The following is an 82,016-nucleotide window of genomic DNA, read 5'->3' as shown; positions in this document are numbered from 1 at the left end:
AAAGGGAAAATGTGAGCAAGTACGAATTTAACATTCAGATGCCATAGACCTAGAAGGAAGCATTTAAGTTGTGATCATTCTGGGACACACCCAGTAGCTAAGATCCTAGCATCCACTAACTGACACGGAGAAGCAACGACACATGAAGACACAAGACCATAACTTAGCGCCCAAAAATATTGATTTAGGATGTTTGCTGCGTAGTTGGGGAGTAAAAAGTATAGTATGGATGCTATTCAGTGGAGTAGCAGTGGTGTCCCTTGGGGGTTGCTCGCTGCGACCTACCAAGAACTTTGAAAATCAAACAAACGGCACTCAAGTTCAAAAAACAACTGACCCCAGTTCGGCAATTGTCCCCCCAGCCATAATTTCTGCCTCTGGAGATCCTAACTTTGTCGTCGGCGTAGTGCAACAGGTAGGAGGTGCGGTAGTTCGCATTGATGCCTCTAGAACTGTAACTTCTCAAGTACGGCCAGAATTTGCCGACCCCTATTTTCAGCGGTTCTTTGGCGATAGATTGCCATCACAGCCAAGACAAAGGGTAGTCAGGGGTAGTGGTTCGGGATTTATTATTAACGCCTCTGGTCAAATTTTGACTAACTCCCACGTTGTAGATGGTGCTGACAGAGTTACTGTCACCCTCAAAGATGGCCGGACTTTTAACGGCCAAGTGCTGGGTGAAGATCCGGTAACTGATGTGGCGGTGATCAAAATTGACGCCAACAACCTGCCAACTCTGTCTTTGGGTAACTCCGAAGTTTTGCAACCAGGAGAAGCGGTAATTGCGATCGGTAATCCTTTAGGTTTGAATAATACTGTTACCTCTGGGATTATCAGTGCTACAGGCCGCTCTAGTAGTGACATTGGTGCTAGTGACAAGCGTGTTGACTATTTGCAAACAGATGCGGCAATTAACCCTGGTAACTCTGGCGGGCCATTGTTGAATGCTCGTGGTGAGGTGATAGGGATGAACACAGCAATTATTCAAGGTGCTCAAGGCTTGGGTTTTGCTATTCCTATTAATACGGTGCAAAGAATTTCCCAGGAATTAATTACTAAAGGAAAAGTAGAGCATCCATATTTGGGCGTTCAAATGGTGACGCTAACGCCAGAAATTAAGGAAAAAATCAATAAAAGATTTGGCGGTCGCGTAAATATAAAAGCAGAGCAAGGCGTTTTGCTAGTTAATATTGTTTCTAACTCCCCAGCATCTGTTGGCGGAATGCGACCTGGGGATGTGATTAAAAGCATTAATAACCAGCCTGTAACTAAAGTTGAAGACGTGCAAAAGCTAGTAGAAGATAGCAAAATTGGTACTCCTATACAAATCCAAGTGGAACGCGATGGGCAAATTACTCAATTAACAGTTAAACCAGCACCTTTACCAGTACAACGTGACCAACGCGAGCAACCTGAAGGCTAGCCAATGAGGCGAGAGGAAATTACCAATTACCAATTACCAATTACCCATTACCCATTACCAATTACCAATTACCATGACCGAAAGGAGTTATTGCAATGGCTGAATCAAACCCAATTATTCAATTAGGAAATCCGACATTGCGCCAAAAAGCAGCTTGGGTTGAGAACATTCAAGATGAGCGGATTCAAGAAATAATTGATAACTTAATCGCTACTGTTTCTCAAGCTAACGGTGTGGGAATTGCTGCACCGCAAGTAGCAGAATCCTATCGTTTATTTATTTTGGCTTCCCATCCTAATGCTAGATATCCCTACGCCCCTTTGATGGAACCTACGGCGATAATTAATCCCAAAATTATTGCTTATTCAGATGAAGTTGTCAAAGGTTGGGAAGGTTGTTTGAGTGTTCCAGGAATTAGGGGTTTAGTGCCTAGATATCAAACAATTGAAGTGGAATACACTGACCGCAATGGCGAGTTAAAAACCCAAACATTAACTGATTTTGTGGCGCGGATATTTCAACATGAATTTGATCATCTTGATGGCATTGTATTTGTAGATCGCCTGGAGAGTACTCTCGATATGCTCACCGAGCAGGAATTCCAAATGCGAGTAGTGAATAAAACCTAACCTAAAATATCTCTTAAGGGTGAGACTTGACACCAAAGCTAGAAGTTATATTTAACCTAATGTTAACCTCTGGCTTGGTGTAGCTATTGAGTGCATGAGCAGAATTGTCAGTAGTCGCGATGGGTTAAGTCCACAGCCGAAAATATCTCCTGATTTAATCTCAACTCAGGGTGAAAGCGATGAAGTAATTGTTAATGACAATAATAGCGAAGCAGTTGCACAGTTAAATGGATTGCAAATTATTCATGCCATCCCTGGACGAGTACGAATCCGCGCTATTAAAGACAGTTTTAACTCTTTAGAAACTTTATCTCAATATTTAAGACAGCAAGATGGGGTGAGGGCAGTGGCAATCAATCAGCAAACGGGCAGTTTGGTTGTGACTTTCGATGAAGATCAGCTGTCATTACCGCAGGTGTTAAGATTGCTCCAACAATTTGGCATTCATCAACGCCAAATTTCGCCACATGAAGATGCTTTTGCCGAGTGGAAATCTCTGGAGTTTTGGAAAGAACAGTCGATTTCTTTGATTCCCTTAATGACAGGCTTGGCGGTGACAGGGGGATTAGGAATTAAGGGTTTGGTAGCGATTCCCGTTTATATTATTGCCGCAGATGCTACTCGTTGGGTGATTGATTATTTGGAGCCGCAAGTTACACCATCAGCAGTTGCTGCTACTAAATTCCCTGAGGAGCAAGATAGCGAGGTAGCTGCACCACCTGCAAAAATAGCTTACAGTGTGGTGCATGCGATCGCGGGTAGGATTAGATTTCATGTGCCTCTCATCGCTGAAGATCGCGCCTATGGGCAGCGATTAGAGAAGTTACTGAAAACAGATGCCCAAGTTGTGAGTGTGCGTGTGAATTATGATGCGGCATCAATTGCGATCAGCTACGCTGCACCGGATGCGATCGCCTATCAGCCAAGTGATATTAGCATATCTCATTGGGTAAACCTGATGGAGTTGGCTTTGCAGACACACCCACCCACCGATCCCGTTGAGACAACAGAACTGCAACTACCAACTGAAGCTATGGAAGTATCGAGTTTATGGGCTAATATGCAGCCTACATCTATGTCTTATTCTTTAGCTTTTTTGGCGAATTTGCCTTTATGAGAAAACCACAGATAAACCACGAGATTTACATAGGAGTGAAAAAGAATTTAGAGACGTTGCATGCAACGTCTCTACAAGGGTTCTGCATAATGCATAGTTAATTTTCACTGCTATGTCTAAAAAACTCTACCATCAGCAAGATGAGATCAACCAATTGAGTAGATTACGTTAGAGAGCTTTATAACAAGTTTCTTGTTTACTGGAGGTCATTTTAATTATGGCAAAAATTACTGATTTCGTAGAAGATGCAGGCGCTCCAGGAATCATCGCTGGTATTGGGGCTGTACTGCTGGCTCCTGTCCTGCTTCCGATTGTGGCAGGCATTGGTAAACCGATAGCCAAGTCAGTGATTAAAGGTGGACTTGTGGCTTACGAAAGAAGCAAAGGTGCGATCGCCGAATTAGGCGAAACCTGGGATGACATTATCGCTGAGGCCAAGTCGGAAATAGCCGAAGCCAAGCAAACACCAGCTTTTGAACCTGCTGAAGGCACAGCAGATCATGGTGCATAAATCGGCGATTTTTCCCAAGTAGGGTGGACAGCACCCACCCTACAAATCTTTGTTATTACCGCAGATAGATTTTTTCCATCTGCGTTTATCTGCGTTTATCTGCGTTTATTAATCGCAGTAGCTACCGCTAAGATGCCCGCGCGCAGCGATGCCCAAAGGGCTGTAGGACGCCAAGAGAAGAGAGAATTTCAGGAATGATTGAGGACTGAAAAAACAAAACCAAGATACTTAAACTTATGGATCAAGCAACTTTAAAGACACCATTCAAACCGATATCTACAAAAATTGTCAGTAATACTCCAGGAAGGCTACGGTTGAGAATTGCTTTAAGCGATCGCCAATCCCGGAAAATGCAAATTATTACCAGTGTCCTCAAAGCACAACCTAACGTTAGTCAAGTAAGCACTAATATTCAGCATGGGAGTATTCTGATCAGCCACAGTGCTAAAGAAGGCAGTCTAGAAAATGTCTTAGCCACACTCCACGATATAGGCATGATTTTTGCTGATATTACTGAGGGTAGCACCGAGGCGGCGGCAGATTTATCCAGTGCAGTTGTGGACTTGAATAAACGAGTCGAATTAGCAACAGATGGTGCAGTTGATTTGCGCTTCCTTTTCCCTTTGGGACTGAGTACTTTAGCTGTGAGACAGTTACTGATTCAAGGTCTACAATTAGAAGCTATTCCCTGGTATGTGTTGGCCTGGTATGCCTTTGATAGCTTTATTAAACTGCACGGCACGAGTTACACCGAAACAAGCGACGAATCTGGCTAAATTAATTTTGCGTTCTGGGAGCGGGAGCTAGTCGACGACGGTCGGGACAATAGGGGCCACTCGGTCTACCATCGTTAGGACAGCAAAATCCCACAGGGGAATTGGGGTGGCATTGTGTACCTTTTACCACGTCGGCAGCAGCTTGATTGATGGCGCTACTCAAAACAATCCCAATTAAAGAAGAAGCTACGAGAATTTTTGTGGCTAAAGATTGGTTTTGAGCGAGGTTCTTGTTAAACATTGTGTTCACCTTGATTTTCCTGTGTTATTGAGCAATTGTCCTGACATTTACTCAATAGGTTTACCTCTGGAAGTTTATGCAGCAGTGGGGGAGAAATGAGCAAGTCAGTTAACCCAATATTCACGACGGCATCTTTTTGGTTTGTTGGTATCCTAAGTTTTAGCTCCTTCTCAGCCATGCACCATGAAAAAGCTGATCAACAAGCCAGAAGACTTTGTGCGGGAAAGTCTAGCCGGGATGGCGATCTGCTGAAAGCAGCAGCGCTTCGCTATCGCACATTCTGATTTAATTAAGGTAGATTTTGACCCTACCTTTGTTTACCGCACCGATGCACCCAAACAGGGAAAAGTAGCAATTATTTCTGGTGGTGGCAGTGGTCACGAACCGATGCACGCTGGTTTTGTGGGTAGAGGAATGCTTGACGCGGCTTGTCCTGGGGAAGTTTTCACCTCACCTACCCCTGACCAAATGTTAGCAGCTGCCCAAAAAGTAGATGGTGGGGCGGGTATCCTTTATATCGTCAAAAACTACAGCGGCGATGTGATGAACTTTGAAATGGCGACGGAGTTAGCCCGTGGTGAGGGTATCCGCGTCTTAAATATCTTAATTGATGATGATGTGGCGGTGAAAGATAGCCTGTACACACAGGGACGCCGGGGTGTGGGAACGACGATTTTAGCAGAAAAAATTTGCGGTGCAGCGGCGGAACAGGGTGATGATTTGCAGCAGGTAGCAGATTTGTGCCGGCGGGTAAATCTGCATGGACGGAGTTTAGGAATTGCTTTGAGTTCTTGTACAGTCCCCGCTAAAGGTTCACCAACTTTTGAATTAGGCGATCGCGAAATTGAATTAGGAATCGGGATTCACGGTGAACCAGGTAGAGAACGCACAGCGATAAAATCTGTAGATGAAATCACCGAGATTTTGACGCGAACAATCATCGATGATCCAGCCTATAGCCGCATCCTGCGGGATGTTAATAAGCACGACAATTTCACTATGACATCCCCTAAACCCCTCACTTGCTTGCTGTTCCACCTGAGAATGAATTCCTAAAGTAGACTAAATAAAGATTTCAGTCCAGTTTGGTAGACATTGACGCAGACCTATTTATTTAAATCCCAGTAAATAAAAAAATATGAATAACTCAATATTTATCATCTTTTTCGCCTTTGGAATCATTTGGATTTTAATGGCAATAGCAACCGTGATTTTTCTTTTGAAAAGCGATGGTCAAGAAATCCGTTTTGGCAAAATGGGACTCATTGTTGTGATTCCTATCATAGTCCCAATTATCATTACCCTAGCTTATGCTGCATTTAGGGGTACATTCTGAACATTTCATCCAGAATTAATCATGAGTACTGCATTGTCCAAAAAAGTAATTTCTCCCCCCAATAAAATCAAACTTCCCCTCCCTCCCTGCTTACCGTGTACACACAAGATATCCGATTACCCAAAAACCATCCAAAACCTCAAAGATTCCTAACAATCATCCCTCTCCTTACCAAGGAGAGGGACAGGTTGTGCGTAGCAAAACCAGGGTGAGGTTCCGAAATCCGTGGCAAAATTACCATCCTTGCAATTAAATCTCCATAGCTGCCAATTGCATTTGCTAAGGCTATAATTCTTATTCGTAGCTAATTAAAATTCTCATGAATGCTGTAATCTACTGCTTGTTTTTCTTGCTACCGATTTTGAGTAGCATTTTGATCTCCCAAACCTTTAACCCTTTATCCTCTTATCAGCCGCTGCAAGTCATAGACGGCGCAGGATTATATAAAAAACAATTAACAAACGGTAACGAAGCTTATTTACAAATTATTGATTTGCGAAAAATGCAAATAGACCAACTTACCGGCGAAGTAGATAACATGGGTCTAAATCAAGGGAAATACTATCAAGGGGAAGGTGGACATTACAGCCCATTTTTTAAGCAAAAGTTATTTTCAGAAGTCAGGGACGAATATCAAAAACTTTACGGTGAACAGGTTTTTTCCATCATCAATTGTTCCTTTTTTGAGCAATACCAATCTAGTACACAATTATCCTTCCCAATTAAACTTAACGGCGTAGTCATTACTGGCGGAAATAGCCCCTACGGACCAATTAAGCAACCACAAGATAAATATTATAGTACAGTTCGCCTCAAGGCTTTGGTTTGGGATGATAAACAAGCATATATTACAGATTATGACCCAGTGAACGGTGCGCCTCTCAACCAAAAAAGTGTGAGAAATGCCATTGTTAGTTACCGCTATAGTGACCATCCAGCAAAAGTTTTAGCCCAAAATCAAGCAAATAAATATCAAGTTATGGGAACTCTAAATAAAGATGGTATTCCCGGTGATGAGTTACTGTTGATGATAACGGTGAATAAATCCACATTGGATGAAGCAGCGGAATTATTACGTAAATTAGGCGTCAAAGGGGAGATTATTACCGTTGATGGCGGACGTTCAACTTATCTGTTCAATCCCCAAATGGGAAATATGATTTCCCCCAAATTATCTAACACTCAAGAGAATCCTATTTATCGGCTTTTACCTCATTATCTGGGATTTCGTCAGCGCAGCAAAAAGCAAAATGTTCCACGTATTTTTGTCAGCCAGCCAGTTAGTAAAGTGCTGCTAGAAAAAAATCAGCCGTATTTAATATTGTGGCGCGATAATCTCGATGGCGATGTGTCAATTAACTTGTACGATGGAAACAAAATTATCCAAGATATATCCTCCAGTACTGCTAGCGATGGTGTTTTTGAGTGGAAACCACAAATACCATTAAAAGAAAACTATTCTGTGCGGATTTCTAGTCGAAATAACCGCAATCTTTTCGGAAAGTTGCAATTAAATAAGTAGACATAGTTAAATTTAAAATGAAAATTTTGTTCGTAGTGAGCAATTTATTGCTCTCCGCGAGGATGGAAAGGACTAAAGTCCTTACTACAAACGCTATCCAATTAATTGAGCAACTCGGAATGCGGAAGTGATAGCGCCTTCATGCAAACCATCTCCTAGGTAAGCTCCCGCATGGTAAGTATTGTTTTCACCGTTGGTATTGATAACTTCGTTTCTGTACCTGAAAGACTCGACAGTGTAAAGAGGAGTGTGGTGTTCTTGAATGTGGATAATTTTGTCTTTAGCAATTAAATCATCTAAGTTAAAAGCCAAACTGTATTGAGGGGATAATGATATTCCGCAAAGTCGGTTGAGATAAGCATTATATCCCCAGCCGTTAGCAGTTTGGAAAAAATCAAATTCCGAATATTCTTTAATACCATGTCTAGCATACATTGAAGTATCAGTATGCATCACCGTTTTGGCTTGGTTTTTTTTCCATGCTGAAAACCGTTTAATTTCATCTTTTGTCGGGTCTGATAATAACTGCATCACCTGGTCAGGTGGCGTGGCAAAAACCACTTTGTCAAACAGATACTTTACACCATCCGCTAGCGTGATTTTAACAGAATCAGATTGTCTATAAATTTCTGCAACATCTACATTGAGCAAGATTTCACCCTGAAAGCGTTCCTGGATTTTTTCAATATAGGAATACACCCCTCCTTTAATCCTCACCCAGTTGACAAATATATAATCTCTTAGGGCGGGAATCACCAGTTCTGTAGGCACATTGTCTATCAACTCAAAGGGGATTGAGTAGCAGTACATTGTCAGCAATTTCAGCCAGTTATTTCGGATGGATTGGCGTTTTAAGTATTGAGATATCGGTTGATTATACAGATTTTGAGTTGGGGGAATATGGGTTTTTATCCACAGCGCAGCAGAACTGAGATAGAGAGTATTCAGCTTAAGATATTCAATTACACGCTGAAGGCCTGTGAAGTTATTTTCAATCATTAAACCTGAAAAAATGTGGCGGCCATCTTGCAAAAAAACTGCTGAACCAACATCGACGGGTTCTAATTCAACTTCCAAATCTTTCATCAATTTTAGGAAGTTGTAAAAATTCAGGGGAAATTCGAGCACACCACCTTCTAAAAACTGGTCACAGTCCGATTTATTGGGTTTAACGTTTTTATTTAATGTCCGAATATGCCCACCCAAAATCGGTTGTTTTTCAAAAATTGTCACGTGATGACCATTTTTCTTGAGCAGGTATGCTGTCACCATACCGCTTGCTCCACCACCAATAATTGCTATTTTCATATATCACCACCAAACTAATGGGATGTTATTAAAATTGAGTTTTTGTACCAATTTTGGATTAACAGTTCGGGTGGGTTTAGAAAAAATATCTAATAGAAAGGGCGGGGAAACCCCGCCCCTACAGATATCTTGGTTATCCAAATTTGGTATTACATTATGTTTAGCCTTTTGACAAAATCAAATCACCTGATAATCTTTGATAGAGAATTGCCCCAGTCCAAAATGTCGGGGCAAAACCTGGGTAGCCAGACGAAGCATTACAAAAATAGAAATTATTTAAAGATGTTTTGTGATTTAGTCTGCCAATTCCCATATTGCGCGGGGTGAGATTGGAACCATAAGAATTTCCATTTGGACACCAGCAAAACCGCTCGTTTGTTGTGGGGCTACCAGTCATTTTCAAAACAAGGTGCTTTCTAATATTCGGGATATAGTTTTTTTCTACTACATCTAGAATAAAATCTAAAATTTCCTCTTTTTTGCGTCTATAAGCCTTTTTATCTGTTTCTTTAAGCTTTTTAAAATAATCATAATTAGCAACAGTTAAGAATTCGATAATTTGGCATTCTTCTGGACAGTCGCGCTGATATTCTGTAATTAATGTGGGTGTAGTTATGGCAAAACTAGGATTAGAAAAATCATGCTTTTCATACATTTGATAAAATGCTGCATTTAAATCCCGATGACCTGTATGAAAAGTATTCCATTTACCAAAACCATAGTCTCGGAGGTCAATATCTTTGACAACGCAGTAAGCCATATAGTTGGAGGGGGAATAGTCATAATTAAGCTTTTTGCGTACTGTCTTGGAGAAGTTTTCTACTCCGATCATCTGGGCAGCTTTTTGAGGATCTATATTGCAGATTATGGTTTCGGCGGTGAATTCACGGGTTTGATGGGTGATTCTATCAGTTGCCTGAACCCCGGTTATAGTTTTATTTGTGATTCTAAAATTAGTAACTTCTTGATTAAGCAGAACTTCGCCGTCATTTTCTTCTATTACTTTGACTAATGAATTGATTACATGCTCAAAATGCTGTGTGGGGTAAAAAGCGCCTTGTTGATATCCAGTGAACAAGATTATCCAGGCGTAAAAGGAAACTTGATCTGGGGGTAATAAAAAATCAGGCCATTGCAGTGCTAACAGCGTTTGCGCTTCTTGAGGTAGGTTGAATTTGTCGAAGACATCCTGAAGTGTACTTTTGAGATACATGACGGCGCTGGACACTTCGCCGAAATGTTTGAATAATTCAACCGGATTTACTGGGGGTGATAATTTTTTTACTCCCTCGCTGGTTTTTTGCACTTCGAGGATAAATTTACGAATGCTTTCGCTATTTTGGGGAAAGAGAGCAGATAGCCGCCGAATTAATTCCTGGGATGATGATGGTATGTCCAGTGAGTATCCCGGCATTCTCATGTGGTCGAAACCATCAGGATCATACCGTTCAAAGGTGACTTCTTTGTCTAAGTTCAGTTGTTTGAGGACGCGATTGACAGTGTGTCCTTCACCACAATCCCAAACGTAATGTAGTTGGGCATTAAACTTATATTTATTAGCAATTGCAAATGTGTGACCAAAGCCGCCTGGATGCTCATGGGCCTCCAAGATTTGCACTTTCTTGCCGGATTTCGCCATCAGGGACCCAAATACCAATGCTGACAAGCCACTGCCTACAATCAGGTAATCCGTTTTCATAAGACCTCGCGGGATGGGTGGAAATCCAGCAAAATGTGGCTGACGCGCTGTTGACACATTTGTCCACGGCTTCACGGTCAGGGAAGCGTGGGTCGGCTCGGCACTTTTTCCCGAAAATCAAAAGTGTGTAAGTTAAATGTGCATCAGCTGAATCTAATTTTTCATGAATCCTTAGAGGGATTTAAAAAATAGAACAAGGGAGCAATATGAAAAAGCGTTATCATATCCGGTTATTCAGGCTGGTCAGTGGACGCTCTAAGAGGATGTTTGAAAAGTCGCTGGTGATAAACACACACTCGTAGATCCCCCTAAATCCCCCTTTCCAAGGGGGACTATGAAAAGGTTTTCCCCCCTGGGAAAGGGGGGCTAGGGGGGATCTCGATCAATTTTGATACTTTTCAAATATCGGCGTTGTGGCAGCAATCGTGCAGAAACTAACGCTGCTCAATTTCGCTCAGTCAACAATTCGTCACTCACTCGCATTCATCTCATCGCCTAAAAAAGCGAGTAGGCGAGAGGCAACTGCACGGATGAGCTAAAACTCGCTCCTCACACTTTGCGAGGCTGGCAGATCCTACTGTTTGCTAGAGAGTATCTGGTGACGGCTTGTTGCTAAAACGTCAATATAATTTGAGTCCTTTTCCGTGTAATACATGGTAAATTATCGTTATCCAGAGTTAAAATTTACGATGTAATACACGGGATGGTTGATGTTGAAACGCGATATTCAAGGGAAGTTCGCGCTCAAGAGCGATGATTACCGTCAAGTGCGCTCTTTGAGACTGACTGATAAAACTTGGAAGGCTATTGGTATTGCCGCTGAAAGCTTAGGCTTAACCAGGGCTGACTATTTAGAACACATTGTTAAGTATCACAATTTACCGAGTATTACACTGGTAAACTCAGATTTTTTAGCTTCCACTCAACCAGAAAACGAACCTCAACCAGGTATTATACGGAATCATGAGTTTCCTCAAACATCTGATTCTGCGATCGCCTCCGGCAGGGTGCAGCCCATCGCAAAACAGTCTGTTGAGTTGCCAATGGTTGCATCCCTGGAAATTTTACGTGACCGTGTTTTGTCTGAACTGAAGTTGGGTAAGCAAGCATCTAGGTATAAAACTGTTCAGAAAGCTCTCAATAGTTTCATTGCTGAACTAATCGGTTCAGTTTAGCTTTTTTAGGAATTCCCCAACGATATCGGGATCTCGGCTCAATGCCTTTATATTGAATAAAACAACCTAGATGTGCTTACCCTGTGTCTTTTCCTGAGTTCAAATATCCGCCCATTAATCATCAAAGCTTACGAAAGTAGCAAGCAGATCCTGAATCAAATAGTGAACTAATGCTTCTACTGTTGGATATTTATAAAACAAGGTTGATGACAACGAGATGCCTAGCGAGTTTTGCAAGCGATTTCTTAGCTCTATTGATGTCATAGAATCCATTCCTAAGTCGAAAAATCCTTGTGATAAGGAGAATGCCCTCTCTTGTTTGTCTCCCAAAACTTGAGACAATAGAGATTGAATATGGGCAATTAACAGTGCTTTGCGTTGCTCTTTTTCAGTTGCCTTTAATTGTTCGACTAAGTTGAGTAAAGTTTCTTCTCTCTCTTTCTTTTCAGCTTGCTGGGGCAATGGTTCGTAACTAGCACCCTTCACTTGAAAGTCTTCAGTAGTGGCGACAAGCTCCCCATCTATTCCGGATTCCCGTAGGGGTTGTGTTTGTGGCACGTCAATCCAGTAGCGCTCTCGCTGCCAAGGATAAGTGGGCACTTCAACTTGGCGGTGGGCATAGTCACGATGGAAGCCATCCCAATCAATTGTCGCGCCCCGTACATATAATTGACCCAAAGCCTGAAGCAGCCCTTGCCAATCGCTTTGCTCTCGCTTTAACGTCGGTAGCCATGTTCCATACTCAGATGGTAAACAATGACGTCCCATCCCCAGCAAAATTGGCTCCGGTCCCAGCTCGACAAATATCTCTACCCCTTGTCTATGTAATGTCTCCAAACCTTCAGCAAATCTCACTGGCTTGAGCACATGATCGACCCAATATTCAGGCTCAGTTGGTAAAATCCGCTCCTCAGAGCCGGTGACATTGGAGATAAAGTTGAGTTTGGGTTGGTGGAAAGTTACTTCTTGCACCACCTGGCGAAAATCAGCCAGCATTGGCTTCATTAAAGCCGAATGAAAGGCATGGGAAACCTTTAAGCGCTTATGTTTAATTCCCTTCTGTTCTAACTCCTGCACTACCCGACGTACCGCTTCCCGTTCGCCAGAAATGACTACGCTCTCAGGTCCGTTGATCGCCGCGATGCTGACCAAGTCAGTACCAAGAAGTGCCTCTGCCACTTGTTCTGGCGAAGCTAACAGAGATACCATTTCTCCGTTACGCGGCAGTTTTTGCATCAAACGTCCTCTGGCAGCAATCAGTTTTAAGCCGTCTTCTAAGGAGAAAATTCCCGCTACACAAGCTGCTACATATTCCCCTACACTATGACCGATGACTGTGGTTGGCTCTATGCCCCAAGATTTCCACATCTGGGTTAGTGCGTACTCTAAGGCAAACAGCGCCGGTTGGGTATAAGCGGTCTGCTCCAGCAGGGAAATGTCATCACTTTGGTAGAGGACTTCGAGTAGGGATCTATCCTGATTACCGCTCTTCTTTAAAATTTCCTGACAGCGCTCTAGGGACTGACGAAAAGTTGGTTGTGTTGTGTATAATTCCCGTCCCATCCCTAGATACTGAGAACCTTGACCTGTGAACAGAAAAGCGATTTGAGGTTGACTTTCGCTCTTGCTACCCCTCAACAGATGGGTGGTTTCTGCTCCAGCTTGATGGGCTAATAACTTCTCCCGTGCCTGAGACACTGATTCGGCAACCACAGCCATTCGTTCATGGAAATGGCTACGCCGAGTATTAGTGGTAAAACAGACATCAGCCCAATCTAAGTTGGGATGAGTGGTTAAGTGTTCTAAGTAGTTGCGAACCATCTGTTCGAGTGCGGGTTTGGTTTTGGCACTGAGGGTGAGCAGATTTAGGGGCTGCTGGACAGTTTCTCCCTCTCTTTTTGCTGCAACTGCTGGTGCTTCCGAAAGGACAACATGAACATTGATACCCGTAAACCCAAAGGAACTAACCCCAGCGAATCTAGTTTTATCTGTTGCTGGCCAGGGTATCTGTTCGGTTGCCACTTTTATTGGCATCTCATCCCAAGCAATATAAGGGCTAGGCTCTTTAAAGTGTAAGTGTTGCGGAATCAGTTCATTTTGTAAGGAGAGAACGATTTTGATCAGACCTGCTACGCCAGCTGCTCCTTCCAAGTGTCCGATATTAGTTTTTGCAGAACCTAAGATCAGAGGTTCTTCTCGTTTGCGAAAAACATTTATCAAAGCATTTGCTTCAATTGGGTCTCCCAGAGAAGTACCTGTACCATGAGCCTCAATATAACTGATTTGGTTCGGCTTGATACCTGCATTGGCTATTGCTCTGCGAATCACAGCTTGCTGAGAAGAACCGCTAGGTACAGTTAGACCGCTTGTTCGTCCATCCTGCCCATGAGCCGTACCTCTAATTAGGGCCAGAATATTGTCGCCATCAGCTTGTGCATCTGAAAGACGTTTGAGAACGACTATGCCACAACCTTCGCCACGAGCGTAACCATCTGCTCCTGCCGCAAAAGTTTTGCAACGACCATCTGGAGACAACATTCGGGATTTGCAAAGGTTGAGCCAATATTCTGGTGAGACATATCGCTGTACGCCTCCAGCCAGTGCCAGGTTAGAGTCTCCCCTTCGCAAGCTGCTAACTGCCAAGTGAATGGCAGCCAATGAAGAAGCACAGCCAGTATCAACGGCTAGACAAGGACCTGTAAAATCGAAGAAGTAAGAAAGGCGGCCTGCCACTGGGCTATAGGCATTCCCCGATCCTATGTAGACATCTGTTTCCGTAGGGTCTTGTTTGACAAGTTGCCAAACGTAGTCATTTGCACATATCCCAATAAAAACACCTGTCTGGCTGCCTGCCAATTTTTCAGGCACAAGTCCAGCGCTTTCTAAGGCTTCCCAAGCTACTTCCATCACCAGCCGATGCTGAGGATCTAAACTCGCCGCTTCTCGAGGCGAAATCCCGAAAAAACTGGCATCAAAATCTGCGGGAGATTGGTTGAGAAACCCTGCACGCCGGATATACACCTTTCCCGGCAGACCAGGTTCTGGATCGTAGTATGGATCGAGATATGAATGATGACCCTTTGGGGCTTCTCGAATGGCATCTACACCATTTGAAAGTAAGTCCCAAAATGCTTCAGGATTATCGGCTTGTGCCAAGCGACAACTCATACCAATAATGGCGATTGGCTCATTTTCTTTCTTCTTTAATCGCTCAATTTCGGCTTGTAAATCAGCCATTTTTTGCGATGCTACCTTCATCAATTGAATATAGCGTTGTTCATTATTATCACTCATTTTATTAACCCATTATATGCCTAATTGTTCTGCCTTCATCAATTGAAAATAATGTTGTTGATAGTTGTTGAGAGCCGATTTGTAAAGCAAATCTTAACCACTCTGAATTTTCTGCTTCGATTGATTCTGAGCTGGCGATATTTTCCTCAGAGAAATTTCTCAAAAGCTTTTCACCTGTAATGGTTTCAGACGACTTTACAAATCCGTTCTCATTAATTTGCTCTCGCTAGTTGACCCATTGTATGCCTAACTGTTCTGCAAATTGTTTGGCAATTTCTTCGGCATCATCATTTTCCTCTAGCGGCTGGAATGCAAATACTTTGCTATCTATTTGGAATGACTGATCGGATACACCTACATCCTCGTCTTCATCAACCTCTTCTAGGAACTCTGCCATCAGATAATCAACTAACTTTTTAACAGTTGGATAGTCAAAACTCAGCGTAGCGGGCAAACGGCAGCCTAAGCTATTTTGCAAATTGTTTCTCAACTCTACAGATGTCAGAGAACTCATTCCTAAGTCGAAAAACCCTTCTGAAACAGAGAATGCACGATCTTTCTGGTAGCCCAAGACTTTAGATACTTGAGATTGGACATGAGCCACTAAAAGTGCCTGGCGTTGATCTTTTTCAGCCGCTTTTACTGTTTCCAGGAAATTAACTGAAGTTTTCTCTTGCTCTTTCTTTTGCTCGGTAGATTTCCGGAAGTCAGTTAAGAAAGCACTTTCAACTGGATACTTCGACCAGGTTATTGGCATTGCACCAACTTGGGATGCCTTGCTATTCAACAAGTTAGCAAATAAATGCATTCCTTGACTGGGCGAAATCATGCCAAAACCTATTGCATCCCAACGACTTTGAAGATTTGCATCCAATCGAGTCGCCATCCCAGAGGTAGCCCAAGGTCCCCAGTTGATGCTGACAGCGGGCAATCCCAATGCGTGCCGATGATGGCAGAGTGCATCCATAAAGGCATTGGCCGCAGCATAATTTCCTTGACCTAGCGCGCCCAGAACTGAGGTCATAGAGGAAAAGCAGACAAAGAAATCCAATGGCATTTCTTTGGTAAGTTGGTGCAAGTTCCAAGCACCTTGAACCTTGGGAGCCATCACTTTTGAGAAGCGTTTCTGGGTTTGATCCCTGAGCATCCCATCATCTAAAACACCTGCGACATGAACTACCCCTCGTAAAGGGATATCAGTTTCGGCAATTAGCGTCGCTACGCTATCGGGTTGGGAAATATCAGTTTTGACAATTTTCACCAACGCCCCTTTGTCTTCTAACTGCCTGACTCCTGCTTGTGCTTCTGGCGATACTGCCCCTTGTCGTCCCACTAGCATCAGGTGACGCGCCCCCTGTTCTACAAGGTAGTTTGCTACTTGAAGACCCAGTGATCCTAAACCACCAGTTATTAAATAACTACCTGATGAATCAATTTTTGCTGATTGACTGATAGTTTTAGCATCAGCACGTTTCAATCGAGCGACATAACGCTCTCCATTGCGAAAAGCTACTTGCTCTTCTTGTTCTGGGAAGAGAATTTCTTCAACCAGCATTTCAACTTCATTAACTTGGTGCTGACTAAGATCTATACAGACAGTTTCTAGTTCGGGATGTTCTAAAACAATCACGCGGGCTAAACCCCACAATGACGATTGTTCTAGTTTTAAGGGGGTTGTTGTAATTGCTTGGGTATTACAAGTAACCAAGGATAAACGAGGCATCTTTTTCCCCCAATGATGGGGGGGAATTTCACTTAATGCTTGAACCAAATACAACATACCAGCAGATAGATCCAGTGCTGTTGTTGGAACATCTGACATCTCCAGCTTTCTCTCAAGACCCCATAAGTAAACTATCCCACGGCAGACTGACTGCTCTTTCTTGACTATTGCGGAAAGTAGCTTCTGGAAGTCTTGTGGTTCATCAGGGTTGATTTGATAGCGATCGTCATTTAATAATGAAAAAGATGATCCTTGTGAAACGAAAATACACTGTTCGCCTTGTTTGTTGAGAAGGTCGGCTAAGGAACTGCTTACTTCTCCCCCATCGCTAAAGATAAGCCAACTACCTGTTTTAGACCTTTGATGATCCGTTATGGCAAATGACAAGCTTTTTGCGGAGGCACTCGGCTTTACTTCCCAAGCAATTCTGTATAACCAATCATCTGTTTGATTGGTTAGCAGAGCAGTTTGATTGGCACGGCGCACCTGTAAGTTAATCAGGTCAGCCACTGCTATTCCGTTCTCATCAACCAAATGTATATCGAAAGAGGACAGTAAACCGGGGCTTCGATGACTTGACTGATGAATATGACACCAAATGCTTGTGCTGGGGTGACTGAAGAAATTTAGACGTTCTAACCCGACTAAAAAATAAGTTTTTGTATCGCTATCAGGACTATCCTCAAGAGCAGCTGCCAAAAGCTGCAAGCAACCATCTAACAGGAGCGGATGTAAGCTGTCCTTGATATTACTCTCTACCGTCTCAGGTAATTTAATTTTACCAAGCACTTCTACAGAGTCACCCTGAGAAGACCACAACTTCTCAATCACTTGGAAGTTTGGCCCATACTCGACTCCCAGATCGCGGAATTTTTGGTAATAGCTCTCAATTTCAATCTCTTGGTTAACTTTTTGCTTCAGGGCAGCTAAATCTAGCGAGGCTGTTGCCGCCGGAGCTACTCCAGTCAAAAGATAACCTTGGACATGGCGAGTCCAAGTTTCATTATCATCAAAATTATCTGAGTTTTTTCGGCTGAAAATTCCAAAATCATACCCTGATTCATGGGGTGTTAAAACTAATTGAACCGAGGTTGTTTCTTGGGCATCCAAAACTAGCGGCTGCTCAATCAGAAATTCTTCAACCACTAGTGGTTGGTGATTATTCAGCATTCCTGGTGCAAATATCTCCGCCCCTGCTGCTAAGACTATCTCAACATAAGCTGCGGTGGGAAAAATGACTTTCTCATAGAGACGATGATCGGCTAAATATGCAGGGAAATCAGAGCTAAGTTGACTTTCAAACACGATTTGTTGATTTTTCAGAGCTGGACTCCGAAGTCTTTGACCCAGCAGAGGATGGTGGACGCTCTGCGTTCCGGATTCCCGTAGGGGTTGTCTTTGTGGCACTTCAATCCAGTAGCGCTCTCGCTGCCAAGGATAGGTGGGCACTTCAACTTGGCGGTGGGCATAGTCACGATGGAAGCCATCCCAATCAATTGTCGCGCCCCGTACATATAATTGACCCAAAGCCTGAAGCAGCCCTTGCCAATCGCTTTGCTCTCGCTTTAACGTCGGTAGCCATGTTCCATACTCAGATGGTAAACAATGACGTCCCATCCCCAGCAAAATTGGCTCCGGTCCCAGCTCGACAAATATCTCTACCCCTTGTCTATGTAATGTCTCCAAACCTTCAGCAAATCTCACTGGCTTGAGCACATGATCGACCCAATATTCAGGCTCAGTTGGTAAAATCCGCTCCTCAGAGCCGGTGACATTGGAGATAAAGTTGAGTTTGGGTTGGTGGAAAGTTACTTCTTGCACCACCTGGCGAAAATCAGCCAGCATTGGCTTCATTAAAGCCGAATGAAAGGCATGGGAAACCTTTAAGCGCTTATGTTTAATTCCCTTCTGTTCTAACTCCTGCACTACCCGACGTACCGCTTCCCGTTCGCCAGAAATGACTACGCTCTCAGGTCCGTTGATCGCCGCGATGCTGACCAAGTCAGTACCAAGAAGTGCCTCTGCCACTTGTTCTGGCGAAGCTAACAGAGATACCATTTCTCCGTTACGCGGCAGTTTTTGCATCAAACGTCCTCTGGCAGCAATCAGTTTTAAGCCGTCTTCTAAGGAGAAAATTCCCGCTACACAAGCTGCTACATATTCCCCTACACTATGACCGATGACTGTGGTTGGCTCTATGCCCCAAGATTTCCACATCTGGGTTAGTGCGTACTCTAAGGCAAACAGCGCCGGTTGGGTATAAGCGGTCTGCTCCAGCAGGGAAATGTCATCACTTTGGTAGAGGACTTCGAGTAGGGATCTATCCTGATTACCGCTCTTCTTTAAAATTTCCTGACAGCGCTCTAGGGACTGACGAAAAGTTGGTTGTGTTGTGTATAATTCCCGTCCCATCCCTAGATACTGAGAACCTTGACCTGTGAACAGAAAAGCGATTTGAGGTTGACTTTCGCTCTTGCTACCCCTCAACAGATGGGTGGTTTCTGCTCCAGCTTGATGGGCTAATAACTTCTCCCGTGCCTGAGACACTGATTCGGCAACCACAGCCATTCGTTCATGGAAATGGCTACGCCGAGTATTAGTGGTAAAACAGACATCAGCCCAATCTAAGTTGGGATGAGTGGTTAAGTGTTCTAAGTAGTTGCGAACCATCTGTTCGAGTGCGGGTTTGGTTTTGGCACTGAGGGTGAGCAGATTTAGGGGCTGCTGGACAGTTTCTCCCTCTCTTTTTGCTGCAACTGCTGGTGCTTCCGAAAGGATGATATGAGCATTGGTGCCGCTAAACCCAAAGGAACTGAGTCCAGCAAACCGTTGTTGATTGACTGTTGACCACGGCGTTAATTCGCTGGGCACTTTGATCGGTAGTTGCTGCCAAGGAATGTAAGGGTTAGGTTGCTGAAAGTGCAGATGAGGCGGAATCTCTTTATGTTGCAGGGAGAGAACAACTTTGATCAGACCTGCTATGCCAGCCGCTGCTTCTGGGTGTCCGATATTGGTTTTAACGGAGCCTACGATCAAGGGTTCTTCCCTCTCACCAAAGACGCTACCCAAGGCATTTGCTTCAATTGGATCTCCCAAGGAAGTGCCTGTGCCATGTGCTTCAATATAGCTAACTTGGTTCGGCTTGACACCTGCATTTTTCAGTGCTTGACGAATTACCGCTTCCTGAGAAGGCCCGCTAGGTACTGTCAGACCACCACTTGCCCCATCCTGATTGATGGCGGAACCTCGAATTAATGCTAGAATATTGTCGCCATCGCGTATAGCTTGACTAAGGCGCTTCAAAACAACAACGCCACAACCTTCACTACGGACATACCCATTTGCCTTAGCATCAAAGGTTTTACAACGACCATCTGGAGAAAGCATCCGCGCTTTTGAGAAATTGATGCTCAGGCTTGGTGCCAGCAGCAAGTTCACACCTCCGACTAAAGCTAGGTCGGATTCTCTGTTACGCAAGCTGTTTAGAGCCAAATGTACCGCCACGAGGGAGGAAGAACAAGCTGTATCCACTACCATGCTTGCTCCTCTCAACCCCAAACTATAAGACAAGCGTCCTGCTGCTGGACTCAAAAGGGTGCCTGTGCCTAGGTGAGCATCAATTTGCGATCGCGCTTCCGACAGACGCATAGCATAGTCAAAGGTGCTAATTGCAATAAATACACCAGTTGGAGTGCCAAATAGCTTTTCTGATGACTGACCACTATTTTCTAAGGCCTCAAAACCTACTTCTAGCAGTAGCCGCTGCTGTGGGTCAAGCGACATTGCTTCCCGAGGCGAGATCCCAAAGAAGTGAGCGTCAAACTTATCAACTTCAGACAAAAAGCCGCCATAACGGCTATACATCTTTCCCGGTGCTTCTGGATTGGGATCGTAACAGGCCTCAATCTCCCATCGGTTGGAAGGTACTTCCCGAATCGCATCCACGCCATTCGAGAGCAGATGCCAAAAAGACTCTGTGTCTTTTGCACCTGGAAAACGACAACTCATGCCAATGATCGCAATCGGTTCTTCTTTTGCTTGCTGAACGGCCTCTAGTTTGGCACGTGCTTCCTCTAGGGCTTTGAGCAACTGCAATGTTGTTGGTTTGGCGGGAATTTGTACCATGTTAAATATTTCCTAGTAGTTTATTTAGTTCTTCGTACTTGCTGGCAAGTAAGATGTCCACTTCCTCTTCTGGAAGTTCTTCAAATACTTGGCTGGGTGTCGTTTGGTCTTCATCTGTTTGCTGGACACTCATATCCTCTAGAACTAGAACCTGTTGCAGCAGGTAATTCACCAATGCTTCTAAGGTTGGATAGTCAAAGAGCAGAGTTGAGCGCAAGGAATGCTCGACACTTTTTTCAAGATAGTTTCTCAATTCAACTGCCATTAGGGAGTCAAGTCCTAAGTCGAACAAAGACTGCCGCGGCTCAATCCTCGTACTGGCATTCAATCCGATTACATTTCTAATGGTGGAACGAACATGCTCCATCAAGATTGTTCGGCGGTCATTAGCCAGAGTAGCTTTTAGTTGGGAAAGTAAGGCTGGTCCCTCTTCAGATGGTGTAACAATTGTCTGGAAATTTTCAAAGAATGGCCTATTTTCTGGTAGTCGTTCCAAGAATTTTGACCAGTTCATAGGCAACACCCCCACTTGAGCGCTGTCTTCGTTTTTTACCAAGTGGTCTAATGCTTGCAAGCCTTGTTCAGTTGGAATGATACCCCAACCCTGGGCTTTCAAGCGACTAGCAAAAGTTGCTGCCATTCCTACCTCGCCCCAAGGTCCCCAATTTATGCTCAAACTTGGTAAACCTTGCGATCGCCGATAATCAGCTAAACCATCAAGGAAGGCATTAGCTGCTGCATAGTTGCTTTGACCTGCATTCCCCAACAAAGAGGCAGCGGAGGAAAAACAGACAAAAAAGTCCAAGGGTACACCTTGAGTCAGGACATGCAAATTCCAAGCTCCTTGTACTTTGGGTGCCATGACTTTTTTGAAGCGCGTAGGTGTTTGCTCCTTCAACAAACCATCATCTAAAACACCTGCGGTATGAACAATCCCATGTAAATTAGGACATTCAGTCAGTATTTTTTTGACATCCTCCCGATTAGAAATATCTGCATTAATTACCGAGATTTTAGCACCGGCCTGCTCTAATTTTTTGATGGCTTCATTTGCTGCTTGTTTGACACTGCTTCGTCCCGTCAGGACTAGATGTTTAGCACCTTGTTCGACCAGCCACTCAGCCACCTTTAATCCTAATGCGCCCAATCCTCCCGCAATTAGGTAACTGCTGTCTGGGCGAACCGAGCAATTTTCTGGATTCTGAAAACTTAGCACCACTTTACCAATGTGCTTGGCTTGCTGCATATAGCGGAAAGCATTTACAAATTCGGTAATTGGGAAAACTTTGGAAGGTAATGGTTTGAGCTTACCTTCCCTGAACATAGTCATCAGCTCTAGAAACATTGCAGAAATTTCCGCACCATCCATCTCTCCTAAATCAAAGGGGAAATAAGCAACATCGGAGCGCGATGCTTGCAATTTTTGCTCATCCCAAATGCCAAATTTACCGATTTCTACAAAGCGCCCTCCTTGAGCAAGCACATCAAAGCTCTGATCAATAAACTTGCCAGTTAGGCTGTTGAGGATGACATTCACGCCTTTTCCATTTGTGGCAGTCATTACCTGTTCGGCAAAATCAAGGTTGCGCGAGTTGTATATATGTTTAACACCAAGCGACTTTAAAAAATCCCACTTGGGCGGGCTAGCCGTCGCAAAAACTTCTGCTCCCTTCAGCTTCGCCAATTGAAGAGCCGCTTGACCTACACCTCCAGCGGCGTTATGAATCAATACTCGATCTGTTGAGCCAATTTGAGCGCATTTGACCAGTCCGTAATAGGCTGTCAAAAAAGTCACAGGAATCGTTGCCGCCTCTTCAAAACTGATTTCAGATGGTTTAAGAACTACCAATTTTGCTTTAGCCTTGACCGTACTTGCCAAACTACCTGATGCATAGGCAATTACGGCATCGCCCGCCTTGAAGCCAGAGACTTGTTTGCCAACACGCTCGATCGTGCCCGCACACTCAAAGCCGAACAATATATCGCTTGCCGAAGCAATACCTAAAGACTCCTCGACTTCGCGCATCATGCCTAACGCGCGCAGCACATCTCTAAAATTAAGTCCGCTCGCCCGAACTTTGATCTCTACTTCATCAGGTGCCAAAGTTGGGGCAGCTAAAGGAACCAAGGTCAAGTTGTCGAGCGTGCCGTAGCTGGTCAGCTTCAGCGCTACAGGAGTGATGGTTGGTGTCTGTATAGGGTGGTTCGGCTCTAATCTAGCTATATAGCGTGCCCCGTTTCGATAAGCAATTTGGTTTTCTCGATCAGGTGCGAGTAGTTCTTGGAGTAAAGACTTAACCGTTTCATGTGAGTGGCGATCGGATGGTAAATCTAAACAGGTAGTTGAAAATTCGGGGTGTTCTAGACAGATCGTTTTACCCAGTCCCCATATAGGGGTTTGCCAGAAAGCAACTGCATCATCCTTGAGAGCGGACTGCGCCCCTTGTGTGACCAACCACAATCGAGGAGAAATCTTGGCTGAACTCAGAGATTGAACTAGATGCAATACTTGCTCACAGCTTGAATCGCAGGACTCATTTTCATCAAGGCTCCAAAGGTACACTACGCCTTGATACGATCTATTAGCTAACAAGTTCTGCCAGTCGGCTGGGTCTGCCCAGTTAATAGAATATTGCTCTGGCTTGGATCTCCCATCAGTTTTTTTAGCGTAGACGAGGTGCGATCGCTGTCCGCTTCCATTCAACAAGTCAGCTAAGGTTTCGCCTACACCAGTGCGGTCTGCCAAAATTAGCCAATCGCCTTTGTTTGTTGCGCTTGCAGTCTCTGCTGTTTTTTTGACTTCTTTCCAGACCACTTTGTAAAGCCAATCTTTCCAGGGGTCTTTCTGCTGTAATGCTTGCGACCGAGCCTTTTTCAGTTGCAGGCCTATCGCTTCGGCATAAACTTGGCCATCTTTCCCAATTATCTGCAAGTCTGCCTTAAGGGTTTCTTGACCGGGCTGAGAATGAAGTTTAACGTAACTGAAAACCTCGCTGGTAGGATGCTGCCAAAATGTAAAATGCGGGTAGGCGACAGGTAAATAAGTTTCTGAAAAATCAGCAGGCAGAGCTGCTAAAAGGACTTGGAAACATCCATCCAAGAGAGCTGGATGCCAATGATAGGGCTGGTTGAGAATATTTTTAGGTAGCTGAATTTGTCCGAGGGCTTCTCCCTCAGAACGCCACAAGCGGCGCACGCTTTGGAAGCTGCCTTCATAGACCATTTCTTGGGTGGCGACTTGCTGATAGAAAGCTTTTATGTCCTGATGTTCTTGCAGACCAGCTTGTAAAGCGGTTAAATTTGCGTTTATTTCTGGAGTTGGTAGATTTTTCTCTATACCGAGCTTTCCTGCTGCGTAGCGCGTCCAAGTCGGTTCTTCGTTAGTGAAAACCAAATTGAAAATTTGCCATGAATAGCCTTCTTGATCGGGGGTCAAGACCAGTTGCACTGTCTGAGGTTCTTCTAGCTTGAGAGCTTTTTCAATTACTACATCCTCAAAGGTTATCGAGCGGTTGCCAAAAAGTTGATTTCCCGCTGCTAAAACCATCTCGAAGTAAGCGCTAGCAGGCATAATTGCTTGACCGAAAGCGCGGTGTTCTGCTAAGTAAGGCAAATCTGCGGTAGAAAGATAAGCCTCAAACTGAACTTCTCCTTGTTTAAGTACAGATGAATAGATCCTCTCTTGTAGCAAGGGATGTCCAGAAATTTCACTGCTCTTTCTGGCAACGCGTTCCTGTCTTACCTCAACCCAACAGCGTTCTTTTTGAAAGGGATAAGTTGGTAACACCACTTTGCGCCGGCGTTCGTCTTGGCAAAACTCTTGCCAATTGATATTGACATCGCGAACATACAATTGAGCTAAACTTTCGACTATAGTGGATGATTCTGCTCCCGGACGGATACTAGGTAGCCAGGCGAGGCGTTCTTTCTCATCAACCAGGCAACTAACTCCCATACCCAAGAGGATTGGTTTGGGGCCGATTTCTACAAAGCATTCTATCCCCATCGTTTGTAGGGTATTCATGCCATCGGCAAATCTCACGGGCTGACGAATATGGCGAACCCAATAATCAGCGGTTGCCGCATCGTCCGTTACTTGGTCGCCTGTGATATTGGATATAAGGGGTATTTTAGGTGCAGAGTATATAACCTCCGCAGCGACTTGAGCAAACGGCTTTAACACTGGCTCCATCAGCGGCGAATGGAAGGCATGAGAAACTGTCAACTCGTGGGTCTTGATCTGCTTGGTTTTCAGTTCGGCTACAATAGAATCTATGGCTGGGCTATCACCGGAGATGACTATGCTCTGTGGGCCATTGACTGCGGCCACAGAAACTTGCGTACCATACGGTGCGATCGCTAAGTCTATTAAGGCTTCGCTAGCCATGACGCTGACCATTTTGCCAGGGGCTTCGGGCGGCAATTGCTGTATTAGTTGTCCGCGAGTTGCGATCAGCTTTAAGCCATCTTCTAAGCTAAACACCCCTGCTACGCAAGCCGCGACATACTCGCCTACACTATGTCCCATGACAACATCAGGTACGATGCCCCACGATTTCCACAACTCAGCTAGAGCGTATTCAAAGGCAAACATCGCGGGTTGAGTGTTGGCTGTGAGATCGATGATGTTTTCTGGTCGATCGGGATAAAGTATTGACAGCAAAGGCCGGTCTAAATAAGAGCGCAGTATTTCATCGCATCGCTGCAACGCTTGGCGGAAAACAGGTTGCGTCTCATAAAGTTCGCGCCCCATATCAACGTATTGCGCGCCTTGTCCGGTGAACAAGAAAGCGATCTTAGGCGCTCCTTGGTAAGTATCGCCTTGGATCGTGCCTATAATTTTTTGACCCTTGACAAAAGCATCAAGCTGTTGGGAGATATTTTCTTTCGAGTTAGCAACAATAGCTAATCGATGGGCAAAATGAGAGCGTCCAGCGGCAGATGTATAGCAAATATTTGCTAAAGAATCCTCTGTCTTGTCCAAGAAAGTTAAATAACGATGTGTGAGATCGTTTAGAGCTTTTTCGCTCTTAGCAGATAAAGTAAGTAAATGGTATATAGGTTCAATTACCCCGGTAGAAAGCTCAACTTGCGGCAGCTTCGGGGCTTCTTCTAGAATTACATGGGCATTGGTTCCACTCATACCAAACGCACTCACGCCTGCCAGTTTTGGTTCATGTTCTGGCCAAGGCGTCAGCTCAGTTGGTACAGTAACTGGCAATTTATGCCAAGGAATACGCGGATTAGGTTTATCGAAATGTAAGTTAGGGGGGATATGGCTATGCTGAAGTGAAAGTACAACTTTAATTAAACTAGCTACACCTGCGGCTGCCCCTAAATGCCCCATATTGGTCTTCATCGATCCCATTACCAATGGTTCTTGACGATTTTGACCTAATACTTTTGCTAAAGCTATGACTTCAATTGGGTCGCCTAAAGGTGTTCCTGTTCCATGTGTCTCAACAAATTGAACCTGCTTAGGCTCGATTCGAGCGTTTTCTATGGCTTGGCGTAGCATTGATTCCTGTGCGGAACTAGCAGGCGTTGTGAGGGTCAAGCTGCGCCCATCGTGATTGACTACTGAACCTCTGATCGTGGCCAAGATAGGATCGCGATCGCGAAGAGCATCGCTGAGACGTTTCAGAATGACAACACCACAACCCTCTCCTTGTGCGAATCCATCTACTGAGTCCGAGAAGGTTTTGCAGCGACCATCTTTGGCTAAGACATTCATTTGACAGAAACCAACTGTTAGTTTCGGAGAGAGTAGTAGACTGACACCACCAGCTATAGCCAGATTACACTCGCGATCATGCAGGGATTGACAGGCCAAATGCACGGATACTAATGCAGAGGAACAAGCTGTATCAACTTGCATTGTTGGTCCATGCAAGTCCAACACATATGCAATTCGCCCTGCTGATAGACTTCGTAAATTGCTCAAGGTAGGGTAAGCATTGATTTCACTAGGATTCACCATATAAAAGCGTTCTGCCGAGTAATCATCCCAGTGAATACCGACAAACACACCTGTCTGGCTACCCGCCAAAGATGTGGGTGCAAGTCCAGCGTGTTCGAGAGCTTCCCAACTTACTTCTAGAAGCAAGCGTTGTTGTGGATCCAAGCTCGCTGCTTCTCGTGATGCCATCCGAAAAAATTCGGCATCAAACTGTTCTACCTCATTTGTATCTAATAAAGCCGCAGAACGCACATAAAACTTGCCCGGTGCAGGGTTAGGGTCATAGTATCTCTCAAGATCCCAGCGAGAAGAGGGAATATCTGTTACAGCATTTACGCCATTACGCAACAGTTGCCAGAATGCTTCTGGGGTGTCGGACTTTCCTGGGAAGCGACATCCCATCCCAATGATCGCGATTGGTTCCTTCTGACGATTTTCCAGAAGGCCAGATTCATGGTCAGAGTAAGCGATTTTGTTCATGATTGAATTGTTTGAAAAGGGTAAGAACATCCCAAATGAGATAAATTTTATAAAAGCTATAAAATATGAATCTTCTAGTTTTTTACAACCCGTCAAAATAAATTTGACAGACCACTAGCTTTTGATTCCAGTTGACTTGATTGCAGACATTTAATCTGGAGATCTCGCTAACACCAAAGCTAATAATTCACGAGCAGCATCAACTACGAGCGGTTTGTCAAAAAACATGCCATCAGGTTCTTGATGAATGACATTGCTGAGATCGCCTGTATCTATAGGCATAAATCCACTGTCTACGATCAGTTGGGCGACGATCGCTTTCGCCGCAGCATCATCTCCACAATAAAATAAGGCATAGGGATCGGCGTTATGGTGTTCATGGGCGAAGATTTCTGGCGCCAAGGTATTGTAAGCTTTAACAACTTTGGCATAGGGAACTTTCTGCGCCAGTTCCAAGGCTGAACTGACATTCGGGATATGCCGAATTGGCCTACCATCGGGGTGGCGAATGTAGGCATTGGTTGCATCAATGATGATTTTGCCATCTAGCGATCCGGCAGCGGAAATCGCATCGTCTGTCGTATGGTAATAAACTGCTAGGAAAATTACGTCAGCAAAGGCAGCAGCTTGGTTTACCGTCCCTGCTTGCGTATTTGATCCGGTGATCGCCAATAAATCTGTTAGCTTCTCTGGATGGCGAGAACTGAAAAACACTTCATGCCCCGCCTTTGCCCACAAGGTGCCAACCGTTCCACCAATTGCACCCGCACCAATGACCCCTATTTTCATGATTCATCCTCCTATTTCCATGATTCATCCTCCTATTTCCATGATTCATACTCCTATTTTCATGATTCATACTCCTATTTTGCTAAAAATTTACTGCAAAACTCAATTGTTGATTTAGTTGATTTACAAGTAACTTTAGTTAAAGTTTTGGGCTATTTAGTCATGCTGTGACACCAATTTACGGAGTATGTAAGCTTTGATATGGTCAATTGTTTCAAAGTTTTTAAATACGAGTTCTTCAGGTTCCCAAAAGATCCCCATTTCTTCTTCGACAAAGCGAACCAACCGAAAGAGATCCATTGAGTCCACGATCCGTTGCTCAATTATCTTTAAGTTGTTGGTTAGAACCAAGTTAGGTTGGTCATATGCCAACTCTTGGGTGATAAACTCTTTGAGCATTTGTTCGATCTTTTCTTCTGTCATTACTTCTGTCATTGTATTGTTTCCTGTTATTGCTGTGTTTCTTGACTCAACTGAACTTTGTCTATCTTGCCGGTTGAAGTTTGGGGCAAGGCACTACGGAACTCGAACAAATCGGGAACCATATATTTGGGAAGTCGCTCTGCACAAAACAACTTTAAAGCCTGTATTGAGACATCAGGAAGTTCCGAAGGAATCGCTCCTGTGAGTTTGTTAGCACTACGTGCCACCACGACAGCCTTGATCCGGTTACCGATTTCATTGTCGGGGATGGGAATCACTGCGGCTTCTTCCACTCCAGGATGGCTGTATAAAATGCTCTCTATCTCACCTAATTCAATGCGGTAGCCCCGACTCTTAATCATGCGATCGCTACGACCTAAAAAGATATAATTGCCATCCGGGGCTTGTTGGACAAGATCCCCCGTGCGGTAAATCATCTCAGGCCCCAACCTACGATGCAAAGTAAAGTTATCCCGGACTTGGGCACTCTTTTGGGGCAAATCCCAATAGCCTGTCATCAACCCAGGTCCACGCACGCAAAGCTCACCCACCTCACCTCTAGCCACCAATTCATTACTTGCACTCAAGACAAAAACTTCAGTGTTAGCGCAGGCTTGGCCAATGGGAAGCGATTCGGTTAGTTCAATATCAGGTGGTGAAACTCGGTAATAGGTGCAGACATTCGTTTCAGTCGGGCCATAGAGGTTGTAATAGCAAGCATGGGGAATATGCACCATCAACTGACGCAAATATTTGATGGGGAAAACTTCACCTGCAAACAAAATGGTTCTCAGAGCGGGGAAGGTATGTTGCTCTAATCGACCATATAAGACCAAACTTGTGAGAATAGAAGGTACTGAATACCAGAGCGAAATTTTTTCTTCGGCTATGAATTTAGCCAGATTAATTGGAAAGACCGATAAAGCAGCTGAGAGTAGAATGATCGTCCCCCCTGCTTTGATAGTTGTAAAGATATCAAAGATGGAAAGATCGAAATGAAACGGCGCATGATTGGAAACACGGTCTTCTGCCGTGACCTGAAATGTGTCATATGCCCAATTCACAAAGGTAAGAGACGCACGGTGGCTAATCATAACCCCTTTCGGGGTTCCTGTCGAACCAGATGTATAAAGAATATAAGCCAAATCGTTTTCAATCAGATTTGGGTCTGGCGGTGGACTGCAAGGAGCTTGTAAAACCTCTGACCATCTGACGATTTTCCCAAACCACTGCGTTGCTCGATCATCCTCATCTGTCAGAACCACACTGTTGAGACTCTGGAACTCTTCTAAGGAATTGGTTCCTAAAGCATCTATTCTTTGCTTGGTCGAAATCAGTATCTTGATCTGACAGTTTTTAATGATAAAGGCAATCCGCTTTGTTGGAGCATAAGGGTCTAGAGGTACATAGGTGGCACCGGCTTTTAATATGCCAAAGATAGCAATAACAGCTTCAATCGACTTATCAAGGTAAATGCCAACTCGGTCTCCCCGTTCTACCCCTGCATAGCTCAAGATATGTGCCAGCTGGTTACTTGTCTCGTCCAACTGACGATAGGTGATAGTGTGTTCTTGTTGCTGTACAGCAACGCGATCACTATGAGTTCGAGCGCTGCTTATTAACAGATGATGCAGTAAATATGACATGACACAATGGTGCTGCTTTACAATCCCAAGAATTTGGCAATAACGACTCGCTGGATTTCAGAGGTGCCAGAGTAAAATTTACTACCAATAGCATCTCGCAGCTCTCGTTCTAACTCTGTATTTGTTAAATAACCATGTGCACCATGAATCTCGATTGCTTCGAGAGATGACTGAACCCAAGCTTCACTAATGTACAAGTTGGCCATGGAGGCCTCCATAAGAGCCATTTGCCGATTCTCTTTCATCCAAGCAACTTTATACAAATACGCCTTGGCGGTCTCCAACCGCAGCTTCATATCCACTAACTTGTTGGCAACTAATTGAAATTTTCCAATCGCTTGACCAAATTGCTTGTGGGTTCTAGCGTAATGAATAGACTGCTCCAACAATCGTTCCATTGTTCCCACAGCAGAGGCTAGAATAAATCCCCGCTCCCACTCCATACTATGATTGAATATGGCTAGCCCTGCCCCTTCCTGACCTAATCGATTAGTGACAGATACTTCACAGTTTTCTAACGTCAGTTCCGCTACTTGAGCGGTACGTACTCCCATTGTAGACGTAGACTTTTGGACGACCAGACCAGGTGTATCTTTTTCGATCAGAAAAGCCGTCAAACCCTCTTTCCCAAAAGATGGATCTACGGTAGCAAAAATGATGAAAAGGTCTGCAATGGTTCCATTGGTCACATAGTGTTTGTGTCCGTTGAGAATATATCTGTCTCCATCTTTTAGAGCCGTTGTCTTGAGACTATAGATATCAGACCCCGCTTGTGGTTCACTGGCCGCGTGGGACGCAATCCACCCTTCTCGACAAAGCAAGGGGAGATATTTTTCCTTTTGTTCTTCACTCCCGAAGGTCAGTAGGGGCATTTCGCCAGCCCAGATATGGGCATTCATCGCAAAGATCAATCCGTTATCCTTGCAACCATATCCTAATCCTTGCAAAGCATAGGCGGTAGTGAGGATATCCAGTTCCTGTCCGCCATAACGTACAGGGATAGGCCATCCATGAACACCAAATTCGCAGCACTTTTGCCACGCAGCACGATTAAATATTTCCTCTTTGTCCTGTTTAATCAGATCAGAGATCAATGACTGTTGGGCAAATCCAATAACCTTTCTTTTAAATTCAATTTGTTGGCTGTTCCAAGCAAAATCCATTACACCCTCTGCAATTTCAACTGATTTATCTGTTGTGCCCGCATATTAATTTCATCTTCTGTTGGTACATTGCTCGTCATTATCAATGTACTGGCCCTTGAATATTCAAGAAAACTTGCATGATGATTTATTACAGAAATATACCACATATTTCATAGTATTGAGTTTGTTTTAATTACTTATTGTTAAGCATTGACTATAGTTTAGACTAGCTCCCGGTGCGAAACTTCAAACCTTTACGGCAATTGATGTACACCAATTACAAGTACAACCACCCAAAGCTTGAGCAGGAAATTTATAGTACATTTGAACTAAATAGGGCTTGCTGAAAAATTAATCAAAAGGCAAAAGTAAGGATTGATCTTGATTTAGTTATTCAAGCAAGGATCGAAGATAAGTTTTCGTGGTTGGCAATTAGCCAAACCATAAGTTTTAATAATTACAAACAGGGAAGAAGGTGTTATTTTCAAAAGTCAGCATAAAAAAATCTGAGAGGGTATTTGAAAAGTTTTGAGTGATCAAATTTTATGCTAATCGTCTCACGATAATCTGGATCATGGCAAGGTAAATAAACATCTCTGATGTTTCCGGCAAAAACTCAATAGTCTCTGACCAAGCGCCGACACCCCATTAGTCAACCGAAGGTGCGCTCAACCACCCAACGTTTTTTTGAGCAAACCAAGGGCTTTGTTTTGCTCCAAGCGCAACACATCTGCATAATCCAACGGAAAAAATTCATCACCCACTGCCGGAGACTATCGTGAATTTTCAACCATGTTTTATCTCTGTGGCAATTACGCAAATTACGTATATACAGTCTGCCAAGGTGGACAGTCACCTGGTAACCCTCGCCATCCCACTCCTTCTACCAGGGCACCCATTACACGTCTAGTATCCTTATTTCATAAACCTTTCAGGATAATTCTTCGCCCCGTCAGGTGTAAACATTACACAGTAATTGTAAAGTTTTATGACACTCGCAGAGAAAATAATGTACTGGGAGTTAGGATAATTACGGATAAGGTAGAAATAAATAAGACAAGTGTTTCTTCCTGCTACAAATTATTGAGGATGAATTATGAAGCCTATTTCTAATGAGTTTATTGATGCCAGTGTTGAACGGCGTAAGAGAGCGCAAACAAAAAAAAATCGTCTCCAGCGCTCTGCTATTCAATGGTTTTCCGGAGGTTTAACAGCAGCCTTAATTGCATCTGGTATGTCTGCAATTAAAGCTGAAGAATCGAAATCTACTGCCGTTCAACAAAGTGCCACTAATTTAAGGGGAGAGGGAACTTCACCTAAGCAAGGCTCAATACCCTCCGGGCTGGAACATCCTCCCTATAAGATGTCCCGCTCTATGACAGCCGAACAAAAAAAAGTTTTAGGAACTTGGCGACTGGTATCGTGGGAAAACAAGGATGAACAGGGGAACGTTACCTATCCATATGGGAAAGATGCTCTTGGTTACCTTGTTTACAATGCCGATGGATATATGTGTGCAACCCTTTCAAAAAAGAACCGTCCTAATTTTCCTGGAGGAGACATTTTGGCAGGAACATTAGAAGAACAGGCAATGGCAGTACAAACATATATTGCCTATTGCGGTAAATATAAAGTCGAACCAGGTAAAGTGACTCATCTTGTTGATGTCAGCCTGTTTCCAAATTATATTGGTACAAAGCAAGAACGCTTCTTTAAATTTACGAATGGCAAGCTGGTATTGACTCACGCTCCCGAGTTGATGGATGGCAAGCTACAAACTCCTTCTATAATTTGGGAGAAAGCTTCAAAGTAACCGTTCACAGGATTCCCAAACCTTACCGGAAAAAATAGTTATACATTGATGGTAAGGAAGTCGGCGGGGAAATTCCTAACTATGGTAATGGGTGTAGCTTGGTTCGCTCCACATACAGAAACCGGATTCATCCAAATACTTCAGGTCAATTTCCCCGTCACCGCAGACATGAATAACATATCTAGGTCTGCTTGCTTTATTTCCCTGGTTTTTGGGTCTTGCTTTCCTTTGTGGCAAATTCAAAGCTCGCTTCCAAATGACCCCCTTTTTTTAGTACCAGTCTTAACCTGTCGGGACTTAATTTAATTTGGCGATCGCCTCCGGCACTGGGCGGAGCGCAATCTCTTTCCAGTTTTTGAACCAGTTGAAGGCTATTGTATGTACGGGCTTCTTTTTTAAGACATTCTTCCAAATTAATGATGTCTTCTTTGGTGTACTTTGTTTTTCCACCCCTACCTGATTGATCCCAAAGCCCCTCTAAACCTAGTTTTTGCCACTTATGTAAAACTTCACTCACTGTTTCCGGAGTCCAGTCAAAGTGAGCAGCTATTTTTTCAACATACCAGCCATGTGCGTTTAACCGTAATACTTTGGCTCGGTCTTCGACTTTGAAGTCTATGACGAGCAAGTAATAAATGCTAGTTAATTATAACGACTTATAGCGCTGATTCACCGAAGATTGAATCTGCTGGAGTCTCTATGATTTATCGTCACAACTCCTCCCATATATTGAAATGCGTTGTTGTTGAACCCATTAAAACCCCGTGGTCGATTACCTAAACGTAACTGGTTTCCTTTGGTGAAAACTTCGTGACACTAGCAATATATTATATTAGAGACAGGTTTATCTCCTCAGGTAACATTATTCTTCTATGAAAACAGAAATACCTAATCTCTGGATTAAATGCCCCCAGTCCAATCCACAAGCCAATTTACGCCTATTTTGCCTACCCTATGCAGGCGGTGGAACATCGATTTTTCGTCGCTGGCCTCAAGAATTACCGTCAAATGTAGAGCTTTGTGCGATTGATCTGCCTGGAAGAGAAAATCGCATCGGAGAAAAACCAATTTCAAATCTTGAAATTCTGACAGAGAAATTAGTGGAGGTCTTGCTGCAACATTTGGATAAGCCATTTGCGCTCTTTGGCCATAGTATGGGAGCGCTAATTGTTTATGAACTAGCTAGGAAACTCCAGCAAAAAAACGTCAATCCGGTTTATTTGTTTGTATCAGGTCGCCCTGCTCCTAACGTACTTGAATTATATCCGCCCCTTCATTTGTTACCTGATGCAGAATTTATTGAAAAATTAACCAATATTTACTCTGCTATACCAGATGCAGTCCTAAAAGACAAAGAACTCATGGAGTTGTTCTTGCCTGTCTTGCGAGCAGACCTGACTTTAGTAGAAACATATATCCATTCTCAAGTGGAGCCTCTTGATTGTCCCATTGTTGCTTTGGGTGGTCTTGAAGATAATGAAGCCAGTCATGATTATCTTGTTACTTGGCGTGAGTACACCCGTTCCTCATTTTCAGTAGAGATGTTCCCAGGTGGACACTTCTACCTGAATGAAAATAGACAACCCTTGTTGCAGTTAATATCTCAAACACTAAAAGACTATTTATAACCCCCATATGGCACCCTCGACTGTCACCCAGACAAATAGATATAGTGATCTGCAAACATAAATCCTCAAAACCACAAACAAGGCACAGATTATCTGCAAATAAGCGGGGTCTCAAACAATACCTTTGCTAACCTACGAGGATGAGTTAATGATGCTATAGCTAAAAACAGCTTTTACTCCGTGGCTTGGCAAAAACATTTTAAGTGGCTTTAGTAAAATGTGGGTAACATTATCATTAAGTAGGTCTGATTCAGAAGACTAGACCTATTTTTTTCAATCACAAAATGTTACCTGCCTCACATATCAAGCTTTTTAGCCTCTTTCGTTGCCCTTTCAGCCCCGTAACTCAATCGTCAATCTATGAACCTGATACTTCCAGATAAATATAATTTTATACCACGATATTTACAGCTAGCTCTAGCTAACGTCCTATCGAGTATTATGGTCCCACTGGCCAATATAGCCAGTGTCATCTTCCTGGGTCATCTTGAAGACATCCGCCACTTTGCTGGAGTCAACATCGCTGGAAACTTGCTTAACTTTCTCTATTTAGCTTTATTCTTTTTACGAATGGGAACTACTGGAGTTACAGCGCAAGCAGTCGGACGAGATGACCGAGAAGGTATGTTGTTGGTAGGACTGCGTAATGGGTTAATTGCTCTAGTACTAGGTGTCGCCCTCATACTCTTTCAATACCCTTTGGGAGAACTTGGGTTTGCCCTGCTAAATGTTACCCCAGAGATAAAATCTTCAGGGCTTGCCTATTTCAACACCCAAATTTGGGGAGCGCCTGCAATTTTACTCAATTTTGTCATGATAGGTTGGTTTCTAGGGCGAGAAAAAAATGGCTTAGTTGTGTTGTTGTCAGTCCTTGGCAATGGTGGCAAAATCGCACTTGACTATCTATTTATTATCCACCTGGGATGGGAAAGTGTAGGGGCAGGAGTTTCTTATGCCACAAGCCAATATCTATCGTTGTTAGTGGGATTGATATTTTTTTGCATGGAATTCCAGTGGCTTGAAATACGAACCCTATTTGGAAAAATATGGGACATCCCAGCTATAAAAGCTAACTTGACCCTCAATATAAACATCCTTATAAGCAATTTAATTCTTCTGGTTGTCTCCTTAACATTCAGCTATCAAGGAGTACAAATGGGGACGTTGATTTATGCTCAAAATGCCTTATTGTGGCAGATATTTACCTTGAATACATATTTTGTAGAGGGTCTGGGACTCGGTACAGAAACTTTGGTAGGAAACTTTAAAGGAAAAGGAGATTCAGAACGATTAGCGCCCGTAGTTATCGTGAATCTCTCAGCTGCTCTCGTGGTAGGACTGTTTTTCGGCGGAGTGTGCGTGCTATTTTCCGATACTGTTTTTAGCTTGTTCACTAACCACACTGAAGTCACCTCAAATATAAATACTTTTCTTCCTTGGTTACAACTTACCTTGGTATTTAGTTCAATAGGTTTTTCTCTGGAAGGATACTTCTTGGGTTTAGCACAAGGAGATATTCTCCGCAATGTTAGCTTAGTCGCTCTTGTAGTCGGGTTTGTACCTGTCAATTTTGCTACCATGAAGTTTTCAAGTAACCATGTCTTGTGGTTGAGTCTATCTTTGTTTTATGCAATCAGAATGATGTTGTTTGTGGTAAAGTTACCCAGTACATTTGGCAGTGATGTTGATAATGGTGATGTTTCACTCCCGGCTTTAGAAGCGAATCGCGCTTCGGGTAGTGATACAAAGTTGCTATAGATAGTATTATTTAGCGTCGTTGTCGAGATGTTAAAGAATGCACCCGATGATTGGTAATTGGCCTATTGAGCCGACGCCGACTAGGTAATCCCATGAAAGTTGAGCAAGTAGCTGTTATTACAGGCTTAAGTGCTAACTGGGTGCGTAAAATTGCTCGGCGTTACAACGCTACTGGACTAGAGGGGATTGTAGACGGACATAAAAAAGTTCCGGAGGCAAACATAAAGCCTTAATAGAGAAAGGCATATTTTTCAAAAGGTGAGATGCTCCCTAACGCTTTGAAGACGTAATTAAATTGTTACGTTGGAATCTACATAAAGTGTTGGTTCTTGCATTGTGAATTCTATCCCATAAAAAATTAGCTTTTTCGAGATACCTTCATTAGCTAATTCCAGTAACCGCTTGCGGAAGTCAATCGAATTTTCATTTGAACCCAGAATAAAGAAACTCACCCTAGCGCGAATTCCTGCTTGTTCTTCTTGAGGATATAAGTTAATTTTTGTACTGTCCGGATCAATCCCAAATAAGGTACTGGTACTTTCTTTAACAACTTTTTCGAGTAATGCTACTTCCGATTTGTCTAAACTTCGAGGAAAATCAAGATAAAGCAAAACCATTACCTTTTTACCTCTGGTAATATTTTCAACATCTGCATTTGCCATTATTGAATTAGGAACAATGACGAGGGTACTTTTAGCAGGAGTTCGGAGCTTTGTTGAACGTAAACCAATGGCTTCAACGCGGGCAAATAATATACCTTGAGAACTTAAATTTACCCGAATATATTCTCCAGGAATGAAAGGACGATCTAGATATAAAACAATTGTTCCTAAAAGCTGTTCTAAGGTATTTTGAGCCGCGAAAGCAACCGCTATACCCCCAATTCCTAACCCAGCGAGTAAACCAATTAAATTAATATTCTGACTCTGAGCAAATGCCAAAGCTGCAATAAATCCAATCATAGCATTAGCAATAGTTTCAAACACGAGCAGTAATTCGTCTACTTCTAGACCCATTTTACGCAGTAAATCAATTCCGTAGACTCGCAACAATTGTCGAAATAAGCCTGATGCTAATGTGGCAAAACTGATAATTAGTGCCAAGTTTAGGAAAAACTTTAAAAATTGATAAAATCCTGCATATTGTTGGATGAAATTCAAAGACAAAGTAATGAGTATTAAAGTACCTGTGACTGTCAGTACTTTTTCCAGGGGGACAATTAAGTTTTCGTATATTTTTGAGATTGTTTGGGGTAAAAATCTCCTAATTATAGTGCTTAAAATCCGAGGAGTCTGTTTCCCAATTAGCAAAGACAGAAGAATAAAGAAAAGGAACAAGCCGAAGTTGATACCCAGTAAGATAAAAAACTTACGTGTTCCTTCATCCACGAAGAGCCAATTTTTTATATTAATTTGCAGGAGGTTCATTGTAGTTCGTTAAATAGTAATGGGTGCATCAATGTTAACTGGTCTTTCTTCAAGCTCAAAAGTAAGCCCATATTCTTTCAGTTGTATGGTAATATTTTGTTTAGCTATATCTAATAGCTGGTAGCGCATATCCATTCCCATTTCGCCATAACCGAGAATAAAAAAGTTAATTTGCGCCTGGGTAACATTAGATTTTTCATTTAGAAAAATATCTTTAAAATTTACCACAGTATTACGAGAGTCAATTCCAAATAAATCTTTGGTACTTTCTAAAATTACTTGACGAATCAAAGCTTTTTGTTGATCAGGAATGTTTTTAGTGAAGGTTAAATAAATTAGAGAAACAACTTTTCTCGCTCCTGTGAAGTTTTCGATACTTAATTGAATGAGAGAATCATTAGGTACTATAGTTAATGTCCCTTTGCCAGAGTTACGAATTTTAGTAGAACGTAAACCAATTGACTCAACTCTGCCAAAGGTGCCATCTGGTAAACCGATATAGTCATCAACAACAAAAGGTCGGTCGATATAAAGAACTATTCCACCGAATAACTGCTGTAAAGTTTGTTGAGCAGCAAAGGCTACCGCTAATCCCCCAATTCCTAAACTTGCTATTACACCTAATAAATTGATTTTATGTGTCTGAGCAAAAATCAGGATGACGGTAACACAAATAACTATATCTGCTAGAAAATTAACTACTACTAATAACTCACCATTAATTTTTCTCCTAGTGGCAGATTCTCGCAGGTAAGCATCAAAAAAATTCTGAAATAGACGAGATCCTAACCAGCCAATTGCAATCGTGAGTGATAAACCAAGACTAAGTTCTAAAAACTTGAGCCAATCAGGTTTAGGAATAATTAGCAGAGTTAGGTCAAGAAATATTAAACCAATAATTATTCCTAACTTATTTTCGTAAGGAGAAAAAACTTCCTGATAAATTTTTCTCCCTTGAGGAGACAAGAAGCGATGGGCGATTAATTCGTTCATTTTTTTAAAAAAGAAACCTAATATAAATAACAATGCCAACAAAAGAACTACCATCCCTGCCGAAAAACCGATAATTGCGAGGGTGGTTAGATTCTCTTGAATTGCTTCAGAGAAGATGTCCACAATATAATTAACTCCTTTAGACTTAAACGGAATTTTGAAATAATTTTATGCCCAAATATAATCAGACTTGGCTATGTGAGCGGCGAATATATCAATTAATGCCTATCGAGCCACTGTACAAAATGAGATCCTATTACGGTACATTAACGATTATTGACTAAGTAATAATGCGTAGAAAATCTAGTGCTTTTTAGATATAGTTATTGTTGTTCGACTCGTATACTTTATTGAGCAATCAATGCTTAAAGTACACTATTTTTAGTCTAGTTATCAGCTTTAAATAAAACCTGTTTAAGAATACTTACTTTTCTCACTTTTCTCACCTAAAAATTAACCTATTTACTAACTGTCAAGTAGAACGAAAAGCTGTTATTAAAAATATTTATTTAACTCTGTTTTGATAGCATATCCTGCTTATGCTAGTCATTTATCCTCAACTAATCATTAAACTGTTTATTTCATAGCTAACTCCACAAACCTTGTAACTACCAGTTAGTAAGTGAGAGTAGTGGATCTTTTTAGCAAGTTATTTCATATAGCGTTCTCTTCAAAACTCTAATTTATGCCTTTTTATTCTCTCGCCAAATAAAATATAAATGAGATGGCTGACGAATCTATGGTGCAAGATATCAGCCAAAAAAGTGTGGAAAGTATGTAAAAAATGAGACAATATAGAAAGAAAACTCTTCACTAAAAGTACTTGATAAAAGTCTATAAATATGCATGTAGATGAAGCCCTGCAAATTTTGGATAAAGTTCTGTTACCAAGAAAGCTTAATTTCATTGAGAGCTTAGTATTCCGGCAGTCGTGGTTAGGGCAGACTTACAGCGAGATAGCAAAAGACTCTGCCTATACTTCTGATTACATCAAGGCGGTTGGCACTCAAGTATGGCAATGCCTCTCAGAAGCAGTAGGGAAGAAAGTAACAAAAAAAAATCTGCATTTTGTCTTCAGGGAGTATCAGCAAGCAGGGACAAGTAAACTAGAGCATTGCTGGCAGCAGAAATCCAGCCCCGGCTGGGAGATAGAGAATGATTCCCCATATCCAATACTGGGGACAGATTTGGATTTTCCCGGTGGGCCAGTGCCGCTCAATTCCCCGTTTTATATCAAGCGATTCTCCAAAGGGGATGTTGCGCGATCGCCAATTGAAGAATTAGCCTATAAAGAAATCAGCAAACCAGGGAGTGTGATTCGGATTAAAGCTCCTAGCCAAATGGGTAAAAGCTCTCTACTGAATAGAATTCTCGTTCGCGCTGTGGGCATTGGCTACCAAATTGTCAATCTAGACTTTCAGGCAGCAGATGAAGTTGTGTTTACTTCCATCGACAAGTTTTTACGCTGGTTATGTGCCAATGTAAGTCAGCAGTTGAATCTCAAACTCCTACTTGATGATTATTGGAATCAGGATATAGGCAGCAAGGTTAGCTGTACATTATATTTTCAAGACTATGTGTTAGTGCAAATTGATAGTCCCTTAGTCTTGGCGTTGAATGAAGTGAATCGGGTTTTTGAATATCCCCACATCGCTAGAGACTTTTTACCCCTGCTGCGATTTTGGTCTGAACAAGCCAAAAATGTCGAAATATTCCAAAAACTCCGGTTAGTTGTAGTTCACTCAACAGAAAATTATGTTCCTTTAAATATGCATCAATCCCCATTTAATGTGGGGCTACTGATTAAATTACCAGAGTTTAATTGGGAGCAGATACAAAATTTAGCAAGGCATCATGGATTAAATTGGACAGATGGTAGCCAAGCCAAACAACTGATGGGGATGGTGGGTGGGCATCCTTATTTAGTGCGTGTTGCTCTTTATCACCTGTGTCGGAGCGGGGTAACACTGGAAAAGTTGTTGCAAGAGGCTCCTACCCAAACGGGAATTTATAGCGATCATTTAAGGAGTCACTTAACGAGGCTTAGTGATCATCCTGAATTGCTGAGTACATTTAAATATGTGGTGACTGCAAAGGGTAGCGTTAGCTTAGAACCGTTACTAGCTTACAAGTTAGAGAGTATGGGGTTAGTGAAGCTAGAGGGTAATGAATGTACTATTTTGTGCGAATTATATCGGCAGTATTTTACAGCGTACAACTTAAGAGAGGAGTATTTACCCAATTCTCGTAACTAAATTTGCGATGGAAAAGTTTTAGTCTGTGGCTTCCAGCAAGATGGTGTTTATAAGATTCAGTTCGCTGGATACCATAAAATAGCGATCCGCAATAGACTATCAGAAATTACTATTTTTGAAAATTGATTTTTATTGCTAATGAATGCGATAAATATGGCTGATAAAAATGGGAATATATCTAAACTAAATTTTTTCTGTTTGGATAGAATGGTCGAGTTTAATGATTTAATTTTAGACTAAGGATATATTGATATTATCTAAACAATTTTTCAAGTGAATTGCCAAAGATGAACTTAACTATTATTTTCTGGCAATATCATTTTATTGCCTAAAAGATTAACATTAATACTGTGAGAGATGGTACAAATACTATCCAGGTTCATAAAGCGATATGTACAACGAGCTACGCCTACGCACCTGATAAAGCGAAGACAAAAAGCGATCGCACCCATAGCAAAAAATTTCGATAATATCTTGACATATCTGGCATAATTAGGTGAGGTAGAGCCGATGGCAGCGGTAACAAGCTAAACACAAACCTCTCAAGAAGGTTAACGGTGTTGCAGTGGTCGGAATTGTGATTGTTTCTCACAGCAAACAACTAGCTCTGGGTGTGCGGGAACTGGCGGCACAGATGGTTCAAGGCCAAGTTCCGATGGCGGTTGCAGCTGGTATTGAAGATCCCGAAAACCCATTGGGTACAGATCCAATGCAGGTTTATGAGGCGATCGCATCAATTTTTTCAGATGATGGTGTTTTGGTGTTGATGGATTTGGGTAGTGCTTTGATGAGTGCAGAAATGGCCCTGGAGTTTCTACCCCCAGAACAGCGAGAAAAAGTATATCTGTGCGAAGCACCGCTGGTAGAAGGTGCTTTAGCCGCTGTCGTTGCTGCTGCTGCGGGGATGAATATCCAGCAAGTCATGGCGGAAGCACGAGGGGCATTAGTAGCCAAAGCAACGCAATTGGGTATAGGCGTGGTTCCCCAACCCGTCGTCAACGAACTCTCAACCAACCCAGAATCGCCAAAGGGAGAAATTCGCCTCACTGTCAACAATCGCCTAGGTTTACACGCCCGGCCTGCTGCTCAGTTTGTCGCCACCGGTGCCCGATTTCAATCCCAAATCCTGGTGCAGAATTTAACTCTGAAGTCATTGACTGTCCGGGGTGACAGTATTAACTCCGTCACAACTTTAGGGGTGCGTCAAGGGCATGAATTGGTGATTACTGCCATCGGTGTTGATGCAGAGACAGCGCTGGCGGCATTGCAAGCATTATTTATCAACAACTTTGGTGAAGGCGATCATCTACGCCCCACCGTAGACGATCGCGCTTTGGAGTCACCATTAGCAGTACCACAGCCAGTTACACCCCCGACACCAGGCGAACTTGCAGGAATTGCTGCTTCCCCAGGAATTGCGATCGCGACCGTTGTCCATTATCAATCCACTCCCATTGTCATACCGCAATACCACATAGAAAACGTAGAGTTAGAGTGGCAACGTTTACGAACAGCAATTCAAACAGCCCAACACGAAATTCAGACATTACTCTTTGAAGCATCTATTCAAATTGGTGACGCCGAAGCCGCCATTTTTGACGCCCATCTGCTGTTTTTAGAAGACCCCGTATTGCTAGAAGCAGTACAAGTGCGGATTGTTGAACAACACCAGAATGCAGAAGCCGCTTGGCAAGCCGTAGTTGATGAAGTAGCTAATTTTTACCGCATACTTGAGGATTCTTACTTACAAGAGCGCGTTGATGACGTTGTTGATGTTGGGCAAAGAGTGCTGCGATTATTAATGGGAAATGCCCCGACTAATTTGCAACTCTCAACACCAGCAATTGTAGTAGCCGCAGACTTAACACCCTCAGATACTGCCAGACTAGATCCCACAAAGGTGCTAGGCATTTGTTTGACCAATGGTAGTGCTACTTCCCACAGCGCCATCATCGCCCGCACTTTAGGTATTCCTACAGTCTTGGGTGTAGATGATCAAGTCTTAGGTTTGGCTTCGGGGACTCTGATGGCCGTGGATGGAGAAACTGGTAAAGCTTGGGTAGAGCCAGAAGCAGATACCCTCAATGTACTGTTAGCTAAACGACAGGCGTGGCAAACTGCCCAACATGCAGCCCGAATTCAGGCGGATCAGCCAGCAATTACCAGTGATGGTCAGCAAATTAGGGTCTTTGCTAACATTGGCAGCATAGCCGACGCCAAAGTGGCTGTAGCCGCAGGTGCAGAAGGTGTGGGACTACTCCGCACAGAGTTTTTGTATTTAAACCGCACAAGTCCACCTGGAGAAGAAGAACAACTGGCAATTTATCAGGCGATCGCCCAAGTGCTGGACACCCGTCCGTTGATCATTCGCACCTTGGACGTAGGCGGAGACAAACCACTTCCCTACCTGAAGATAGGGGTTCTCGAAGCCAATCCTTTCTTAGGCTGGAGGGGTATCCGGTTCTGTCTGGATCATCTGGATCTGTTCAAGACTCAGTTACGGGCAATTTTGCGGGCCAGTATGGGACACAAAATTAAGGTGATGTGGCCAATGATTGCCACGGTGACAGAGGTAAGGGCAGCTAAAGCCATTCTAGGTGAAGTGCAGGCGGAACTTTGCCAAGCTGGTATTCCTTTCGATCAAACTATGGAAGTGGGCGTGATGATAGAGGTACCCTCAGCAGTAGCGATCGCCGATCAGCTAGCCGCTGAAGTGGATTTCTTTAGTATTGGGACTAATGACCTCAGCCAGTATGTCATGGCAGGCGATCGCACCAACCCAAGAGTAGCAGCTTTGGTTGATGCCCTACATCCAGCAGTATTGCGAATGGTACAGCGAACCGTCCGAGCTGCCCATACAGCTGGGATTGAAGTGGGATTATGTGGCGAGATCGCCGCAGATCCCTCAGCCGCCCCGATTTTACTAGGTTTGGGGCTGGATGAATTGAGTGTGAATCCCCAAACAATACCTATACTCAAACAAGCGATCGCTCAGTTGACTTTAACTCGAGCAACTGCGATCGCAGCATCAGCATTGCAACAAGATTCCGCCGCTCAGGTAAGAGAACTAGTCTCAAACAAGATTTATTAAATTTGACTTACTCCCAGCACCAGGCCTTCGCCATCGCGCGGGATTCGATATTTTTATGAAACAACTCAAGCCAAATGACTTTGTGGAACAAAACGATCTCAAAGCATTCTTAGCTTTGTTCAGGGATTGGAGCGCAATTTTCCTTGTAGCTGCTTTCAGCATTTGGGCAAATAATATCTTTGTTTATTTCCTCTCCATCTGGGTTATCGGCTTCTTTCAATTTGCTCTCGGAGAAGTCCTGACCCATGAAGCATCACATTACAACTTATTTAAGCAGAGACAGTGGAACAAAAATTTAGAGCCTCTCTACGCTTTTCCCGTTATCAGTACCATCTCCTATTATCGCAAACATCATCTACCTCATCATAAATATTTAGGAAAACAACAAGATCATGCAACTGTATTTTATGAGCAATTAGGGATATATAAACCCAAGGCAAATCTATTTTTTATCTGGGTTATTCAGCCCTTAATCGGATTCTCCACCTTCTATCTTTTTCTTGGTGTCCATACCGGGATGTATTATGAGCTAAAGAGTTTGGACTATCATCCATTCCAGAGCGGATTTAAATTATCTATTTTTTGGCTGCTGATTATTCTCACTTTCTTTTTCTCAGGAAATATTCATCTACTAATTCTGTACTGGCTCATTCCTCTACTATGGCCTTTTGCTTGTTTTATCTATTGGTCAGAATTGACAGATCATTTTAATACTCAGTCAGGAACCAGATCAAACATGAGTTTTCTGACCAACCTCTTAGCTCACAACCGTGGATATCATTATGTCCATCATCTTTATCCCACAATCCCCTGGTACAAGCTTCCAGAAGCTCAGAAAGCTTTATGTCCAGATTTACCGGATATTGCAAATGGCTTCTTCGACACATATAGGCAATTGACGGCAAAACTTGACACTCCCTGCTCTCAAGAGACGGGAATTCTTGAGTAGACCAAAAACAAACTCTGAGAGGATGTTTTAAAAGTTGTTGGTGATAAACACTCGTAGATCCCCCTAAATCCTTCTGGACAAGGGGGACTTTGATTCCAATTCCCCCCTAGCCACCCAAGTCCTGGGGGAATCTCGATCAATTCTGATACGAATCAGACATCCTCTAAGGATGAATTAAGATTTACCGCCCCAAAAGCCCATATTATTGACATATATCGTCAAAGATCGCTGTTTAATCAATGATGGATAGGCTTTGTCGCGATCGCAGTATGTAAAGACATAGCAGACAACGTCTTTACACTTGTAGGAGAGCGGTCTGCGCGTAGTCTATTTATTAAACTAGCTAGATATTCATGCAAGAGGTCAATTGACGCGCCAGTATTTGAGAAATTTTCGCCTGAAGCTGTTCTATTATGGGGTTTTTGGGAACTATAAGATGGCAACACCTGGAAATAGGAGCAAAAAAAGCCAATATAAACAATCGATGAGGAATTAGTAGCTTCCTTCGCTAGCGAATACTGATGTTAATAGCTTGGAAATTATAGCTCCAAGACCAGAAAGATTAACGATATTGCTGAAAAATGCCTAGTACAGTAACTTCAAAAAACACTAGAAAAATGGATATTTTAATTATAAATTATATAAATTTTCAGGAACTAATATGACTAATATACAAGAAAATAACTTAATTTTAGTTGTTGATGATACTATTACTAACCTAGAAATAATCTCAATTATATTAACAAATGCCGGGTTTGAAGTTACAACAGCAATTGATGGACAAAAGGCACTAGATTTGGTTCAAGATAAACAACCTAATTTAATCTTGTTAGATTTAATGATGCCAGGAATAGATGGATTTGAAACCTGTAAAAGGTTGAAACAAAATCAGGAAACCAGCGATATTCCAGTGATTTTTATGACTGCCATTGTTGATACAGAAAGTAAGGTAAAGGCTCTAAGCCTAGGTGCAGTTGATTACATCATCAAACCTTTTCAGCAGGAAGAAGTAGTAGCTCGGATCAAAACCCATCTGCAATTGCGAAATTTAACCAAAACTTTAGAAACACGAGTAGCAGAAAGAACAGCAGCACTTTCTCAAGCATTAAAAGATTTACAAGAATCTCAACTCCAACTGGTACAAAGGGAAAAAATGTCTGCATTGGGTAACCTTGTTGCTGGAGTAGCGCACGAAATCAACAATCCTGTTGGATTCATTTCGGGTAATTTGCAACCTGCTATGAACTATATCCAGGATCTGTTTCGCATTATTGACCTCTATCAAAAATACTATCCCCAAGAAGTTCCAGAAATTCACCAAGAAATCGCCGCCATAGACCTAGATTATGTGCGTTCTGATCTACCTAAATTGATTTCCTCAATGAAAGAAGGAGTTCAGCGTATTCGCAACATCAGCACTAGTCTAAGAACCTTTTCTAGAGCAGATAGCGATCGCAAAACTTCCTGCAATATTCATGATGGCATCAACAGCACTCTCATGATTCTCAAACACCGCTTAAAGGCAACATCAGCCCGTCCGGATATTCAAGTAGTCAGAAATTACGGCAATTTGCCCCTAATAGAATGCTTTAGTGGACAACTAAATCAGGTATTTATGAACTTGTTAGCTAATGCTATTGATGCTTTAGAAGAATCTAATTTTGGGCGTAGTTTCGACGAAATTAAGGAGAATCCTCATCAAATTAAGATTCAGACCACCCTCACTGAAGATAAAAATGATGTCATGATTCGGATTCAAGATAATGGGGTGGGAATGTCACCTGAAATTAAAGAAAGAATCTTTGACCATTTATTTACCACCAAGCCTGTCGGCCAAGGTACAGGTTTAGGATTATCAATTGCCCGGCAAATCATTGTCGAAAAACATGGGGGAACTCTGGAGGTAAATTCAATTCTTGCACAAGGTTCGGAGTTTCTGATTACTATTCCTATACATTAGGGTAGCCAGCATCAAATTTTTTAGAGAAAAATAGTTACTTGGGAGTGATTTTGGGGAACCATAGAGCTGTAGTTTGAAACCTGGAGTTCCAAAATTGATGAACAAGTTTCTTAACAAGGCAGCAGAGAATATAACTATTCCTTTAGAGAGAGATATTTTTTTACGTACATTGATTCGGGAGTTATCCGGCACTTTGCAGGACGTAGTTGGCTTAGAAGAAGCCTCTGGATTTATTAGCGTAGTTGGTGAAAGTATGGGTAGGCAGATAAATCAAGATTATAAGTCTGCCTTAGAAGTATCCAATCTTTCCCTTGAGCAAGTTGCTGATGTCATAGTTGATTTGAAAAAACGAATCCAGGGCGATTTTTATGTCATTGAGCAGAGTGATGAAAAGATTATCTTTGGCAACCGCCGCTGCCCATTTGGGGAAAAAGTCCTAGAGAGGCCATCCATGTGTATGATGACTTCCAACGTTTTTGGGAATATAGCGGCTGACAATCTGGGGTATGCCAAGGTAGAACTGCAAGAAACCATAGCAGCGGGTGCAGATGGATGCAGAGTTGTGGTTTACTTAAAACAGACAACAGAGTCGGAAGATGCAGCAGGTCGAGAATACTTTAGAGGAATATAAGCTACTTAATACTGGGTTTTTAAGTGGTTAATTAGCCTATTTACTATCACTAATTTTCCACATTATAAGGTGAATAAAATCGCTGCCCAGCTTTTATCCCCTGATTAAAAATCACTTGCTCTCAGCTTCATTTTCTGTTAATTCTTCAGCACTAAGCTGACTCTAGAGTATGAGCTTAGTGCTTTATTGCAAAGATGCTCAAACTCTCAAATTAGAAAATGCATGACTCCTGAACAATTTATTGAACTTGCCAGAGTTTTGCCAGAACCTTTATTCCTGATAAGTGGTGAGGGTCAAATCCTAGCTACAAATCAACCGGCTGTAGATCTGTTGGGGTTACGCCGTCAGGAACTGCAAGAGAGAATGATATTTGATCTCGTAACTGAACCTCCCAACAAAGTCGCCAAATACCTGCAAGCTTGTTCTAGTAGCCGAGCAATGGTTCTTGGTTCTTTGACTTTACGCAAAAATGATGGGCAACAGTTAATCTGTCGTAGCCAAGGTGCAGTCATTCAACCTGCATCTCCTGAATCTTCATCTCTAATTCTCCTCCGCTTAGAAAAGAGGGAGATAGCTAGCAGCAATTTCATCCTGCTTAATCAGAAAATAAATCAGTTAGCAAAAGAAATCCAGAGACGTAAACAGGCAGAAGAAGCACTCTTAAAAGCCAATCAAGAGCTAGAACTCAGAGTTGAGGAACGGACAACTGCCTTAACAGAAACATTAAAAGAATTACAACGTACCCAAGGACACCTCATTCAAGCTGAGAAAATGTCTGGCTTGGGTCAGATGGTTGCTGGTGTCGCCCACGAAATTAATAACCCGATCAACTTTATCTATGGGAATCTCCCACACACTGAGAAGTATACCCGAGATTTACTCAGACTAGTGCAACTTTATCAACAGCATTACCCAAATCCTCCTTTAGAAATCCAAGAAGAAATTGAAAATGTTGAATTCGATTTTCTCCAACAAGACATCGCTAAACTTCTCAATTCTATGAAGATAGGGACAGAACGTATCCGCGAAATTGTTTTGGGACTGAGAAATTTTTCGAGACTGGATGAAGCAGAACTAAAGAAAGTGAATATTCATGAGGGAATTGACAGCACTTTAATGATTTTGCAACACCACTTGCAAGGTAAAAATGGGCATACAGCAATCCAAGTTATCAAAGAATATAGACAATTGCCTTTAGTTAAATGCTACCCAGGTCAACTTAACCAGGTGTTCATGAATATTCTCGCCAATGCTATCGATGCACTGGAAGATAAGAGGAGCTTATCAAGTGCCCAGAAGCAGGCAATAATGGGAAATTCACCTATCCAAAATCCCCAGATTCAGATTCGCACTGATGTGGTCGATGAAAAATGGGTAGTTATTTCTATTGCCGATAATGGTCTAGGAATGACTGAAGAGGTTACCAGCAATTTGTATAATCCATTTTTTACAACTAAACCTGTGGGTAAAGGTACAGGTTTGGGTTTATCTATTAGTTACCAAATTATAGTAGAAAAGCACGAGGGACAATTGCACTGTCATTCTACCCTAGGACAAGGTACAGAATTTATTATTACTCTTCCCTTAAAGAATAGAAATGGGTAATTGGGCATGGGGCATTAGAGAAGTGCTTTCCCCATTATACCATTTTTATATGAAGACGCATAGAGATAACCCCACAGCCCTCCCAACCTCCCCTAACTAAGGGGGAGTTGGGAGGGGTAAAATAACGTGCAGCTTCATTGAGAATTGGTATTACCCATTACCAACCTACAAACCTTTTGGTTGCTCAGTGGTAATTATGCTTGCCTGAGTACTCACAACTGTTGCTGCATGCAATATGGAAGTATTGGCAACTGAATTGTTTGCTAAGGTAAACAGTGGATTTGACAAAATCCCGGCGATTGTAGTAGCGATTAAAGTCACTATCAACCCTACCTGCAAAGGTCTAAACCCTGGCAAATTCCAACGTATTTCGGGATAATTTTTGACTACGTCGGACATTTCTTGGGGTTCTTTGACTACCATCATTTTGACTACGCGAATGTAGTAGTAGATGGAGACGACGCTGGTAACTAACCCCAGCAAAACTAACCAGTAAAGACCTGCTTGCCAACCAGCCCAGAACAAGTAAATTTTGCCGAAAAACCCAGCTAGTGGCGGAATCCCACCCAAAGAAAGTAGGGAGATACTCAACCCCAATGTTAGAAGTGGGTCTTTTTGATACAAACCAGAGTATTCGGCTATCTGGTCGGTTCCTGTCCGCAGGGTGAACAGAATGATGCAGGTAAAGCCGCACAGGTTCATGAACAGATAGACCAGCAGGTAAAATAACATACTGGAATATCCAGCGTTAGTACCAGCAATCAAGCCAATCATCACAAACCCAGCTTGGGCAATGGATGAATAAGCTAGCATCCGTTTCATGCTGGTTTGCGCTAGGGCAACTACGTTACCCAACACCATACTCAGAACGGCGAGGGCGGTGAAGACAAATTTCCATTCCTCGGCGACGAGGGGGAAGGCTGTTGTCAGTAAGCGGATGGCTAGGGCAAACCCAGCTGCTTTGGAACCGACAGATAAAAAGGCGATCACTGGGGTGGGAGCGCCTTCATAAACGTCTGGTGTCCACTGGTGGAAAGGTGCGGCGGAGATTTTGAAGCCAATACCTGCAATTACGAAAACGAGGGCGATCACCAAACCTAATGATTGACCAACTTTAGCTGTGGCAATACCATTGGCGATCGCAATCAATTCTGTTTGTCCACCCGATAGACCATACAGCAGCGACACACCATACAAAAATACTGCGGTGCTGGAAGCTCCAATCAACAGGTATTTCAGCGCCGCTTCATTAGAGCGGGGGTCACGCTTGGTATAACCTGTTAACAAATAAGAGGAAATACTCAGGGTTTCTAGGGAGATGAAAATCATCACTAACTCACTAGCCCCAGACAGAAACATCCCGCCTAAGGTAGCTGTTAGCAAAATGGCGATAAATTCAGCTAAAGCGGTGCCACTTTGCTCAATGTAGCGAATTGACATCAATATTGTGGCAACAGCGGATAGGGCGATGATCCCGCGAAAAATGATACTGAGGTCGTCACCAATAAAAGCACCAGTAAAGGAGATGGGATTTAGCGCGTCCCATTGGAAATATAGGGCGACTATCGAAGCTAGTAAACCTGCGATCGCTAGATATCCAATCCAGCGTGCGGATGTGCGCCCCAAAATCAAATCAACTATCAAAACCCCCAAGAGGGTGATAATCACAATCCCCTCTGGTAAAATCGTTCCAGCATTTAACTGGGATGCAAGATTAGCAAAATCCATGAGATGTATAGGTTTTGGCGATCAGACGTTAAGGCTAACTGTGTTCATTCTATCTATTGTTCTTGACTAAAGTTCCATTCATCTTGATGTTTTAAAAATACGGCATTCAGCATTCAGCACGCGGCAAGGGAAAGACAGATTTTCCGGCTTCGGTGTGGACCAGCATCACACTACCACCTGTCTTCTAGCGTAAACGCGCCAAACTGTGCCACAGGTTTCCAAACCAAGCCGCCCCTTGTCACCAAGCAGAGCGACTATGCTTACCATCAAATTAAATTATGTTGAAATTTCCCGGTGATTATCCAGTCACTGAACTGTTTAAATACAAATTAATTAATTCACTAAGTTACTGTGTCTTTTCTGCGCCTGGATCGGTTGATTGAGGTCTCACCGTGCCAAACAGGGGAACAGAAATAGCTTTATGCTCCTGGTGAGATAGCAAACCCATACCAGAAATAACACTTAAATGAACTGTACTATTTTTTCATAACTAACCGCATCTCCCACCGTAATGCGATGCTTATCTCCCGTCACTTCACCAAATGCCAAAGTTAAATGAGGTATATTTTGCCCGTCAATTTGCGGCACAGGTTGTAGAATGACATCACCTTGGCGAATTGATTGCATAGTCTTGCCTCTCAAGCGATGGGTAGAAACTACTCCGCTTTTGGTCTCAAGTTTAATTTAATTTTGGCACAGCCTCTATGGCTTCAGGTAAGAGGGGGAGTGGCAAATAGGGAAAGTGAGGTAATCTATAATTTATAAATTTAAATTTCTTGTATCCCCCAGTCCTCAACGACAGAAGGTACCGCGATATGACACTTCAGGGGTATTTTGAAAACTGTAGTCGCCAATTATGCGCTAGATAAGTTAAAGATTGAAATAGCTGGCAATTCACACCTGGCGTTTCCCGAAGCAGACCTCTGGTTTGGACTGCGCCTGGAGTTGAGCGGATTTTCGCCCGTTAGGGCAATTTGTGTGAGGATTAAATGACCGCCCCCAGGGTGACATTTTATCTGGACATTTCGCCGAAATTATCTCAATTTGACTGTTTAGCTTTGCAGCTATTCTTTTTTTTGAAATTTCCATGTCAACTCTCGTCATCGTCGAATCTCCGACCAAAGCTCGTACCATTCGCAACTACCTACCAAAAGACTATCGGGTGGAAGCGTCTATGGGTCATGTGCGAGACCTACCCCAGTCAGCTAGCGAAATTCCCGCTGCTGTCAAAGGGGAAACATGGGCGCAGCTCGGGGTAAATATAGACGCCGACTTTGAACCGGTGTATGTAGTCCCCAAGGATAAAAAGAAAATTGTCACCCAACTCAAAGAGGCTCTAAAAGATGTCGATGAATTGATCCTGGCAACTGACGAAGACCGGGAAGGTGAAAGCATTAGTTGGCATTTATACCAATTGCTCAAGCCAAAAGTGCCGACTAAGCGGATGGTATTTCACGAAATTACCCAAGAAGCCATCAAAAAAGCTTTGAAAAACTGCCGCACTATTGATGAAAAGTTGGTTCGCGCCCAAGAAACCCGGCGGATTTTGGATCGATTGGTGGGCTATACCCTATCTCCCCTGCTATGGAAAAAAATCGCCTGGGGATTATCGGCTGGGCGGGTGCAATCTGTAGCCGTGCGGCTTTTAGTCACCAAAGAACGCCAACGCCGCGCTTTCCATGAAGGTACTTTCTGGGATTTAAAAGCCGGCTTGGTGCAGGAAAAAACCCCCTTTAGCGCCCAGTTGGTAAACTTGGGCGGAACGAAAGTTGCCACCGGCAGCGATTTCGACCCCGCAACGGGAAACATTACCGCAGGTCGTAATGTTGTGCTGCTGACAGAAGAGCAAGCTGTGGCTCTTCAAGAACGTCTAACGGGAAAAACCTGGAATGTAGCGGACATCGAAGAACGCCCAGTAACGCGCAAACCTGCGCCACCGTTTACAACTTCGACGCTGCAACAAGAATCTAACCGGAAACTGCGCCTCTCGGCACGAGACACCATGCGAATTGCCCAGAATTTGTATGAGCAAGGGTACATTACCTATATGCGTACAGATTCGGTGCATTTGTCAGATCAGGCGATCGCAGCTGCCCGTAACTGTGTAGAACAACTTTATGGCAAACCATACCTCAGCCCCCAACCGAGGCAATACACCACTAAATCTAAAGGCGCACAAGAGGCACACGAAGCCATTCGTCCAGCGGGTAGCAGCTTCCGCACTCCCCAAGAAACTGGTTTAGGCGGTCGGGAACTTGCCTTATACGACTTGATTTGGAAGCGCACTGTCGCTAGCCAAATGGCAGACTCTCGGCAAACACAAATTACTGTGCAGTTGCAAGTTGAAGACGCGGGTTTTCGTTCTTCTGGCAAACGCATTGATTTTCCTGGGTTCTTACGCGCCTACGTCGAAGGTTCCGACGATCCTGAAGCAGCACTGGAAGACCAAGAGGTAATTTTGCCACCGCTGAAAGTGGGAGATCATCCTCAGTGTAATGACTTGGAAGCAGTTGGTCACGAAACTCAACCCCCAGCCAGATACACCGAAGCTACTCTCGTCAAAACCCTAGAAAGTGAAGGCATTGGTCGTCCCAGCACCTACGCCAGCATTATCGGCACAATCATCGACAAGGGTTATGCCCAGTTGGTGAGCAACGCCCTCATCCCCACTTTTACCGCTTTCGCCGTTACTGACCTACTGGAAAAATATTTCCCCGATATTGTTGATCCCAGCTTTACCTCCAAGATGGAGCAAACTCTGGATGACATTGCCACGGGCGAAGCTAAATGGCTACCCTACCTCAAGAATTTCTATTTGGGAGAGAAAGGTCTAGAAACCCTGGTTAAGGAACAGGAAGGCCAAATTGATGCAACTCTGGCCAGAACGGTAGAACTGGAAAATTTAGATGCCAAAGTCCGTATTGGTAAATATGGCCCCTACATCGAAGTCGAAAATGGAGATGGGATCGTCACCGCTTCTATTCCCAAAGACTTGACACCAGCTGACCTCGACCCGAAACAGGTCGAAGTACTTTTGCGGCAAAAAATCACCGGGCCTGACCAAGTTGGTCGCCATCCCGAAACTGGTGAACCGATTTATGTGAAAATCGGCACTTATGGGCCCTATGTCCAGTTAGGTGATAAAACCGACGAAAATCCCAAACCCAAGCAATCTTCCCTACCCAAAGGTGTCACGCCAGAAAATCTCACCCTAGACATGGCTGTCGGTCTTTTAGCACTACCCCGGACATTGGGTGTTCATCCAGTAACTAGTGGCAAAATCCAAGCTAGTTTAGGACGCTTTGGTCCTTATGTCGTTCATGACCAGGGTAAGGAAGGGAAAGACTACCGCTCCCTGAAAGCTGCTGACAATGTATTGACAATTTCTTTAGAACGTGCATTAGAGTTGTTGTCCGAACCGAAAAAGGGACGCTCTTCTACCAATAGCAAGTCAAAGGCAGCCTTACGCGAGTTGGGAACACATCCAGAGGAGGGGTCACCAATAAACATCTACGATGGCCCCTATGGACCTTACATTAAGCATGGCAAAACTAATGTCAGCATTCCAGAAGGTCAAAAGGTGGAAGATGTCACCCTGTCTACAGCGCTGACATTGCTGGAAGCGAAAGCCTCAACCGCAAAATCTACGCGCAAGACGAGTAAATCGACGACTCCTACTAAATCCAAGTCAACTACTAAGTCGTCAACAACTAGCGCGAAAAAAAAAGATGCCCAAGGTTAGTTAAAGTCAAGTGGACGGTTAACAGTTAACTGTTTACTGTTAACTGTTGATCGAAAATACTACTCCTTGGAGGATGCAGTCTGCTAGGTTGCTAATGTGATACTCTTATAAGTAAGGGAGAACACAACACCAAATTTTAGAAGTGGCTTATGCCCCCAACAGGGCAGTGTGTCAACTCCTTATCAAGCCAAAGGTGCGAAAATACCCAGTTTCTGCAAAGAAAGTTAATCAAAAATTGAGGTAGTATCTCAGGAGCGGTCAGTTCAATGGACTATATAGAAAAGGTACTGGAAAAGCTTAAGGAATTAGCACGCAAGCTAATTGAAAGCCTTTTGGGGCCAGAGGCTGAGCCGGAACCGGAACTGATTCCGATTCCTGTAAATGATCGCTCGCGCCGTCGCTAATATCCTCAAGATACTGGAGTTGACGTTGCCACCTTTAAGTATTCTCGTACTGCATGGGCCAAACCTAAATTTGCTAGGACAACGCGAACCAGGAATTTATGGTTCCTTGACCCTAGCAGAAATTAATTGCCTGTTAGAAGCAGAAGGACTCAAGTTACAGGCGAAAGTCGCGCCTGTGCAGTCAAATCATGAAGGGATTTTAGTAGATACTATTCATGGGGCATTAGGGCAACATCAGGGAATTTTGATCAATGCAGGGGCATATACCCACACAAGTGTGGCATTAAGAGATGCGATCGCTGGGGTAAATTTGCCTACAGTTGAAGTACATTTAAGTAACATCTACCGCCGAGAAGATTTCCGTCATCATTCTTACATCGCTCCAGTAGCGATTGGGCAAATTAGTGGCTTTGGTGTTCAAAGCTATTTGCTGGGATTACAGGCTTTGATTCATTATCTCAGAAATGATCAAGGAACAAGTACCTAGGTAAGCATAAATTAACATAGAGGCTGGTTATGACTTTTAGTGATCAGTCAATTTTAGATTTAGGGGTCCATTCTGCTTTTCTAAAATCTAAAATTGTATGCGCTACTCTCTCGTAAGTCGGTTTAGAGGCACAATACTTGGGGCATTCCTGGGGGAAAGTTTAGCCAAGGGCGGTGAAAACCCGATCAATTGCGCCTGTGGTACTGGCACAATGGTGATCCTGGGTGCTGAAAGTTTAATCGCACTTGGCTCTTTAGATTTAAATGATTGGCTAAAGCGTCACCAACAAGCACCTGTTCATTTGCAAGTAACTGATGTCTCTTCGGCAAAAATAATTTTGGCCACCCTACCAATAACACTCTTTTTTCACGAAGATAAGATTAAACTACGGGAAAAATTGCTGCAAGGAGCGCAACTCTGGGAAAATGACCCATTGGTCAGGGATGGAATACTCGCAGTTGGATATGCTGTTGCTCAATCCCTCACAGAAAAACTTGATCCCATCCAGATAATCCCCCAAATCATTTCTTTTCTCGGAGATACACAAACTTCTCTACCACAACAATTATTGAAAGTCAATATATTATTAAATGAAGGTGCTGGGTTAGAAAAAGCGCAAGCCGAGTTAAATCGGGAAGAAAAGATCAGTAACACGATCGCGATCGCATTTTACTGTTTTCTGAGTACCCTAGAAGATTTCCGTCTGGCAGTTTTACGGGCTACTCACAACGACGATTCCCAAGCTACAGGTGCAATTACTGGCGCTTTATCTGGAGCATATAACAGCACAGTGGGCATTCCCGCCAATTGGCTCTTTTTGTACTCGCCAAAAAATTCGCCAGCTTGGGAACAGAGCAGCTTTTCCCAGATGGTAGAATTAGCGGACGCACTCGCGGCTGTGTGGTCAGGGGTTTATAATCTAGACCTACATCCAAGGGAGTTAACAGCAGAGAAATGTGCCACGTCTTTTGATTCGGCGACACGAACTGTATTTGCAGCTCCTCGCGTCATCCGCTCACGTTAAGGCTATTTTCAAATTTCAACAATACCATTAATCCAGGCAGCAACTACTATTTTTTGTAATTTTTAATACTGCTATTTAACAGCAAACCCTTTTAACCAGATTCGGTTTCTCAAGTTTCTTTCAAGAGTTGGTAAGGTTTGACAATCAGGCGCGGCAAAATCCAGAGATGAGCAGTGTTGATTGCCAGCAAGGCACTCGCTGCCTTACAAGGTTCGCGAACACCTATGTTCGATTAGGGATTGAGGACTGAGTACTAATTTTTAACCCTCAACGATCGTAGTATCTCCTAAATTTTATTTATGGAGAAAGAGTTTATCCTAAGTTAACAATTTACTAGACAAACCTGTACAATCATAGTCATATACTAACAAATATCTGATGTATAAACAAGAGTGAATTTGCCGAAAAAATAGGGATCTCTGTTAAAACTAAACCACGCAAAAATAGTAGTAGAAGATTTAAATATTTTAGGTATGTTGTCAAATCATAAATTAGCCCAAGTAATAGCTGATTGTGGATTTTATGAGTTGAAGCGTCAGCTAGAATATAAAGCTAAAAAATTTGGTTGTGAAATCTTCATTGCTGATAGATGGTATCCATCTAGTAAAACCTGTTCTCATTGTGGATATCAGAAAGAAAAACTTTCTTTGTCCCAAAGAACTTATCACTGTGAGCACTGCGGTTTTGAGATGGATAGGGATCTAAATGCAGCAATTAACCTATCGCGTCAGGCTTTGGCGTAAAAGCTTACTCAGGGATAACCGCTCCCATGCTCCCGTTGAAGTAAGAAGTAAATGTCTAGACTTGTCTAGGATTTATATAGCAGAAAAGATGTATCTTGAAAGGCACAGCGCGAAAAAATCCGGCGTCCTGGTGACAAACCCTCCGCGACTTACGTGGGATCTGAAAAATCCTTAGTACAGTGCCCATCGCGCTTTGACCTATCAAGGTAAGCAACTACAGCCAGAGGTAATGAAAACTCAGCAATTTTTGCAGTCCTTGACCCAACAATTGAGGCAATGGCGGCGATGGTACAAAGTGCTATGGCGTAATGGTAAGTTGTTTGGGAGTAGTCCCAGCAGTAAAACCCGCAGGGAGAAACGAACAAGGGCTGTGCTCAAGAATATAGTTCTGTATTTATCCACAAATAGTGGCACAGGCGGACAGCGAAAGCCAAGACAAGCATCCAGATCGGTTAATAGTAACAGTGGCATTAATGCTATTGTTTTCGGCTGGATGCATGAACAGCGTTCCTCAGTGATTTTAGTGTTAGCTGTAGCATCTCTCACAGGCGTTATCGGACATAAGTTATATAACCAACCCCAGTTACAAGTGGGTACTCTGGCGCCACAGACATTTACAGCGCCTTATACCGATCGCATTGAAGATCAAAAACAAACAGCAGTTCAGCGCAAAGCCGTCAGTCAAAGTTCCATCCCTGTTTTGATGATTGATGCCGAAACGAATGAACTAATTGAGCAAAAGTTGCGACAACTTCTGAATGATGGTAATGAAATTCGTGCCGTTGCTGGGTCTTTTCCGTTTTTTGATACTTTAGTTTTGTCCATCTCTACCCAGCGTTATCTTCGCGCTTGTTCCAACTCAGAATGGCAACAGCTGCAAGTAGCTATAGAAAAAAAACAAAAATTAGGATTTTCGCGGCCATTGCTGAGGAATAGAGAATCACAGGAGAATTCTTCCCAATCAGCACTTAGCACTCAGAATAATGGCTTTACTCAAACAGTGGCGGAACTAGAAGCTTACCGCATCACAACTTCAGAACAAAACTTGTCTTCACTAATTACCCAAATCTCTCAAGCCAGGAAAGGATACGCTCAAGCGATCGCCAAATTTGTCAAGTTAGAGACTCTCAAGCCAGAAACAATATACGAGTCAACTGATTTTCTGGATTTGTCAGATGAGGACTGGGGAAGAACAAGAACGGGAATCCAACAGAGTGCAGAGCGAATTCTTACCCAAGGTATCCCCTACGGTTTACCACCGAATATTTTAGATGATGCGGTGAGCCTACAAGTACAGATGCTTGTACCCAGTGATGCCGAACCTTTGGCAGTCAAACTGTTGTTGGCTGTACTCCAACCGAATTTAAAGCAAGATCAAGAACAAACGAAACAACGTGCGCAACAGGCGGCTGCCGAGGTGCCAGCCGTGTTCATGGAGGTGCGCCTAGGAGAGGTGATTGTCAATAAGGGAGAGACAATTACAGTCTGGAAATTTGAGGTGCTCGAACATTATCGCCTGATTCGTCGGCAGGTGAATTGGCAGGGGCTGGTAGGGTTGGCAAGCTTTGTAACTACAACAGTTGGGATTTTTGTTTGGGTAGAGCGACGAACTAAATGTCACTTGCGACAACGCGATCGCCTTTTGGTGTTGCTGCTTACGCTGAGTACGCCCGGGGTATTAGCGCTGGGTTTGCCATACACCACTTGGAGTGCCCTAGGTTTGTTGTTGGGTAGCTTCTATGGCCCGACTTTAAGTTTGACGGTAGTGGGGCTGCTGTTGCTGATGTTACCCATTAGTCTGGAAATCGGTAAGATTTGGCTTGTGGCTGGTGCAGCGGGTGGAATCTTGAGCAGTTGTGTGGCCCAAAGACTGCGATCGCGTGAGGAATTAGCACTATTGGGTGTTGCTATTGCCTTAACTCAAGGCGGTATTTATCTGCTGCTGAAGATGTTCATCGGTGAGGCTTTTGGTTCAGCTTGGTATATCGTCCTCCAAGAAGCGGTGTTCTTTGCTTTATCTGGTTTAGCTTGGAGTGTTGTGGCTTTGGGCTTGAGTCCTTATCTGGAAAAACTATTTGATTTAGTCACGCCGATTCGGTTAGCAGAATTGGCCAACCCTAACCGTTCTTTGTTAAAACGACTCGCTACCGAAACTCCGGGAACCTTTCAACACACTTTGTTTGTTGCTACTTTGGCTGAAGCTGCTGCCAAACAACTCGGATGTAATGTCGAACTGGTAAGGGCTGGGACGCTGTACCACGATATCGGTAAAATGCACGACCCTCTGGGCTTTATTGAAAATCAAATGGGGGGGCCGAATAAACATGAGACGGAGATTAATGACCCTTGGAAGAGTGCGGCAATTATCAAAAAGCACGTCAGTGAAGGGTTGGTGATGGCACGTAAACACAGTTTACCAAAGGCAATTCAAGCTTTTATTCCTGAACATCAGGGAACAATGGCGATCTCCTATTTTTATCACCAAGCACAGCAAATGGCTAAAGAAGACCCCAGTTTAAAAGTAGACAAGGCAGATTTTAGCTACGATGGCCCAATTCCCCAGTCGCGCGAAACAGGCATTGTCATGTTGGCAGATTCCTGTGAGGCAGCTTTGCGATCGCTTAAAGACGCCACTGGTGAACAAGCCTTAACAATGGTTAACAACATTCTCCGTGCTAGATGGCAAGATGACCAACTGGTAGATTCAGGAATCACACGGGACGAAATGTCAAAAATTGCCCAAATATTCGTGGAAGTTTGGCAGCAATTCCATCACAAACGCATTGCTTATCCCAAGTTAACGGCTAGTAAGTAATAATAAATTCAAAATTGCAAAAATTAGCGGCGACGGAACAGCCCATTTTGAGAACTAATGCTTTAAAAAAATAAAGTAGCAGACTTGAATAATAACATTTTTTACAGAGCATTAAATGAACGACTTTTAACTAAATCTAGAGGAACAATGGCAGCAATTTTACCAGGTGCGCCTTGGTTGATTGGTCACAAATCAATGTTGGGAGTAAATAAACCAAACAAAATTACCCTCAATGGTCAAGATTATGTTCTTGGGCAAAACTACAAAGGCGAAGTGTTTGCACTAGATAACATCTGTCCGCACATGCAAGCGGCTACGATTAAATATCCTATTTGCAGATGATTGACTATAACTGTTAGGCTAAATTTAGGAAGATTAAGAGGTTAATATGACTGCTCTAATCCTCAACCTCCACCCCAGCATTGAGTTAACAGATGAACAATTCCTACAACTCTGTCAGCAAAATCGAGATTTGCGCCTAGAACGGACGGCCGAAGGAGAACTAATTATTATGCCACCAACGGGATGGGAAAGTGGAAATCGCAATGGACGAATGACACAGCGCTTGTTTAATTGGACAGATGCTGATGGTACAGGCTTGGCTTTTGACTCTTCTACAGGTTTTAAACTACCCAATGGTGCAGATCGCTCTCCAGATGCATCTTGGGTGAAACGAGAGAGATTAGTAGCCCTCAATCCAGATCCGGCCAAATTTCTCCCAATAGCTCCCGATTTCGTAGCAGAATTGCGCTCTGCTACAGATAATTTGGAAAAACTGCAACGCAAAATGCAGGAGTATATTGACAATGGTGTGCGTTTGGGTTGGCTGATTGATCCTCAAAACCAACGAGTGGAAATATATCGCCCACAGCAAGAAGTTGAGATATTGCGATCGCCTACTAGTTTATCAGGAGAAGACGTACTGCCTGGATTTATGCTGGATTTAGCACAAATTTTGTAAACATTCTATTATTTAGCAATGCTTCGTTAACCTTTATCAAGGAAAAGAATCCTCATGATAATCATCGCAGACTGGATGTGAGCCAAATTTACCATGTTCTCTGGATAAAGAACCCCAATGTTTAGTGGCATCATCTGGCTCAATACTATTTGTTTCATACCATTTAATTGCTGATTCACTCTCATAAAAATTCCGTCTTTCATATTCTGGAATAGATTTACTTATAGTTGGAACGCTGCTGTTTTGTGTATTCAGTTTATTTTGATAAATTCGGTTTTTGGGGTTTGATAATGAATTATTTGTCTCTAGATTTATATTTAAAGGTTCAAGAATAATTTCATTTTTTCTGATTTGCCTGAGAAAAAATATTACTTCATACTCCCAGACCAATGTACGACTAACCCAGTAGCTACTATCCCTATTTAAATGGGCATCTAAATAATCCCATAGCTTTGATAAGTAGTCTCTATCTTCTTTTTGTTTTTGGCTGTCTTTTAATCTATTAAAAATTTTATTAAGATCATCTAAAACTATCAGTGTTTCAGAAATAGTAGAAGTAGGCGTAATTGGATTAATTCGTCGTGAAACACTATGTACTAATGGATTAATATTTTCAATTAAACTGTCAATTAATTCTTGTTTAATAATGTCTGTGGGTGCAAATGTCATTTGAAACCGCTGTAAAAATTATATACGTTCTTCATCTCTATTAACTCTTTGCCTGAATGAAGATTGTTTTTAGGCGGAAGCTGAAGAACCAAAATTAAAATTGGCTCAACAGTAAAAATGCTGTTTGAAACAACCCAACAACAAAACCCAAAACACCGCCTAAAGTTACAATTGCCTGCAATTCATTTTTGACAATTCCCTCAATTGCCGCTTCTAAATCAGCAGGTGAAGTTGATTTCACCCGATCAACAATCACTTGATCTATCGACAAAATCGGAATCACCTGGGCCACAATCACTTCTAAATCTCTTTCCAAATACCGCTCTAAAATTAGCGCCAACTCCTGACTAACAACTTCTAAGGAAGCGCTGACAACAGGTGAATTGCTCAGACGTTCCAAAAGCAATACAGAAATATTTTCCCAGTCAACAGAGTCGGTTAAGCCTTGTAGCACATCGCTGCCACTGGTTTGTAAGTAATGGCGGACGCTTTCCCTGGTAGTTTTTCGCAGTTGGCGTACTGTCCCCATTGGCAGGTTTTGTAAAGATAAATTTTGCAGGATTTTCTTGAGGCGATCGCGCATTTGCAAATCTTGACTCAATTCCTGCAAGCGGTTGTTTGTCGCTTCTTTTTCATCTAAGCAAAAGGTCCGTAGCCGCGTCAGTGTATTGCGTAAACCAAATAAATTGGCTACTACCCAGTAAGTACCGCTAGTTTTTTCCCGAAAGCTTTCATCAATAATTTGAATTGTGCGATCTGTCAAGAAATCAACTACCGCCTGTCGTAGCACATCCGGTGGTAAAACAACTTCTAAAGACCAATCTGCCAGCCGCGTGGCTTGTTCATCACTCAGTTGAAATTCTAGTAATACCAGGTCAAAAATTTGATTGATCTGCGCTTCCAGAAAATCTTCTCGTCGCGCCAAAACCTTGAGGAGTCGTGGCAAAGATTCCCCTAACAAATCGCGCAAAATTCCCGCCACAATTTTGGCGCTTTTCTGGTTTTTATCAGCTTTAATTTGTTCGATTGCCAGCCGCAATAACCAGAGAATTGCGCCCTGCACTCGTTCTGTTTCTAGAAGTCGTCGCGCCAGTTTTTGCAGTTCTTCTGGCGTCAGTAGCGACCCCATAATCGTATCGGAAATATTCTTCGCTAGACGTTCCTGGTTGCGGGGAATCAATCCAGGAGTAAAGGGTATTCTTCGTCCAAAGATATAAATTGCCCGGTAGGGACGAAATAACATTTTTATGGCTATATCGTTTGTGAAATAGCCAATTATTCCGCCGAGAACCGGGGCTGATACATAAAGCCAAACATGAGACCAATCCACAGGATTTTGGATTAAGAATTAGTAATTAGGATTTGGTAATTGGGAAAATGGAAAAAACTATGAGCCATGACCCATTAGCCAATCTAAAATTTAAAATTTACTGACTACTAGTACTCCCATCATACCGTTGGCAATGGGGTAGTGAGTGACAGATGTAAAACCAGCTTGACGAGCTAACTCTACCTGCTCTCTGCCGATGGGAAAACGATCTAAGCTGGGACTGATATAAGCATATTCTTCCTTTACGCCTAAATTAGTTGCTAGTGGAACGACGAAATTGTCCAAATACCACTGCTGAAAGTCGCGAAATTGTTGATTACTGGGTCGATGAAAGTCTAAAATCGCAGCTTTGGCACCTGGTTTGAGGACACGATGTAACTCTTTGAGACTGCGGGGGATGTCCTTAACGTTTCTTAAACCATAGCCCATTGTGGCGGCGTCAAATTGGTTGTCGCCGAAAGGCAAATTTAGCACGTCAGCTTCTACCCAAGTGATAGCTCTTTGGGGGTATTGCCAACGTGAGCGTTCTTTGGCAGTTTCTAACAGGTTTGGGGAAAAGTCAACTCCATATACTTGTCCCGTTAATCCGACACGCCGTGCCAAACGTAGGGCTAAGTCTCCACTACCGCAACACAAATCTAGGCAAGTATCGCCTGGTTGCGCGTTGCTCCATTTTACTGCCATTTCCTTCCATATTCGGTGTTGTCCCAGACTCAACCAATCGTTCAATTGGTCATAGACTGGAGCAATACGGTTAAAAATAGCGCGAATTTCGTTAGTCATTGGTCATTGGTCATTGGTCATTGGTCATTGGTCATTGGTCATTGGTCATTGGTCAGTCGCTTCGTGTTGAATTTTTAATTGGCGCGAAGTGACCTTGGTCATTTGTCCAGGAAAAAAACAAATGACCGAGGATAATTAACTACACAGTGGTTTGATGGTAGTGACTACTCGTTAGCGCGATCGCCACTAGTTCTGCTGATAAATGAATTAACTTGATTTCATCTTCTCGCAAAGTGCAGGGCTGTTTCCACTGTAGCGACAATACCCCCAAAATTTCCGAACGGTAGCGAATGGGGATGATTACATGTGCTTGCACATCATGATCAAGGTAATGACTAATACTATTTAATTTAGTATCTTTAGGTACATTTAAAGATACTTGTATTTTCCCAGTGGCGATCGCTTCCTTCGCTAGAGGGTCTTGTGCTAGCCAGTTCTCTATTTTACCCGTATCGCTGTAACTCCCTTGAGACCCAACCAGGGTATTTCCCTCTATGAGTTGTAAAATACAGCCATCCGCCGCAAAAGTATCACTAAAAGCCCGAGCAATGGGTGCGAGAGTCGCGTCTTTACTAGATGCTGCTTGGGTGACATCTACCAAAACAGTCAGCAGCCCCATTTGAGCATGGGCACGGCGTAATTCCTCAGTACGTTGCTTAAGCAAGTCGTAGGTTTCGGCTGCTCTTTGCACCACTGCCTTCAGTTCCCCGGGGTCCCAAGGCTTGGTGATATATTTGTAGACTTGGCCAGCGTTAATTGCTTCCACCAAGTCTTCAATATCAGTAAACCCGGTGAGAATTATCCTCACTGTATCGGGAAACTGAGGTACAGTCTTGCTCAGAAATTCAGTGCCTTTCATTTCTGGCATCCGCTGATCGGAGATGATCACTGCTACTTCCCCTTCTGCTGCCAATACTTCTAGGGCATTGATGCCGCTATCAGCTTTTAGAACTTGAAAGTCGCGCCGAAAGGTGCGATAAAGCAGATCAAGATTATCTGGCTCATCATCAACTACAAGGATTTTGAGTTTTTTCGGTCGTTCGAGAGTCATCAATTGACGAGGGATTTTATTAAATTCGAGACTGGGATTATCCATAAGAGAATTGCTTTAAATTTTCACCATTTGGTTATATTCCATACCAAGCTTAGTTGAGAATAGCCTTCTAGATAAAGAATAGGGCGAATTTCACCCATCTAAAACTGAACGCTACAGTAAATAAATCTACTTACCCAAATTTCACTTTTCCAGAAAATTTAGGTGATCAAAACCAAGTAAGAAGGCAAAAGACAGAAGGGAAACCCCATGAATGAATTGTAGGGGTTTCAAACAAGGACGCCTTTTTCCCGCGCTTTGCCTCCCCTTAAAAAATTCTTTTACACTTGGAGTAAATAAATTTAGGGCGCTGTTACCCTGTGGCAGAGTCCAAAAAGATATTTTCTGCCTTTTGCCTCTTGCAAGCGTGCCTTTCTTTGGTAACTGGGCGTAAAACAACGAATCATCATCCTCCTCACTGAAGTTTTGTGTATAGCTAGTATTAGGGACAACTTTTGATTGACTAACTGATTGACTAACGACTACTGACGGTTAGCGTCGGGTTCTCAGTTCCTTTATTCTCACCGCCCGATCAATAATTAGTGCGATATTCCTACCCTACTTTACTGAAGATGGAGACTGCTAAGAGTTGTTCATAACTCATGATTTTATCTGGCAGATGAGTAATTTAGTGTAAGCACTCATTAAGATTAAAATAAGTTGAAGCTCGTACTCCAGAATTGTCTACGACGTTTTTCCTCCCTAGGCTATGTAGCCACTGGGTTTCCAAACATCCGAGAAATTTTATGACTGATCTACCACCCAACACCCAAAATCCTGAGAATGCTACTAATGATGTAGCCCAAGAGTTGCTGGTCAAGTTGAGGCAAAAGCAAGGTAACTGGGTGGAATGGGGAGTGGCGATCGCCTATCTGCAAAAAGCCGGTTACAAACCCCAAGACATTTTTGAAGCGACTGGATTTGAGCCAATTCAACAAAATCAGGTGATTGTTGGCTCCCAAGTTTATAATTCTTTAGAAAAGTTTGGTGCATCAGAGGCAGCGCGATCGCACTACACCGCACGCGGCAGTGATGTGTTGTATGAACTACGTTCGCTTACCCATGAAGACCGGGCCACAACGGCTGAACTGGCCTTTATCCACAAACTCGACCTTGAGGAGGCGCGAGATGTGGCCAAAGCAATTAAAGATTACTCTTATTTCCCCGTCTTGCCTGAAGGGTTTTCTGCCCATCCAGGAGATGCGATCGCTTATCAAACTTGGAAACTGGCACGTCAATACTCAGATTTGCAAGAGCGATCGCGCCTCATCGCCAAAGGTTTGCGCTTTGCCCACACGCAAACAGCCAGACAAAAAATCGAAGAACTACTGATTGATTTTACCGTCACTCAGAAGCGTCCGGTGCCAACTTTACCTTTTTACCGCCTAGAGTCAGAAGAAGAATTACCCCGGATTTTGCCTGTGGTGGGTAAGTTGCCATTGAAACCAGAAGACCTAAAAGCTGTACCTATAGTCACACAACTCGAACCATTTCGCCTTGTCAAATTTACTGGCGAACAAGCTTGGGTACCTTTACCTGGTTGGCAAGTGCTGTTGGCGGCTGAAGATCCAGTAGTGATTATCGCCAGTAACGATCGCTTACCGAACCAGATACATAACCAGCCAATGCCAGTCCTGGTAGTAGTAGATCGGGCACAACGAGAATGGGATGTCTCTAGCTATTTTGTCATTGAAAATACCGCTGGTGAATTAGATTTTCAGTGGTTTGAAACTGCGCCAGAAATCCCCCTGCTAGGGAAAATTATTGTGATTGTGCGTCCCAAGAAAATCCTGGATGAAGACTTCACCAAGGATGCCTGGCAGATTGACGAATAACTAGATAATGGGTAATGGGTAATGGGTAATGGGTAATGGGTAATGGGTAATGGGTAATGGGTAATGGGTAATGGGTAATGGGTAATGGGTAATGGGTAATGGGTAATAGTTTTTTCCTTTTTCCTTTTTCCTTTTCCCAATCCCTAATCTCAGTTACGGAACATTGGTGCAGCGATAAAGCTGATAGGGGATGCCGATGCGATAGTGCTGTGTGGGGTCTATGGTGCAAGTAGTTTGACTAGCAAATGCTAGCTGGGGTGGATAGTCACGCTGTCTCATTCCCGGCCCCACAAACCATAAATTTAACTGAGATATTCCTGATGTAGACTGTGGAGAAAGCTTTTTGATGACAGGATAAAAATCAGGTGATGCCTGTAAAAAAGCTAAATGGTCGGCGTTTTGCAGAACTGGATTTTTCAGATCATAATTTCTGATCTTTTCTAATGCCAAGGCAAAACTTAATCCTAATGCTACATCTTGATAACTGTTATATTTCACCATTAGCATCAGGGGTACTGCTGGTTCTATATTCATCTTTTGGGCTACTTGCTCAGGCTGAAATGGCTTTTGAAACGCCAAGTTAGAAACCACAAAAATAGAACTGATCATCCCAACCAGTAAAAAAATTAATATAGATTTTTGACTTTTGACTTTTGACGAAAGTGGGCGGTGTCGGTTTGGGTTCCGCTCAACTTTCCCAGACGACTTTTGACTTTTATCTAGGCTGGCTGCTAGTAAAGCGCAAAAGCTGGGATAGTAAACGAAGTTATAGCGGGGAACGACAGAAATATCTTTGCCGAATAAATAGGCAATAACCAAGAATTGCAACAATACGAAAATAGTAAAACTTAAAAGCGTTAATGTCGCTAAATGAGTGGAGCTTTGTAACCACAGCAGTTTTAAACCTAGGAATACTTGCCTACACAACCAAAGAGCAAACATTACCATTAATAAGCCACAAATTACGGCAATTGGTAGAGGCTGATTTTCTACGGGGAGAGCAATTACCATCAGCACCCAGTTCATCAGAGTTTGATATAGAGGTGCAATGAGAGTGGGAGATGGTAACCAACTGGTTTCTGAACGGTTAATATGACTCAATGTTACTAGCAACCAGGGCACAAAGCTAAGAACAACGCCACTGGTAGAGAGAAAGAGCGCTAGCCAGATTTGACGTGGCTTGAGAATTTTTTCCCTAGCCCAGTACATTAGCAGAAGTAGTGAAGCAATTTCGGCGATGAAAGCTAGAGCAAAAAAGTAGTGAATATAAAGACCGATACTATTAATAATTGCCCATAACAGCCACACCCAAAACCTGATGCGAGAATGATCAAAGATATCCCGCTGAATTTGCATCAGCCCCAATAATGCTAAAGTGATCATCAGCATAGGTTGGGTGTAGTGTCGTGCTTCTTGGGAAAGGTAAACAGCAAAGGGAGAAACTGCCATGATCAACGCTGCCATGATTCCGGATGTAGGAGAAAAGGCAATTCGATTGACAGCATAAATTCCAGCGATCGCAAATACACCAAAAAAAGCTGGTAGCGATCGCAATTTGACCACCCACTCTGTCCCCAAAGGACTCATCCAGCTCAACCAACTGTACATTCCACAAAAAAACAGCGGTGGATGAGTAGACTGATTAGCAAGGTTTTTGGCAATTTGCTCACAACTCACCCCAGACTGGAAAGTAAAAATCTCCTGCACGCGGTTCAGGGGAAAGACGACATCCAAAGGCAAATCATGGTAATTTTTACCCAAGCTGAAAATGGCAGTAATCACCTCATCCATCCACAGGGGTTTTAAATCTAGATGCCAAAAGCGCAAGATTGCACCTAGTGCGATCGCCCCAACGAAACCCAGATAATGTAGAGAAAGCCGGCGATTTGTAATTAATGAATTATTAGCCATCTATTGATGATTATGCATAAATAGGTATACATAATTAAATGTAAAATAAAATTTTTGTTTGTAGTGAGTGAGTTATCGCTCTGGGCAAGAACTTCCAGGAATAAAGTCCTTACTACGAGCTTTTTTTTAATTTAATTTCTCTACTTATCTGTGGTTTAGGAATTACATTTAAAATCTAAAAATCTCTATGTCAGATCCAAAAATTACTGCTCCCCTGCCGCCAGAATCTCTCCACTTAGAATTATCTCAGCAATCGCGGGTTTCGCTGCTCAACGAGAAGATTGACGCCATTCGCAATGGTTTGCGCCCTGGACAAAAGCAGATGGCTGACTGGCAATCTGGGCCATTGGCTGTTTCTGCTGTTCCTGGTGCTGGTAAATCAAAAGGCATGGCAGATGCAGCCGCAATTGCCATAGCTCGCCAGTATAAAAGTTCCGGGAGAAATTCCCGGCGTCAGCTAGTGGTGGTCACCTTTACACGCTCTGCTGCTGCCAATATTAAAGCAAAAATCCGCGAATGCTTACGAGAGCAATTATCTTTACCGCAAACAGGCTTTGTTGTCCATACCCTGCATGGTCTAGCATTAAACATTGCCAGCCGCCATCCTGACTTATCCCAGTTGCAGTTAGAAAATATCACGTTAATTACTCCTAACCAAAGCCACCGCTTGATCAGAACTGCTGTAGAACAATGGATTGCTAAACATCCAGGGCGTTATTCTCGGCTGTTGGCAGGTAATCAATTTGATGGCGAAGAAACAGAAAGGCTGCGTCGTCAGTCGGTGCTAAGGACAGAAGTATTGCCAGATTTGGCTTTTACCGTGATTCATGAAGCCAAAAGTTCGGGGATATCGCCAGAAAAACTGCGGGAGTGGAGTCAACAAACCACAGATGAATATGCAATTTTAAGGGTAGCGGCGGGATTGTATGCAGAATATCAAAACTTAATGCGATCGCGTGACTTCATCGACTACGACGACATGATTGTAGCCGCGCTGCGGGTTCTAGACAACGACAGCGCCCGCCGCATTGAACAAAACCAAGTTTTCGCCGTTTTTGAAGACGAAGCCCAAGATTCTAGCCCACTGCAAACGCAGTTGTTAGAAATTTTGGCTAGTGATGGGGAAAATGCTGATAATTCCCTCATGAATTTAGTGCGCGTTGGTGATCCCAACCAGGCGATTAACTCCACTTTTACACCGGCTGATCCGATTTATTTTCGGGAATTTTGCCAAAAGTGCGAATGCCTACGGCACGCTGGAAGCGAACGCCAACAGTTATTGGCAACAATGGATCAAGCCGGTCGTAGTACCAGAATTATCATTGAAGCGGCTAACTTTGCTTTGGAATGGGTAAATAGTCTGCCATCCGCAGGAACGAACAACGGACAAAAGCCATTTCGCCACCAAAAAATTCGCCCTGTTGACGCCGATGATCCCCAAAAAAATGCTAATCCAGAGCAAGTAGGACGAGGGCTAGAACTTTACACTCCCCGCGATATCCATCACACAGTTGAGTTACTTGGACAGAGAGTAGTGGAGTTATTTACCCAAGATCCTGAGTCTTGTGCAGCAGTTTTAGTCAGGGAAAATCGCCAAGGACGATGGCTAGCCCAGAATCTTGCACCTGTGTGTCAAGAGCATAAAATTAGACTTTTCGATGTGGAAGAAAGCGATCGCCGTTCTCGTATTCCCCAAGAAATTTTAACATTACTGCAATTTTGCGATCGCCCCCACTCCCCCGACTATCTCAAAGCCACCCTATCTGTATTAGTACAGCGTCAATTAATTCCTACCCAAGACCTTAACACCCCCGCCAGTCTACCAGAAGAATTTTTATATCCTGGCCCCCTAGCGCCACCCCAACCAGAGCCAGTCCAAAAAGCCGCACATTTATGTCGTAGCTTACTCCGCGCTCGCTTGGAACTGCCCCCATATCAGATGATGTTCTTTCTCGCCTTAGCCTTAAAGTACGAACAAGCAGAATTAGCCACAGCTGACAAACTCGCAGAACGGGTAAATCAACAAATAGCTGGTAATAGTTCGATGGGGGCAATGCTGTCGGCTTTGAGTGAAATCGTCAGTTCCGAACGCTTTGAACCAGTGGACACAGAGGATTCAGAAGCGCGTTACACCCGTACCGGTCAACTGACAATCATCACCATGCACAAAGCCAAAGGGCTGGACTGGGACTATGTTTTTCTCCCCTTTCTCCACGAAAGACTGATTCCTGGGGGACTTTGGGTTCCTCCCCAAAGCCAGTTTTTAGGCGACTTTACCTTATCAGAAGTAGCCCGCGCCCAAATTCGCGCTGCTCTTCACCATGATGTATCTAGCATCCCCAATGTTACCCAAGCTTGGGAACAAGCAAAGCAGCTGAAAATAGCTGAAGAGTACCGTTTACTTTACGTTGCCATGACTAGAGCAAAGCGGCTGTTGTGGATGTCTGCTGCCCAAAAAGCGCCATTTACTTGGAGTAAACCAGAAAATTTACAATCCTCAGCGCCTTGTCCCGTGTTTCCAGCATTAAAGGGCAAGTTTCCCGAATGTGTGGTTAATCCGTAGGCAATGATGTCTAAATAATTTGCTCCAACAACAGATAAAAGCTTTGCACCTCGCTTTGCCTCAGCTACCTCCAACATATGTGGATTACCTAATTACCAAAACGCTGTGGAGAAGTTGGTGTTGATCAATAAAGGTATGTTTTAAACAAAAGGTGAAACAGAATGATATTTATCGTTTATACCACTTTTAGAGTTTTCAACAAATGATTGAGAGATGCCATCTGTATTTTAATGAAATTAGACAATCATAAAACTTCAATTATTCCTTCTCCAATCAGAAACTAAATTCGCAGAAAATACTAAAGCCATTAATTATTATTTCAAAGTATCCTATTAAATAGGACTACTAAACTTGTTAGATATTTATCAATACCGTTCATTTAATATCATGTCCGGTTGAATACTTATCATATCTGTGAGGGCTGGTAATGGGTAATTGGTAATTGGTAATTGGGAAAAAGGAAAACAGCAATTACCAACAAGGCTAAACTTATTATAAGTAATTAACCGGACTTGATATAAGATAGTTTTTCGATTGGGCAGAAAGATAACAATAACCAATAAATAGCTTTTTAATATTGTTTTTCCTGCTCAAGCCAACCACACAAGCTTGGTTCTTTCTCGAATTTAACCAAATTGGTTAATGTCTGAAAAATCGATTTTTCAGACTTTATTTACAGGATAAAATTGCCTAAATCCGAATTTAAATTATCCAAATGAAGATGGCAATGTAGTTAATTAGCAAACTACGAACCCAAAGGAAACAGTCCAAAATAAATAAACAGGAGAGAAATCATGAACTCTACAGAACTCACTTTAGAACAGCAGGTAAAAATCAAGATTTTAGAAATGCATGTTCAAGGATTATACCATTTCACAAAATGCCTGATTCAAATAAAGAATTTACAGCAATCTCAGATAGCTTGTGAACCAACGACGAGAGAATTAGTCTGATTATAGGAGACAGGGTGCAATGAAAACATCAAAAATAGATGCGTTCACCGAATTCGTTCAAAATACGAAACGTCCGAAAGAACCTAAACTAGGTTGCAGATTTTAATTTTTAATTGTTTAAGTAATAGCCCATAGCAGGGAACCACAGCGGGGTTAGCGTCATCTTTAAACCTACCCGGTCAGGAATGCTCTAGCAAAAAATGGATGAGGTGCGATAAATCAACCGCCTTTACGTCCGCAGAGCAACTGTCAGGCAGTAATTTTAGATGTTCAAGGTACAATGGTATGAAAAGCATAATCAAGCTATTCCCCCAAACTGTTGTTTTAACCCTCGCATTAACCAGCTTGTTAGCTTGTGGAATCGGCATTACTAGCAAAAACAACGCTGTAGCTGTTCCTAGTCCAGAACAGCTACAATTGTCCCAAAATAGCCAAAATACACTGCCAAAAGCTATTTCTAGGGCGGTGCTACGGGATGCCGCCAAGCGTTCTGGGGTAAGAATTGCGGCTTTAAAGATCACTCAAGTTACATCCCAGACCTTTAGCAATCCCTGCCTTTTCAATTTTGGGGAGATTTGCACCAAGGAATATAACCCGATTCAGGGCTGGGAAGTAATCGTTCAGGTGCAGGATCAATCCTGGACTTATCATGTAAATAAATCCGGCTCGCAAATCGTTTTAGATCCCAAAGTCACTGTATCTAGTGCTGACAAACTGCCAAAAGAAATCGCTTCTTCAGTTTTGAGCGATGCCTCAAAGCGTTCTGGATTACCAAGTAATGCTTTAAAAATCACTCAGGCTACCCAAAAAACCTTCAGTAATCCCTGCTTTTTCGGCTTTGGCGAAGTCTGCACCCAGATATTCGACCCCGTGGAAGGATGGTTAGTGATTGTTAAGGTTAAGCAGCAGTCTTGGACTTACCACGTGAATCAATCTGGGGAGCAAATCGTTTTAGATCCCAAAGTCAGCGCGACTCCTAGCAAATAAATCTTTGGCCCAAGTCATATTTGCCGAAATCTCATAGTATATAATGATGGATCGTGTTGAATTAAAGCCAAACCATGCCTAAACTCAAGACCCGTAAAGCAGCTGCGAAGCGATTCCGTGCCACCGGCACCGGTAAAATTGTGCGTCGCAAAGCCTTCAAAAGCCACCTTCTAGAGCACAAGTCTTCTAACAAAAAGCGCGGTTTACGCCAAACTGCCCTTGTACATGAAACTGACGCAGACAACGTGCGCTTGATGCTGCCATATTTGTAAATTTTTCAGGAATTAAGTCAGGAAATTAAGTTATGACCCGGGTAAAACGCGGTAATGTAGCTCGTAAACGCCGCAATAAAGTTCTCAAACTAGCTAAAGGGTTTCGTGGTTCCCACTCAACTCTGTTTAGAACAGCTAACCAACAGGTAATGAAGGCCCTACGGAGTGCCTATCGCGATCGCAAAAAGAAGAAGCGCGATTTCCGTCGTCTCTGGATTACCCGCATCAACGCAGCCTCCAGACAGCATGGCTTGAGTTACAGCCAGTTGATCGGCAACTTGAAAAAAGCTGAGATCCAACTAAATCGCAAGATGTTGGCACAATTGGCAGTCCTCGATCCTGCTACCTTCGGCAAAGTCGCTGAATTAGCAAGTCAACAGAAAGGATAAAGGTGGCAACGGATGAATAAAAGATGTAACAGATGGTCAGGAATTAATCGGTTACATCTGATATTGTCCGCCACCCTGATTTTGTGTTTGTGTTTCTCCTTCTTGGGGACAGGATGGATTGCATCTGCCGCCCAAATGCCTGAAATTCAGCGGCGGGGCTATCTAAAGATCGCAGTTAAAGATAATCTACGTCCTTTGGGATTTAGAGATGCTAACGGCAATTTACAAGGGTTAGAAATTGACTTGGCAAAGCGCTTGGCAGTTGACTTACTAGGTAAAGCTGATGCCGTCAAGATGCAACCAGTAGCCAATAGCGATCGCCTGAGAGTCGTTTTAGAAAAAAAAGTTGATTTGGCGATCGCTAGAGTCACAGCCACCGAGTCCCGCTCCCGCTTAGTGAATTTCAGCGTTCCTTACTACTTCGATAGCACAAGTTTTGTTACAAGCAACGCCTCTATCCAGGAGTTAAGAAATTTAGCTAAACGAAAAATTGCTGTACTCAACAACTCCAGCACTATTGCCCAGGTGCGATATTTTATCCCGACGGCTGAATTAGTGGGAGTGAATTCCTACACAGAAGCGCGATCGCTAATCGAAAGCAACAGCGCCGATGCATTTGCCGCCGATACAAGCATTCTGAGTGGTTGGGTGCAAGAATATCCCGAATATCGCCTACTGCAAACCAAGCTATCAACCTTCCCCTTATCGGTAGTCATGCCCAAAGGATTGCAGTACGATGAGTTAAGACGACGGGTGAATAATGCGATCGCTCGTTACATTGAATCCGGCTGGCTCAAAGAACGTACCCAGTATTGGGGAGTAGGGGATGCCCCCTACAGTAGTCAAGAAGAAACAACGGATAACTGACAAAAATCTGATAATAGATAGAGAAGCAACTTTTATATTTGTATTTTGTATTTGTAGGCAATGGATAATAATTTAGCGGTTGTTTATCTCTCAGTTTTCATTGGCATACTCGCATTTGCGGCTGTAAGCGTTTTTCGTGAGATATTTAAATCTCGCAAGCGTGAAAACGCTCTGTCACGCTTGAGAAAAAAATTGGATAAAGAAAAAGGTACGGCTCAAGAATATTATGAGTTAGCCAGTATTTATTCTGAAAAAAAAGTATTTGCCCAAGCGATACCACTGTTTCAAAAAGCTATTAAAGCAGCGGTCGAAGAGGAAGAAGAAATTGCTCCTATTTACAATGGTTTGGGTTATACTTACTTTGCCCAAGAGCAATATGATTTAGCGATTCGTCAATACAAAGAAGCCCTCAAATATAAACCCGACTACGTAACAGCACTGAATAATCTTGGTCACGCCTACGAGCGAAAAAAATTAAATGCTCCGGCGCTAGAAATGTATGAACAAGCACTCAAATTAGCTCCAAATAACACTACTGCAAAACGTCGTGCTGAATCTTTGCGTCGTTTGGTTACTGGGTAATAGCTGATACTGTTGGCAATTTGTTGAGAAATTAGTCTCTTAATCATTCGGTTCCTGAGCTATAGCCAGGAAATAGATAAATACACATTGTTGTAAACATCTAAAGTGATGATTAAAAGGCTGAGGTGGTTTTTTAGGCTAGCTATTGTCATCATTGTTTTCATTTCTATCTCACTCGGATTGATGGCAATATTGTCCGCTCAACAGCCGATTATTTCCCATCCTTTGACTTCGTTAACAGAGGCAGAAATTAGTACGGCTGTTTCGGTGCTCAAACAAGAAAAAACCTTGAGCGAAACCGCAGCTTTCCCGATTATTGCCTTGCAAGAACCAGACAAAAACGAAGTTATAGCTTTTACACCTGGTAAACCATTTACACGCCAGGTTTTTTTGGTAGTCTATGAGCGATCGCAAAATAAAACTTTTGAAGGTATTGTTGATCTAAAAACCAAAACCTTACATTCTTGGAAACAAATCCCCAATGCTCAACCTGCCTTATTTCCTCTAGACTACAAGTTAGCAGAAGAGGTAGTCAAATCTCATCCCCAATGGCAAAAAGCCATGCAAAAGCGGGGAATTACAGATTTCGATTCTATCCAAATCAGTTGTTGGGCACCAGGAATATTGAGTCAACAGGAAGAAACAGCAGGTAATCGCCTGTGTCGCGCCTTATCTTACTACAAAGGCAAACACTGGAATTTTTACGGTAGTCCCATTGAAGGTGTTTTAGCAACCGTCGATTTGAACAAAGGTAAAATCGCCAGCTTTGTAGATAACGGTGTAGTTCCTTTTTCCAAAGAAAACTGGGACTATGATATTAAGTCTTTAGGCAAATTACTTTCACCACCGAAAGCATTAAACATACTCCAACCTCAAGGCAAAAGTTTCCAAATAAACGGCAATGAAATTAAATGGCAAGGTTGGCAGTTTCGCTATCTAATGCATCCCCGTGATGGCTTAGTGTTGTATCTGGTAAATTACAGCGACGGGGAAAATGTTAGACCGGTGCTATATCGCGCCAGCCTATCAGAAATGGTAGTACCTTATGGCGATCCCAATCCTAACTGGACATTTCGCAACGCCTTTGATGTTGGGGAATATAGCCTTGGGTTGTTAGGAAACAAGATGGAATTAGGTAAAGATATTCCAGAAAACGGCGTTTTACTAGATGCCGTATTTGCTAATGGTCACGGAGAAACTTACACAATGCCAAAGGTTATCGGCATCTACGAGAGAGATAACGGCATCCTCTGGAAGCATTATGAATTCAACACCCAGCGTAATGATCTGCGTCGCAGTCGTGAATTAGTCATCAAAATAACGGCAACAGTTGACAACTATGATTACGGCATCAATTGGATCTTTCACCAAGATGGCACTTTAGAAATTGAGAACGAGTTAACGGGTATTATGCTGACACAGGGAACAACGGCTGAAAAACAGTCTGAGGCTAATTCCTATGGTCAGTTAATCGCCAAAAATATCTTTGGGGTACATCATCAGCACTTTTTTAACTACCGCCTAGATATGGATGTAGATGGTCAGGCGAATTCTGTGATGGAAATGAACGTTTTCGGCTTACCCATCAATGATCAAAATCCTCTAGGAAATGCCATTGTAGTAGAAAAAACCCCATTGGCAAAAGAAACCGCTGCTGTGCGTGATTTGGATATGAAACACAGTCGAGAATGGATGATAAGTGCAGATAAAAAGAATGCTTTGGGTGCTGCGCCTGGATATATGCTAATGCCGGGAGGAAATTCGCCATTTTTCCCCGTAGAAAAAGCGAAAATCCGTGAAAAAGCTGAATTCGCCACTCATCATGTTTGGGTAACAAAGTACAAACCCGGTGAACTCTATGCAGGTGGCGATTATCCCAACCAAACCAACCCCGGACAAGGTTTACCACAATATATCGCTGATGACGAGTCTTTAACAGGTGAAGATGTCGTGCTGTGGTACACAATGGGCGTCACCCATATTCCGCGACCAGAGGATTGGCCCGTGATGCCAACTCACCGAGTTGGGTTTAAGCTGATCCCTAGAGGCTTCTTTAGTCGTAATCCCGCAATTAATTTACCTGAATAAACCGATTTAGTAGAGACGTTACATTTAACGTCTCTACATTTGATCAGGCGATTGGCATACGGTTGTGCGGTTGGCGATCTCGCTTTTTGATTGGGTGTTCAGGTGAAGATTGCGATCGCGCCTTAAGCGCCCAGTATCTATAGCTACTAGAGCCACTAACCATGGGGTAGCTGACTGTACAGCCCGATATAGTAACTATAGGTCATATTTATGAGTGATAGCGCAAACTTTATCAACATAAACACCCATCGCTAGTTATAATTTCCTAAGAAGTTGAAAAAAGTATTAAGATTAGCGTAACTATTACATTAAGATAAAAATTACGCTTCTATCTCACCAACTAGCTAAAAACCACATTAGGAGGACTATCTATGGCGCTTGTACCACTGCGGCTGCTTTTGGATCACGCGGCTGAAAACGGTTACGGCATCCCAGCTTTTAACGTTAACAATTTAGAGCAGATTCAGGCAATCCTGAAGGCCGCTGTAGAAACAGATAGCCCTGTAATTTTACAAGCTTCTCGTGGCGCCCGCAATTATGCTGGTGAAAACTTCTTACGCCACCTGATTTTGGCAGCGGTAGAAACCTATCCTCATATTCCCATTGTCATGCACCAGGATCATGGTAATGCTCCTGCTACCTGCTACTCAGCAATTAAGAACAACTTCACCAGCGTGATGATGGATGGTTCGCTGGAAGCTGATGCTAAGACCCCCGCTAGCTTCGAGTACAACGTCAATGTTACCCGCGAAGTGGTGAATGTAGCTCATGCTCTAGGTGTGAGCGTTGAAGGTGAACTCGGTTGTTTGGGTTCTCTGGAAACTGGTGCAGGTGAAGCTGAAGATGGTCACGGGTTTGAAGGCACACTCGACCACTCCCAATTACTAACTGACCCCGACGAAGCTGTTGACTTCGTAGAAGCAACTCAAGTAGATGCTTTGGCTGTGGCTATCGGTACCAGTCATGGTGCTTACAAGTTTACCCGCAAGCCAACCGGCGAAATTTTGGCAATCAGCCGCATTGAAGAAATTCACCGTCGTCTACCTAACACCCACTTGGTAATGCACGGTTCTTCTTCTGTACCTGAAGATTTGCTGGCACTGATTAACCAGTATGGTGGTGCAATACCAGAAACCTACGGCGTACCCGTGGAAGAAATCCAAAAGGGTATCAAGAGCGGTGTGCGTAAAGTCAACATCGACACCGATAACCGTCTAGCGATTACCGCTGCTGTACGTGAAGCTTTGGCTAAAAAACCAGAGGAATTTGACCCCCGTCACTTCCTCAAGCCTTCTATTGTATATATGCAGAAGGTTTGTGCTGATCGCTATGCACAATTTGGTACTGCCGGCAACGCTAGCAAGATTAAGCAGATTTCTTTGGAAGATTTCGCTGCTAAGTATGCTAAGGGCGAACTCAAGGTCAAGGCTGCTGCTAAAGTTTAATTCTTCTCTAGTATAAATAGGGCATAGCATTGCTATGCCCCTACAGTAATAAATAAACCGGGTGGCGCATAAGTCCCCCGGTTTTTTACTGCCATGTTTAGGGTGGAAAGTGCTCATTATTTTTGGTCTTATGAATAAGCAGGATGGTTAGAGGATGTTTGAAAAGTATCAAAATTGATCGAGATCCCCCTAACCCCCCCCTTTTTAAGGGGAGCCAGCACGCAGAACTGTCTTGTCTCCACGCCACATGCTTCTCCCAAGGGGAGACGCTGCGCGAACAAGTCGGCGGAGCCGACGGCAGTCGCTTTATGCCGGGGAACCCTTTCGGCAGTCGCTCATGGGGGAAACCCCCAAGACCGCGCTGCCTCACCACCGCGCTGCCTCCCCAACGCAGTGGCTCCCCATGAGCGACTGGCGTGGATTCTGGGGGATCTACGAGTGCTTGATTTATCACAAACAACTTTTCAAACACCCTCTTAACTTAAAATCAACTATCTCCCAAACCCAACCTATCCAAAATAAAGGCATATTCAAAGGCTTGTTCTCGTAAACTTTCATAACGGTCAGATGCACCACCATGTCCTGCATCCATGTTGGTTTTCAACAGGAGAATATTGTTATCTGTTTTGAGTTCCCGGAGTTTGGCTGTCCACTTGGCTGGCTCCCAATATTTGACGCGAGAATCATTTAAGCCGGCGGTAATCAGCATATCTGGGTAATGTTTCGCTTCGACGTTATCGTAGGGTGAATAAGATTTGATGTAGTCGTAATAAAGTTTGTCGTTAGGATTACCCCATTCTTCCCATTCCATGACTGACAGAGGCAAGGAAGTATCTAGTATTGTAGTTACTATATCTACAAAGGGCACATGGGCAACTACTGCTTTAAACAGGTCGGGACGCATATTGATGACTGCTCCCATCAATAAACCGCCCGCACTACCGCCGGTAATTACTAGGCGTTCGCTTGCTGTCCACCCTTCGGTAATTAGATATTCAGCACAAGCGATAAAATCGGTGAAAGTGTTTTTTTTCTGCAAAAATTTACCTGACTCATACCACTTACGCCCCATTTCTTCGCCGCCACGAATATGAGCAATGGCAAACATTACTCCTCGATCTAACAGTGTAAGTTGAGTTGATGAAAAAGACGCAAAATAGGCTTGTCCGTAAGCACCATAACCTGTGAGTAATAAGGGATTTTTACCGTCTTTTTTGATTCCCTTTTTGTAAACGATGGATATGGGAACTTGGGTTCCATCTTGGGCTGTAGCCATCAGCCACTCACTGTGATATTGAGTTTTATCGTAACCTCCCAAAACTTCTGTTTCTTTTTTCAATTCCCGCTGATTGGTTTCCATGTCGTAATCGAAAACCGATTGTGGTGTGATAAATGAGGTGTAATGAAAACGTAAGATATTAGTATTAAATTCTGGATTATTGCCTTCAGAAAAATCATAGGTAGGCTCAGGAAAGGTAATACTATGTTCTTCACTTGTTGTGAGGTTTTGCACTCTGGCAGTTTCCAAACCTCGATTTATTTCATAAATTACTAAGTAATTGGCAAAGAGACTAATGCCTGATAGCATGACATCATCTCGATGGGGAGTTATGGTTTGCCAATTGTCTTTTGTTGGCGCAGCGATAGGAGTTTTGACTAATTTAAAGTTGGTAGCTGCGTCATTAGTCAGGATATAAAAGTAATCGCTGTGATGTTCAATATCGTATTCTATCCCTGTAGTGCGTGGGTAGATTAACTGCAAATTACTATGGGGATAATTAGCATCTAAATAGTGAATTTCTGTGGTGATAGTGCTTTGTAAAGCTACTAAAATATATGCTTCGCTAGAGGTTTTGTCTATATATAAAGAGTAAGTATCGTCTGGTTCTTCATAAAGTAGCACATCCTCCGAATCGGGTGTGCCTAGGGTGTGTCTAAATAGTTGATAGGGACGGCTAGCATCATCAACTTTAGTGTAAAAACAGGTTTGGTTATCGTTAGCCCATGCAAAAGAACAATCTGTATTGAGGATGGTTTCGGGGTATAACTGGTGCGTGGTTAGATTTAGGAAAAAAAGTGTGAATTCTTCAATACCTTCGGTATCAACTGAATAAGCTAATATTTGATGATTGGGACTAATTGCTAATACACCTAGGTCAAAAAAGTCATGTCCATTGGCTAAGATGTTTTCATCTAGTAAAATTTCTTCGGGCGCATCTAAACTTTGATGTTTGCGGCAGTAAAGTGGGTAAGCTTTTTCGGCTTCTGTCCGGGAATAATAGTAATAGTCATCTTTGCGGTATGGTACTGACAGGTCAGTTTCTTTGATCCGCGCTAGCATTTCGTCATAGAGTTTTGTTTGCAGTGCTTCTGTGTGCTGCATCATAACTGTGGTGTAAGCGTTTTCGGCTTCTAGATAGGCGATCGCTTTTGGGTTGTCGATGTCGCGCAGCCAAAAGTAGTCGTCTACTCGCTGATCGCCATGCAACTCTAAAATCTGGGGCTGTTTTTCGGCGACGGGTGCTTTCACAATATTTTGGACAATTTTATTTTTATTCATATTTGCTTTTTTCACCTTGATGCTGATGTGTAGCGACTTAGTTTTGTTGTGATCTATGAGGAACTGGAAAGCTCAGTTTTGCGGGGTGAGTTTTTTTTCAAGGTACACAAACCAATGGCTGGTATAATTCCGAGAATAACTGCTGTCAGTCCTTGTTCAATTCCATACAATATCGGCGGGCGATTGGATTCAGGGATAACACCTTGGACGAGAGAAAGTGACCAAATTACAAGACTGATGCAGCAGAAAGAAATTGATGGTAAAAAATTCCACCGCCAAGCACTTGCTGTGTAACGCCGCAGCACTAACCACTGGCAAATTCCTAACCAAATTCCCGCCAGAATATATGAGGTA

56 protein-coding genes and 2 pseudogenes (1 of these 58 cut by a window edge) are annotated in these 82,016 nt (G+C 43.1%); 36 read left to right on the top strand and 22 right to left on the bottom strand.

Features of this window, described 5'->3' with window-relative positions; translation table 11 throughout:
• Nucleotides 1-142: 142 nt before the first annotated feature.
• The 5 genes from CYLST_RS29680 to CYLST_RS29660 all read left to right on the top strand — a co-directional run bounded on the left by CYLST_RS29680 (nucleotide 143) and on the right by CYLST_RS29660 (nucleotide 4,456).
• Nucleotides 143-1,423, top strand: coding sequence for an HhoA/HhoB/HtrA family serine endopeptidase (locus tag CYLST_RS29680; protein ID WP_015211431.1), 1,281 nt, complete (start codon nucleotides 143-145; stop codon nucleotides 1,421-1,423).
• Between the two features lie 95 nt (nucleotides 1,424-1,518).
• Nucleotides 1,519-2,052, top strand: a complete 534-nt coding sequence (gene def, locus CYLST_RS29675) for a peptide deformylase (RefSeq protein WP_015211430.1) — start codon at nucleotides 1,519-1,521, stop codon at nucleotides 2,050-2,052.
• Between the two features lie 94 nt (nucleotides 2,053-2,146).
• Nucleotides 2,147-3,169 carry an HMA2 domain-containing protein gene (locus CYLST_RS29670; RefSeq protein WP_015211429.1) on the top strand — a complete coding sequence of 341 codons (1,023 nt, stop codon included), beginning with the start codon at nucleotides 2,147-2,149 and terminating at the stop codon, nucleotides 3,167-3,169.
• 217 nt (nucleotides 3,170-3,386) lie between these two features.
• Nucleotides 3,387-3,680 carry a DUF5132 domain-containing protein gene (locus CYLST_RS29665; protein ID WP_015211428.1) on the top strand — a complete coding sequence of 98 codons (294 nt, stop codon included), beginning with the start codon at nucleotides 3,387-3,389 and terminating at the stop codon, nucleotides 3,678-3,680.
• A 236-nt stretch (nucleotides 3,681-3,916) separates the two neighbouring features.
• Nucleotides 3,917-4,456, top strand: coding sequence for an HMA2 domain-containing protein (locus CYLST_RS29660; protein WP_015211427.1), 540 nt, complete (start codon nucleotides 3,917-3,919; stop codon nucleotides 4,454-4,456).
• 1 nt (nucleotide 4,457) lies between these two features.
• On the opposite strand, the gene CYLST_RS29655 is transcribed toward CYLST_RS29660, so the two are convergent.
• Nucleotides 4,458-4,697, bottom strand: a complete 240-nt coding sequence (locus CYLST_RS29655) for a hypothetical protein (RefSeq protein ID WP_015211426.1) — start codon at nucleotides 4,695-4,697, stop codon at nucleotides 4,458-4,460.
• A 183-nt stretch (nucleotides 4,698-4,880) separates the two neighbouring features.
• Between CYLST_RS29655 and CYLST_RS29645 the strand changes: the two are divergent.
• A pseudogene (locus CYLST_RS29645) lies at nucleotides 4,881-5,672 on the top strand (dihydroxyacetone kinase subunit DhaK); the annotation flags it as partial.
• Nucleotides 5,673-6,352: 680 nt separating this feature from the next.
• Nucleotides 6,353-7,555, top strand: a complete 1,203-nt coding sequence (locus tag CYLST_RS29635) for a hypothetical protein (protein WP_015211424.1) — start codon at nucleotides 6,353-6,355, stop codon at nucleotides 7,553-7,555.
• A gap of 93 nt (nucleotides 7,556-7,648) precedes the next feature.
• Here CYLST_RS29635 and CYLST_RS29630 read toward each other — a convergent pair whose 3' ends face one another.
• Entirely contained in the window at nucleotides 7,649-8,863 is a 1,215-nt protein-coding gene (locus CYLST_RS29630; RefSeq protein WP_015211423.1) for an FAD-dependent oxidoreductase, read from the bottom strand.
• 160 nt (nucleotides 8,864-9,023) lie between these two features.
• Complete coding sequence (locus CYLST_RS29625; protein WP_015211422.1) at nucleotides 9,024-10,562, bottom strand: phytoene desaturase family protein; 1,539 nt, start codon at nucleotides 10,560-10,562, stop codon at nucleotides 9,024-9,026.
• A gap of 710 nt (nucleotides 10,563-11,272) precedes the next feature.
• On the opposite strand from CYLST_RS29625, the gene CYLST_RS29620 reads away from it, so the two are divergent.
• Nucleotides 11,273-11,737, top strand: coding sequence for a hypothetical protein (locus CYLST_RS29620; protein ID WP_015211421.1), 465 nt, complete (start codon nucleotides 11,273-11,275; stop codon nucleotides 11,735-11,737).
• Between the two features lie 114 nt (nucleotides 11,738-11,851).
• Here the strand turns inward: CYLST_RS29620 and CYLST_RS29615 are convergent, their stop codons facing one another.
• The 7 genes from CYLST_RS29615 to CYLST_RS29585 all read right to left on the bottom strand — a co-directional run bounded on the left by CYLST_RS29615 (nucleotide 11,852) and on the right by CYLST_RS29585 (nucleotide 31,339).
• A complete protein-coding gene (locus CYLST_RS29615) occupies nucleotides 11,852-15,031 on the bottom strand; it encodes a type I polyketide synthase (RefSeq protein WP_015211420.1) in 3,180 nt (1,059 codons plus the stop codon).
• 226 nt (nucleotides 15,032-15,257) lie between these two features.
• A complete protein-coding gene (locus CYLST_RS29610) occupies nucleotides 15,258-20,879 on the bottom strand; it encodes a type I polyketide synthase (RefSeq protein WP_015211419.1) in 5,622 nt (1,873 codons plus the stop codon).
• Between the two features lies 1 nt (nucleotide 20,880).
• Nucleotides 20,881-27,318 (bottom strand): type I polyketide synthase, encoded by a 6,438-nt coding sequence (locus CYLST_RS29605; protein ID WP_041233336.1) that lies wholly within the window; start codon nucleotides 27,316-27,318, stop codon nucleotides 20,881-20,883.
• A 150-nt stretch (nucleotides 27,319-27,468) separates the two neighbouring features.
• Entirely contained in the window at nucleotides 27,469-28,107 is a 639-nt protein-coding gene (locus CYLST_RS29600) for an NADPH-dependent F420 reductase (protein WP_015211417.1), read from the bottom strand.
• Nucleotides 28,108-28,263: 156 nt separating this feature from the next.
• Nucleotides 28,264-28,530: an acyl carrier protein gene (locus tag CYLST_RS29595; RefSeq protein WP_041234023.1), complete on the bottom strand. Its 267-nt coding sequence runs from the start codon at nucleotides 28,528-28,530 to the stop codon at nucleotides 28,264-28,266.
• 26 nt (nucleotides 28,531-28,556) lie between these two features.
• A complete protein-coding gene (locus CYLST_RS29590; protein WP_015211415.1) occupies nucleotides 28,557-30,176 on the bottom strand; it encodes an amino acid adenylation domain-containing protein in 1,620 nt (539 codons plus the stop codon).
• A gap of 17 nt (nucleotides 30,177-30,193) precedes the next feature.
• Nucleotides 30,194-31,339: an acyl-CoA dehydrogenase family protein gene (locus CYLST_RS29585; RefSeq protein WP_015211414.1), complete on the bottom strand. Its 1,146-nt coding sequence runs from the start codon at nucleotides 31,337-31,339 to the stop codon at nucleotides 30,194-30,196.
• Nucleotides 31,340-32,417: 1,078 nt separating this feature from the next.
• Here CYLST_RS29585 and CYLST_RS29580 point away from each other — a divergent pair.
• Nucleotides 32,418-33,134: a lipocalin-like domain-containing protein gene (locus tag CYLST_RS29580; RefSeq protein WP_015211413.1), complete on the top strand. Its 717-nt coding sequence runs from the start codon at nucleotides 32,418-32,420 to the stop codon at nucleotides 33,132-33,134.
• A gap of 196 nt (nucleotides 33,135-33,330) precedes the next feature.
• Here the strand turns inward: CYLST_RS29580 and CYLST_RS29575 are convergent, their stop codons facing one another.
• A complete protein-coding gene (locus CYLST_RS29575; protein ID WP_157162655.1) occupies nucleotides 33,331-33,762 on the bottom strand; it encodes a helix-turn-helix domain-containing protein in 432 nt (143 codons plus the stop codon).
• Between the two features lie 244 nt (nucleotides 33,763-34,006).
• Here CYLST_RS29575 and CYLST_RS29570 point away from each other — a divergent pair, with 244 nt between their 5' ends.
• The 3 genes from CYLST_RS29570 to CYLST_RS34950 all read left to right on the top strand — a co-directional run bounded on the left by CYLST_RS29570 (nucleotide 34,007) and on the right by CYLST_RS34950 (nucleotide 36,753).
• Nucleotides 34,007-34,762: a thioesterase II family protein gene (locus CYLST_RS29570; protein WP_015211412.1), complete on the top strand. Its 756-nt coding sequence runs from the start codon at nucleotides 34,007-34,009 to the stop codon at nucleotides 34,760-34,762.
• A gap of 360 nt (nucleotides 34,763-35,122) precedes the next feature.
• Nucleotides 35,123-36,520 carry a guanitoxin biosynthesis MATE family efflux transporter GntT gene (gntT, locus tag CYLST_RS29565; protein ID WP_015211411.1) on the top strand — a complete coding sequence of 466 codons (1,398 nt, stop codon included), beginning with the start codon at nucleotides 35,123-35,125 and terminating at the stop codon, nucleotides 36,518-36,520.
• Nucleotides 36,521-36,612: 92 nt separating this feature from the next.
• Nucleotides 36,613-36,753 carry a helix-turn-helix domain-containing protein gene (locus CYLST_RS34950; RefSeq protein ID WP_157162654.1) on the top strand — a complete coding sequence of 47 codons (141 nt, stop codon included), beginning with the start codon at nucleotides 36,613-36,615 and terminating at the stop codon, nucleotides 36,751-36,753.
• Between the two features lie 57 nt (nucleotides 36,754-36,810).
• On the opposite strand, the gene CYLST_RS29560 is transcribed toward CYLST_RS34950, so the two are convergent.
• Both CYLST_RS29560 and CYLST_RS29555 read right to left on the bottom strand, forming a co-directional pair.
• Nucleotides 36,811-37,947, bottom strand: coding sequence for a mechanosensitive ion channel family protein (locus tag CYLST_RS29560; RefSeq protein ID WP_015211410.1), 1,137 nt, complete (start codon nucleotides 37,945-37,947; stop codon nucleotides 36,811-36,813).
• 9 nt (nucleotides 37,948-37,956) lie between these two features.
• Nucleotides 37,957-39,063, bottom strand: coding sequence for a mechanosensitive ion channel family protein (locus CYLST_RS29555; RefSeq protein ID WP_015211409.1), 1,107 nt, complete (start codon nucleotides 39,061-39,063; stop codon nucleotides 37,957-37,959).
• A gap of 719 nt (nucleotides 39,064-39,782) precedes the next feature.
• Between CYLST_RS29555 and CYLST_RS29550 the strand changes: the two genes are divergently transcribed.
• The 6 genes from CYLST_RS29550 to CYLST_RS29525 all read left to right on the top strand — a co-directional run bounded on the left by CYLST_RS29550 (nucleotide 39,783) and on the right by CYLST_RS29525 (nucleotide 49,431).
• Entirely contained in the window at nucleotides 39,783-41,195 is a 1,413-nt protein-coding gene (locus CYLST_RS29550) for an AAA-like domain-containing protein (RefSeq protein WP_015211408.1), read from the top strand.
• Between the two features lie 565 nt (nucleotides 41,196-41,760).
• Nucleotides 41,761-44,286, top strand: coding sequence for a phosphoenolpyruvate--protein phosphotransferase (gene ptsP / locus CYLST_RS29545; RefSeq protein WP_015211407.1), 2,526 nt, complete (start codon nucleotides 41,761-41,763; stop codon nucleotides 44,284-44,286).
• A gap of 55 nt (nucleotides 44,287-44,341) precedes the next feature.
• Nucleotides 44,342-45,235, top strand: a complete 894-nt coding sequence (locus tag CYLST_RS29540; protein ID WP_015211406.1) for a fatty acid desaturase family protein — start codon at nucleotides 44,342-44,344, stop codon at nucleotides 45,233-45,235.
• A 661-nt stretch (nucleotides 45,236-45,896) separates the two neighbouring features.
• Nucleotides 45,897-47,195 carry a sensor histidine kinase gene (locus CYLST_RS29535; protein WP_015211405.1) on the top strand — a complete coding sequence of 433 codons (1,299 nt, stop codon included), beginning with the start codon at nucleotides 45,897-45,899 and terminating at the stop codon, nucleotides 47,193-47,195.
• 97 nt (nucleotides 47,196-47,292) lie between these two features.
• The gene (locus tag CYLST_RS29530) at nucleotides 47,293-47,826 is read left to right on the top strand and encodes a methanogen output domain 1-containing protein (protein ID WP_015211404.1); all 534 of its coding nucleotides are present in this window, start codon (nucleotides 47,293-47,295) and stop codon (nucleotides 47,824-47,826) included.
• Between the two features lie 222 nt (nucleotides 47,827-48,048).
• A complete protein-coding gene (locus CYLST_RS29525) occupies nucleotides 48,049-49,431 on the top strand; it encodes an ATP-binding protein (protein ID WP_015211403.1) in 1,383 nt (460 codons plus the stop codon).
• A gap of 165 nt (nucleotides 49,432-49,596) precedes the next feature.
• On the opposite strand, the gene CYLST_RS29520 is transcribed toward CYLST_RS29525, so the two are convergent.
• The gene (locus CYLST_RS29520) at nucleotides 49,597-51,159 is read right to left on the bottom strand and encodes an NAD(P)H-quinone oxidoreductase subunit N (protein WP_015211402.1); all 1,563 of its coding nucleotides are present in this window, start codon (nucleotides 51,157-51,159) and stop codon (nucleotides 49,597-49,599) included.
• 462 nt (nucleotides 51,160-51,621) lie between these two features.
• Nucleotides 51,622-51,786 (bottom strand): hypothetical protein, encoded by a 165-nt coding sequence (locus tag CYLST_RS34945; RefSeq protein WP_015211401.1) that lies wholly within the window; start codon nucleotides 51,784-51,786, stop codon nucleotides 51,622-51,624.
• Between the two features lie 460 nt (nucleotides 51,787-52,246).
• On the opposite strand from CYLST_RS34945, the gene topA reads away from it, so the two are divergent.
• The 8 genes and pseudogenes from topA to CYLST_RS29475 all read left to right on the top strand — a co-directional run bounded on the left by topA (nucleotide 52,247) and on the right by CYLST_RS29475 (nucleotide 61,335).
• Complete coding sequence (topA, locus tag CYLST_RS29505) at nucleotides 52,247-54,901, top strand: type I DNA topoisomerase (RefSeq protein ID WP_015211400.1); 2,655 nt, start codon at nucleotides 52,247-52,249, stop codon at nucleotides 54,899-54,901.
• Nucleotides 54,902-55,167: 266 nt separating this feature from the next.
• Nucleotides 55,168-55,305 (top strand): hypothetical protein, encoded by a 138-nt coding sequence (locus tag CYLST_RS35335; RefSeq protein ID WP_011316929.1) that lies wholly within the window; start codon nucleotides 55,168-55,170, stop codon nucleotides 55,303-55,305.
• Complete coding sequence (gene aroQ, locus CYLST_RS29500; RefSeq protein WP_015211399.1) at nucleotides 55,283-55,792, top strand: type II 3-dehydroquinate dehydratase; 510 nt, start codon at nucleotides 55,283-55,285, stop codon at nucleotides 55,790-55,792. Before CYLST_RS35335 ends, aroQ begins: the two co-directional genes overlap by 23 nt.
• Nucleotides 55,793-55,889: 97 nt before the next feature.
• Nucleotides 55,890-56,816, top strand: a complete 927-nt coding sequence (locus tag CYLST_RS29495; protein WP_015211398.1) for an ADP-ribosylglycohydrolase family protein — start codon at nucleotides 55,890-55,892, stop codon at nucleotides 56,814-56,816.
• A gap of 419 nt (nucleotides 56,817-57,235) precedes the next feature.
• On the top strand, nucleotides 57,236-57,559 hold the full coding sequence (locus tag CYLST_RS29490; protein WP_281172839.1) for an RNA-guided endonuclease InsQ/TnpB family protein: 324 nt from the start codon (nucleotides 57,236-57,238) through the stop codon (nucleotides 57,557-57,559).
• Between the two features lie 229 nt (nucleotides 57,560-57,788).
• Nucleotides 57,789-60,374 carry an HD family phosphohydrolase gene (locus tag CYLST_RS29485; RefSeq protein ID WP_015211397.1) on the top strand — a complete coding sequence of 862 codons (2,586 nt, stop codon included), beginning with the start codon at nucleotides 57,789-57,791 and terminating at the stop codon, nucleotides 60,372-60,374.
• Between the two features lie 147 nt (nucleotides 60,375-60,521).
• A pseudogene (locus tag CYLST_RS29480) lies at nucleotides 60,522-60,713 on the top strand (Rieske 2Fe-2S domain-containing protein); the annotation flags it as partial.
• A 49-nt stretch (nucleotides 60,714-60,762) separates the two neighbouring features.
• A complete protein-coding gene (locus CYLST_RS29475; protein WP_015211395.1) occupies nucleotides 60,763-61,335 on the top strand; it encodes a Uma2 family endonuclease in 573 nt (190 codons plus the stop codon).
• Between the two features lie 36 nt (nucleotides 61,336-61,371).
• Here CYLST_RS29475 and CYLST_RS29470 read toward each other — a convergent pair whose 3' ends face one another.
• The 4 genes from CYLST_RS29470 to CYLST_RS29455 all read right to left on the bottom strand — a co-directional run bounded on the left by CYLST_RS29470 (nucleotide 61,372) and on the right by CYLST_RS29455 (nucleotide 65,213).
• Nucleotides 61,372-62,004: a hypothetical protein gene (locus CYLST_RS29470; protein ID WP_015211394.1), complete on the bottom strand. Its 633-nt coding sequence runs from the start codon at nucleotides 62,002-62,004 to the stop codon at nucleotides 61,372-61,374.
• A 94-nt stretch (nucleotides 62,005-62,098) separates the two neighbouring features.
• Nucleotides 62,099-63,334, bottom strand: a complete 1,236-nt coding sequence (locus CYLST_RS29465; RefSeq protein WP_015211393.1) for a DUF445 domain-containing protein — start codon at nucleotides 63,332-63,334, stop codon at nucleotides 62,099-62,101.
• 90 nt (nucleotides 63,335-63,424) lie between these two features.
• Complete coding sequence (gene ubiE / locus CYLST_RS29460) at nucleotides 63,425-64,117, bottom strand: bifunctional demethylmenaquinone methyltransferase/2-methoxy-6-polyprenyl-1,4-benzoquinol methylase UbiE (protein ID WP_015211392.1); 693 nt, start codon at nucleotides 64,115-64,117, stop codon at nucleotides 63,425-63,427.
• Nucleotides 64,118-64,256: 139 nt separating this feature from the next.
• Entirely contained in the window at nucleotides 64,257-65,213 is a 957-nt protein-coding gene (locus tag CYLST_RS29455; protein ID WP_015211391.1) for a response regulator, read from the bottom strand.
• A gap of 743 nt (nucleotides 65,214-65,956) precedes the next feature.
• Here CYLST_RS29455 and CYLST_RS29445 point away from each other — a divergent pair.
• Nucleotides 65,957-67,045: a RuBisCO accumulation factor 1 gene (locus CYLST_RS29445; RefSeq protein WP_015211390.1), complete on the top strand. Its 1,089-nt coding sequence runs from the start codon at nucleotides 65,957-65,959 to the stop codon at nucleotides 67,043-67,045.
• 153 nt (nucleotides 67,046-67,198) lie between these two features.
• Here CYLST_RS29445 and CYLST_RS29440 read toward each other — a convergent pair whose 3' ends face one another.
• Nucleotides 67,199-68,956, bottom strand: coding sequence for a glycosyltransferase family 39 protein (locus CYLST_RS29440; protein ID WP_015211389.1), 1,758 nt, complete (start codon nucleotides 68,954-68,956; stop codon nucleotides 67,199-67,201).
• Between the two features lie 187 nt (nucleotides 68,957-69,143).
• Here CYLST_RS29440 and CYLST_RS29435 point away from each other — a divergent pair, with 187 nt between their 5' ends.
• The 9 genes from CYLST_RS29435 to fba all read left to right on the top strand — a co-directional run bounded on the left by CYLST_RS29435 (nucleotide 69,144) and on the right by fba (nucleotide 79,102).
• Nucleotides 69,144-71,519 (top strand): ATP-dependent helicase, encoded by a 2,376-nt coding sequence (locus tag CYLST_RS29435; RefSeq protein ID WP_015211388.1) that lies wholly within the window; start codon nucleotides 69,144-69,146, stop codon nucleotides 71,517-71,519.
• A 794-nt stretch (nucleotides 71,520-72,313) separates the two neighbouring features.
• Complete coding sequence (locus CYLST_RS34940) at nucleotides 72,314-72,472, top strand: hypothetical protein (RefSeq protein ID WP_015211387.1); 159 nt, start codon at nucleotides 72,314-72,316, stop codon at nucleotides 72,470-72,472.
• Nucleotides 72,473-72,757: 285 nt separating this feature from the next.
• A complete protein-coding gene (locus CYLST_RS29430; RefSeq protein WP_015211386.1) occupies nucleotides 72,758-73,459 on the top strand; it encodes a hypothetical protein in 702 nt (233 codons plus the stop codon).
• A gap of 74 nt (nucleotides 73,460-73,533) precedes the next feature.
• Complete coding sequence (rpmI, locus tag CYLST_RS29425) at nucleotides 73,534-73,731, top strand: 50S ribosomal protein L35 (protein ID WP_015211385.1); 198 nt, start codon at nucleotides 73,534-73,536, stop codon at nucleotides 73,729-73,731.
• A gap of 32 nt (nucleotides 73,732-73,763) precedes the next feature.
• Nucleotides 73,764-74,120, top strand: a complete 357-nt coding sequence (rplT, locus tag CYLST_RS29420) for a 50S ribosomal protein L20 (protein WP_015211384.1) — start codon at nucleotides 73,764-73,766, stop codon at nucleotides 74,118-74,120.
• Between the two features lie 12 nt (nucleotides 74,121-74,132).
• Entirely contained in the window at nucleotides 74,133-74,987 is an 855-nt protein-coding gene (locus tag CYLST_RS29415) for a transporter substrate-binding domain-containing protein (RefSeq protein ID WP_015211383.1), read from the top strand.
• A gap of 60 nt (nucleotides 74,988-75,047) precedes the next feature.
• Nucleotides 75,048-75,569 carry a tetratricopeptide repeat protein gene (locus CYLST_RS29410; RefSeq protein ID WP_015211382.1) on the top strand — a complete coding sequence of 174 codons (522 nt, stop codon included), beginning with the start codon at nucleotides 75,048-75,050 and terminating at the stop codon, nucleotides 75,567-75,569.
• A gap of 108 nt (nucleotides 75,570-75,677) precedes the next feature.
• A complete protein-coding gene (locus CYLST_RS29405) occupies nucleotides 75,678-77,657 on the top strand; it encodes a primary-amine oxidase (protein WP_015211381.1) in 1,980 nt (659 codons plus the stop codon).
• 371 nt (nucleotides 77,658-78,028) lie between these two features.
• A complete protein-coding gene (fba, locus tag CYLST_RS29400) occupies nucleotides 78,029-79,102 on the top strand; it encodes a class II fructose-bisphosphate aldolase (protein ID WP_015211380.1) in 1,074 nt (357 codons plus the stop codon).
• 487 nt (nucleotides 79,103-79,589) lie between these two features.
• Here the strand turns inward: fba and CYLST_RS29390 are convergent, their stop codons facing one another.
• Nucleotides 79,590-81,662 (bottom strand): S9 family peptidase, encoded by a 2,073-nt coding sequence (locus CYLST_RS29390; protein ID WP_015211379.1) that lies wholly within the window; start codon nucleotides 81,660-81,662, stop codon nucleotides 79,590-79,592.
• A gap of 53 nt (nucleotides 81,663-81,715) precedes the next feature.
• On the bottom strand, nucleotides 81,716-82,016 hold the 3' portion of the coding sequence (locus CYLST_RS29385; RefSeq protein WP_015211378.1) for a hypothetical protein. 449 nt of this gene lie beyond the right edge of the window; 301 of the gene's 750 nt are visible here — the last part of the coding sequence; its start codon lies off the right edge, out of view — the gene reads right to left on this strand; its stop codon occupies nucleotides 81,716-81,718.

The organism is Cylindrospermum stagnale PCC 7417, from assembly GCF_000317535.1.
Taxonomy (GTDB): Bacteria; Cyanobacteriota; Cyanobacteriia; order Cyanobacteriales; family Nostocaceae; genus Cylindrospermum; species Cylindrospermum stagnale.
Note: the sequence above shows the minus strand (reverse complement) of the source record. Positions and strands in the feature narration are given on the sequence as shown.

Excerpts from the sequence above, each read along its gene's own strand:
- CYLST_RS29405 (WP_015211381.1), top strand. The coding sequence starts at position 75,678 with ATGATTAAAAGGCTGAGGTGGTTTTTTAGGCTAGCTATTGTCATCATT.
- CYLST_RS29530 (WP_015211404.1), top strand. The coding sequence starts at position 47,293 with ATGAACAAGTTTCTTAACAAGGCAGCAGAGAATATAACTATTCCTTTA.
- gntT (WP_015211411.1), top strand. The coding sequence starts at position 35,123 with ATGAACCTGATACTTCCAGATAAATATAATTTTATACCACGATATTTA.
- CYLST_RS29390 (WP_015211379.1), bottom strand. The coding sequence starts at position 81,662 with ATGAATAAAAATAAAATTGTCCAAAATATTGTGAAAGCACCCGTCGCC.
- CYLST_RS29605 (WP_041233336.1), bottom strand. The coding sequence starts at position 27,318 with ATGAACAAAATCGCTTACTCTGACCATGAATCTGGCCTTCTGGAAAAT.
- CYLST_RS29680 (WP_015211431.1), top strand. The coding sequence starts at position 143 with ATGAAGACACAAGACCATAACTTAGCGCCCAAAAATATTGATTTAGGA.
- CYLST_RS29560 (WP_015211410.1), bottom strand. The coding sequence starts at position 37,947 with ATGAACCTCCTGCAAATTAATATAAAAAATTGGCTCTTCGTGGATGAA.
- CYLST_RS29475 (WP_015211395.1), top strand. The coding sequence starts at position 60,763 with ATGACTGCTCTAATCCTCAACCTCCACCCCAGCATTGAGTTAACAGAT.
- CYLST_RS29440 (WP_015211389.1), bottom strand. The coding sequence starts at position 68,956 with ATGGCTAATAATTCATTAATTACAAATCGCCGGCTTTCTCTACATTAT.
- CYLST_RS29580 (WP_015211413.1), top strand. The coding sequence starts at position 32,418 with ATGAAGCCTATTTCTAATGAGTTTATTGATGCCAGTGTTGAACGGCGT.
- CYLST_RS29600 (WP_015211417.1), bottom strand. The coding sequence starts at position 28,107 with ATGAAAATAGGGGTCATTGGTGCGGGTGCAATTGGTGGAACGGTTGGC.
- CYLST_RS29635 (WP_015211424.1), top strand. The coding sequence starts at position 6,353 with ATGAATGCTGTAATCTACTGCTTGTTTTTCTTGCTACCGATTTTGAGT.
- CYLST_RS29410 (WP_015211382.1), top strand. The coding sequence starts at position 75,048 with ATGGATAATAATTTAGCGGTTGTTTATCTCTCAGTTTTCATTGGCATA.
- CYLST_RS29550 (WP_015211408.1), top strand. The coding sequence starts at position 39,783 with ATGCATGTAGATGAAGCCCTGCAAATTTTGGATAAAGTTCTGTTACCA.
- CYLST_RS29615 (WP_015211420.1), bottom strand. The coding sequence starts at position 15,031 with ATGAGTGATAATAATGAACAACGCTATATTCAATTGATGAAGGTAGCA.
- def (WP_015211430.1), top strand. The coding sequence starts at position 1,519 with ATGGCTGAATCAAACCCAATTATTCAATTAGGAAATCCGACATTGCGC.
- CYLST_RS29445 (WP_015211390.1), top strand. The coding sequence starts at position 65,957 with ATGACTGATCTACCACCCAACACCCAAAATCCTGAGAATGCTACTAAT.
- CYLST_RS29540 (WP_015211406.1), top strand. The coding sequence starts at position 44,342 with ATGAAACAACTCAAGCCAAATGACTTTGTGGAACAAAACGATCTCAAA.
- CYLST_RS29455 (WP_015211391.1), bottom strand. The coding sequence starts at position 65,213 with ATGGATAATCCCAGTCTCGAATTTAATAAAATCCCTCGTCAATTGATG.
- rplT (WP_015211384.1), top strand. The coding sequence starts at position 73,764 with ATGACCCGGGTAAAACGCGGTAATGTAGCTCGTAAACGCCGCAATAAA.
- CYLST_RS34940 (WP_015211387.1), top strand. The coding sequence starts at position 72,314 with ATGAACTCTACAGAACTCACTTTAGAACAGCAGGTAAAAATCAAGATT.
- rpmI (WP_015211385.1), top strand. The coding sequence starts at position 73,534 with ATGCCTAAACTCAAGACCCGTAAAGCAGCTGCGAAGCGATTCCGTGCC.
- CYLST_RS29435 (WP_015211388.1), top strand. The coding sequence starts at position 69,144 with ATGTCAGATCCAAAAATTACTGCTCCCCTGCCGCCAGAATCTCTCCAC.
- topA (WP_015211400.1), top strand. The coding sequence starts at position 52,247 with ATGTCAACTCTCGTCATCGTCGAATCTCCGACCAAAGCTCGTACCATT.
- CYLST_RS29430 (WP_015211386.1), top strand. The coding sequence starts at position 72,758 with ATGAAAAGCATAATCAAGCTATTCCCCCAAACTGTTGTTTTAACCCTC.
- CYLST_RS35335 (WP_011316929.1), top strand. The coding sequence starts at position 55,168 with ATGGACTATATAGAAAAGGTACTGGAAAAGCTTAAGGAATTAGCACGC.
- CYLST_RS29535 (WP_015211405.1), top strand. The coding sequence starts at position 45,897 with ATGACTAATATACAAGAAAATAACTTAATTTTAGTTGTTGATGATACT.
- CYLST_RS29570 (WP_015211412.1), top strand. The coding sequence starts at position 34,007 with ATGAAAACAGAAATACCTAATCTCTGGATTAAATGCCCCCAGTCCAAT.
- CYLST_RS29495 (WP_015211398.1), top strand. The coding sequence starts at position 55,890 with ATGCGCTACTCTCTCGTAAGTCGGTTTAGAGGCACAATACTTGGGGCA.
- CYLST_RS29670 (WP_015211429.1), top strand. The coding sequence starts at position 2,147 with ATGAGCAGAATTGTCAGTAGTCGCGATGGGTTAAGTCCACAGCCGAAA.
- CYLST_RS29585 (WP_015211414.1), bottom strand. The coding sequence starts at position 31,339 with ATGGATTTTGCTTGGAACAGCCAACAAATTGAATTTAAAAGAAAGGTT.
- CYLST_RS29590 (WP_015211415.1), bottom strand. The coding sequence starts at position 30,176 with ATGTCATATTTACTGCATCATCTGTTAATAAGCAGCGCTCGAACTCAT.
- CYLST_RS29470 (WP_015211394.1), bottom strand. The coding sequence starts at position 62,004 with ATGACATTTGCACCCACAGACATTATTAAACAAGAATTAATTGACAGT.
- CYLST_RS29595 (WP_041234023.1), bottom strand. The coding sequence starts at position 28,530 with ATGACAGAAGAAAAGATCGAACAAATGCTCAAAGAGTTTATCACCCAA.
- CYLST_RS29610 (WP_015211419.1), bottom strand. The coding sequence starts at position 20,879 with ATGGTACAAATTCCCGCCAAACCAACAACATTGCAGTTGCTCAAAGCC.
- CYLST_RS29520 (WP_015211402.1), bottom strand. The coding sequence starts at position 51,159 with ATGGATTTTGCTAATCTTGCATCCCAGTTAAATGCTGGAACGATTTTA.
- aroQ (WP_015211399.1), top strand. The coding sequence starts at position 55,283 with ATGATCGCTCGCGCCGTCGCTAATATCCTCAAGATACTGGAGTTGACG.
- CYLST_RS29655 (WP_015211426.1), bottom strand. The coding sequence starts at position 4,697 with ATGTTTAACAAGAACCTCGCTCAAAACCAATCTTTAGCCACAAAAATT.
- CYLST_RS29630 (WP_015211423.1), bottom strand. The coding sequence starts at position 8,863 with ATGAAAATAGCAATTATTGGTGGTGGAGCAAGCGGTATGGTGACAGCA.
- CYLST_RS29525 (WP_015211403.1), top strand. The coding sequence starts at position 48,049 with ATGACTCCTGAACAATTTATTGAACTTGCCAGAGTTTTGCCAGAACCT.
- CYLST_RS29625 (WP_015211422.1), bottom strand. The coding sequence starts at position 10,562 with ATGAAAACGGATTACCTGATTGTAGGCAGTGGCTTGTCAGCATTGGTA.
- CYLST_RS29620 (WP_015211421.1), top strand. The coding sequence starts at position 11,273 with ATGTTGAAACGCGATATTCAAGGGAAGTTCGCGCTCAAGAGCGATGAT.
- CYLST_RS34950 (WP_157162654.1), top strand. The coding sequence starts at position 36,613 with ATGAAAGTTGAGCAAGTAGCTGTTATTACAGGCTTAAGTGCTAACTGG.
- CYLST_RS29485 (WP_015211397.1), top strand. The coding sequence starts at position 57,789 with ATGAAAACTCAGCAATTTTTGCAGTCCTTGACCCAACAATTGAGGCAA.
- CYLST_RS29415 (WP_015211383.1), top strand. The coding sequence starts at position 74,133 with ATGAATAAAAGATGTAACAGATGGTCAGGAATTAATCGGTTACATCTG.
- CYLST_RS29660 (WP_015211427.1), top strand. The coding sequence starts at position 3,917 with ATGGATCAAGCAACTTTAAAGACACCATTCAAACCGATATCTACAAAA.
- fba (WP_015211380.1), top strand. The coding sequence starts at position 78,029 with ATGGCGCTTGTACCACTGCGGCTGCTTTTGGATCACGCGGCTGAAAAC.
- ubiE (WP_015211392.1), bottom strand. The coding sequence starts at position 64,117 with ATGACTAACGAAATTCGCGCTATTTTTAACCGTATTGCTCCAGTCTAT.
- CYLST_RS34945 (WP_015211401.1), bottom strand. The coding sequence starts at position 51,786 with ATGCAATCAATTCGCCAAGGTGATGTCATTCTACAACCTGTGCCGCAA.
- CYLST_RS29665 (WP_015211428.1), top strand. The coding sequence starts at position 3,387 with ATGGCAAAAATTACTGATTTCGTAGAAGATGCAGGCGCTCCAGGAATC.